This is a genomic window from Nonomuraea sp. NPDC049646, assembly GCF_044465525.1.
GTDB lineage: Bacteria > Actinomycetota > Actinomycetes > Streptosporangiales > Streptosporangiaceae > Nonomuraea.
On the sequence record NZ_JBITLU010000002.1, the window covers coordinates 1 to 110,922 of the forward strand.

Annotated in this window: 106 protein-coding genes and 3 pseudogenes (1 of these 109 only partly in view); 63 read left to right on the forward strand and 46 right to left on the reverse strand. The window is 72.3% G+C overall.

Going from position 1 to position 110,922, the window contains the following annotated elements; all coding sequences use genetic code 11:
* On the forward strand, positions 1-1,719 hold a 1,719-nt coding region (locus tag ACIBQ8_RS04750; protein WP_397191115.1), incomplete at its 5' end, for a WD40 repeat domain-containing protein.
* 52 nt (positions 1,720-1,771) lie between these two features.
* Here the strand turns inward: ACIBQ8_RS04750 and ACIBQ8_RS04755 are convergent.
* Entirely contained in the window at positions 1,772-2,443 is a 672-nt protein-coding gene (locus ACIBQ8_RS04755; protein WP_397191116.1) for a TetR/AcrR family transcriptional regulator, read from the reverse strand.
* A gap of 75 nt (positions 2,444-2,518) precedes the next feature.
* Between ACIBQ8_RS04755 and ACIBQ8_RS04760 the strand changes: the two genes are divergently transcribed.
* Positions 2,519-3,457: an MBL fold metallo-hydrolase gene (locus ACIBQ8_RS04760; protein ID WP_397191117.1), complete on the forward strand. Its 939-nt coding sequence runs from the start codon at positions 2,519-2,521 to the stop codon at positions 3,455-3,457.
* A gap of 29 nt (positions 3,458-3,486) precedes the next feature.
* Here the strand turns inward: ACIBQ8_RS04760 and ACIBQ8_RS04765 are convergent, their stop codons facing one another.
* From ACIBQ8_RS04765 to ACIBQ8_RS04795, 7 genes are all read right to left on the reverse strand, one after another.
* Positions 3,487-6,174: a glycoside hydrolase family 5 protein gene (locus ACIBQ8_RS04765; RefSeq protein WP_397191118.1), complete on the reverse strand. Its 2,688-nt coding sequence runs from the start codon at positions 6,172-6,174 to the stop codon at positions 3,487-3,489.
* 372 nt (positions 6,175-6,546) lie between these two features.
* Positions 6,547-8,967 (reverse strand): S8 family serine peptidase, encoded by a 2,421-nt coding sequence (locus ACIBQ8_RS04770; RefSeq protein ID WP_397191119.1) that lies wholly within the window; start codon positions 8,965-8,967, stop codon positions 6,547-6,549.
* A gap of 1 nt (position 8,968) precedes the next feature.
* The gene (locus ACIBQ8_RS04775) at positions 8,969-10,138 is read right to left on the reverse strand and encodes a hypothetical protein (RefSeq protein WP_397191120.1); all 1,170 of its coding nucleotides are present in this window, start codon (positions 10,136-10,138) and stop codon (positions 8,969-8,971) included.
* A gap of 8 nt (positions 10,139-10,146) precedes the next feature.
* The gene (locus ACIBQ8_RS04780) at positions 10,147-11,295 is read right to left on the reverse strand and encodes a hypothetical protein (RefSeq protein ID WP_397191121.1); all 1,149 of its coding nucleotides are present in this window, start codon (positions 11,293-11,295) and stop codon (positions 10,147-10,149) included.
* A gap of 11 nt (positions 11,296-11,306) precedes the next feature.
* Positions 11,307-13,691: a hypothetical protein gene (locus ACIBQ8_RS04785; RefSeq protein WP_397191122.1), complete on the reverse strand. Its 2,385-nt coding sequence runs from the start codon at positions 13,689-13,691 to the stop codon at positions 11,307-11,309.
* Positions 13,692-13,716: 25 nt separating this feature from the next.
* The gene (locus tag ACIBQ8_RS04790) at positions 13,717-13,911 is read right to left on the reverse strand and encodes a hypothetical protein (RefSeq protein ID WP_397191123.1); all 195 of its coding nucleotides are present in this window, start codon (positions 13,909-13,911) and stop codon (positions 13,717-13,719) included.
* Between the two features lie 66 nt (positions 13,912-13,977).
* On the reverse strand, positions 13,978-16,917 hold the full coding sequence (locus tag ACIBQ8_RS04795; protein WP_397191124.1) for a helix-turn-helix transcriptional regulator: 2,940 nt from the start codon (positions 16,915-16,917) through the stop codon (positions 13,978-13,980).
* A gap of 193 nt (positions 16,918-17,110) precedes the next feature.
* On the opposite strand from ACIBQ8_RS04795, the gene ACIBQ8_RS04800 reads away from it, so the two are divergent.
* On the forward strand, positions 17,111-17,329 hold the full coding sequence (locus ACIBQ8_RS04800; protein ID WP_397191125.1) for a hypothetical protein: 219 nt from the start codon (positions 17,111-17,113) through the stop codon (positions 17,327-17,329).
* Entirely contained in the window at positions 17,326-17,712 is a 387-nt protein-coding gene (locus ACIBQ8_RS04805) for a hypothetical protein (RefSeq protein ID WP_397191126.1), read from the forward strand. Before ACIBQ8_RS04800 ends, ACIBQ8_RS04805 begins: the two co-directional genes overlap by 4 nt.
* 45 nt (positions 17,713-17,757) lie before the next feature.
* Here ACIBQ8_RS04805 and ACIBQ8_RS04810 read toward each other — a convergent pair whose 3' ends face one another.
* Entirely contained in the window at positions 17,758-18,516 is a 759-nt protein-coding gene (locus tag ACIBQ8_RS04810) for an alpha/beta fold hydrolase (protein WP_397191127.1), read from the reverse strand.
* A 61-nt stretch (positions 18,517-18,577) separates the two neighbouring features.
* Here ACIBQ8_RS04810 and ACIBQ8_RS04815 point away from each other — a divergent pair, with 61 nt between their 5' ends.
* Positions 18,578-19,117, forward strand: a complete 540-nt coding sequence (locus ACIBQ8_RS04815) for a PadR family transcriptional regulator (RefSeq protein ID WP_397191128.1) — start codon at positions 18,578-18,580, stop codon at positions 19,115-19,117.
* A gap of 13 nt (positions 19,118-19,130) precedes the next feature.
* On the opposite strand, the gene ACIBQ8_RS04820 is transcribed toward ACIBQ8_RS04815, so the two are convergent.
* Positions 19,131-19,355 (reverse strand): 4-oxalocrotonate tautomerase family protein, encoded by a 225-nt coding sequence (locus ACIBQ8_RS04820; protein WP_397191129.1) that lies wholly within the window; start codon positions 19,353-19,355, stop codon positions 19,131-19,133.
* Positions 19,356-19,509: 154 nt separating this feature from the next.
* On the opposite strand from ACIBQ8_RS04820, the gene ACIBQ8_RS04825 reads away from it, so the two are divergent.
* Complete coding sequence (locus tag ACIBQ8_RS04825; RefSeq protein ID WP_397179859.1) at positions 19,510-20,274, forward strand: HAD family hydrolase; 765 nt, start codon at positions 19,510-19,512, stop codon at positions 20,272-20,274.
* Complete coding sequence (locus ACIBQ8_RS04830) at positions 20,271-22,649, forward strand: glycoside hydrolase family 65 protein (RefSeq protein ID WP_397191130.1); 2,379 nt, start codon at positions 20,271-20,273, stop codon at positions 22,647-22,649. Before ACIBQ8_RS04825 ends, ACIBQ8_RS04830 begins: the two co-directional genes overlap by 4 nt.
* Positions 22,650-22,680: 31 nt before the next feature.
* Here the strand turns inward: ACIBQ8_RS04830 and ACIBQ8_RS04835 are convergent, their stop codons facing one another.
* Positions 22,681-22,917, reverse strand: coding sequence for a DUF6289 family protein (locus tag ACIBQ8_RS04835; protein WP_397179861.1), 237 nt, complete (start codon positions 22,915-22,917; stop codon positions 22,681-22,683).
* Between the two features lie 266 nt (positions 22,918-23,183).
* Between ACIBQ8_RS04835 and ACIBQ8_RS04840 the strand changes: the two genes are divergently transcribed.
* From ACIBQ8_RS04840 to ACIBQ8_RS04850, 3 genes are all read left to right on the forward strand, one after another.
* A complete protein-coding gene (locus ACIBQ8_RS04840) occupies positions 23,184-24,119 on the forward strand; it encodes a DUF2332 domain-containing protein (protein ID WP_397191131.1) in 936 nt (311 codons plus the stop codon).
* 116 nt (positions 24,120-24,235) lie between these two features.
* Positions 24,236-25,141, forward strand: a complete 906-nt coding sequence (locus ACIBQ8_RS04845; RefSeq protein ID WP_397191132.1) for a hypothetical protein — start codon at positions 24,236-24,238, stop codon at positions 25,139-25,141.
* A 16-nt stretch (positions 25,142-25,157) separates the two neighbouring features.
* Positions 25,158-25,988: a neutral zinc metallopeptidase gene (locus tag ACIBQ8_RS04850; RefSeq protein WP_397191133.1), complete on the forward strand. Its 831-nt coding sequence runs from the start codon at positions 25,158-25,160 to the stop codon at positions 25,986-25,988.
* A 309-nt stretch (positions 25,989-26,297) separates the two neighbouring features.
* On the opposite strand, the gene ACIBQ8_RS04855 is transcribed toward ACIBQ8_RS04850, so the two are convergent.
* Positions 26,298-26,546, reverse strand: a complete 249-nt coding sequence (locus tag ACIBQ8_RS04855) for a hypothetical protein (RefSeq protein WP_397191134.1) — start codon at positions 26,544-26,546, stop codon at positions 26,298-26,300.
* A gap of 372 nt (positions 26,547-26,918) precedes the next feature.
* Positions 26,919-27,851 carry an NADP-dependent oxidoreductase gene (locus ACIBQ8_RS04860; protein WP_397191135.1) on the reverse strand — a complete coding sequence of 311 codons (933 nt, stop codon included), beginning with the start codon at positions 27,849-27,851 and terminating at the stop codon, positions 26,919-26,921.
* A gap of 119 nt (positions 27,852-27,970) precedes the next feature.
* On the opposite strand from ACIBQ8_RS04860, the gene ACIBQ8_RS04865 reads away from it, so the two are divergent.
* On the forward strand, positions 27,971-28,969 hold the full coding sequence (locus tag ACIBQ8_RS04865; protein WP_397191136.1) for a GlxA family transcriptional regulator: 999 nt from the start codon (positions 27,971-27,973) through the stop codon (positions 28,967-28,969).
* Here the strand turns inward: ACIBQ8_RS04865 and ACIBQ8_RS04870 are convergent.
* On the reverse strand, positions 28,900-29,187 hold the full coding sequence (locus tag ACIBQ8_RS04870) for a hypothetical protein (protein WP_397191137.1): 288 nt from the start codon (positions 29,185-29,187) through the stop codon (positions 28,900-28,902). The two genes, ACIBQ8_RS04865 and ACIBQ8_RS04870, sit on opposite strands and share 70 nt — an antisense overlap.
* Before the next feature lie 24 nt (positions 29,188-29,211).
* On the opposite strand from ACIBQ8_RS04870, the gene ACIBQ8_RS04875 reads away from it, so the two are divergent.
* Together ACIBQ8_RS04875 and ACIBQ8_RS04880 are read left to right on the forward strand one after the other, a co-directional pair.
* On the forward strand, positions 29,212-29,649 hold the full coding sequence (locus ACIBQ8_RS04875) for a GNAT family N-acetyltransferase (RefSeq protein ID WP_397179876.1): 438 nt from the start codon (positions 29,212-29,214) through the stop codon (positions 29,647-29,649).
* Between the two features lie 499 nt (positions 29,650-30,148).
* The gene (locus ACIBQ8_RS04880) at positions 30,149-30,637 is read left to right on the forward strand and encodes a hypothetical protein (protein WP_397179877.1); all 489 of its coding nucleotides are present in this window, start codon (positions 30,149-30,151) and stop codon (positions 30,635-30,637) included.
* A 220-nt stretch (positions 30,638-30,857) separates the two neighbouring features.
* Here the strand turns inward: ACIBQ8_RS04880 and ACIBQ8_RS04885 are convergent, their stop codons facing one another.
* Entirely contained in the window at positions 30,858-31,289 is a 432-nt protein-coding gene (locus tag ACIBQ8_RS04885; RefSeq protein WP_397191138.1) for a hypothetical protein, read from the reverse strand.
* Between the two features lie 50 nt (positions 31,290-31,339).
* On the opposite strand from ACIBQ8_RS04885, the gene ACIBQ8_RS04890 reads away from it, so the two are divergent.
* Entirely contained in the window at positions 31,340-31,795 is a 456-nt protein-coding gene (locus ACIBQ8_RS04890; protein WP_397191139.1) for a MarR family winged helix-turn-helix transcriptional regulator, read from the forward strand.
* Positions 31,796-31,873: 78 nt separating this feature from the next.
* On the opposite strand, the gene ACIBQ8_RS04895 is transcribed toward ACIBQ8_RS04890, so the two are convergent.
* Positions 31,874-32,203 carry an antibiotic biosynthesis monooxygenase family protein gene (locus tag ACIBQ8_RS04895; protein ID WP_397191140.1) on the reverse strand — a complete coding sequence of 110 codons (330 nt, stop codon included), beginning with the start codon at positions 32,201-32,203 and terminating at the stop codon, positions 31,874-31,876.
* Positions 32,204-32,259: 56 nt separating this feature from the next.
* Between ACIBQ8_RS04895 and ACIBQ8_RS04900 the strand changes: the two genes are divergently transcribed.
* A complete protein-coding gene (locus tag ACIBQ8_RS04900; protein ID WP_397191141.1) occupies positions 32,260-32,703 on the forward strand; it encodes a MarR family winged helix-turn-helix transcriptional regulator in 444 nt (147 codons plus the stop codon).
* A gap of 66 nt (positions 32,704-32,769) precedes the next feature.
* Here the strand turns inward: ACIBQ8_RS04900 and ACIBQ8_RS04905 are convergent, their stop codons facing one another.
* Together ACIBQ8_RS04905 and ACIBQ8_RS04910 are read right to left on the reverse strand one after the other, a co-directional pair.
* On the reverse strand, positions 32,770-33,351 hold the full coding sequence (locus tag ACIBQ8_RS04905) for an OmpA family protein (RefSeq protein ID WP_397179882.1): 582 nt from the start codon (positions 33,349-33,351) through the stop codon (positions 32,770-32,772).
* A complete protein-coding gene (locus ACIBQ8_RS04910) occupies positions 33,335-33,880 on the reverse strand; it encodes a hypothetical protein (RefSeq protein WP_397191142.1) in 546 nt (181 codons plus the stop codon). Before ACIBQ8_RS04910 ends, ACIBQ8_RS04905 begins: the two co-directional genes overlap by 17 nt.
* A gap of 178 nt (positions 33,881-34,058) precedes the next feature.
* Between ACIBQ8_RS04910 and ACIBQ8_RS04915 the strand changes: the two genes are divergently transcribed.
* Positions 34,059-34,592, forward strand: coding sequence for a SigE family RNA polymerase sigma factor (locus ACIBQ8_RS04915; RefSeq protein WP_397191143.1), 534 nt, complete (start codon positions 34,059-34,061; stop codon positions 34,590-34,592).
* The gene (locus tag ACIBQ8_RS04920; RefSeq protein ID WP_397191144.1) at positions 34,589-35,668 is read left to right on the forward strand and encodes an ABC transporter substrate-binding protein; all 1,080 of its coding nucleotides are present in this window, start codon (positions 34,589-34,591) and stop codon (positions 35,666-35,668) included. The genes ACIBQ8_RS04915 and ACIBQ8_RS04920 overlap by 4 nt, the downstream gene beginning before the upstream one ends.
* A 55-nt stretch (positions 35,669-35,723) precedes the next feature.
* Here ACIBQ8_RS04920 and ACIBQ8_RS04925 read toward each other — a convergent pair whose 3' ends face one another.
* On the reverse strand, positions 35,724-37,244 hold the full coding sequence (locus ACIBQ8_RS04925; protein ID WP_397191145.1) for an OmpA family protein: 1,521 nt from the start codon (positions 37,242-37,244) through the stop codon (positions 35,724-35,726).
* A gap of 417 nt (positions 37,245-37,661) precedes the next feature.
* Between ACIBQ8_RS04925 and ACIBQ8_RS04930 the strand changes: the two genes are divergently transcribed.
* Positions 37,662-39,158 (forward strand): OmpA family protein, encoded by a 1,497-nt coding sequence (locus ACIBQ8_RS04930; RefSeq protein WP_397191146.1) that lies wholly within the window; start codon positions 37,662-37,664, stop codon positions 39,156-39,158.
* A gap of 60 nt (positions 39,159-39,218) precedes the next feature.
* On the opposite strand, the gene ACIBQ8_RS04935 is transcribed toward ACIBQ8_RS04930, so the two are convergent.
* Positions 39,219-39,653 carry a VOC family protein gene (locus ACIBQ8_RS04935; RefSeq protein WP_397191147.1) on the reverse strand — a complete coding sequence of 145 codons (435 nt, stop codon included), beginning with the start codon at positions 39,651-39,653 and terminating at the stop codon, positions 39,219-39,221.
* Positions 39,654-39,793: 140 nt separating this feature from the next.
* Between ACIBQ8_RS04935 and ACIBQ8_RS04940 the strand changes: the two genes are divergently transcribed.
* Together ACIBQ8_RS04940 and ACIBQ8_RS04945 are read left to right on the forward strand one after the other, a co-directional pair.
* On the forward strand, positions 39,794-40,270 hold the full coding sequence (locus ACIBQ8_RS04940) for a hypothetical protein (RefSeq protein WP_397191148.1): 477 nt from the start codon (positions 39,794-39,796) through the stop codon (positions 40,268-40,270).
* Positions 40,271-40,423: 153 nt separating this feature from the next.
* A complete protein-coding gene (locus ACIBQ8_RS04945) occupies positions 40,424-44,359 on the forward strand; it encodes a helix-turn-helix domain-containing protein (protein ID WP_397191149.1) in 3,936 nt (1,311 codons plus the stop codon).
* A gap of 54 nt (positions 44,360-44,413) precedes the next feature.
* Here ACIBQ8_RS04945 and ACIBQ8_RS04950 read toward each other — a convergent pair whose 3' ends face one another.
* From ACIBQ8_RS04950 to ACIBQ8_RS04960, 3 genes are all read right to left on the reverse strand, one after another.
* Positions 44,414-44,938 carry a hypothetical protein gene (locus tag ACIBQ8_RS04950; protein WP_397191150.1) on the reverse strand — a complete coding sequence of 175 codons (525 nt, stop codon included), beginning with the start codon at positions 44,936-44,938 and terminating at the stop codon, positions 44,414-44,416.
* A 589-nt stretch (positions 44,939-45,527) separates the two neighbouring features.
* The gene (locus ACIBQ8_RS04955; RefSeq protein WP_397191151.1) at positions 45,528-46,181 is read right to left on the reverse strand and encodes a hypothetical protein; all 654 of its coding nucleotides are present in this window, start codon (positions 46,179-46,181) and stop codon (positions 45,528-45,530) included.
* A gap of 902 nt (positions 46,182-47,083) precedes the next feature.
* Positions 47,084-47,563, reverse strand: a complete 480-nt coding sequence (locus ACIBQ8_RS04960; protein WP_397191152.1) for a hypothetical protein — start codon at positions 47,561-47,563, stop codon at positions 47,084-47,086.
* A gap of 410 nt (positions 47,564-47,973) precedes the next feature.
* On the opposite strand from ACIBQ8_RS04960, the gene lanL reads away from it, so the two are divergent.
* The 3 genes from lanL (at position 47,974) to ACIBQ8_RS04975 (ending at position 53,567) form a co-directional block, all read left to right on the forward strand.
* Positions 47,974-50,598 carry a class IV lanthionine synthetase LanL gene (lanL, locus tag ACIBQ8_RS04965; RefSeq protein ID WP_397191153.1) on the forward strand — a complete coding sequence of 875 codons (2,625 nt, stop codon included), beginning with the start codon at positions 47,974-47,976 and terminating at the stop codon, positions 50,596-50,598.
* Between the two features lie 249 nt (positions 50,599-50,847).
* A complete protein-coding gene (locus ACIBQ8_RS04970; RefSeq protein WP_397191154.1) occupies positions 50,848-52,629 on the forward strand; it encodes an ABC transporter ATP-binding protein in 1,782 nt (593 codons plus the stop codon).
* Positions 52,630-53,243: 614 nt separating this feature from the next.
* Positions 53,244-53,567: a hypothetical protein gene (locus tag ACIBQ8_RS04975; protein WP_397179896.1), complete on the forward strand. Its 324-nt coding sequence runs from the start codon at positions 53,244-53,246 to the stop codon at positions 53,565-53,567.
* A gap of 309 nt (positions 53,568-53,876) precedes the next feature.
* Here ACIBQ8_RS04975 and ACIBQ8_RS04980 read toward each other — a convergent pair whose 3' ends face one another.
* On the reverse strand, positions 53,877-54,191 hold the full coding sequence (locus ACIBQ8_RS04980; RefSeq protein ID WP_397179897.1) for a hypothetical protein: 315 nt from the start codon (positions 54,189-54,191) through the stop codon (positions 53,877-53,879).
* Between the two features lie 603 nt (positions 54,192-54,794).
* Between ACIBQ8_RS04980 and ACIBQ8_RS04985 the strand changes: the two genes are divergently transcribed.
* Positions 54,795-55,097: a hypothetical protein gene (locus ACIBQ8_RS04985; RefSeq protein WP_397179899.1), complete on the forward strand. Its 303-nt coding sequence runs from the start codon at positions 54,795-54,797 to the stop codon at positions 55,095-55,097.
* Between the two features lie 230 nt (positions 55,098-55,327).
* On the opposite strand, the gene ACIBQ8_RS04990 is transcribed toward ACIBQ8_RS04985, so the two are convergent.
* Positions 55,328-55,852 (reverse strand): transposase, encoded by a 525-nt coding sequence (locus ACIBQ8_RS04990; protein WP_397191155.1) that lies wholly within the window; start codon positions 55,850-55,852, stop codon positions 55,328-55,330.
* 861 nt (positions 55,853-56,713) lie between these two features.
* Between ACIBQ8_RS04990 and ACIBQ8_RS04995 the strand changes: the two genes are divergently transcribed.
* Positions 56,714-56,872: a hypothetical protein gene (locus tag ACIBQ8_RS04995; protein WP_397191156.1), complete on the forward strand. Its 159-nt coding sequence runs from the start codon at positions 56,714-56,716 to the stop codon at positions 56,870-56,872.
* A 201-nt stretch (positions 56,873-57,073) separates the two neighbouring features.
* On the opposite strand, the gene ACIBQ8_RS05000 is transcribed toward ACIBQ8_RS04995, so the two are convergent.
* Complete coding sequence (locus tag ACIBQ8_RS05000; RefSeq protein ID WP_397179900.1) at positions 57,074-57,388, reverse strand: DUF6355 family natural product biosynthesis protein; 315 nt, start codon at positions 57,386-57,388, stop codon at positions 57,074-57,076.
* Between the two features lie 678 nt (positions 57,389-58,066).
* Between ACIBQ8_RS05000 and ACIBQ8_RS05005 the strand changes: the two genes are divergently transcribed.
* The 5 genes from ACIBQ8_RS05005 to ACIBQ8_RS05025 all read left to right on the forward strand — a co-directional run bounded on the left by ACIBQ8_RS05005 (position 58,067) and on the right by ACIBQ8_RS05025 (position 62,239).
* Positions 58,067-58,798, forward strand: a complete 732-nt coding sequence (locus tag ACIBQ8_RS05005; protein WP_397191157.1) for a hypothetical protein — start codon at positions 58,067-58,069, stop codon at positions 58,796-58,798.
* Between the two features lie 36 nt (positions 58,799-58,834).
* Complete coding sequence (locus ACIBQ8_RS05010; protein WP_397191158.1) at positions 58,835-59,365, forward strand: hypothetical protein; 531 nt, start codon at positions 58,835-58,837, stop codon at positions 59,363-59,365.
* 26 nt (positions 59,366-59,391) lie between these two features.
* Positions 59,392-61,269, forward strand: a complete 1,878-nt coding sequence (locus ACIBQ8_RS05015; protein WP_397191159.1) for a LuxR C-terminal-related transcriptional regulator — start codon at positions 59,392-59,394, stop codon at positions 61,267-61,269.
* 71 nt (positions 61,270-61,340) lie between these two features.
* On the forward strand, positions 61,341-61,949 hold the full coding sequence (wrbA, locus tag ACIBQ8_RS05020; protein WP_397191160.1) for an NAD(P)H:quinone oxidoreductase: 609 nt from the start codon (positions 61,341-61,343) through the stop codon (positions 61,947-61,949).
* Positions 61,946-62,239: a YybH family protein gene (locus ACIBQ8_RS05025; RefSeq protein ID WP_397191161.1), complete on the forward strand. Its 294-nt coding sequence runs from the start codon at positions 61,946-61,948 to the stop codon at positions 62,237-62,239. The genes wrbA and ACIBQ8_RS05025 overlap by 4 nt, the downstream gene beginning before the upstream one ends.
* Positions 62,240-62,731: 492 nt before the next feature.
* Here the strand turns inward: ACIBQ8_RS05025 and ACIBQ8_RS05030 are convergent, their stop codons facing one another.
* Positions 62,732-64,063: a hypothetical protein gene (locus tag ACIBQ8_RS05030; RefSeq protein ID WP_397191162.1), complete on the reverse strand. Its 1,332-nt coding sequence runs from the start codon at positions 64,061-64,063 to the stop codon at positions 62,732-62,734.
* 218 nt (positions 64,064-64,281) lie between these two features.
* Here ACIBQ8_RS05030 and ACIBQ8_RS05035 point away from each other — a divergent pair, with 218 nt between their 5' ends.
* A complete protein-coding gene (locus tag ACIBQ8_RS05035; RefSeq protein ID WP_397191163.1) occupies positions 64,282-65,367 on the forward strand; it encodes a tyrosine-type recombinase/integrase in 1,086 nt (361 codons plus the stop codon).
* 270 nt (positions 65,368-65,637) lie between these two features.
* On the opposite strand, the pseudogene ACIBQ8_RS05040 reads toward ACIBQ8_RS05035, so the two are convergent.
* Positions 65,638-65,829: pseudogene (locus tag ACIBQ8_RS05040) on the reverse strand (aldehyde dehydrogenase family protein); the annotation flags it as partial.
* 889 nt (positions 65,830-66,718) lie between these two features.
* On the opposite strand from ACIBQ8_RS05040, the gene ACIBQ8_RS05045 reads away from it, so the two are divergent.
* From ACIBQ8_RS05045 to ACIBQ8_RS05080, 8 genes are all read left to right on the forward strand, one after another.
* Positions 66,719-67,468, forward strand: a complete 750-nt coding sequence (locus tag ACIBQ8_RS05045; RefSeq protein WP_397191164.1) for a carbon-nitrogen hydrolase family protein — start codon at positions 66,719-66,721, stop codon at positions 67,466-67,468.
* A gap of 334 nt (positions 67,469-67,802) precedes the next feature.
* Complete coding sequence (locus tag ACIBQ8_RS05050; RefSeq protein WP_397191165.1) at positions 67,803-68,342, forward strand: hypothetical protein; 540 nt, start codon at positions 67,803-67,805, stop codon at positions 68,340-68,342.
* Positions 68,343-68,631: 289 nt separating this feature from the next.
* Positions 68,632-70,710: a hydantoinase/oxoprolinase family protein gene (locus ACIBQ8_RS05055; protein WP_397191166.1), complete on the forward strand. Its 2,079-nt coding sequence runs from the start codon at positions 68,632-68,634 to the stop codon at positions 70,708-70,710.
* Positions 70,707-72,422 (forward strand): hydantoinase B/oxoprolinase family protein, encoded by a 1,716-nt coding sequence (locus ACIBQ8_RS05060; RefSeq protein ID WP_397179915.1) that lies wholly within the window; start codon positions 70,707-70,709, stop codon positions 72,420-72,422. Before ACIBQ8_RS05055 ends, ACIBQ8_RS05060 begins: the two co-directional genes overlap by 4 nt.
* 96 nt (positions 72,423-72,518) lie before the next feature.
* A complete protein-coding gene (locus ACIBQ8_RS05065; protein WP_397191167.1) occupies positions 72,519-73,847 on the forward strand; it encodes an MFS transporter in 1,329 nt (442 codons plus the stop codon).
* A gap of 28 nt (positions 73,848-73,875) precedes the next feature.
* Positions 73,876-75,060 (forward strand): glycine C-acetyltransferase, encoded by a 1,185-nt coding sequence (locus tag ACIBQ8_RS05070; protein ID WP_397191168.1) that lies wholly within the window; start codon positions 73,876-73,878, stop codon positions 75,058-75,060.
* Positions 75,057-75,848, forward strand: coding sequence for an SDR family NAD(P)-dependent oxidoreductase (locus ACIBQ8_RS05075; RefSeq protein WP_397191169.1), 792 nt, complete (start codon positions 75,057-75,059; stop codon positions 75,846-75,848). The genes ACIBQ8_RS05070 and ACIBQ8_RS05075 overlap by 4 nt, the downstream gene beginning before the upstream one ends.
* Before the next feature lie 65 nt (positions 75,849-75,913).
* Positions 75,914-77,407: a CoA-acylating methylmalonate-semialdehyde dehydrogenase gene (locus ACIBQ8_RS05080; protein WP_397179943.1), complete on the forward strand. Its 1,494-nt coding sequence runs from the start codon at positions 75,914-75,916 to the stop codon at positions 77,405-77,407.
* A gap of 61 nt (positions 77,408-77,468) precedes the next feature.
* Here the strand turns inward: ACIBQ8_RS05080 and ACIBQ8_RS05085 are convergent, their stop codons facing one another.
* Positions 77,469-78,239: a GntR family transcriptional regulator gene (locus ACIBQ8_RS05085; RefSeq protein ID WP_397179919.1), complete on the reverse strand. Its 771-nt coding sequence runs from the start codon at positions 78,237-78,239 to the stop codon at positions 77,469-77,471.
* Between the two features lie 107 nt (positions 78,240-78,346).
* Here ACIBQ8_RS05085 and ACIBQ8_RS05090 point away from each other — a divergent pair, with 107 nt between their 5' ends.
* Positions 78,347-79,519 (forward strand): pyridoxal phosphate-dependent aminotransferase, encoded by a 1,173-nt coding sequence (locus ACIBQ8_RS05090; protein WP_397191170.1) that lies wholly within the window; start codon positions 78,347-78,349, stop codon positions 79,517-79,519.
* Between the two features lie 61 nt (positions 79,520-79,580).
* On the opposite strand, the gene ACIBQ8_RS05095 is transcribed toward ACIBQ8_RS05090, so the two are convergent.
* Positions 79,581-79,991 carry a RidA family protein gene (locus ACIBQ8_RS05095; protein WP_397179921.1) on the reverse strand — a complete coding sequence of 137 codons (411 nt, stop codon included), beginning with the start codon at positions 79,989-79,991 and terminating at the stop codon, positions 79,581-79,583.
* A 69-nt stretch (positions 79,992-80,060) separates the two neighbouring features.
* Complete coding sequence (locus ACIBQ8_RS05100) at positions 80,061-80,912, reverse strand: LysR family transcriptional regulator (RefSeq protein WP_397191171.1); 852 nt, start codon at positions 80,910-80,912, stop codon at positions 80,061-80,063.
* Between the two features lie 105 nt (positions 80,913-81,017).
* On the opposite strand from ACIBQ8_RS05100, the gene ACIBQ8_RS05105 reads away from it, so the two are divergent.
* Positions 81,018-81,743 carry an SDR family oxidoreductase gene (locus tag ACIBQ8_RS05105; RefSeq protein ID WP_397191172.1) on the forward strand — a complete coding sequence of 242 codons (726 nt, stop codon included), beginning with the start codon at positions 81,018-81,020 and terminating at the stop codon, positions 81,741-81,743.
* Between the two features lie 46 nt (positions 81,744-81,789).
* Here ACIBQ8_RS05105 and ACIBQ8_RS05110 read toward each other — a convergent pair whose 3' ends face one another.
* On the reverse strand, positions 81,790-82,617 hold the full coding sequence (locus tag ACIBQ8_RS05110) for an SDR family oxidoreductase (protein ID WP_397191173.1): 828 nt from the start codon (positions 82,615-82,617) through the stop codon (positions 81,790-81,792).
* A gap of 57 nt (positions 82,618-82,674) precedes the next feature.
* Here ACIBQ8_RS05110 and ACIBQ8_RS05115 point away from each other — a divergent pair, with 57 nt between their 5' ends.
* Entirely contained in the window at positions 82,675-83,157 is a 483-nt protein-coding gene (locus ACIBQ8_RS05115) for a MarR family winged helix-turn-helix transcriptional regulator (RefSeq protein WP_397191174.1), read from the forward strand.
* Positions 83,158-83,171: 14 nt separating this feature from the next.
* On the opposite strand, the gene ACIBQ8_RS05120 is transcribed toward ACIBQ8_RS05115, so the two are convergent.
* On the reverse strand, positions 83,172-83,894 hold the full coding sequence (locus ACIBQ8_RS05120) for a TetR/AcrR family transcriptional regulator C-terminal domain-containing protein (protein WP_397179926.1): 723 nt from the start codon (positions 83,892-83,894) through the stop codon (positions 83,172-83,174).
* A gap of 85 nt (positions 83,895-83,979) precedes the next feature.
* On the opposite strand from ACIBQ8_RS05120, the gene ACIBQ8_RS05125 reads away from it, so the two are divergent.
* Positions 83,980-84,807, forward strand: a complete 828-nt coding sequence (locus ACIBQ8_RS05125) for an alpha/beta fold hydrolase (protein WP_397191175.1) — start codon at positions 83,980-83,982, stop codon at positions 84,805-84,807.
* 98 nt (positions 84,808-84,905) lie between these two features.
* Here the strand turns inward: ACIBQ8_RS05125 and ACIBQ8_RS05130 are convergent, their stop codons facing one another.
* The gene (locus ACIBQ8_RS05130) at positions 84,906-86,339 is read right to left on the reverse strand and encodes an alpha/beta hydrolase (protein ID WP_397191176.1); all 1,434 of its coding nucleotides are present in this window, start codon (positions 86,337-86,339) and stop codon (positions 84,906-84,908) included.
* Positions 86,340-86,493: 154 nt separating this feature from the next.
* Here ACIBQ8_RS05130 and ACIBQ8_RS05135 point away from each other — a divergent pair, with 154 nt between their 5' ends.
* Positions 86,494-88,020 carry an MFS transporter gene (locus ACIBQ8_RS05135; protein ID WP_397191177.1) on the forward strand — a complete coding sequence of 509 codons (1,527 nt, stop codon included), beginning with the start codon at positions 86,494-86,496 and terminating at the stop codon, positions 88,018-88,020.
* Between the two features lie 26 nt (positions 88,021-88,046).
* Positions 88,047-88,613 carry a TetR/AcrR family transcriptional regulator gene (locus ACIBQ8_RS05140; RefSeq protein WP_397179930.1) on the forward strand — a complete coding sequence of 189 codons (567 nt, stop codon included), beginning with the start codon at positions 88,047-88,049 and terminating at the stop codon, positions 88,611-88,613.
* A gap of 28 nt (positions 88,614-88,641) precedes the next feature.
* Here the strand turns inward: ACIBQ8_RS05140 and ACIBQ8_RS05145 are convergent, their stop codons facing one another.
* From ACIBQ8_RS05145 to ACIBQ8_RS05155, 3 genes are all read right to left on the reverse strand, one after another.
* Positions 88,642-89,583: a zinc-binding alcohol dehydrogenase family protein gene (locus ACIBQ8_RS05145; protein WP_397191178.1), complete on the reverse strand. Its 942-nt coding sequence runs from the start codon at positions 89,581-89,583 to the stop codon at positions 88,642-88,644.
* A gap of 108 nt (positions 89,584-89,691) precedes the next feature.
* Complete coding sequence (locus ACIBQ8_RS05150) at positions 89,692-89,826, reverse strand: hypothetical protein (protein WP_397179932.1); 135 nt, start codon at positions 89,824-89,826, stop codon at positions 89,692-89,694.
* Positions 89,827-89,964: 138 nt separating this feature from the next.
* Positions 89,965-90,582 carry a TetR/AcrR family transcriptional regulator gene (locus ACIBQ8_RS05155; RefSeq protein ID WP_397191179.1) on the reverse strand — a complete coding sequence of 206 codons (618 nt, stop codon included), beginning with the start codon at positions 90,580-90,582 and terminating at the stop codon, positions 89,965-89,967.
* Positions 90,583-90,671: 89 nt separating this feature from the next.
* Here ACIBQ8_RS05155 and ACIBQ8_RS05160 point away from each other — a divergent pair, with 89 nt between their 5' ends.
* The 5 genes from ACIBQ8_RS05160 (at position 90,672) to ACIBQ8_RS05180 (ending at position 94,636) form a co-directional block, all read left to right on the forward strand.
* Entirely contained in the window at positions 90,672-92,075 is a 1,404-nt protein-coding gene (locus tag ACIBQ8_RS05160) for an MFS transporter (protein ID WP_397191180.1), read from the forward strand.
* A gap of 86 nt (positions 92,076-92,161) precedes the next feature.
* Positions 92,162-92,656, forward strand: a complete 495-nt coding sequence (locus ACIBQ8_RS05165; RefSeq protein ID WP_397191181.1) for an NUDIX hydrolase — start codon at positions 92,162-92,164, stop codon at positions 92,654-92,656.
* Between the two features lie 161 nt (positions 92,657-92,817).
* The gene (locus tag ACIBQ8_RS05170; RefSeq protein ID WP_397179936.1) at positions 92,818-93,264 is read left to right on the forward strand and encodes a hypothetical protein; all 447 of its coding nucleotides are present in this window, start codon (positions 92,818-92,820) and stop codon (positions 93,262-93,264) included.
* A gap of 91 nt (positions 93,265-93,355) precedes the next feature.
* The gene (locus ACIBQ8_RS05175) at positions 93,356-94,258 is read left to right on the forward strand and encodes an aminoglycoside phosphotransferase family protein (RefSeq protein ID WP_397191182.1); all 903 of its coding nucleotides are present in this window, start codon (positions 93,356-93,358) and stop codon (positions 94,256-94,258) included.
* Positions 94,259-94,504: 246 nt separating this feature from the next.
* A complete protein-coding gene (locus ACIBQ8_RS05180; protein WP_397179938.1) occupies positions 94,505-94,636 on the forward strand; it encodes a hypothetical protein in 132 nt (43 codons plus the stop codon).
* Here ACIBQ8_RS05180 and ACIBQ8_RS05185 read toward each other — a convergent pair.
* Positions 94,587-94,784, reverse strand: a complete 198-nt coding sequence (locus ACIBQ8_RS05185) for a hypothetical protein (RefSeq protein WP_397191183.1) — start codon at positions 94,782-94,784, stop codon at positions 94,587-94,589. The genes ACIBQ8_RS05180 and ACIBQ8_RS05185 overlap by 50 nt on opposite strands.
* 218 nt (positions 94,785-95,002) lie before the next feature.
* Here ACIBQ8_RS05185 and ACIBQ8_RS05190 point away from each other — a divergent pair, with 218 nt between their 5' ends.
* Positions 95,003-95,125: a hypothetical protein gene (locus ACIBQ8_RS05190; RefSeq protein WP_397191184.1), complete on the forward strand. Its 123-nt coding sequence runs from the start codon at positions 95,003-95,005 to the stop codon at positions 95,123-95,125.
* Here the strand turns inward: ACIBQ8_RS05190 and ACIBQ8_RS05195 are convergent.
* Positions 95,122-96,792 carry a CARDB domain-containing protein gene (locus ACIBQ8_RS05195; RefSeq protein ID WP_397191185.1) on the reverse strand — a complete coding sequence of 557 codons (1,671 nt, stop codon included), beginning with the start codon at positions 96,790-96,792 and terminating at the stop codon, positions 95,122-95,124. The two genes, ACIBQ8_RS05190 and ACIBQ8_RS05195, sit on opposite strands and share 4 nt — an antisense overlap.
* Before the next feature lie 568 nt (positions 96,793-97,360).
* Positions 97,361-98,362, reverse strand: coding sequence for a tyrosine recombinase XerC (xerC, locus tag ACIBQ8_RS05200; protein ID WP_397191186.1), 1,002 nt, complete (start codon positions 98,360-98,362; stop codon positions 97,361-97,363).
* 154 nt (positions 98,363-98,516) lie between these two features.
* On the opposite strand from xerC, the gene ACIBQ8_RS05205 reads away from it, so the two are divergent.
* From ACIBQ8_RS05205 to ACIBQ8_RS05230, 6 genes are all read left to right on the forward strand, one after another.
* A complete protein-coding gene (locus ACIBQ8_RS05205; RefSeq protein ID WP_397191624.1) occupies positions 98,517-99,104 on the forward strand; it encodes a DUF5994 family protein in 588 nt (195 codons plus the stop codon).
* Positions 99,105-99,222: 118 nt separating this feature from the next.
* The gene (locus ACIBQ8_RS05210) at positions 99,223-99,546 is read left to right on the forward strand and encodes an STAS domain-containing protein (protein ID WP_397191187.1); all 324 of its coding nucleotides are present in this window, start codon (positions 99,223-99,225) and stop codon (positions 99,544-99,546) included.
* On the forward strand, positions 99,543-99,758 hold the full coding sequence (locus ACIBQ8_RS05215) for a hypothetical protein (protein ID WP_397191188.1): 216 nt from the start codon (positions 99,543-99,545) through the stop codon (positions 99,756-99,758). Before ACIBQ8_RS05210 ends, ACIBQ8_RS05215 begins: the two co-directional genes overlap by 4 nt.
* A 172-nt stretch (positions 99,759-99,930) precedes the next feature.
* Positions 99,931-100,344: a hypothetical protein gene (locus ACIBQ8_RS05220; protein WP_397191189.1), complete on the forward strand. Its 414-nt coding sequence runs from the start codon at positions 99,931-99,933 to the stop codon at positions 100,342-100,344.
* A 35-nt stretch (positions 100,345-100,379) separates the two neighbouring features.
* Positions 100,380-100,817, forward strand: coding sequence for a hypothetical protein (locus ACIBQ8_RS05225; RefSeq protein WP_397191190.1), 438 nt, complete (start codon positions 100,380-100,382; stop codon positions 100,815-100,817).
* Between the two features lie 9 nt (positions 100,818-100,826).
* Positions 100,827-101,036: a hypothetical protein gene (locus ACIBQ8_RS05230; RefSeq protein WP_397191191.1), complete on the forward strand. Its 210-nt coding sequence runs from the start codon at positions 100,827-100,829 to the stop codon at positions 101,034-101,036.
* A gap of 118 nt (positions 101,037-101,154) precedes the next feature.
* Here the strand turns inward: ACIBQ8_RS05230 and ACIBQ8_RS05235 are convergent, their stop codons facing one another.
* Entirely contained in the window at positions 101,155-101,562 is a 408-nt protein-coding gene (locus ACIBQ8_RS05235; protein ID WP_397191637.1) for a hypothetical protein, read from the reverse strand.
* Positions 101,563-101,702: 140 nt separating this feature from the next.
* Between ACIBQ8_RS05235 and ACIBQ8_RS05240 the strand changes: the two are divergent.
* Positions 101,703-102,239: pseudogene (locus ACIBQ8_RS05240) on the forward strand (FAD-dependent monooxygenase); the annotation flags it as partial.
* 30 nt (positions 102,240-102,269) lie between these two features.
* Positions 102,270-102,710, forward strand: coding sequence for a hypothetical protein (locus tag ACIBQ8_RS05245; RefSeq protein ID WP_397191625.1), 441 nt, complete (start codon positions 102,270-102,272; stop codon positions 102,708-102,710).
* A 274-nt stretch (positions 102,711-102,984) separates the two neighbouring features.
* On the opposite strand, the gene ACIBQ8_RS05250 is transcribed toward ACIBQ8_RS05245, so the two are convergent.
* The gene (locus ACIBQ8_RS05250; protein ID WP_397191192.1) at positions 102,985-103,890 is read right to left on the reverse strand and encodes an NmrA family NAD(P)-binding protein; all 906 of its coding nucleotides are present in this window, start codon (positions 103,888-103,890) and stop codon (positions 102,985-102,987) included.
* 215 nt (positions 103,891-104,105) lie between these two features.
* Positions 104,106-104,582 (reverse strand): MarR family winged helix-turn-helix transcriptional regulator, encoded by a 477-nt coding sequence (locus ACIBQ8_RS05255; protein ID WP_397191193.1) that lies wholly within the window; start codon positions 104,580-104,582, stop codon positions 104,106-104,108.
* Between the two features lie 126 nt (positions 104,583-104,708).
* On the opposite strand from ACIBQ8_RS05255, the gene ACIBQ8_RS05260 reads away from it, so the two are divergent.
* Positions 104,709-105,635 (forward strand): carbon-nitrogen hydrolase family protein, encoded by a 927-nt coding sequence (locus ACIBQ8_RS05260; protein ID WP_397191194.1) that lies wholly within the window; start codon positions 104,709-104,711, stop codon positions 105,633-105,635.
* 44 nt (positions 105,636-105,679) lie between these two features.
* On the opposite strand, the pseudogene ACIBQ8_RS05265 reads toward ACIBQ8_RS05260, so the two are convergent.
* Positions 105,680-106,646: pseudogene (locus ACIBQ8_RS05265) on the reverse strand (helix-turn-helix transcriptional regulator).
* Between the two features lie 63 nt (positions 106,647-106,709).
* On the opposite strand from ACIBQ8_RS05265, the gene ACIBQ8_RS05270 reads away from it, so the two are divergent.
* The 3 genes from ACIBQ8_RS05270 to ACIBQ8_RS05280 all read left to right on the forward strand — a co-directional run bounded on the left by ACIBQ8_RS05270 (position 106,710) and on the right by ACIBQ8_RS05280 (position 109,130).
* On the forward strand, positions 106,710-107,696 hold the full coding sequence (locus ACIBQ8_RS05270; protein WP_397191195.1) for a zinc-binding dehydrogenase: 987 nt from the start codon (positions 106,710-106,712) through the stop codon (positions 107,694-107,696).
* The gene (locus ACIBQ8_RS05275) at positions 107,693-108,745 is read left to right on the forward strand and encodes a winged helix DNA-binding domain-containing protein (protein WP_397191196.1); all 1,053 of its coding nucleotides are present in this window, start codon (positions 107,693-107,695) and stop codon (positions 108,743-108,745) included. The genes ACIBQ8_RS05270 and ACIBQ8_RS05275 overlap by 4 nt, the downstream gene beginning before the upstream one ends.
* Before the next feature lie 115 nt (positions 108,746-108,860).
* Positions 108,861-109,130 (forward strand): hypothetical protein, encoded by a 270-nt coding sequence (locus ACIBQ8_RS05280; RefSeq protein WP_397191197.1) that lies wholly within the window; start codon positions 108,861-108,863, stop codon positions 109,128-109,130.
* Positions 109,131-109,142: 12 nt separating this feature from the next.
* Here the strand turns inward: ACIBQ8_RS05280 and ACIBQ8_RS05285 are convergent, their stop codons facing one another.
* Together ACIBQ8_RS05285 and ACIBQ8_RS05290 are read right to left on the reverse strand one after the other, a co-directional pair.
* On the reverse strand, positions 109,143-110,564 hold the full coding sequence (locus tag ACIBQ8_RS05285; protein ID WP_397191198.1) for an alpha/beta hydrolase family protein: 1,422 nt from the start codon (positions 110,562-110,564) through the stop codon (positions 109,143-109,145).
* Between the two features lie 149 nt (positions 110,565-110,713).
* Positions 110,714-110,922: the final stretch of an NAD(P)H-binding protein gene (locus ACIBQ8_RS05290; RefSeq protein ID WP_397191199.1), read on the reverse strand. 616 nt of this gene lie beyond the right edge of the window; the window shows 209 of its 825 coding nt (coding positions 617-825); the start codon falls outside the window, past its right edge; it ends in the stop codon at positions 110,714-110,716.

Consider the following 110,922-nt stretch of genomic DNA (forward strand, 5'->3'; position numbering starts at 1 on the left):
CGCCACCGCGCGGGGCGGGCCGAGCCCGGGCCCGGGGCGGACCCGGCCGGGGCCGGGGGGCGCGGGGGGGCCCCGGGGGCGGGGCCCCCCCCCCCCCCCCCCCGCGCGCCCCCCCGGCCCCCGAGCCTCCAGCCGCAGCAGGACGTCTTCACCGACCAGGACACCTCCCCGGACACCCGGCGCAGCCTGAGCGCCGACGGCCGCTGGCTGATCAGCGCCACCGCCACCCGGGTCACCCGCTGGGACCTGCGCACCCACCAGCCCCAGGTCATCGACGCGCCCGCCGGCTCCGACGCGGCGGCGCCGCCGCTGGTGTGCAGCCCCGGCGAACCGCTGCGCCTGCCCGACCCCGCGACCGGCCGCCCCACCGCCCCCGCCTGGGCGCCCACCCCGACCGCCGAGCAGTGCCGCGAGGGACGCCTGCGCCTCTCCCCGGACGGACGGACGCTGCTCCTGGCCACCCCCGCCCTGGTCAGGGCGTGGGACGTGGCCTCGGGCACCGAGGCCGCCGCACTCAGCGCGCCGGGCGTGCGCGAGATCGGCTTCAGCGCCGACGGCGCCTTCGTCGCGACCGCCGGAGAGGACGAGCTCCAGGTGCGCGCCACGAACCACCTCCAAGGAGTGCTCCTGCGCCACCCGCTCCACGGCGACCTGGTCGACGACCTCTGGATCGGCCCCGACGCCGGGGAGATCCGCTACCTGACCGGCTCCACCGTGCACACCCTGCGCGTCGGCTCGGCCTTCACCCGCGACTGGCGCGAGGAGAGGGCGACCTCCGCCGCCTTCAGCCCGGACGGCACGACCCTGCTCCTCACCTACCGGGACCGTGTCGAGCTGCGCGACGCCAGGACCGGGCAAGAGCTGCCCGGCCCGCCCCGGCCCGCCTGCCCGACGCCCTGCTGGATGCAGGCCGCCCTCAGCCCCGACGGCCGGACCCTCGCCTACGGCGACGCCTACGCCGCCTCCTTCACCGCGACGTTGTGGGACCTGGCCGGACGGCGGATCACCGGCCAGTCGCCGCCCTTCCGCCACGGCGGGCCGCTCGCCTTCGCCCGGAACGGCGAACTGCTGCTCATCAGCGGCGCCTCGGCCGGGCCGGAGGCGCTCACGAGCTGGAACACGCGCACCGGCGCCGTCACCACGAACCCCGGCGTCACCGGCACCCGGATCGCCGTCGCCCCGGGGGGAGAACGCCTGCTGACCGACCGGGGCGAGGTCGCCTCGCTGCCGCCGCTGCGGCCGGCCGGCGGCGGCCCCGGCCCGGCGGAGGCGCTGGCCTTCAGCCCCGACGGCCGGTTCCTCGCCACCGGCGACACCAGAGGACGAACCGCCCTCTGGGACGGCGACCTCCGCCGCAACCTGGGCACCCTGCCCCCCACCGCCTCCGGAGCCGTCACCGCGCTGGCCTTCTCCCCGGACGCCGGCCTGCTCGCCGTCGGCACGGAGGGAGGCGCCGTCCAGCTGTGGGACACCGCCGGGCGGCGGCCTGTCGGCCCGCCCCTCGCCACGCCGGGCGGCGCGGTCCTCGCGCTGTCCCTCGGCGGCGACGCGCTGTCGGTGGCGGGCAAGCACCTGCCCTTCCAGCGCTACGACCTCAGCGCCGCCGGGGCCGCGAGCACCGTATGCCGGCGGGTCGGCCACGGGCTCGGCCGGGAGGAATGGGCCAGGTACTTCCCGGACTTCCCCTACCAGCCGACCTGCGGGCCGCAGGACCGCTGACCGGCTGGGTACCGGCCCGGCCGGGCGGCGGCGAGGCGGCCGAAGGACGGGGTCAGGCGGGAGGGCGGCGGGCCAGGCGCTCGGTGTGCGCCGAGCGCCCCTCGGGACGGCCCGCCGCGTGCGACGCCTCCTGGGCCAGGCCGTTGAGCGTGGTGCGGACCACGCGCGCGGTCTGGAGATCGACCGCGCGCGCGTCGTCGAAGCGCACCAGGCCGTCGGCCAGCAGCACGGCCAGCCCGTGCAGCGCGGCCCACACCACGAACTCCGCCCCCTCACGGGCGGGCTCCGGCAGGCCGCCGGCCGCGGCGAGCCGGTCGAGCTCCGCGGTCAGGACGTCGTGCGGGTGGGGGGAGATGGCGGAGTCGGGGGCGGTGGCGCCGCCGCGCAGCACGAGCCGGGCCACGGCCGGATCGCCGAGCGACCAGCGCACATAGCCGCACCCCAGGGCGATCAGCCGCCGCTGCGGGTCGCCGGCCTGGCCGGGCGCGCGCTCGCAGTCCTGTCGCAGGCGTTCCCCGAGCCAGGCGAGCGTCCGCTCGGACAGGGCGCGCACCAGCGTGTCGCGGGAGGCGAAGTGGTGGTAGGCGGCGCTGGGGCTGACGCCGACGCGCGCCGAGGCCTCGCGCAGGGACCAGCCGTCGGCGCCGCGCTCGCGCACGAGGGCCTCGGCGGCGTCGAGCAGCGCGCTGCGCAGGTCACCGTGGTGGTATCGCCCCTTCGCCATCGCCCGATCTTAACACTGATCAGATCTCTGCTACGCTCGCCAGCATCTCAACAGTGTTCAGATTGGAGCCGGATCATGTGCCCTGCCGATGTGACGCCGAACCCGTCCCCTGACCTGTCCGACCTTCCCGACGTGCGGACGAGCCCGCCGCCGGTCGTGCGCGGCGAGCCCGTCGAGGTGTCCGACGGCGTGTACGTCATCCCGGACAACCGCGTCGAGCTCGTCCCGAACGTCGGCATCGTCGTGGGCGAGCACGCCGCGCTGGTCGTCGACACCGGCATGGGCCGCCGCAACGGCGAGTTCGTCCTGGAGCAGGCCCGGCGCCTGGCCGGCGACCGGCGGCTGTACCTGACCATCACGCACTTCCACCCCGAGCACGGGTTCGGGGCGCAGGCGTTCAAGGGCGCCGCGACGATCGTCTACAACGCCTCCCAGCGCGCGGAACTGCACCGCAAGGGCGCCGCCTACGTCGAGATGTTCACGGGGCTGAGCGCCGCCGCGGCGGCCGAGCTCGAAGGCGTCGAACTCGTCGACCCCGACCTGGTCTACGAGGGCCGGGCCGAGATCGACCTGGGCGGCCGCAAGGCGGCGCTGCGCGCGGTCGGCCCCGCGCACACGGCCTCCGACCAGGTCGTCGTCATCGACGACCGGGTGCTGTTCGGCGGCGACCTGATCGAGACCCGCATCTTCCCGATCGCGCCGTACTTCCCGCCGTACGACGTGGACGTGGACGGCCCCGGATGGATCGGCGTGCTCGACGCCCTGATCGCCGCCGAGCCCGAGATCGTCGTGCCCGGCCACGGGGAGGTGGGCGGCGTCTCCTTGATCCGCGACGTCCGCGACTACCTCGACCACGTGCACGGCGAGGTCGCACGCCTGCGCGCGGCCGGCGCCTCCGCCGACGAGACGGCCGCGACGATCGACGCGCAGGCGCGCGCCCGCTGGACCACCTGGGAACGCCCCGAGTGGATCGGCTTCGCCGCCCGCGCCTTCTACGCCGCCGGACACCGGTGACGTGACCGTCCCCCTCGACCGGGGGAGCGCTATGCGTCCGCTGTCACGCTGTACGAACCCGAGGTGCAGCCGGTGATGCGCCAGCCGCCCGGCGCCTGCCGGACGGCGACGCCGCTGAGTCCGGTGCCACGGACGGACGGCCGGGCGTCGCCCGGGAACCAGACGTCGAGCCCGCACCCGCTGCCCTCGCCCCGGGCCGTGAGGCTCGCCCGGTCCGACGTCAGGCCGGTCAGACGGCCGGGGGCGGAGCGGGGGTAGGGGCGCGACAGCTCGGCGACGTATTCGGCGGGCGGGGGCAGGTCCTTCCCGGTGGCGCAGTCCTCGATCATGAGGTTGCCGCCGGTCCCGGCGTCGGCGCCGGCGTGGGCGTCGCCGCAGGACTGTTTCCAGACCCAGAACGCGCCGCCGATGCGGTGCCGGTCCTCCTGGTCGGTGTATCTCGCGATCGGGGCGGCGGCGGGGTCGCCGAACCAGCCCCACTCGCCCGACCAGAGCCCGGCGCCGTAGTACTCCGCCGCCCGGCTCGCCAGCTCGAAGCCGCGCTCGATGCTCGTGACGGTGAGTCCGGTGCCCTGGTCGATGGTGATCGACTCGTTGTAGAGGTGGGGAGCGAAGACGAGCAGCCGGTCGTCGGTGAAGCCCTTGGGCACCGGCACCTCGAAGCCGAGCCCCGACCAGAGCACGGACGGCTCGAAGAAGACCAGGTGGGGGAAGCCGCGCCGCTCGCCCGCCCGGATGGCCTTGATCGCCCGGTCGTAGTAGCGGCCGAGCAGGACGCCGGAGGTGATCGGCGGCGCCTCGCCGAAGCCGGGCTCGTTCAGCAGGTCGTATCCGGCGACCATCGGCTCGTTCGCGAACCGCTCCGCCAGCATGCCCCAGGCGGCGACCAGGCGGGTCTGGATGCCGTCCCTGTCCTGGTAGAAGCTGGTGAAGGCGCGGGCGACGGCCGGGGAGATGTCGCGTCCGGTGAACTCGCACCTGGGGGCGCCGTCGAAGCGGTCGGCCCAGGTGGGGGCGCCGTCCCAGCCGTGCATCGGGGAGCCGTTCCGGCAGGTGGCGCCGGGGGCGGCGCCGACGCCCTTGCCCCAGGCGTCCTGGTGCATGTCGATGACCGTGCGCAGGCCGTGCCGGGCGGCGGTTTCGACGGCCCAGGAGATCTTGGCGAGGTAGGCCGGGTCGTAGTGGCCGGGGCGGGGTTCCAGCGCCGACCAGGACAGGGCCAGCCGGATGACGTTGAAGCCCATCTTCGCCATGCCGGCGAAGTCGGCGTCGGTGAGCGGTCGCGTCACCGCCTTGTCCGGGAATTTCTGGAAATAGTCTTCGAGTTGGTTGACGTTCACGCCGCGCAGCAGCACCTCGTTGCCGTCGGCGTCGACGATCCGGCGGTCGGCCGAGAGGGTCAGGCCGGGGGTGCGCGGTGGCTGGGCGGTGGTGGTGGCGGGTCGCAGGAGCGGTAAGGCGAGCGCCGCCACGGCCACGACGACCGCCATCGCGATCGGCGCGACCCGGGCGACGCCCCTGCGCGCCGGGCGACTGGCGGGGAGGAGAGTGACGCCCTGGTCCGCCGGGCGGGTGGCGGGGAGAAGGGGCGCGCCCTGGTCCGCCGGACGGCTGGCGGGGAGAAGGGCGACGCCTTTGCGTGCCGGACGCGTGGTGTCGAGGAGGGCGACGAGCGCCGCCGTCGCCGGGGCGAGGAGGGCGCCGAAGGAGAGCGCGGGGGCGAGGCGAAGCATGATCGCCGGCGCCCAGAACAGGCCGCCGCCCGCCAGGTCGCCGGGGATCCCGACGGCCACCTCGACCAGGCCCAGCGTCCCGGCCGCCCCCAGCGCCGACAGCCCCGCCACCGCGGGCCGTGGCGAGGCGGTGGCGCTGAACCAGCGGTGCAACGCCCACGTCAGCACGCCGAGCAGAGTGACGGCGGCCAGGCAGCCCAGCGGTCCCGCCTCGGGCGCGGGGGCCAGCGGCGAGTCACCGATGGCATATCCGACAGGCGACCCGCCCCACCACACCCCGCCGACCGACACACCCAGGACGACGGCCACGCCCGCCGCAACCCATCCCGACGCCGACACCCCCAGGACGACCGCCCCCGGTACCGCCGCGGGCCGGACCTCGGGCGCCGCAGGGGCGGATGGGGCCGCGGACGCCACGGACGCCGGGGAGGCCGGGGAGGCCGGGGACGCGGCCGCAGGGGAGGCCGCAGGGGCTGCGGAGGCCCCGGACACGCCGGACGCCCCCGACGCTGCGGCCGTCCCGGACGCCTCGGACGTCGGGGGCGCGGGAAGCGGGGTGAGGCGGCGGTGCAGGAGTTGGGTGAGCCAGGCGGCCACTGCCACCGGCAGCCCGAAGACCGCCGCCTTGACGCCGGTGAAGCCCGTCGACCACACCAGGTAGAGCACGTCGTCGAAGGTCATCGCCAGCGACATCACCAGCTTCGCCGCCATCGCCGACCAAACCACCGCGCCCCACACCAGCAGCGCCGTACGCAGCGGGGTACGTCCACGGGCGAGAGCCCACGTCAGCACGCCTACCCCCGCCAGCAGCAGCGGCACGTACACGGCCAGGGGGGCCACCTGCCAGAGCGCGGCGACGGGCAGCAGCTCGGCCCCCGTCCAGGTGTACGGCGCGGCCAACCCAGACGGGTCGAACACCGCTCCCAGCGTGATGACGGCGGCCAGTACCACGACGGCGATCGGCGACAACCAGCGGTTCCTCATAGTGACGGCGACCATACATGAGCATCGCTCACAAATGAAGAGCCAAGATCCATCCGCGCTCGGGCTCATGCCAGGCGGATACCGGCGGAGGGGCCCGTCACGCGACCTTGGACTCCGGCGCCTTCCAGGTGTTGCGAACACCCTCGTCGGCTGCCTGAACGACGCCTGGGAGCCGTTCATCCCCGACTTCAAGCCGGTCAGGACCGACATCAGGGCCGGTCACGGATATGTGGTGGTCGAGGACTTCGTCGTGCCCTTGGCGAGCTTGCAGCTGATCTTGGGGAGCTTGCCCTTCTTGTACAGGGGGTTGTGGGTGAGCTCGGGGGCGCCGCGTCGAGCTCCGGGGCCCGTCAGGGACGGGCCCCGGAGAGGCTACTTCTTCTCGCAGGTGCGGTGGCCGAGGAAGACGTCGTCGATCCCCCACCACCCTGACAGCTGGCCGAGGAAGGTGAAGCGGACCCGCACCGCGTTGCGGCCGATCGCCTGCGGCAGCTCCACGACCTGGAGCTCGGGCCCGCGAGCCCCGGGGTAGCCCGCCTTCTTCCAGACGTTCGCCCAGGTCCGGCCGCCGTCGAGGCTGACGTCCACGAGCGCCGTGCCGTTCACCCTCGGCTCCACGTCGGAGGCGAACTGCAGGGCCGGGGCGGCTGCCTTCGACAGGTCCACGGCCGCCGACGTCAGCGTGGTCTCCTGGACGTGGTGCAGGCCGTAGTGGTCGGAGTCCACGATCGCGAACCCGCCCTTGCCGCCCGTCCTGTTGGTACGGCCGCCCGGATCGTTCAGCACCCAGCCGGGCTCGTGGGCGTACCCGGGGAAGCCAGGATCGGCGTTGGTGACGCTCCACCCGCCCGGCAGCCCGGCGTCCAGCCGTTCCGTGACGCCCTCCAGGACCGGCGCGTAGCCGGGGGCCTCGCAGGCCAGGGTCACCGTCAGCGCGAAGTCCTCGGTGAGCGGCGCCGTGCCGACCCTCACCTGCCGGACGGCCGGGGTGTAGCCGCGCGGCACGGCCGCCGCCTCCAGCGTGTACGTCGTGCCGGGCAGCAGCTCCAGCCGGTACGCGCCGGTCCCGGCGTCGGAGTTGGCCGTCCAGGTGTGCCCGGCGCCGTCGGAGGCCGTCACCTTGGCCGCCAGCGGCCAGCCCTGGCCGGAGCCGTCCCGCACGACGCCGCCGACCTGGACCCGCGCGGTCGGCGCGAGCCGGACGTCGAGCGTGACCGTGCCGTCCTTGGCGATCGTGGCGGCGGCCGTGGCGTCGTCGTAGCCGAACGCCTTGACCTTCACCTGGTAGTCGCCGCCGATCAGGCGCAGCGAGTAGTCGCCCGCCTGGCCGGTCACGGCGTCGCGGGAGCGCCGGCCGGTCACGGAGACGGTGGCGCCGGGCACCGGCTGGCCCGTCTCGGCGTCGGTGACGGTCCCGGCCAGCGTGCCGAGGCCGACCTTGGCGACGGCCAGCAGCGCCGAGGCGTCCAGCCGCCCTTCACCGAACACGTTGTTGTCCTCGGCCGGGCCGCCGCACTGGGCGTCGGCCGTGTCGATCGCGGACGCGTCCAGCAGCGCCCGGGTGCCGTCGAGGTCGCGGACCAGGTCGGGGAAGGCCGACCACAGCAGCGCGACGGCGCCGGCCGCGTGCGGCGCCGCCATGGAGGTGCCCGACATCAGCCCGTAGGAGCCGCCCGGCAGCGCCGAGCGCACGTCGACGCCCGGAGCCGCGATGTTCGGCTTGGTCTCGCCGTTCTGGCCGGGGCCGCGGCTGGAGAAGGAGGCGATCGCGCCGTTCACGCCGTAGGCGCCGACGGAGTAGTTGAGCGTGCGGCTGCCGGGCGAACCGCTGGTCCTGCACGACGGGCCGCTGTTGCCGTTGGCCCAGACGCCCATGATGCCGGAGGCGGCCCACGCCTGGAGGATGTCCTCGATGATCGGCTCGTCGGTGGGCTCGGTCGAGCTCCACGAGTTGTTGATGATGTGCGGCCGCTTGCTGACGTCCGGGTTCTGGCCGTGGCTGTCGGTGGGGGCCAGCATCCACTGGGCGGCCGCGACGAGGTCCTCCTCGCTGCAGGTCTGGCAGCCGTTCGCGGTGATCCACCTCACGCCGGGGGCGACGCCGATCTGGTTGCCCTGGCCGTCGTCGCCCACCATGGTGCCCATGGTGTGGGTGCCGTGCCCGTGCGTGTCGCAGGGAGCGCCGCCCGCGCAGTGCCCCGAGGTGTCGAACCAGTTGTAGTCGTGGGTGACGGTGCCGTCGGCGTTCGCGCCGCGGTAGGAGGCGCGCAGGGCGGGGTGGTCGAACTGCACGCCGGTGTCGATGTTGGCGATGACGATGTCCTCGCCGCGCCGCCCGTACTCCTTCCAGACGTCGTCGGCGTTGATGTCGGCCACGCCCCACTCCACGCCGCCGCCTGCCGCGGTCGCGGCGGCGCGCCGCACCGGCTCGGCCAGCGCGTACGTCTTCGGCGGCCGCACCTGCCGCACGCCGCCCATCGCGGTCAGCTTCCTGACCTGGGCCGGGGTCGCGCCCTTGACCAGGATCGCGTTGGTGACCCAGAACGACTCGCTGTCCAGCTTCTCGTCCTTGAGATACTTCCTGACGTCCGACTGGGTGCGGACGGCGGTGTCCTTGAGCGCGTCCACGACGAGCTGGCCGCGCGCGGTCCTGGAACGCGCCTTGGGCGCGGCCGACAGGTTGGCCTCCGGCTTGAGGATCACCCAGACGTCGCCCGGCGCCGCCTCGGCGGGCAAGGCCGCGGTCAGCCCCGCCACCAGGGCGAGCACGGGGAGTAAGGCCCGGAATCGCATGTCAGCCCTTTCCGCAGGTGAGTCGGGCGGCCACCGGCCGCACCTCCTGGGCGACCTCGGAGACCGTCAGGCCCACGGCCCACACGTTGTCCGGTCCGCTGCCGTGCACGTCCAGGAAGTTGTAGGTCAGGCCGTTCATGCGCGGCCCGGGGTGGGAGACCGTCGTCCAGGCGGAGCCGTCCCAGTGCAGGAACTCCTCCTCCTGGCCGAGACCGACGTCCCCGACGGCCCACACGTCGCCGGGGGCGGCGGCGTAGACGCTGTCGAGGCGGCTGTTGCCCAGGTCGGGCAGCGTGGTCACGCTGCTCCACGCCGTGCCGTCCCAGTGCATGACCAGGGCGGCCGCCTGGTTGTCGGCTCCGTCGCGGCGCCGGCTGCCGACCGCCCACACGTCGCCGGGGCCGGTGCCGGAGACCGCGAAGAGGGCGCCCGTCGGGTGCGGGGCCGCCACCTCCGTCCACCGCGTGCCGTCGAAGTGCTGGACGAGCGGGCTGACGACGCCGTCGGCGTCGCGCTGGTTGCCCACGGCCCACACGTCGTCGGGCGAGACGGCGGTGACGGCGCGCAGGATCGCGTCCGGGCGGCCGGCGGCCGGGTTCTCGACGATCGACCAGCGCCGGCCGTCCCAGTGCTCGATCAGCGCGGCGGTGGGCGGGTTCAGGTCGCCCTTCTTGGCCCCGTAGGTGTAGCCGACGGCCCAGGCGTCGTTCTTCGACACCGAGGCGACGTCGGCCAGGTAGAGGCCGGTCGTGGCCGCCGCCGGCGAGACGGCCGTCGGGTGGAGCGTCCACCGCCGACCGTCCCAGCGGGCGGCCTGCGTGGTGTCGGCGCCGGTGCCCATGTGGTCGAGCAGCAGCCAGCCGCCGTCGGGGGAGTGGAAGGAGCTGGCTTCGGCGAGCTGCCTGGTGTGCGGCGGGACGGGCGGGCGGGTGTTGTCGTGCGGCCGGCCGCCGCGCAGGTCGCCGGTCCAGGCCGCCGGTGACCCGCCGGAGGAGGAGCCGGTGAACAGGGCCTTCCGGGCGGAGAAGACGGTGACGTCCTGCGGATAGCTGTCGACCGGGGTTATCGCGGAGGTGTCGACGACGTTCCAGGACGGCACGCAGCCTCCCGGTGCGGCCGAGGGCGTGGTGAGAGTGGTGGCCAGCAGCGCGCCGGCGATGAGGGTCTTCATGGGCTCTCCTAGAAGGCGCCGATGCCGTTGGGGCTGCCGTAGCCGGTCGGGCCGTCGTAGCCGGGGCGGGCGTTGCACAGCTCGGGCGCGGCGCAGGCGCCGGTCCTGCCCGCCGTGATGTCGAACAGGTGGGCCTTGCCCGCCTGCAGCTGCCTGCCCGGCGTGATCAGGTCGCCGTTGCCGGCCAGCGCGTACACCCCGGCCACCAGCGCGGCGGCGATCGGGGTGCCGCCGACCGCGACCCAGCCGCCGTAGGAGTAGCTGTCGTAGACGGCGACGGGCGTGCGCAGGTCGGCCACGGCGGCCGTGTCGGCGACGGTGCGCTTGGCGCCGCACGCCCCCTTCGGCTGCCAGGCGGGCCGCGCGACGTAGACCGAGCAGCCCGACCCCGATCCGGACCAGGCGGTCTCGCCCCAGCCGCGCGCGCCGGCCTGACGGTACAGCGTGGTTCCGCCGACGGCCGTGACCGTCCCGTACGCGGCGGGCACGAGCTGCCTGCCCGTCCTGGCGGGGAAGCCGCCGTCGCCGCTCGGGGCGGTGACGGGCACGCCGGGGTGCGCGTAGTGGGCGGCGTGGGCCAGCTCGCCGGCGTACTCCGGCAGGCCGTACGGCGTGGTGACGACCGTGGCCCCCTGCTTGACGGCCTGGTCGACGGCCAGGCCCAGGTTCTCGGCGCCGGCGTCGTCGGCCTCGACCAGCAGCAGCCTGCAGTTGGGACAGGCGGCCGCGGCGATGTCGAGCGCGGCGCTGCTGTTCAGCGACCAGTCCGGGTTGGCGCCCGGCGGCTCGTCGCCGCCGCGCTGGTTGACCTGGCGGAAGCAGTCGAACTCGCCCTCGCACGGCGGCAGCCCGTTCGCCCTGCGGTAGACGGCGAGATCGTTGCCCGCGTTCGGGTTGTGGTACGGGACGATGACCGCGATCGTCTGGCCGCCGCCCAGCCGCGCCGACGGCAGCCGGTAGGCCTGCTGCAGGTCGGCGGCCGAGAACGGCTGGGGCAGCCCGGCCGCCCTGGCCTCCGCGGCCGGCCGGGCGGTCAGCAGGCAGCCGGCCGAACCGGCCCGCGCGGCCGGGCAGGAACGCGCCGGATCGGCCTGGGCCGGAACGGCGGGCCCGGCGAGAAGCAGGGCGGCCGCGGCCGCCGCGATGAGTTTCACCATGATGAGCTCCTTCAGCTCGTCAGGCCGTAGGCGCGGACGACGGTCTGCTCGACGGCGTTGCCCTGCCGGTCGTGCGCCCTGACCCGCAGCGAGACGAACCCGCCGGAGTCCGGGTGCCGGACCGTGGCGGCGAACAGGCCGTCGGCCCGCCTGCCCGCGGTCAGCGGCTCGCTCCAGGTGGCGCCGTCGTCGTAGGAGAGCGCGACGGTGGCCTCGACGCCCTTCGGCGCGGCCATGTGCTCCTGGTTCTCCACCGCGAACGCCACCTGGAACGGCCCGGCCTTCGCCTTCGACGCGGCGTCGAGCGGCAGGTCGTAGCGGAGGAACAGCAGCGGCAGGAACGAGCACTCCCGCGTGGCGTCGGGCACGCACGACGCGCTCTTCGGCAGCTTGGCCCGCTGGTCGGAGGGACCCGAGCGGAACGTCCAGTCCGTCGTGACCGGCGTGCCGGCCAGCTCGCCGCGCTGGTCCTGCTTCCACACCAGCCGGTAGGCGGCCGGGTCGGGCAGCATCGGCAGGTCGGCCGCCTGGGCGCCGAGGGCGCCGGTGATGCGGTTGTCGGAGGTGAAGGCCAGCTCGCCATTGCGGTAGAAGTCCAGGCCGGAGTGCTCGTCCCAGGACGTGCCGGGCGAGTAGTGGCCCGGCGTGGAGTCCGCGAACCGCTGCGGATAGATCATGCCCAGGTCTCCCTGGCGGCAGGCCACGCAGAGGGTCGCGAACGGATCGTCGACGAGCGGCGAGTCGCCGCCGAAGCCGATGGTCGACTCCTGCCGGTAGGGCGCGGTGCGCGACGGCACGCCCGGCGCCTTGTTCCACACCTCGCGCACCACGGAACCCGGCCTGAGGTGGCGGCGCTGGTTGTAGTGCCGCGCGCCGTCGTCGGAGTTGAACGCGGTGTGCCAGACGGTGATGTCGGGGGCGCCGCTGAACAGGTAGTCGGTGCGCTCGCCCGGCAGCACGGACGAGCCGACCCCGAGCGCGCTCTGCGTCCAGGGCAGGAAGACCTCGGGGAACAGGTCGAACCGGTCCTGCTGCCCGTACGGGCTGCGCAGGATCGTGGAGCGGACGGTGGTCAGCTCCGAGTCCCGCACCTTGCGGGTCAGGCTCCCGGGCACGCCCTTGGCGTAGGGGAGGACGAGCCGGTAGCTGGGCTTTCCGGGCGAGCCGGACGCGGTCTCGGTGAGCTGGGTGTAGGCGGCGAAGCTGAAACTGCCCTTGCGCACCGGCCTGGTCGGCGTCGCGTACAGCGGCCGGCTGCCGAACTCCGGGTTGGACACGATCCGGAACGCGACGAGCTGGAAGGCTCCCAGCCCCCACGCGTCCACCCCGGCCGCGTTGCCCGCCTCGCTCTTCCTGACGAAGGCGAACATGTCCTGCCGGTACATGCCCTCGGTGGGCTGCTGCACCTCGACGTCGTACGGCACGGCGGCGCGGGCGTCCAGCGTGACCCGCACATCGCCGCCGACCCTGATCTCCGGCTGGACGACGAACGCCGCGCGGCTCGTCAGGTCGTCGGCCGGCCCGGTGAACACGCTCGCCTCGACGGCGTAGGTGCCCTCCGGCACGCTGAAGGCGACCTCGCCGGTCTCGCCGGGGTAGTCGATCGTGTAGAAGCCGAGGTCGGTGTCATCGACGCTGTGCACGTAGGCGACGACCGCGCCCGGCTTGCCGTCCAGGTCGACGCTGTCGATCGAGAGGGTGTGGTAGGCGCCGGCGGCCGCCTTCGCGGTCGCGGGCCGCCGGAACGGCGAGGGCGGCGCGTCGTCCGGCGCGCTGATGCGCTCGACGCCGGCCGGCGTCCCGCCGCGGCCCGCGCGCCATTCCTCGGCGAGCACGCGGCCGAGGGCCGGAGCCTCGTCCGGGGTGATCGTGGCGCCAAGCGCGGCGAGCCGGCCCGTCGTGGCCTTGACCGGGACGGGCCGGTTGCCGGTCCTGGCCAGGTGGCTGACGTTGAACAGGCGCGGGTCCAGCAGCCGGTCCAGGAACGGCACGGCCGTGCTCGGGATGACGTACTGGTCGCCGTGCCAGCCGAACCTCAGGTAGGTGCCGCCGGCCGGCACGGCGCCGGGGGACAGGACGGTGGTGCTCTGGCGGCCCTGCTCGTCCACGTCCAGGCGGACCTGCTCGCCGGTGACGAGGGTGACGGTGGTCTGGCGGGGAGGGGCCGCGGGCTGCTCCCGGGCGACGGCCGGGGGGTCTTCGTACGGGATGACGGGGTCGACGGCCGGCACGCCGGTCGCCATGCCGGTTGCTGCGCCGATTGCCATGCCGGTCGCCGCGCCGGTTGCCGCGCCGGTCGCCGCGGTGGCCGTCGAGCCGGTCAGGCCCAGTCCGGCGACCAGGGCCGCGGTCGCGCTGATCACCACCGCTCTTGAGCGCGGCCTGGAGGTGCTCATGCGGGCTCCTGTCCTCGGTGGGGGGTCACGCCTCGACCCAACCGTCGTCGTCGGCGGCGGTGGCGGGGGCGGGGGCGCCGACGGTGGTCGGGCCGTCGGCGGTGGGGGTTCCGGGGTCGGCGGCGGGGGCGACGTGGTCGTCCGGGGCCGGGGCCGAGGCCGGGGTCGGGGTCGGCTTTTCGGCGTCCTCGGTCTCAGTGGGCTCGTCGGGGCTGTCCATGGGACAAGCGTGATGACAGGGGCATCCATCCAGCTATGGGGAAAAATCCCCATTCGTGGGGGTGGGTCAGCCGGATCCGCCCATGCGCTGCCCGAGCCCCGCCCGCGACCGCAGCCCCAGCTTGCGCAGCACCGCGCTCAGATGTTTGTCCACGGTCTTCGGCGACAGGAACAGCTTCTTGGCGATCTCCCTGTTGCTCAGCCCGGTCGCGGCCAGCTCGGCCACCTCGGCCTCGCGCGGCGACAACGCGTCACCGTAGCCGCGCGTGCCGCCCCGGTACCGGACGGGCCCGGCCACGCCGTGCCGCCTGGCCGTGCTCGCCGCCCGGTCGAGGTCCCACCGCGCCCCCAGCTCCTCGAAGACCGCGATGGCGGCCCCCAGCAGCGCCCCGGCCCGCCCGGGATCGCTGCCGTCGCCGTCGCCGCTGCCGTCGCCGTCGTCGTGGCCGCCGGTGTCGTCGTGGTCGCCGTCGAGCAGGGCGGTTGCGGCGAGCGCGCGGCACTGGGCCGCCTCGTACCGGCCGCCCAGCTCGTCGTAGGCGTGCGCGCCCGCCAGGAAGCGCTCCGGATCTCCCGTCACGAACCCCTGGGCGTGGGCCAGCGCCGCGGGAGCCAGCGGCGCGTCCAGCCCGTCCAGCTCCCGCTCCAGCTCCGCGCACAACCGGCCGGCCTCGGCCGTCCGGCCCGCCGCGACCAGCGCACCGGCCAGGGCGGGCAGCGCGCGTACGGCCAGCGGCTGCAACCCCTTGGCCCGCCACCCCGCCAGCATCCCGATCAACTCCTCGTCCGGCGGCTCACCCCGGACCGTGCCCAGGCGCAGCAACGTCTCGACCGCCGGCGGCAGCGCGTCCACCGCGCCGACCTCCACGGCCCTGCCGACGGCCGCGCGGAGCCTGCGCGCCCCCTCCTCGATCTCGCCCCGCGCCACGGCCAGGCAGTGGGCGACCAGCTCGGCCGTGACGCGCTGGTGCGGTTGCTCGTCGAGCGCGTCCAGCAGCAGGGCGGTCTCGTCGGCCAGGCCCGTCCACTCCCCGCGGAAGTAGCGCAGCACCGCCAGGGAGGACCGGATGAGGTACTCCAGCCGCCGGCTGCTGTCGATCTTCAGCCCGCCGCGCAGCGCGGCGTCCAGCAGCCGCTCGCTCACCGCGTAATGGCCCGCGTAACAGCTCTCGTCGCCGACCGACCAGAACGCGACGACCTCCTGCCGGGACTCCGGACGCCCGCCGGCCAGCCGGGTCATCCGCTCGGTCAGCGCCGTCCAGCGCGGGTCGCCGATGGTGGTGAGCACCATCGCCACCTTGCCGAGCACCGACAGCTGCAGCGACGGGCTGCCGCCGAGCCGTTCGGCGGTCTCCAGCGCGCGGTCCAGCCAGTAGACGTGCTCGGCCGGCGACACCCCGGCCGAGGTCGGCACGCCGAGCCCGACCATCGCCCAGGCCGCCAGCTCCGGACGGTCGTCCAGGTGGCGCACCGCCGTGGCGAACTGCTCCCGCCGGAGTTCCGGGGCGGCGCCCGCCCTCTCCAGGAGCAGGCCGTACAGGAAGTGCAGCTCGCCGCGCACGCCGGGAGCGAGGTCGCGGCGCAGCAGATCGTCCATCTGGCCGAAGCCGGGCTGGGCGTGCAGGCCCTGGACGGAGGCCCAGCCGAAGCGCACCGCCATGTCCTCCAGCAGTTCCCCTTCGGGCGGCGCCTCGCGCAGGACGTCGCCGAGCAGACGGGCCGCCTCGCTGTCGTCGCCGTGCCGGCCCGCCTCCGCCGCGGCCCGGTCGGCCGCCCTGGCCCACTCCTCCATCATCCCGGCGTGCCGCAGGTGGTGGGCGATCTGCCCGATCGGCACCGGCCGCAACCGCTCGACCGCCTCGGCCGCCCGTCCGTGCAGCACCTGACGCCGGGGCAGCGCGATGCTCTCGTACACCGCCTGGAGCGCCAGCATGTGCCGGAACCCCACACCCGCGGCGCGCGCCGAGCCGTCGGGGGCGCCGCGCGGGAGCGCGGTGTGCTCGCTCAGCAGCCCCGAGCGCAGCGCCTCCTCCAGCCCGGCCAGCGCGTCCGCGCGCGCCAGGCCGCAGATCGTCACCAGCACCGCCACGGGCACCGGCACCTGCAGCACCGCCGCGGCCTCCACCACGGCCCGCGCTCCGGCGGGCAGCCGTCCCACCCGCTCCAGCACCGAGTCGCGCAGCGCCGTCGGGACGTTCAGCTCGTCGATGGCCTTACGCGCCCATCCGCGACCGCGCCTGATCAGCGTCCCGCGCTCGCGCAGCAGCGCCACCATCTCCTGGATCGCGAAGGGCAGTCCCGACGTCCGCTCGCACAGATGGGCGGCGAACTCCTCCGACACCCCTTCCGACCCGAGGATCGCGGTCATCAGCTCCCGGGTCTCGGCCACGTCCAGCGGCTCCAGGGCCACCTGGGCACGCGACACGGACGGAGCCGCCCGCGCCGCGATCGTCCTGGCGTCCAGCGCGACCTCCTCGCCCCGGAACGTGAGCACCACCGACAGCCCCGGCGGCGGCTCGCCCATGAGGTAACCGAGAAAGGCCAGGGTCTGCTCGTCGGCCCAGTGCAGGTCCTCCAGCACGAGTACGACCTCGCCCAGGGAGCCCAGCAGCTCCGACAGCGCTCGGAAGATCCGGTGCCGCTCGGCCGCCCGCTCCTCCAGCGGCTCGGGGGCGGGCGGCAACTGCCCGGCCAGCTCCGGCAGCAGCGGCCGTAACGCGCCGGTGACGGGCGACAGCGGCCCGTTCGCGCCGAGGCCGGTGCCGGCTCCTGCGCCGATGCCGCGCACGGCGTCGAGGAGCGGGCCGAGGGGGAACGGCTCCCGGATGTGCGCGCACCGCCCCAGGAACACCGGCCGGCCGGCCCGCGCGGCCAGCTCGGAGACCAGACGGGTCTTGCCGATGCCCGCCTCACCCTCGACGACGGCCAGAGCGGGCGGATGGACGACGGCCGCCAGCAGCCGCTCCAGCTCCGCGCCCCGGCCCACCAGCCCGATGTGACTCTTCATGTTCGAGCGCCATTCAAGCGCTTGTCACCCCTTTTGTCACGGCCTGGATCGGGAGAATCGGTCACCCCCAATTCCCCCGCAAACAGCGCGCGACGAGACGCCTTCTCCCGACGGGCCTCCACCAACAGGATTCCGAGCCGCGCATCGGAAGTCGCCCCCTGCCCTCGCCGGCGAACTGGGGCAGGATGTCGCCATGAGCGTCGATGCGACAGGGCCCGACCTGGTCGAAGCCGCCTGGCGGGACCTCCGCGACGACGGCGGCGTGCACAAGGAACTGGCCGACGCCGCCTACGCCGAGCCCCCCGTCATCGGCAGCGGCCACCGGGGCTGTGGCCCCGCCTTCGCCGGCACTCCCGAGGAACTCGCCGCCCATGAGGACGATGCCCGGATCCGGTCGGCCGCCGAAGAGTGAACCCACCGCCGGACCACCTCACGCGAACCGAGCTGCTCGCTCTGCTCGACGCACAGGGCCAGCGGTTCCATGCGGCCCGCGCGGCGCTCGCGGACGGCGGAGCCTTCGTCGTCTGGGACGGGCTCGTGCAGGCAGCCCTCTTGGCCACCGTCTACGCGCGCCGCCGACGGTCGACGGTCAGGCGGGGAACACCGACAACAGGCCTCGACGACACCCTCGACGTCCTCGTCCGGCTCGGCCGGACCTCTCTGCGGCTGGGGCGCATCGATGCGGGCGACGGCGCATGGACCCCCATGCTTTTCCTCTCGGCGGACAGCAGCGCCGTCATCGCGTGCACGTCCGTCAAGCGTCCGAGCCCGAACGCCTCCGGACCTCGCCGGTGACCTGGACGTCGGCCGGGTCACGCCGCATCAGGCCGGGAAGCACGATCACCGACAGGCGAGAAGGCCGTTCACCTCTCTGGCGAAGACCGCCGCGTTGTCGATCATGATGTTGTGGCCGGTGTCCGGGACGGCGATCAGCCGTACGCCGGAGGCTGCCAGCTCGGCCGCTCCGCGGGGTTCGCCGTCCGCCTCCGGGTAGAGGTAGGCGCGCGGGATCGGCAGCCTGCGCAGGCGTTCCCGCACGTCCGCGCGCGCCAGGTGGACCGCGCTCCGGTAGAGCGCCTCCCGTCCGGCTAGCCTCATCGTGGCCGCCCAGTGCGGCCCGACCCGGGTCAGCGTCTCCTCCCAGCCGTGCCGTACGAAATCCGCCTCGGAGTAGGCAGCGATGCTCGAACTGCCCGGCCGTGGCGCGGGTTCGGCCGGGTCCAGATTGGCGTCCACCAGCACCAGGTCGGCCACCAGCTCCGGATGCCGCTCGGCCAGGTGCACCGCGATCGTCCCGCCCATGCTGTGCGCGACCACCTGCGCGGCGCGCACGTCCGCCGCCCGCAGCGCGGTCGCGAGGGCGTCCGCGTGCTCCTCCATGGTGTAGCCGAACGCGGTGGGCCGGTCGCTGGTGCCGAAGCCCAGCAGGTCCACGAACAGGCTCCGGTGCCCGGCCAGCTCCGGCCGGCTCGCGACCCCCAGGAAGTACGGCGCCGCCGCCGCGCCCAGCCCGTGCACGTAGACGCGGACCGGCTCACGACCGGCCACCTCTGCCCAGCGGATGCGGCTCCCGTCCGGCAGCACCTGCGCGTCCCTCATGACCATCCCCTCCGAGATACCTAGATGTCGATATATCAAGACATCGAGATAGCATAGCGGCGTGATTGAGCTGTCGATCCTGGGCTTCCTCTACGACGAACCGCTCCACGGGTACGAGCTGCGCAAACGCGTCGCCGCCCTGACCGGCCACGTCCGGCCCATCGCCGACGGCACCCTCTACCCGGCGATCAAACGTCTGGAGCGCGACGGCCTGCTCGAACGCGACCTCCAGCCCGGCGCCCAGGCCGCGCCCCGGCACGTGCTCACCCTCACCGACGCCGGGCGCGCCGACCTCAGGCGGCGGCTCGCCGAACCGGACGAGCCGTTCATCACCGACGAGAACCGCTGGTTCACGATGCTGGCGTTCCTGCGCCACCTCGGCGACCCCGCGCTCCAGGCGGCCGTGCTGCGACGCAGGCTGACCTTCCTCACCGAACCGGCCAGCTTCTTCTGGGACGGCGACCGCCCCCTGCGGGCCGCCGACTTCGACGACCCGTTCCGCAAGGGCCTGTTCACGATCGCCACCGCGACCAGCAGGACCGAGATCGGCTGGCTACGGGAGACCCTGGCCGCGCTGGACGCCCAGAGCGCGACATCGTAGAGAGAGGAGGCGGTTACGCGGGCCCGCCCGAGGCCAGCGCCTTCACCTCCGCGGCCGTCACCGGCTGTCCCGCCACACCCCAATCGCCGCTCTTGATCTCCTCGATCACGACCAGGGTCAGGGGACGCAGGTGCTCACCCTCGACGGCGACGATCGCGTCGGTCAGCTTCCGCACCATCTCGGCCTTCTGGGTGGCGCTGAACACACCCTCGATCACCTTCACGTTGACGAGTGGCATGGGTTCCCCTTCCCCCCGACGCGGTGCACCGATGGCACCTCACGCCGTTCAGCCGACATGCCCCTGGCCGAAGTGGGCAAACGCCTCCTGTTGCTGACGCCCGGCGCAGGGTATGCGCAGGTGGGAGCTCGTGTGAGGGAGAACGGGGGGATCCATGCTGGGGCTGCCTGAGGGGATTCGGGGGTGCCTGTTCGACATGGACGGCGTGCTGACGCGCACCGCCACCGTGCACGCCAGGGCGTGGAAGTCGATGTTCGACGACTTCCTGCGGGCCTGGAGCGAGCAGACCGGAACCGCGTTCGTCCCCTTCGACGCGGGCGCCGACTACGACCGCTACGTCGACGGCAAGAAACGGGCGGACGGCGCGCGCAGCTTCCTGGACGCCCGAGGCATCACCCTGCCCGAGGGAACGCCGGACGACCCGCCCGGCACGATGACCGTGCACGGCCTGAGCAACCGCAAGAACGACCTGGTGCAGGCCATCATCGACCGGGACGGCGTGGACGTGTTCCCCGGCTCCGTCCGCTACCTGGCCGCGGTCCGGGACGCCGGGCTGCGCCGCGCGGTGGTGTCCTCCAGCGCCAACACCGAGCAGGTCCTCGCCGCCGCCGGGCTCGCCGCCCAGTTCGAGGCCCGGATCGACGGCGTCGTGGCCCGGGACCGCCGGCTCGCCGGCAAGCCGGCTCCGGACATGTACCTCGCGGGCGCCGAGGCGCTGGGGCTGCGGGCGTCCGAGGCGGCGGTGTTCGAGGACGCCCTGGCCGGAGTCGCCGCCGGCCGGGCCGGGAGGTTCGGCTTCGTCGTCGGCGTGGACCGGGCCGGGCAGGCGCAGGCGTTGCGCGACCACGGCGCCGACGTCGTGGTCTCCGACCTGGCCGACCTGCTGGAGCCGGGCACGCCGTCCCGGGAGGCCGGATGATCCGGCATCCGGCGTTCACCGTCGAGCCGTGGGCGGTCCGGGAACGGCATCTCGACCTGCGGGTGCTGGCGCAGACCGAGTCGGTGTTCGCGCTGTCCAACGGCCATATCGGGCTGCGCGGCAACCTGGACGAGGGCGAGCCGCACGGGGCGCCGGGCACGTACCTCAACGGGTTCTACGAGGTGCGGCCGCTGCCCTACGCGGAGGCGGGCTACGGGTACCCGGAATCCGGACAGACCGTGGTGAACGTCACCAACGGCAAGGTGATCCGGCTGCTGGTCGGCGACGAGCCGTTCGACCTGCGGTACGGGACGCTCCACCAGCACGAGCGGGTCCTCGACCTGCGCGCCGGCACCCTGACGCGCACCGCGCACTGGAGCTCGCCGACCGGGACCCCGGTCCGGATCACGTCCACCCGGCTGGTGTCCTTCACCCACCGCGCGGTCGCCGCGATCCTGTACGAGGTCGAGGCCGTCGAGCGGCCGTCGCGCGTGGTCGTCCAGTCGGAGCTGATCGCCAACGAGACCCAGACCTACGAGAGCGGCGACCCGCGCGCCGCCGCCCCGCTGCACGCGCCGCTGGTCGCGGAGGAGAACGTCCCGAGCAGCGACGGAACGGCGATCATGGTCCACCGCACCCGGGCCAGCGGCCTGCGCGTGGCCGCCGGGATGTGCCACGAGATCGACGGGCCGGACGGCACCCGGATCGAGGCCCAGGGCAGCGACGACGTCAGCCGGCTCACCGTCGCCACCCGACTGTCGCCCGGCCAGACGCTGCGGCTGGTCAAGTTCTTCTCCTACGGATGGTCGGCGCAGCGCTCGCGGGCCGCGCTGCACGACCAGGTGGCCGCGGCGCTGGCCTCCGCCCGCCTGGACGGCTGGGACGGCCTGCACGCCGACCAGCGCCGCTTCCTCGACGACTTCTGGGAAGGCGCGGACGTCGAGGTGGACGGCGACGCCGAGGTCCAGCAGGCGGTGCGTTTCGGGCTGTTCCATCTGCTGCAGTCGGCCGCGCGCCTGGAGGAGCGCGCCATCCCGGCCAAGGGCCTGACCGGCTCCGGCTACGACGGGCACGCCTTCTGGGACACCGAGATCTTCGTCCTGCCGGTGCTCACCTACACCCATCCCGCGGCCGTCGCCGACGCGCTGTGCTGGCGGCGGACCACGATCCCCCTGGCCCGCGAGCGCGCGAAGCAGCTCGGCCTGCACGGCACCGCCTTCCCCTGGCGGACCATCCACGGCGAGGAGTGCTCCGGCTACTGGCCCGCCGGAGCCGCGGCCTTCCACGTCAACGCCGACATCGCGCACGCGGCGATCCAGTACGCGGACGCCACCCAGGACATGTCGTTCGAGCAGCGGACCGGCCTGCCGCTGCTGGTCGAGACGGCCCGGCTGTGGTGCGCCCTCGGCCACCACGACCCGGCCGGGCGCTACCGCATCGACGGTGTGACCGGCCCCGACGAGTACACCGCCGTGGTCGACGACAACGTGTACACGAACCTGATGGCCCAGCAGAACCTGCGCGCGGCGGCCGAGGCCGCGGACCGCCATCCGGGCCCGGCGGGGCGGCTCCAGGTCACCGCCGAGGAGATCCGCCGCTGGCGGGACGCGGCGGAGGCGATGTCCGTGCCCTACGACGAGCGGCTGGGGGTCCACCCGCAGTGCGAGGGCTTCACCCAGCACGCGCTCTGGGACTTCGCGGCCACCAGGCCCGACCAGTATCCGCTGCTGCTGCACTTCCCGTACTTCGACCTCTACCGCAAGCAGGTGGTCAAGCAGGCGGACCTGGTGCTCGCCATGCACCTGCGCGGGGACGCCTTCACGCCGGAGCAGAAGTCCCGCAACTTCGCCTACTACGAGGCGCTGACCGTCCGGGACTCGTCCCTGTCGGCCTGTACCCAGGCGGTGCTCGCCGCCGAGGTGGGCCATCTGGACCTCGCCTATCGCTATCTCGGCGAGGCGGCGCTGATGGACCTGGCGGACCTGGAGAGGAACACCATGGACGGCGTGCACATGGCCTCGCTGGCGGGGGCGTGGATCGCCCTCGTCTCGGGCTTCGGCGGGATGCGCGCGGGCCAGGGACGGATCTGCTTCGCCCCCTCACTCCCTCCCGGGATCACCCGGCTCGCCTTCCGGCTGCGCTACCGCGGCAGCCTGCTGAGCGTCGGCGTCGCCCCGGAGGCGACGGCCTACCGGCTGCTGCGGGGGCCGTCGATCACGGTGACCCACCACGGGGAGCAGATCGTCCTGGACGGGATGGAGGTCACCCGGCCCAACCCGTCGCGACCGGCGCCGGAGCAGCAGATCCACCAGCCGCCCGGCCGCGAACCGAGCCCGCGCCGTCCCCGGAGCTCCGGCAGCAGGACGGGTGACTAGGGCTCCCCGGCCCCCTGCCGGAGGCCTTCCATCAGTTGCAGGGGCTGGAGGACCAGGTGATGTAGCCGCTGAGCCTGCCCCAGGTCGAGACCGAACCGTCGCAGAACTGCGTCCTGACGCCCACCAGGTTGGTGCGCGCGGAGTCGGAGAAGTACTGGGTGTTGCACAGGTAGCCGGCCGGGCAGGCGGGGATGGCGTGCGCGGCGGCGGGGATGGTGGCGAGCGTGGCGGCGGCCAGGACCGCGACGGCCAGTACGCGACGGATCATGGATCGTCCTTCCTGATGCGCAGGGAGAAGGGGGGAAGCAGGACCAGTCCGGGTGCACGGTGCGCACGAATGATCCGTCTCATGGGATGAAAACGCAAGGGGAGCCCCCGGCCGAGCTCCCGCGCAGCCCTCTCCCTGGCGGGCGAGCAGGTGACCGGTCTCAGCGCGCCGATGAACCACCCGCCGCCCGGCCCGCGCCGACGCCGTGCGGCGGCTTCTTCCGCACCCGGCTCAGTGGCGATGGAGTCGGCTGCGATCATCGCACTATGACGATCGCTGCGGTCTACGCCGAGTTCGCCGCGCGCGAGGCGCACGACGTGTCGCCCACGTACGAACGCCTGGCCTCCGCGGTGGCGCGGGATCTCGACCTCCTGGCCCTGCTCGCCGGGCTTCCGCCGGCCAAACGGCAGCCGAACCTGCTGTTCGGCGTGGTCCGGCTGCTCGGCGGGCCGGTCGACGATCCGGCCGCCTTCCACGAGTACACGGTGGCGAACTGGCCCGTGATCGAGGCGGAGATGCGCACCCGGACCACCCAGACGAACGAGGCCGGACGGTGTGCCGTCCTGCTGCCGGTGCTCAACGCGCTCCCGCAGCCGCTCGCGCTGCTGGAGGTCGGCGCGTCCGCCGGACTGTGCCTCTACCCCGACCGGTACGCCTACCGCTACGGCGATCACCTGGTCGGCTCCGGTGACCCGGTCGTCGCCTGCACGGCCGCCAACCTGACGCCGCCGACCGGCCTGCCCCAGGTGGTGTGGCGGGCCGGCCTGGACCTGAACCCGCTCGACGTGACCGACCCGGCGGACCTGGCCTGGCTCGACGCCCTCATCTGGCCCGAGCACACGCACCGCCGGGCCAGGCTGCGCGCCGCTGCGGCCGTCGTCGCAGCCGACCCGCCGCTGCTCGTCCAGGGCGACCTGGTGGACGACCTGCCCGCCCTGGCCGCGCAGTCCCCGCCCGATGCGACGCTGGTGGTGTTCCACAGCTCGGTGCTGTACCACGTGCCGATGCCGCGACGGATGGAGTTCGCCGAGGCGGTACGCGAGCTCCCCGGGCACTGGATCGCGAACGAGACCGCCGCCGTGCTGCCCTACGACACGCTCCCGACGCCGCCGGGCGAGGCGGACTACCACGTGCTCGCGCTGGACGGGCAGCCGCTCGCCTGGACCCGATCGCACGGCCAGGAGATCACCTGGTTCACGTGATCCCGGCTCAGCGTGTGGCCGGCTCGCTCCCGACGGCGGAGCCGTCCGGCTCTTGCCAGGGGGGAGGCCGCAGGCCGATTCTGGAGGGGGGCCACGCGACCGGCGGGGGACGAACCATGTCTCGACACACAGCATCAGTGGCCGTCACCTGCGTCCTGATCGGCGGCCTGATCTCCGGCTGCGACCAGGGCGACTGCGCCCCGAAGGCGATCGCCGGCGTCTATGAGGCCTATTCGCCCATCGTCCTCGCCGTCCTGCCTGAGGTGGTGCCGAAGGCGATCCCGGGGATCGCGGTCAGCCTCGGCCTGTTCGCGGCGGACGCCCTGGCGCGATACCTCATCGACCACACGGTCCCGAAGGACAGGACGTGGCTGCTGATCGAGCAGACGCTCCACGGGCAGCAGCGGACCAGCGTGTTCGAGCTCGGCACCGACCACGAGCTCAAGGTCAGCGTGAACGGCGCGCAGCTCAAGCACGTGGACCTCTACGTCAAGGAGCGGCAGATCAAGGTGATCATCCCGCGCGGCACCGCGGCGGAGGTCTCCGTCACCGACGCCGGGAACGGCGACGAGGTCGCGATGCGCGGCACCGTCCCCGGCGACCTGGACGGCTCCTTCGACCTCGACACCGGCCACACCTCGACCGACGACTCGCCCGGCGCCCGCGCGGGGGACGTCGAGATCGAGACGTTCGGCTTCAACGTCGGTCCGAAGCTGGTCAACGGCGCGGCGGCCGCGCTGTTCGCCGGGACCGGCCGGCCCACGCTGCACGCCTGCATGTCCATGCCCGCCGCGGCCTGGACCGGCGAGTTCCGGGACTGGCAGCCGGGAACCCAGGACCGCTCCTGGTGCGTCAGGACCAACGCCGGGCACTACGGCCTCGCCGTCCCGAAGCAGACCGGCGCCTTCTGGATCGGCCCCGCCGCGGACGCCGGCGCCGTCTCCTACCTGCTCTGGGCCCAGCCCGGCCTGCCCGCGGCCCCTGCCACCGCCGTCCCCGCAGCCCAGATGGACGGCTGCTGACGCACGCTTCTGGCCGGTGGAGTTCCGTTACCTCCTGCTTAAGATGGCGATCATGCGTTTCGCCACCCTTGTCGCCACCGCCACGCTGACCTGCCTGCTGTTATCCAGCACCCCGTTGTCCAACGCTGCGCACGCGGCGTCCGCCTTCCCCATCAGGGCCCGGGTTCTGACCGCGAACAAGCTGTACCGTACGGGCGAACTCCGGGCGAGCCAGTGCGCGGAGCGCGACGTCGGTGCGAAGACCGTCGCCTCCGCCAAGCGGTACCTGACCGCAGTGCTGAACTGTCTCAACCGGTCGTGGGGCGCCCACTTCAAGAGGGCGGGCCTGCCCTTCGCCAAGGCCAAGATCGGATTCATCACCAAACCACGCAAGTACTGCGGTTGGCCCTGGGGCTCCGCCGCAGCCACCTACTGCGACGCGGAGCGGCGTTTCCTCGTCCTTCTGGACGACGACATGCTCGACGTCTCCACCAGCCTGTTCCTGTTCGAGACCGCCGTCCACGAGTACGGGCACCACGTGCAGAACCTCACCGGGATCGCCCGCAGCTACGACCGCTACCCGTACCGGAACAAAAGCGAACTGAACGAGCAGAACCGCCGCATGGAGTTGCAGGCGGAGTGCCTGGGCGGGGTGTTCTTCGGCAGCGTCTGGGACTCCTTGACAGAACGCAGCAAGGAAGACTGGAAGATCCTGCTCCAGATGGTGCGCGACAGCGGGGACGAGCAGCAGAAGATCCGCTCCCACGGCAAGGGACGCAACCGCGCCACCTGGCTCGACAAGGGCTTCCGCACAAGATCCCCGCAGGCCTGCAACACCTGGACGGTCTCCTCGTCCCAGGTTTCCTGATCACGGACAGCCCCCGTCCGCCGCACCACCCGTATGGCGCTGCCGCAATGCAGACCGGCCGCAGGTCGAGGGGCGACGACAAATCTGACCCTGTTCACCTCGTGGACGCACCACGCTGCCGGGTGCGCTCGGCCATCGCCTCCGCCAGCCGGACTGTCGCCGCGGCGCACCGCTCAAGCTGCGGAGCGATCCGCTCGTCCAGGCAACCGCCAGGTCGGGCGCGTTGGCGCAGCACGTCATCGGTGCTCAGGGCCAGACAGTCGCGGCTGTGGCCGTGGCTTGCCCCTGCCCTCTCGCCCTCCTTCCCCATCACTTGCAAGCAACCGCGCGGATGTACCGCAACACCACGGGTGATGTGGGGGCCCAGCGGCCGTGTTCGGCGATGACGGCGACCGGGTGGCGGGCTCGCCGTCCGATGCCCGCGGCGCTCAGCACCGGCACCAAGGAGTCGGCGAACGCACGCCGCGCGGCGGCCCCGCGCAGCTTTCCGAGCGCCGCGACGGCGAACACCACACCGATGAGCACCCGGCAGAAAAGGCAGATCTCCGGCAATCCCACGACCGACAACGTACGTGACGGGCTGCTCCACGGTCGTCCTGCGCAGGAGGGAACCACACCGTGCCCGCCTGCACCCGCACGACCGGTTCCTGCCCCCACAGGCGTAGACGGGGTGGAGCCCGCGCGACCCGGACGGCCTCAGAACGGGCTGATCTCGAAGACGCAGCCGTTCCAGGTGATCCGCAGACCGCGCCGGTCATCGTGTAGGTGCCGCTGAGTGTTCGGGGAAGCTCGTGGCAGGACAGCCGCCCGGGATCTGAACTCAGACGTCACCGGCTCGGCATCTGCCCGGGACAATCAAGCGCCGCTCACCGGCCCCCGCGGTGGGCGAGGTCGGGAGGACGAAGGTGGTCATCGTGGGCTTTCCTGGTCTCAGTTCGCGAGGGACAGGACGATCTTGCCGGTGGTACGGCGGCTGTCGCCGAGTTCGTGAGCCTTGGCCGCCTGGTCGAGCGGGAGCACGGTGTCGATCTCGGGACGCAGCAGGCCGGACGCCGCCAGCGCGGCGATCTCCCGCATGCCCGCGTGGTCGGCTTCCACGATCATGAATGCGGCACGCAGGCCGAGGGCGGCGGCCTCGTCGGCCAGGTACGCCTCGGCGGGGGAGGCGAGCGCGACCAGAACGCCACCCGGCCGCAGGGCGCGCAGCGAGCGTGGCCCGTAGGAGCCGCCGATGGTGTCGATGACGGCGTCCACCGGTTCGATGGCCGTCTCGAAGTCGGTCTCGGTGTAGTCGATGAGTTCGTCCGCGCCGAGGCCGCGCAGGAACGCGTGCTTGGCCGTACGGGCGGTGCCGATCACCTGGGCTCCGCGGGCCTTGGCGATCTGGACGGCGAGGTGCCCGACGCCGCCCGCCGCCGCGTGGATCAGCACCCGCTGTCCCGGCCGCACCTGGGCGACGTCCACCAGAGCCTGCCAGGCGGTGAGCGCGGCGAGCGGCAGCGCCGCGGCCTGCTCATGGGTCAGCGCTTCGGGCTTGCGGACCAGGTGCCGGGCCGGGGAGGTCACGTACTCGGCGTAGGTGCCCGCCAGGAGCGGGTGACGCGGCAGGCCGAACACCTCGTCGCCGGGGACGAGGGTCGTCACCCCCGGGCCCGTCGCCTCGACCACGCCGGAGACGTCCCAGCCGAGCCGGACCACCGCGCCGGCCAGCCCTCCAGAGGCGCGATGCCAGGAGTCGGTGGGGTTGACGCCTGCCGCGTGCACCCGTACCAGCACCTCGGCCGGAGCGGGCTCCGGGCGCTCCACCTCGATCACCTTCAGCACCTCGGGCCCGCCGAACCCGTCCTGGCCGATCGCACGCATGTCCATCTCCTGCCTCTGTCGTTCCGGGGCAGTTTCCGTGGCCCCGTGGAGATCAATGCTTGCGGAGTCCGCGCAGGGCAGCCAGTGGCAGGAATGCCAACATGTGGAAGAATCTTGCCATGCATCGCGTTCGCGTCCTGGCTCTGGAAGGCGTCTATCCCTTCGAGCTCAGCATCCCGGTGAGGATCTTCGGCACGGCCGCCGGTCGCGACGGCGAGCCGCTGTACGAGGTCGCCACCTGCAGCCTGGACGGTGGGCCGGTCACCACCAGCGCCGATTTCAGCATCTCCGTGGCCCATGGGAGCGAGGCGCTGCGGTCGGCGGACACTCTGGTCATCCCGCCGTTCACCTGCGGCCCTGACGAGGAAAGGGACTGGCTGCCCGACGGGCTGCGCGAGGCTCTTGCCCTCGTGCCGGCCGACGCCCGGATCGTCTCGATCTGCACTGCTTCGTACGTACTCGCCGCCGCGGGACTGCTCGACGGGCGGCCCGCCACCACTCACTGGAACGAGGCCGAGCACTTCCAGCGGTCCTTCCCGCAGGTCCAGGTGGACGCGAACGTCCTGTTCGTCGACGGCGGGCAGATCCTCACGGCGGCGGGCGTCGCCGCCGGCATCGATCTGTGCCTGCATCTGGTACGCCGTGACCACGGCAGCGAGATCGCCAACCGGGTGGCCAGGCTCTGCGTGGTGCCTCCGTGGCGGGAGGGGGGCCAGGCCCAGTACATCGACCGGCCGATCCCGGAGCAGTCGGCCGCCACCACGGCCCCCACGCGATCGTGGGCCCTGCACGAGTTGCATCGGCCGTTGACTCTGGCCGAACTGGCCGACAACGCCGGCATGAGCGTCCGGACGTTCTGCCGGCGCTTCCGTGACGAGACGGGCCTGCCGCCCGGCCAGTGGCTCACGCGGCAGCGGGTCGAGCGCGCACGGCGGCTGCTGGAGTCCACCGACCTGCCGGTCGACCAGGTCGCCGCCCATGCGGGCTTCGGCACCGCCGCCGCTCTCCGCCAGCACCTGGCCACCGTCATCGGCGTTCCGCCTTCGGCCTACCGCCAAGCCTTCCGGGGCAGCCGGCCACCCCGCTCACCCGGCCCCGAGGCCGCCGCCCTCCCTTGATCACGCAGAAGCCGGTACGGCGGGCGCGGCCCGTCCGTCAGGCGGGACGTACGGGCCGGCGCCAGGAACGAGACCGGCAGGCAGGCGGCGACCAGCGGCATGAGGTCCTTGTCCACGAACGGCACCATGACGTCGGCGACCACCAGGACGGGCGTCCACGCCTTGGCGCGGCGCCGGACGGCGAGCTGGAGGACCGGGCCGATCTGGGCGAAGGGCATTGCCCGCCCGCCTAGGGTGACCTTGTGCACGTCATCGACATCTCGCCCGATCAGCGTCTGCTCGACCTGCAGCGGGCCGCCTACGCCGTAGAAGCCGCCCTCATCGGCGATGACCGTATCCCGCCCCTGCACGAGCCCCTCGCCGATCTGCTCGCCGCGCCGCTCACCTGGGTCGGCGCCTTCGACGGCGACGCCCTGGTGGGGGCCGTCGCGTGGGAGGCCGACGCGGACACGCTGGACATCAACCGGCTCGTGGTTTCGCCGTCGGCCTTCAGGCGCGGCATCGGGCGACTGCTCGTCGCCACCGCCCTCGACCGGGCCGCCGGCCGTACGGTGCTGGTCTCCACCGGGCGGGACAACACACCCGCCCGGCGGCTCTACGAGGGGTACGGCTTCACCTGGGTGAACGACGCCGAGGTCATCTCCGGCCTCTGGGTCAGCAGCTACCGCCTCACCCCCTGACCCTCTCCCAGCTTCCCGTACAGGAAAGCCCGGGTGGTGTGGCATCGGCGAAGGCCAGCCAGATCACACGGCGGCCCGGCCACGACGCTGACCAGCGCCTGTTCGGTCCGGCGACGCCGCTCCAGCAGCCAGTCCGGAAAGTACGAGCCCCGCTGTGGCGTCTCACGCTGTGGCCAAGTCCGGCCAGAATGCGAAGAAGGCCTTCAGGAAGTCCGAATAACCGCATTCGCTACTCTTACCCAAGATCAGAAGGGGGGTGGCTGGGAGCGCGACCCCATTGCGACCAACAGGAGGATCGATGGGGAACGGTGGACGCATACGTCTGGTCCGGTGGGCGCGAGGCGGTTTCGCCCTGGCCTGCAGTGGTCTTCTGGCTGCGTGTGGGGGATGGATGCCGCCGAACCGGTCTGCCCCGGACCCGGCGGTCACCCCCGGGACGTCTGCCGCGATGAGCCCGTCGCCCACTCCGTCGGGTTCCTCGTTCGAGGGACGCGGTCCGGTGCTGTCTGTGAAGAAGGGGCCCTATCCGCACTCGGTTCAGATCGTGGACGCCCAGCTCAGCCCTGACGCTCCGCAGGCCCCGGCGCCGCGGGGCCTGACATACATCCAGCTCGTGTTGAAGGTCACCAGCACTCCGGGACGCCCCCTCAAGGCCCCGCACCCCCAGGCGTACTGGGTGGTTCGGTACGACGGCTGCAAGTCCGCCCAGGACGCCAACAGCCAGGTCAGCTGTGGTGGCATGGACGACGGGACCAACTACTTCACCGAAGAGGAGATCCACTCTCAGGAGTACGGCACCGGCATTTCGAAACAGTTCGGCGACCTGGTGGCGGACACCCCGTACTGGACTCGCGCCTGGCAACTGGTACCGGAGAAGGCCGACCTGTCGCGGGCTCAGCTGTGTGAGGGAGTACGTACCGGAACCCCGGACAACTGCATCCCCCTCGGGACGGTTCGCCAGGACGGCGACCAGAGCCCGGCAGGCTGATCGGCCTCGGCCACGCACTGTACGGGGTGGGGCGGTCTGCCATGCCTACGATTTGCGGACCTTCGACCCGCTGCCCTCTACCAGCGCAAGCGAGCCGAGACCAAGATCCATACCTAGCCTGCGCCAGCGCGGGATCAAGGCGGTCACCCGCGAGAAGAGGGATCAGGCGGCCAACCGCGGGGCGCGTGCGGCGGTGACGAGGGGGTGGAGGAGCCCGTTCTCACCGGGATCGGTCTGGGCGGTTGCCCAGCAGGGCCGGGGCGTTGAGCGCGCAGGCCAGCGCCCCGATCACCAGAGCGTGCACCGCCTGCTCGGCGCGGAACCACAGGGGGAGGGAGCCGGCGATCACCGCGGTGACCATCATGGCCGCCCCGGCCACCGCGGTGATCCACCGCACCCGGGTGTAGGCGCCGCGGCTGCCGGCCTGGGCCTTCTTGACCATGACCAGGCAGATCAGGGAGCCGGCGAGCACGCCGCCGGCCCGGTTCCAGACGGTGGAGCCGGGGTCGGTGCCCAGCGCGGCGACGGCCATGGTCACGGCGAACAGGGCGACGCCGAGACCGGCTGCGGCGTTGGCCAGCCGGACGGCCAGCGGGGAGACGGCGACGGAGAGCGGGGTGGCGCGCTGGGAGGAGATCTGCATCGCGTTCATGTCTTCGACGCTAACATTACATGCATGCAGCAAGCAAGTATACTGGCGGCATGAGACCGAGCGAGAACGACGTCCAGCAGATGGTGAACGCCTTGTTGCAGCTCAGCGACGGTATCGAGCGGGCGCGGCGGCAACGTCCCGGCGCGGGGCTGCTGCGCACGCTGCAACTCCTGGCCGCCAAGGAGCCGGCGCGAACCTCCGATCTGGCCCAGGAGCTCGGCGTGCACCAGTCGTCGGTGACCCGGCAGATCCAGACGCTGGCCAGCAAGGGGCTCGTGCGGACGACCGCCGACCAGAACGACCGGCGGGCCAGCCCGATCACCCTCACCGAGGACGGCCGGCGGGAGCTGGCCCGGCTGGAGGCCGCCGGCCTGAGCCGGTGGATGCGGTTCACCGCGGACTGGGACGCCGAGGAGGTGCGCACCTTGGAGCGGCTGGTGACCAAGCTTCGCGCCTCGATCGCCGACGTCAACGCCGGGCCGCCGCGGACCGGGCCGGACTCCTGACCCGCGAGATCGCCCCTTGACGCCGGCGCGTGCGCGGACCCGCCGCCCCCGGAGCGCCCGGTTCCGGTCGCCGCGGGATCAGCGGTGGTGGATCGACTCCACGGTGTGCAGGTGGGGGTCGAAGTGGTCGGCCAGGGCGGCGGCCTGGCGCATGTGCACCTGCGCCTCCGGGGCGGCGAGCATGGCGTGGAAGTCGTCCGCCGACCGCCATTGGGCGTAGTTGACCACCCGGGTGCCGTCGACGCCGGCGTGGATGTTGGCGGAGACGAACCCGGGCAGGTGCCGCATGACGTCTTCGGTGGCCCGCGTCAGCAGGTCGACGAGCTCACGCTGACGGTCTGCCCGCACGGTGAAGACGTTGATCAGGGTGGCGACGGGAGCGTCGGTGGTGATCGTGGTGGACGGCATGACCTCTCCTTGTGTCAGGTTCCTTACATGCCTCGATTATGTGTAAGGTTCCTGTCATGAGTCAAGAGGATGTCCGGGAACGTATCGGCTACTTGGTCAAGCAGGTCGACCAGGCGTTCCGCCGCGCCGGCGAGGAGCGGCTGCGACCGCTGGGGCTGTCCATCGCCCAGTACGCGCTGCTGCGGGCCCTGGCCGACGCCCCGGGAGCGCCGGCCGCCGAACTGGCCCGCCGTACCTTCGTCACCCGCCAGTCCCTGCGCGACGTGCTCGCCGGCCTCACCGCGGCCGGTCTGGTCTCCGTCGCCGAACGGCCCGGCGTCGGCCGCGCGCTGCCGATCACGCTCACCGGCCCCGGCCGGGCCCTGCTGGACCAGGCCGACGCGATCGTGCTCGACGTGGAGCGGCGCATGACCGCCGGCTTCCCGTCCGAGGAGGTGGGGCACCTGGCAGCGCTGCTCTCCGCCTGCGCCCGGAACCTCACCGGACAGCCCGCAACCTGACCGGGCGGCCCGCCACCGCCGAGCGCGAGGTCGGCGAGGTCGGCGAGGTCAGCGGCGTCAGCGGCGTCAGCGGGGGAAGCTGATCTCCACGCGGCGGTTCTTGGCCCGGCCGGCGGGGCTGTCGGCGCCTTCGGGCGTGGTGTTGGGCGCCACCGGGTCGGCCGCGCCATGGCCCTGCACGGTGAGAGTGATCCCGGAGCCGGCCAGGAGCTTGGTCAAGGCCCGCCGTACGGCCTGGGCGCGGGCCTGGGAGAGCGCCTGGTTGTAGGCGTCGGAGCCCTTGGCGTCGGTGTAGCCGTCCACGCGCACCTGCTTGCCGTGCGCCTTGGCCGTGAGCAGCCTGGCTGTCTCCGCCAGCCGGCTCCTGGCCTTGGTGGTGAGGGTGGCCTTGTCGAAGGCGAACAGCACGTCCGCCGCCACGATGATCTTGTCGCGGGCGCCGCGGGTCTCCTGGATCAGCGACTCGTCCAGGTTGGATATGCGCTCCCCGATGTCCAGGACGTCGGCGGTGATGTCGCGCGGCTCGCCGGTCAGGTCCAGGATCGGCGCGGTGGCGGGCGGAGCGGTGTTGACGGGCACCTGGACGGGCGGGCGGGGCGTCGGCGTGAGCAGCGCCACCACGAGCAGGAGGTCAGGAAAGGGGGACATCGGCCAGTGTCCCGGCGTGGGGGATGTGGACGTCCAGGGACTTCACGCCCTCCGGAGGGGCGGCGAAGGTCGCGGAGAAGACCGCGGTGTCGCCCGGGTTGAGCGTCAGGTCCTTGGTCCGGCTGCACACGCAGCCGCCCGCGCTGTCCAGCGCGACGAGATGCTTCTTGGCGTTGACCGTGTCGATCAGGTAGACGCCGTCGATGGTGGGGTTGGCCTGCGGGACGGCGGAGAAGGCGTTGTGCACCTGCCAGCCGTCGCCGCCGGTCAGGGCGAGGGTGAAGGTGAGGTTGACGAACCGGTCACGCCGTACCAGCTGAACCACGTCGATGCGGAACCGTCTGCCTTCCACGCTGCCCTCCCGGCCGGCCAGCACCTGATCGGGCGGGGCGGAGGCGGACACCGGGGCCACCGGCGCGCTGGAGGAGATGGGCCCGGAACCGGACGGGGTGGACGGGGCGGGGCCGAGCTGGCACGCCGATAACGTCATGGCCAGCATGGCGGCGGCCACCAGTGAGCGCATCTTCATGGACCCGGAAGTTTACACATAGCCGACATATTCCTCCTGATTCCAGATAGCCAGCGGGCCGGCCGACGTCCTTGACGGATCAGAAGAACGACATTTCTTTCGTGCGTCAGCCTCTCAGGAGTGCCAACCTTTTGCGGCGTCCACGGCGTTGGGAGGATACCTAGATCAGGGAGAGACGTTGGATCGTGATACCGGTTTCCTGGCGTTCGTCAATGCTCACCAACGTCCGTTGATGCGTCTGGCCTACTTGCTCACCGGAGAGGTCCACCTCGCCGAGGACCTCCTGCAAGGCGTGCTGCTCCGCATGATCGGACGGTGGCCGAAGTTACGCCACATCGACAACCTCGACGCGTACGCGCGAAAGATCATGGTGAACCAGCACATCTCATGGCGGCGTCGCCGACGCTCCAGCGAGGTGCTGAGCGCCGTGCCGCCCGAACGCGCGTACTCCTCCGAGGACGACGCCGTGTTGCGGATCGTGCTGCACCAGGCGCTCATGCGGCTGACGCCCAAACAGCGCGCGGTGCTCGTCCTGCGCTTCTACGAGGACCGCACCGAACGGGAGGTCGCCGATCTGCTGGGCTGCTCGGTCGGCACAGTCAAGAGCCAGGCGCACCACGCGCTGGGCCGCCTGAGGGCGCTGGCGCCCGAACTCGCGCCGCGACTGCCCGAATTGGACCGCCCGACCCGTCACGAGGGGATCCGCCGATGACCTGGCTCAGACAACAGCTCGGCCGCATCGCCGACGACATGCCCGAACGTGACCTGGGCGCCAGGACGATCGCGATCCACCAGCGCAGACGGCGCAACTTCATGACGCTCACGGCGGTCGCCATGGTCGTCGTCACCGTGCTCGCCGCCACTGTCGGGGTACGGGCGCTGTCGTCCGAGCCGCGTGCCGCCACCCGGCCGGCCGGTTCGCCCGAGCAGTCCTTGATCAAGGTCGGCGTGGTGCCGACCGTGGAGTCCGCGCCCGTGTTCGTGGCCCGGGCCAAGGGCTACTTCCAGGAGGAGGGCCTGACGGTCGAGCCGGTGGTCGTGACCGGCCCCGCCGCCGCGGTGCACCAGGTCGGCAAGGGCGAGCTGGACCTGGCGCAGACCGACTACGCCATGGCCTTCGCGGCGAACGAGGCGGGCAAGGAATTCAAGATCGTCACCAGCATGTACCAAGCCGCGCAGGGCAGCTACGCGATCGTCGCCAACGCCAAATCGAAGATCACGAGCACGGCCGGGCTGAGGCGCAAGACGATAGCAGTGCCGAACATCGCAGGGATCGGACCGCTGGCGCTGAGGGCGGCGCTGGACAGGGCCGGGCTGACGTTGCGGGACGTCGTCCTGGTCGAGTGGCCCTACCCCCAGATGCTCGGCCTGCTGAACAGGGGCCAGGTGGACGCGGCCTTGCTCGCCGAGCCGTACATCACCCTGAGCCGCCAGAACGGACGCTCGCGGATCCTGGAGGACGCCATGACCCAGAGCTTCTCCGGCCTGCACACCGCGGGCATGATGGCCACGGCCGAGTGGACCCGGCACAACCCCCGCACGCTGGCCGCCTTCCAGCGCGCGCTGGCGAAGGCGCAACGCCTGATCGCGGACGATCCGCAGCAGGCGCGCGACCTGCTGCCCACCTACACGAGGATCACCCGCCCGCAGCTCGCGGACGTCGCGTTCGGTTCCTACCCGGCCAAGCTGGACCTGTCAGAGCTCCAGCGGGTCGCCGACCTGGCCCACGCCTACAAGCTCCTCAAACGTCCGGCGGACGTCCGCGGCGTCGTCATGACGGGCGGATGAGGCCCGAGCGCTGCCGCCCCGAGACCGTACGTACGGGCTCAGGGTCACCTGCCCGTCATCGGATGGGCAGGTCGGCGACCGGTTCGAAGCCCGGGATATGCACGGTGACGGATCGCACGTCCGCGGGCGGCTTGAACATCGCCCACAACGTGTACTCCTCACCCTTGGTCACCAGGTATTCCGGGCGGAGCACCGACAGCAGGTAGGGGCCCACGCCGACGTTGTGCTTGGCGTCACGCAGCGGCCGGTAGCGGCGCGGGCCGTCGACGAGCGCCGCGCCGCTCGTGCTTGCCTCGGCGTACACCCCGCCCCAGTCGTAGGAGGAGGACCAGGCGTTGATCGGGATGTCGTCGTCGTTGCGGATGGTCCACACGAGGTTCACGTAGCCGCCTGCGTCCCTGGTCAGCTCGTTGATGCGGACCTCGGCCCGGCGCGGCCAGTTCCGGTCGCTCTCGATGTCGGGCGCCTTGCCGACGGGCGCGGTGCCGAGCACCGGCGACGCGGTCGTGGAGGGGGAGGCGGGCGCGGGCGCTGTGGCGGCGGGCGTCGGCTGGGCGGGCTCGGGTGCCGGGCGGGCGAAGGTGATGCTGACACGCCGGTTGGTGGCGCGGCCGCGGGCGTTCTCGTTGCTCGCGATCGGCTCGTGCGAGCCGTGGCCTCGCGTCCGGTAGGCGACGCCCGAGCGGGTCACCAGCTTCTCCAGGGCGTTCTGTACGCTGCGGGCCCGCCGCTGGGACAACGGGTCGTTGATGCCGTCGGTCCCGGTGTCGTCGGTGTGGCCGTCGACGGCGACCTCCTCGCCCTCGGAGCGGTCGATCTGAGCGGCCACGTCCTTCAGCACGGCCCGAGCCTTAGAGGACAGGTCCGCCTTGTTCACGGCGAACAGCACGTCCGTCGAGAGCCGCACCGACACCTGCCGCCCGTCGTCGTCCTGTGCCGCGCCCGCCTGCTCGACCTGGTTGACGATCGACAGCACCACCGGTTCACCGACCCGGCTGGAGTTGGGATCCACCGGATCCCCGCCGCCGTCGTCGACCCGCAAGGGCGTCGGCGCGGCCTCCCCCAGCGGGACGTCGAGGAACGGCGGCGCCTGCGGGAAGATCACGTCCAGCTGCGTGATGTCGCCGGGCGGAGCGGGGAAGACGGCCACCAGCTCCTGCTCCTGGCCTGCCTTGACGGTCGGCCAGCCCCGCGTGCACTGGCAGTCGCCGTTGCGGTAGGCGCGCGGGAAGTACCAGCGGCCGTGGGCGCTGTCGAGCAGGGACACGCCGCCGATCGCGTTCGAACCGATGTCGGCGCTGTGCCAGGGCACGGCCAAGCTCGCGCTGAAGGAGTAGTCCTCCCGCAGGTCGTTACGCACCCGCCATCGGGCCACGACAGCCGTCGGGGAGACCCGGTCCAGGGCCAGCAGGTCGACCGAGACCTTGGCGCCGATCGCCAGCGCCCGCGTGCCCAGAGGTGCTCGACCGGTGGCCGGCGCCACCGGAGCGGAGGTGGACTCGCTCCGGCGAGCTTGCTCGGTGGCCCGCTGCGCGGACGGGCCGGCGCCGCTGCAGCCGCCCGAAGCCAGGGTCATCAGAACAACCCCAGCGGTCGCCCCTAAGACGGACATCACCGACCTCATCGTGCACCTTCCCCAATTGTCGCGGTGGCAGGCGACTCTATCGTTCCCGGGTGACCAGAAGATCACATAACCGGAGAAGGGCGGGCAATGGCGCAGGAGACCTCCGAAGGGCGAACGATGGTGAACACGGCAATGCGGGTCGGTGACATTCCGGGAGCCGGGGGATGACAGATGCCGCGTTTCGGCATGGCGCTGCACCGAATAGCGGGGTCTCTGCTGTGTCGTGCGATCCTCGGCCGGACGCGTGAAAGCGGTAAATCAATACTGATTTAATGGCGGATCATGAACTTTGGCAGGCTTTCAGCGAGCGGCCGGATTCTGGTCGTGGCGCTGCTCTCCCTCTGTGGCTGCTCCCTCCCGTCGGCGCCGGTGGCCACCGCACGGGAGCCATCCGTCATCCCGTCCACCACGCCCGCTGCCACCACGTCCGCTGCCACCACGCCCGCCGACGCTCCAGCGCTGGCCACGCTGTACGGCGACGGCCACACCGACGGCCTGGCCGCGGCGCGCATCGACGTGATCGGGCTGGAACGCAGCGCCCCCAACGCCGTCACCGCGCGATTCCGGATCAGCGCCGACCGGGACGAGGTCCGTCTGGAGGGCTTCCACGCGGGCCAGCTTGCCGGGGACACCCCCTACGACTACATCCAGGCCGCCTCCGGCTTCTACCTCCTGGACGACCCGCGCTTCTCCGTCTACTACCCGATGAAGAAGGACAACGCCGAGGTGCGGGCCCGCTGCCTGTGCAGCTACTCCGGGCCGCTCGCCAAGGCCACCCCCGGCAGTCCCGCGCTGATGTGGGCCACCTACCAGGTGCCGCCGGAGACCACCAGCCTGGCCGTCGGCTTCGACAGCGCCGGGTTGACCGCGCCCCTGCCTATCAGCCCCGCCGGCACCGGCCCACGCCTGGACGGCGAGCCGGACGCCGCCGCCATCGCCGCCGCCTTCCCGCTCACCGTCCCGCTCGCCACCCGCTCCACCGCCACCACGACCTCGGTGACCGAGTCGGACCAGCAGGTGGAGCTCGCGCTCAACACCGACGTCCTGTTCGCCTTCGACAAGGCGACCCTCACCGCCCGCGCCAGGAAGACACTGCAGCGCGTCGCGGAGCGCGTGCGAACCGAGGCCCAGGGGGACGTGCGGGTCGTCGGGCACACCGACGACGTCGGCGACGACGCGTACAACATGGACCTGTCCCTACGGCGGGCCAAGGCCGTGCAGAAGGCGCTGACCGGCCTCGTCGGCCCGACCCCCTTGCAGGTGGAGGGCAAGGGCGAGACGGAACCCGCCGTGGCGGCGACCTCCGACGCCGCCCGCGCCCGCAACCGGCGGGTCGAGGTGACCTTCCAGCGGCTGCCCAAGCCGGCCGGCGCGCCCCGCACGCCCGTTCCGACGCCGTCCAGCACGGCGACGGCGACGGCGACCGGGACCGTTCCGACGGCCACCGGCCTGCGCGAGCTGACCGGCCTCAAGGCCGACCTGCAAGAGCTGAGACGCATCAGCGACAGGACCCTCATCGTCACCGTCACCTTCCGCCACGCCGGCGGCGGCGGCAAGGTCTCCTTGGAGAGGGGAGCCTGGGACGCCGACGTCGACCAGCAGGCCGGGATCTACGGCTACAAGCTCGACTTCTTCTGGCTCGCGCTGACCGACGCGGCTCACACGCGCTACTTCCCGCTGACCACGCCCGGCCGCCTCGACGTGCCCCGGCACTGCGTCTGCTCCACCACGGTGCTGAAATCGCTGGGAGCGGGCGAGCAGATCCGGATGTTCGTGCTGATGACCGCCCCACCGGCCGACGTGACCAGCGTGGACGTGAACCTGTTCGGGTTCACCCCGATGCACGGCGTGCCCATCACCGGCTGACCTCTCCCGCCCGGCCGCCCTTCCTGCCGACGGGGTACAGGCCTGACCGGAGAAAGGATCTCAACTGAGGCAGAATTCGTTGCCCTCGATGTCCTGCATCACGATGACCGACTCGTTCTCTTCGTCGGCAGGCAGTAGCCGCTCGCGTACGGCGCCGAGCGCGATCAGCCGGGCGCATTCGGCCTCGAGTGTGGCCAGGCGCTCGGCGCCCACGAGCCCGGTAGCGACCCGCACGTCAAGGTGCACTCGATTCTTGACGACCTTGCCTTCGGGAACTCGCTGGAAGTAGAGCCGGGGACCCGCACCCGAGGGGTCGCTGCATGCGAACCACGAGTCGCGCTGCTCGGGCGGCAACGAGCGGTTGTAGTCGTCCCAACTGGCGAACCCCTCCGGCGGGGACGGTGCGACATATCCCAACACCTCGCACCAGAACCGCGCGACGCGCTCAGGCTCCGCACAATCAAAAGCGACTTGAACCTTTTTAACCGACACCATGGGGCAATCATCCCATAGGTCGCGCTACACGCTGTGCCCCACCAGTCGCCCGGGGCACCGAGCGGACCTCCGAACAGGTCTCCGAGAGCTGAGGTGGTCGGCGCCGTCGCGAAGTGAGCGGTCAGAGGCGGAAGCAGGGCGTGGCGCAGGCGCCGGCGGTCGGCCTCGTCGGTCTGCCAGAGTCCGGCCGGCACGGTGGCGGCGGCGTGCGCCTTGGCGTCGGCGTCCTGTTCGGGGAAGCGCAGCCGGACGGGGACCCGATCGACCAGGACCTCGCCGAGCTCGTCGGTGCCAGCTCGGCCATCGGGTCCTCCACTCGCTCCCTGACCTACGACGCCCTGCGTGCCTGCGCCGCCGACGGCGAACTGCACCCCGGCGAGATCGAGGCCGTCCGAACCATGAACGCCCGGCTCGGCCACCCCGACGCCCTCGCCGACCAATGGCTGGAGCTGCACCAGGAGGAGCAGACGACAACGGCAGGCCTGCCGACCGGCGGGCCTGCCCGTCCCGAACAGTCGGGATCGCGCCCATGCCGCGGAGCCGGCCGACGACCGACCCGCACCTGGCTGCCCATGCCAGGCCACCGCCACCGGCGCTCGCTACGCGCACGCGGGTGATGGAGGTACGAGTCACTGGTACGGGAGATGCGCGAGGAGACCGAATCTTCCGTACAAACCGTACGGGACGGCTGTAACCAGTTGTGATCGGCCAGCGACATACAGGTGGCGCCGGTCGAGGGCGCGTAGCCGCACGACTGCCGAGGAGGCCGTGTGTCCGAGTCCGCCGACGCCGATCCGGACCGTCCCGATCCGGACCGTCCCGATCCGGACCGTCCCGATCCGGACCGTCCCGATCCGGGTGGGATCGCCACCCGGCAGGAGTTCGCGCGCGAGCTCTCGGCGCTGCGCGAGCGGGCCGGTCTGACCGTACGGCAGGTGGCGGCCAAGGCCGGCGCGTACGGCGCGCACAGCACCCTCGGCGACTGGTTCGCCGGCCGCGGGCTGCCGTCCCCGTCCTCGCGTGACCTGCTGGTACGGGTGCTGGAAGTGTGCGGCGTGGCCGATCCGGCGCAGGCCGGCGCGTGGCTGGACGCCTGGCGGCGGGTACGGCGGGCTCCCGGCCGCCGCGTCGCCGGTCCCGAGCCGTACCGGGGACTGGCCCCCTTCCAGCCGGAGGACGCGGGCTGGTTCTTCGGGCGGCGCGCGCTGACCGCCCGGCTGCTTGAGCAGGTGGCCGGGATGAGGGCAGCGGGCGGGGGCGTACGGCTGGTGGTGGGACCCTCCGGGTCGGGCAAGTCCTCCCTGCTGCGGGCCGGCGTGGTCGCGGCCCTCCGCGACGGCGCCCTGCCCGGCTCCGCGCACTGGCTGGTGGTCGTGACGGTCCCCGGTGCGCGGCCGGTGGCCGAGCTGGCCGCCCGGCTGGCGGCTCTGGCCCACGTGCCGGCGGGCGAGATCGGCGCGGACGTCCGCGAGGACCCCGGGGCCGCCGCCAGGTACGTCGGCCGGGCAGGCGACCGGCCGCTGGTGCTGGTGGTGGACCAGTTCGAGGAGGTGTTCACCGAGTGCGGGGACGAGGCGGAGCGGCGCGACTTCATCGCCGCCGTGCGTGCCGCGGCCGCGCCGCCCGGCGGCGCGCTCGTGCTGCTGGGCCTGCGTGCCGACTTCTACGCGGCGGCGTTGCGGCATCCGGAGCTGGTCGCGCTCGCGCAGGACGGCCAGCTCGCCGTCGGCCCGATGGAGGAGGCCGAACTGCGCGAGGCCATCGTGGAGCCGGCCAGGCGCGCCGGCGTCGAGATCGAGGACGGCCTGGTGGAGCTGCTGCTGCGGCAGGTCGCCCCGTCCGGGGGCGTCGCCGCGGACGGCGGGGCGCACGAGGTCGGTGTGCTCCCGCTGCTGTCGCACGCCCTGTACACCACCTGGCGCCAGGGGCAGGGCAGGAGCCTGACCGTGGCCGCCTACCACGCGGTGGGCGGCATCGAGGGCGCGGTGGCGGCCAGCGCGGACGCCGTCCACGACGGGCTCACCGGCCGCCGCCGCGAACTGGCCCGCCGTCTCTTCCTTCACCTGGTGCACGTCGCGCCCGACGCCGCCGACACCCGGCGCAGGGCGACCATGGCCGAGCTGCTCGACGGCTGCGACGGCGAGGAGGCGGCCGAGATGGAGGAGGTCCTCGACCGGTTCGTCGCGCGCCGGCTCATCACCGCGGGCGCGGACACCGTCGAGATCAGCCACGAGGCCCTGCTGCGCGCCTGGCCGCTGCTGCGGTCCTGGGTGGACGCCGACCGTGCCGGGCTGGTCGTCGCGCGCCGGCTCACCGCCGACGCCGCGGCCTGGGTACGCCTCCACCGCGACCCCGACGCGCTGTATCGCGGCGCAGGCCTGGTCGCGGCGCAGGAGTGGGCCGCCGGCTATGACGGGCGGCTCCCGGCGGAGGCGCGGGAGTTCCTGGAGGCGAGCGTTCGCCAGTCCCGGCGGCGGACCCGCCGGTTGCACCAGGCCGTCGCCACGCTCGCGGCCCTTCTGGTGCTGGCCCTGGTCGCGTCCGGCATGGCGGTACGCGCGCAGCGGGCCGCCGCCGACGCCGAGCGCACCGCCACGTACCAGCGCGACCAGGCGCTCTCGCGGAAGACGGCGACGGACACCGGCGCGTTGCGCGTGACCGACCCGGGCCTGGCCGCGCAGCTCGCCCTGGCCGCCTACCGGCTGTCGCCCACCGCCGAAGCCAGGGCCGCCCTGCTCAGCGCGGTGGCCGGAATGCCGGCCACCCTGCTGACCGGCCACGAGAACGCCGTCTACGGAGCCGCCTTCCAGCCCGGCGGGAGCCTGCTGGCCACGGCGAGCACCGACCGGACCACGCGACTGTGGGACGTGCGCCGTCCACGCCGTCCGCAGGCTCTGGCGGTCCTCCGCGGCCACCTCGGTGCGGTGGCGGCGGTGGCGTTCGCGCCGGGCGGCGGCGTCCTGGCCACCGCCGGTGACGATCGCACGGCGCGGCTGTGGGACGTGTCAGACCCGCACGCACCGCGCCCTCTGGCCGTGCTGACCGGCCACACCCAGGGCATCCGGCACGTGTCGTTCAGCCCGAGCGGCCGCACCCTGGCGACGGCGGGCTATGACGGCGTCCCGAGGTTGTGGGACGTGTCCGACCCCGCACGTCCGCAGCTGGCCGCCGCGCTGCCCGTCGAGCCCGGCACGATGACCATGGCGGTCTTCGCCCCCGCCGGTGACGTCCTGGTCACCGCCGGGCCCGGCGGCACCGCGCGGCTGTGGGACGTCGCCGACCCGCGCCGCCCCCGGCGCCTGGCCGACCTCGAAGGCCACACCGCCGCGATCCTGGCCGCGCGGTTCAGCCCGGACGGCCGCACGCTCGCCACCGCCGGCTTCGACAGGACGGTACGGCTGTGGGACGTCGCCCGCCCGCGGAAGCCGAAGCCGATCGGCACCCTCACCGGGCACACCAACGGCGTCGCGGCGCTGGCGTTCAGCCCGGACGGCCGGCGGCTCGCCAGCGGCGGCTACGACATGACCGTACGGCTGTGGGACCTCCAGCGGCCCGCGAGCATCCCCCTGGCCCTGACCGGGCACGCCGACACGGTCCTCGCCGCGGAGTTCCAGCCCGGCGGTGAAACGCTCGCCACCACCTCCAGAGACGGAAGCATCCGGCTCTGGGACCTGCGGGCGCCGCTGATCGGCGGGCAGGACGGCACCGTCTACACGGTCGCCGTCAGCCCCGACGGCCGCACCCTGGTCACGGGGGCCGACCGGACAGCGCGACTGTGGAGACTGTCCCCCGGACGCCCGCCCAGGCCGAGGGCCGTCCTGACCGGCCACACCGACGGCATCGTCCGGGCGGTGTGGCGGCCGGACGGCAAGGTGCTCGCCACCGCCGGCCTCGACTTCACCGTCCGGCTCTGGCAGGCCGGCGACGACGGGCGCGCCGGCCCGCTCGCCACCATCAGGGCCCACACCGACAACGTGTACTCGGCCGCCTTCGATCCGTCCGGGCGGACCCTGGCCACCGTGGGCGCCGACCGTACCGTGCGCATGTGGGACGTGGCCGATCCACGCCACCCTCGGCCGCTGGCGACGGTCACCGGGCACGGCGACACGGTCCTGTCGGTGGCCTTCTCGCCCGACGGCCGCACTCTGGCCACCGGCGCCGCCGACCGCACCGTACGACTGTGGGACGTCACCGACACCCGGCACCCGGCCGTCACCGCCACCCTGACCGGCCACCGCAACGCCGTCAACGACGTGGCGTTCAGCCCGGACGGCCGCCGCCTGGCCTCGGCGGGCGCCGACGGCGTGGTCCTGCTCCACGACGTCGCCGCCCGGCCCGACCGGCGGCCGCCCGTGCCGTTGACCGGCCACACCAGCGCGGTCGCCGCCGTGACCTTCCAGCCGGGGGGCCGGCTGCTGGCCTCCGCCGGCTTCGACGGCACCGTCCACCTGTGGGACCTCACGCGCGCCGGCCGGCCGGACGCCACGGTCACGCTGAACGGCCACACCGACCGGGTGTACGCCGCCGCATTCAGCCCGGACGGCCGCACGCTGGTCACCGGCGGCGTCGACGCGACCGTCCGGCTCTGGGAGACCGACACCGGCCGCGCCGCCCTGCTGGCCTGCGCGCTCGCCTACCCGGTGATCAGCCCGGCGGAATGGGCCCGCCGCATGCCGGGCCTGGCCTATCGTCCCCCCTGCCCGTGACCGGGACGGGCGGGGTCATGTCCCGGCAGCTTCGCGGCCCGACGCAGGGCAGACTCAGGGCTCGACGAGACCGACCGTGAACGCGTAGTCGTCCAGGGTGAACTGGCTGATGCCGGACATGCGCAGGGCCTGCACCCGGACCGTGTAGGTTCCGGGGCCCAGGGAGGGGGAGAACCGCTCGAAGGCGTGCGCCTCCTCGGCACTGTCGGGGCTGTCGAACTTGAAGTCGGTGCTCGCGACCGGCTGCAGCTCGATGGTCGTCCCGGCGGAGTTGACCGCGACGATGCGCGCGGAGCACCATGCGCCGGCGGTGCCGGCGCAGACGGACTCGGCGGTGAAGCGGGCGTCGAGGAACCGTGTCGTCCCCGTGGGCACGGTGATGTTGACGGCGGCCGTCGGGATGTTCCCCCAGGCGCCGATGGTCTGGGCGGTCCAGGGGGCGCTCTCGCCGGTGAAGTACTGCACGCTGGTCTGCGTGCCTGTCTGGGAGCTGGCCACGGCCTGGGCCGCCGTGACCGTCAGCGCGAGAACTCCGGACAGCGCCGCCGCGGCGGACGCGACCTTGACGAGTCTGGACAACGGGATCCCCTCTCTGCTCACGCGAAGCCACGTGCGCTCCGCGACGGGTGGTTGCCGGAACCACGCTGACGAGAACACGCCGGCCGGTGAAGCCCTGGCCGAATCATCCGTACAAGCCCGTACAGGCGCCGGGTCGGCCGGGCCGCGCTCGCAGGCGCGTCCCTCCCCGCGCCGAGGGTTCGGGCCGCCGCCTGTATAAGAAGGAAACCGCCGCAAACCTCGCTCAATGGGGTGAACCGCTCGTCGACGGCCTGGCGCGGTTGGTGCTGAGGGCGGGCTCACCGCTTCGTCGAGGGCGTCACCGGTCAGAAGCTGGTCGATCCCGGAGCTCCACCACAGGCAACCGCTACAGCGGGCAGCGGAGCAGCCGCGGCCGACACCGCGGACGCTCTCCCCGTTTCGGGTGGTGGTGTCCCTTCCCAGGGAAGTTGGCGGGAGGGACGCGCACTGGCTTGCGGCACGTCACCTTGGCCCGGAAGGTTCCTGACGCAGTCGTTCAGGTCTTCCTGCCGGTGAGAAGGAGTCTCCGCTGACCACGACACGGAGGCATCACGACCCTGGGGCGCCGGCCCCGCTCAGCCTCGCGTGCCTATTCGTCCACGTCCGGATAGTGTGACTTGCGCGCCAGCCACCACCAGCCGTCACTCAGCCGGCTGCACCTGTAGTAATCGTCGAATGTGGTCTTGGTGAGATCACAGGGACTTATCCGCGCGGCGTCAGGCCGGTCATACATGTAGAGGAACATGTTCTCCGACACTTCCTCGTTCGACAGGCCGATCATGAGAACACGTCCGGGGTAAAGCTCGATCGGCACATCCCGCGTATTGGGATGATCGAAATGCAGGACATCGAACTCGTCAGGCAGATGCACCCAGCCACCCGAAGGCGTGTCCGCCGACAGCTCCCTGTCCTTGGCCAACTGGGCCAGCGCGGTGAACTTGCCGTGATGGACCGCGAACCACGTACGCCCGAAGATCCCGTTCCAGGGCAGCAGCACAACGGCGGCACACAGGACGACCGCCGCACCGGCCGCGACGTAACCGCGGATGTCACCATGTCGGCGTACGAGTCTCCGCGCCCACCACGACGTGGAAAGCACGGCCACGACGAACACGATCCCGAGGATCGACTGCTCGATGATCCGATCGTAGTACTCCAGCCACAGCAGATACCGTCCAGTCACCACCACGAGCCAGCTCGCCACCATGGTCGCGGTCAACGCATACGATCGCTTCTCGATCACGCCTCCAGACCCGGTTGGTGAGCACTGCTCCACGTAAGGACGGCCTCCCGCCAACCTGTGAATCCGATCTGCGCCCGGCAACCCGCCTCACCTAACGGGATACCGCACAATGCGCGGCCCTCTGCGGCGACGACAGACCAGACCTCGAACGCGCCGTCGGTGAGGTGCAACGGACATCAAGCCCCAGCAGTCACTCAACCTTCGGTGGGACACCGTAGTCGTCATCAACCTTCGCTGACAATGCTCAGCCTTCGCTGCGACGGGACAGGAAAACACGAAATCCCGTCCGATTCAGATGATCGGACGGGATCCCGTCAACCTCAGTCCAGCCGTTTCAAGAACGGCCCTGACCGGAGGGAGGGGCCCTTCCCGGGGGCACGCAACCGACGCGGCAGCTCATGCCGGCGTCCCCGAAGCGTCGCAGCGGGCTGTCGGGATCGGCGGGGCCGAAAGGGACCCAGCTGATCTGGCTTCCCTGGGGACTGGAGGTGCGAGGGGGCCGCGAGCCCGGGGTCACGCCGCTCGGCGTCCCCGCCGACCCAGGGGTACCCGCGGCGGAAGCGGATATCTCGTCGGGCGTCACAGGGGCGTTCTCCGGCGAGGAGCAGGCCGCCAGAGTGAGGAGGATGACGAGGGCCGGGACCAGGCAAGACGGCTGGAAGGGCACCTGGGCCTCCGATGAACTGTCGGACGCGCGGCGCGGCAACGGGTGATCCGGCGCGGGCGCGTGAGGTTTCGCGTCTCGCCTGTACATCGTGGACGGGACGCGAAACCCTACACGCCGAACTCTGATCCTCAAGGCACGGCGGCGCATCCCTCATCGCTCTGATGCGGCGCGAGCCGCGGGCATGCGCAGGTGGGCGCGGAACGGCTGTTCCGCGCCCACCGTCGATCCATCTGTCTCAGCAGCCGACCGGCGCATCCACCGTGACGGAGGCAGGGCCGTAGAAGCTGGACCCGCCGGGACCCGCGGGCCCCTGGGACAGCTTGACCTCGGCGCGGATCGTCGATCCGCAAGGGGCGGTCGCGGTGGCGCCCTCAACGGTCACGGTGTTGTTCCAGATGCTCACCGACTGCCGCCGGGAGCCGAGGAACAGGCCACCGACGACTTGTCCGGACACCTCCACCTCGGCGCGCTGTGGGGTGACGACTCCGCCGGGGCCAGGCTCAGCGATGCCGGGCGCGCCGACGGTGCCGTAGAACCGCGCCTGAGTGCCGGTGAGATCCACGCAAGCCTTGGTGGAGAGACCCGAGATCAGGACGCTGTCACTGCAGGTGGTCGTAGTCGTGGCGGCGGATGCCGGGCTGCTCGACGCGAGCGCCCCCGCGGCCGCCGCCCCTGCGGCGAGTACTGCGGCTCCACGCTTGACGATCTGCTTCAACGGTTTCCCCTTTGATGATCGGGCATGCGGCCTCGCGCCACACACGATCAGTAGCATGTCACACATGACATGATGAAATATCGAGCTCCAGAAGAACTGCCCGAGAACCCACGGAAAAGGTTTGAGCGTTTAAAACGGACGCCCCGAAACCGCAAATTCGGAAAAACGGGATGGGGGTCGAACGCGAAGGCGCAACCCCGGCCGTCGAACTTCGCCCGGAAAGCGTCCGGGCTGCTTCGCGCTGTGCCTCACCTCCTGCATCTCACCCGAATGCTCTCACCTCGCATTCAATTCATTTCCCATTCATCTGCAAGAGCACTTCGCGACTCTCGGTTCCGCAGGAAGCGGCGACAGTGGAAGCGGGTCACGTGGGCATCCATTCAGAAGACCCGGCCATTCTGCGCGACATCGTGACCGCCGAACTCGGGCGCGCGGGCGCACGGGACTGGTCGATCTTCGAGGACAACCTCTGGTGCAAGGTCACCCCCGACGCCTACCCGATGCCCGACCAGGGATGGAAGCTGCACGTCTCCGCGACGATGCTCTCCGCCCCGCTGGCGCTCGCCCGCGCCTCGCGAGTACTCACCGAGGCTCGTTGCGCCTTCAAGTTCCCCGCCCGGCTGAGCGACTACTGGAAACTCCTTGAACCGCACTGCAGCCGGGCGCAGGCCGGGAAGTTCATCACCGTCTATCCCGTCGACGACGCAGAGTCGGTACGCCTGGCCGCCCTGCTCGATGACGCCACCCGGGGACTTCCCGGCCCGGTGATCCTTTCCGACCGTCCGTACCGGGCAGGCGGGATCGTCCACTACCGCTACGGCGCCTTCAGCGGGCACCGTGTGCTCGGCAACGACGGGTTCTACGAGATTCGGCTGCGTTCACCGCAGGGCCGGCTCGTTCCCGACGAACGGCGGCCGAGCTTCTCCCCGCCACCGTTCGCGACCTGCCCGTTCGAGGTTCCGGAGGCGAGCCGGCGCCCGCGGGCCGCCGCGGTGATGCTCAATGACCGGTTCATCGTCCGCAAAGCCGTACGGCATGCCAACCGCGGCGGCGTCTACCTCGCCGAGGACACCACCACCGGCCACGACGTCGTCGTCAAGGAGGGGCGTCCGCACGCGTGCGCCGATCTGAGCGGCCGCGACGCGCGAGATCGGATCGCGGCCGAGCGTTCCTGCCTGGAAGCCCTCGCCACGACCGGGGTCACACCGGCCGTGGTGGACTTCTTCGAGCAGGGCGGCCACACCTTCCTCGTCGAGGAGTTCGTGCCGGGGATCACGCTGCAGCGCTGGTCGGACGAGAATGCCGGGCCACTGGGCGAGGACGGCTTCGGCAGCGCCCCGGCGCAGGTCCTGCCCATCATCAGCCGCCTGATCGCGTCGCTGAAGGCGCTGCACGGCCGAGGCTACGTGTTCGGCGACCTGTCGCCGAACAACGTGATGCTCTCGCCCGTCGGTGAACTACGGCTCATCGACCTGGAACACGCGGCCGTGCCGGGCACCACCGTCATGGTGGGCGGGACTCCGGGCTACCTCGCCCCGGAGCTGGCGGGCCACGCGGGGGAGTTCCGGGCCGCCCCGCACGCAGGCGCCGACCTCTACAGTCTCGGCGCGATGGCGTACTTCCTGGCGGTCGGCGCCCACCTGGACCCGCCGGGCCCCGGCCAGGCGGCCAGGGTGGCAGCGGTTGCCGCGACAAACCCCACGCTCGCCCTGCTGCGACCGCTTGTGGAGAGCCTGCTGGCGACAGAACCGGAGCGGCGCTGGTCGCTGGACAGCTGCCTCCGCTTCCTCACCGCGCTCGCCCCGGAGCGGGCCGCCCCCAACCACCGGTCCCGGCCGCCGCAGCGGATCGGCCGCCTGATCGACGACGGCATCGCGCACCTGGTGGAGACGACGGACACGAGCGAGGATGCCCCCTCGCCGTGGCCCGACGCCGCCGACGGCCTCGAAGCCGATCCCTGTTCGATCAACGGCGGCGCGGCGGGAATCCTCGGCGTCCTGACGCGGGCCGAACCGCACGCGAGGGCGGCTGCCGAACTCGCCCGCTGGCTGAGGCGGCGGCTGGCGGCCGAGGACGTCTGGCCGCCCGGCCTGCACTTCGGGCGCTCCGGCGCCGTGTGGGCGCTGTACGACGCGGCGACGGCCATGGGCGACGCCGAGCTGGCACGGTTCGCGGTACGGACAGCGCGGCGACTGCCGACCGACCACCCCAGCTCCGACGTGACGCACGGACTGGCCGGATGCGGCATGGCGCTCCTGCACATCGCCCTGGCCTCGGGAGATCTCGCGCTCCGGGACCGGGCCGCCGAGGTCTTCCAGAACCTGCATCAGGCGCGGTCGTACGACAACGGCCACCCGCAGTGGCCGACGCCGCAGACGTTCGACTCGGGCCTGGCCGGGGCCAACCACTTCGGTTTCGCGCACGGCATCGCCGGCATCGGGACCGCGCTGCTCCACGCGGGCCAGGCTCTCCACCGGCCGGACTGGACGGCGACCGTCCACGAGATCGCCCGCGCCCTCTACGAACACGCCGAGGTGGACGGCGACACCGCCTGGTGGCCGACGCAGCGCGGCGACCTGTCCACGGTGCGCCCGCGCCGGCCGTACTGGTGCAGCGGCTCCTCCGGGATCGGCTCCTTCCTCGTGAGGCATTGGCGTGCCACCGGCGACCCGCCCGCGCTGGACCTGGCGCGCAAGGCCGCAGCGGCCGTGCACCGTACTCGATGGCAGTCAGGGCCGGTGCCGTGCCACGGACTGCCCGGCGACGGCGAATTCCTGCTCGACATGGCCGATTTCACCGGTGACGACCACTACCGGCAGTGGGCGCGAGATCTGGCCGGCTGCCTGGAGCTCCGCGCGGCCGACCGTCGCGGCCGCCTGCTCGTCCCCGGACCCCAGGGAGACTTCCCGCCGACCTTTCTCGCCGGTACGGCGGGGATCGTCGCCTTCCTCCTGCGACTGCGCGACCGGTCCGCCCGGTTGTGGATGCCGCAAGAGGCCCCCAGACTCGCCGCTCCCGCAGCGGGACGGCGATGACAGACGGCCGCACCACAGGCGGCCCCGGCATTCACAAGGAGGTGACGACCATGTCCTTCGACGTCGAGGACCTGCAGGCGCTCCAGGAGCTAGAGCCCGGCGCCAACGAGGCGCTCCGGCTGACCAACTGCATCAAGCACTTCGGCTGCACCGACAACTGACAGCCGAACCCGCCCGTCCGGACACGGGCGGGCGGGGCCCTGTTCGATCAGTAGACGTTCGATCACCAGACAAGGACAGGCCCGGTCCGTGCACGATCGTCCCCTCCTCGCTCCGGAGCGGCCTCCCGCCCCCGGGACCTGGCGCAGGGTCGTGCGGCTGTTCATGCCGTACCGGCTCGCCATCTGCTTCGTCGTCCTGCTCGTCGCGGCCTACTCCGCACTGAACGCCGCCGTCCCGTTGCTGACCCAGCTGGTCTTCGACCGGGCGCTGTTCGGCGCGGGCGGTCCCGACCTGCCGCTGCTCGCGCTGATCGCCGGCCTGGCGGCGGCCACCGCCTGCGCTGTGGGTGTGGTGGACCTCGGCCAGTCGTGGGTGTCGGCCCGCGTCGCGCAGCAAGTGGTGCACGCGCTGCGCGTGGAGCTGTTCGGCCGTCTCCAGCGCATGCCGCTGGCCTTCTTCGCCGCGACACCAGGCGGCGAGATCCAGTCGCGGCTGGCCAACGACACCGTGCAGATCGAGAACGCCGTCAAGGACACCCTGCCCAGCACGCTGTCCGGCGTCGTCGGATTCGTGGCCGCCGCCGGCGCGATGGTGGCACTCTCACCCCGGCTCGCGGGCGCCGCTCTGATTCTCGCGCCCATCGTCGTCTGGGTGGCCTCCCGCTCCGGGCGAGCGCTCAAGAACCTGTCGGAGGTCAGCCAGCACACTCGCGCGCAACTGTCGGCCATCGTGGCGGAGCGGCTGAGCCTTGGCGCCGTCACCCTGGCCAGGGTCCACGGCAGAAGCGCGGACGAGGCCGGCGGATTCGCCGCGGAGAGCCGGCGGCTGATCCGGCTCGGGGTGCGCTCCGGACTGGTGGCCCAGGGGGTGCTGAGCGCGGGACACGTCTTCTTCGTGCTGACTCCCTATCTGGTGTTCGTGGCGGCGGGCCTGTCCGACGGGATCACCGCAGGCACACTGGTCGCCTTCACCGTGCTGCAGGCCAGGCTCTACCAGCCCCTTTGGCAACTCCTGCACATCTCCACCGAGTTCCGCTCCGCCCAGGGAGCCTTCGAGCGGGTCTTCGACTACCTCGACATGGAGCCCGAGCCCGAGCTGGAGCCCGGGCCTGATCAACGCCCGGACCCCGCTCCCGGGCCCGGCGCGCTCGCCGTCCATGAGGCCACGTTCCGGTACGCCGCAGGGGAGGGGGGCCGTCCGGCACTGGACGGCGTGAGTCTCACCCTCCCGGCCGGATCCACCACGCTGGTCGTCGGCCCGAGCGGCTCGGGCAAGACGACACTCGGCCACCTGCTGGCCGGCCTGCACACGCCCGCCGAGGGGTCGGTCCGAATCGACGGGGCGAAGATCACCCGTCCGTCGCCCGGACGGGTCTGCATCGCCACGCAGGAGCCCTTCCTCTTCCAGGGGTCGATCGCCGACAACCTCCGGTACGCCGCCCCCGACGCCACCGCGGACGATCTCATGCGCGTCTGCAGGCTCACTCGCGTCCACGAGCGGATCATGGCACTCCCGGACGGTTACGACTCGCTGGTGGGAGAACGGGGGGCGCTGCTGTCCGGCGGCGAACGACAGCGCGTCGCCCTGGCCCGCGCGCTTCTGGCCAGCGCGTCAGTGCTGGTACTCGACGAGGCCACCTCCGCGCTCGACCCGATGACCGAGCTGGAGGTCGTCGAGGCGATCCTGGCCGAGCGGGCGGGACGGACGACGGTGATGATCACCCACAGGTTCGGCGTCCTCGACTCCTTCGACACCGTCGTGGCCCTGGACGAGGGCCGGGTGGCGGAACACGGAGACCGCCTCGACCTGCTCGGCGACCGGTACGGGTGGTACGCGCGGATGGTCCGCGCTCAGACCGGCGTCGCATAGACCCCGCCGTTCGCCCTGTGCCGCGTCCAACCCCTCACACAGGGCTTGAGCTGCATGTTCTCCGAAGCGGCCACGCGGCTTGCTCGATCGGCGCATCGAGCCTCTCCACCCGGTCGTCCACTTCGGCAGATGCCGCTCCTGTCCGGGGATCCCGCAGCGGTCCCGTCGCGCGGCCACCTGCGGACCGGTGGCGGCATCACAGGCATGGTCATCCCATGACGTGGGCACGAACTGCTGCAACCATGCCTGGTGATCCACGCAGGTTCGTCGCGCCCTTTGACCCGCTGATCGGAGCGGGCCATGGGCGCGAACATCTCAGCCGGCGCAGGTGGTGCCCCAGCTCCGCCCAACTTCGCGAACAACACCCCCGGTCAGGCCGGGCAACCGGGTGCCAACGGCGGGGACAGCACCGTCAGCACCGGCGGAGTGATCGTGGTGGCCGCCCGCGGCGGAGGCGTCGGCTCACCGTCGGGCACCCACGGCGCCGGTGGCTCCGGCGGCTCCGGCGGCGGGCCCGTCCAAGGCGCCGGCGCAGTCGTGGCCAGCACATCCGGCCAGCCCGGCTGCGTCGTGCTGACGGTGCTCCCTCCTACACCGGCCAGCAGATCACCCCCATGGAGAACGGGTTCGGCCAGAACAGCTACGCCACCGCGGCCTGCGTCGGCGGCACCCTCACCCTCCAGGTCGTCCTCCGCCAGACCAGCCAGCCCGGCAAGACCTTCCACCTGGTCTACAGGCTGGACGGCTCGGACTTCGTCTGGACCGGCGTGAACCTGACCACGGACGCCAACGGCAGTGGCACCGCCGCCCTCACCCTCCCGGGCCTGGCCGCTGGAACCCACCGCCTGGTCCTGTGGATCAATGACACCCCTCAGCCCGGAAAGACCTACTACGTCAACTCCGGCTTCCAGGCCAACCCGATCACCTTCACCTGCTGACCACACCCGGTGGAACTTCCCGGACGGTCCGGGGGGTTCAGCCATGCAAGATCAAATTCTGGGGCTGCTCAGGTCATCGCCCTCCAACGTCCGGTACAGCGTCACCCGGCTACGCCGCGGTCTCGGGTGCTGAGCAAGCATGCGACCACAATCGGTGCAGCAACAAGGTTGATACGCTGACCTGCGTTTATGCAGCTCCATGGGGCGGACAGAACCGCTGTCCTGCCCCGATCACCGCTACCTGGCGGCTGAGGACAGCTTCGAGAGAAGGCCGCCGTCCCGGACGCCTTAAGACCCGCGATGGCAGTCCTAGGGATCAGGAAAATCGTGCAACCGCGCCTGCACGGCATTGAGGCGTTCGGCGGCCTGACGGTGGGCTTGGGCCAGCAGTGCGGCCACTTCATGGCGGATCCGCTCCACCTCGGCGATCGCGTCGGCCATCTCCTGTTCGGCGGCGGCGATGCGGCGCTCAGCATCAGCGCGGGCGGCATTCAGCCGCTGAGCGGACTCGGCGCGTACCTGCTCCAGAGCGGCCAGAGCATCTGCGCGTTCCCGTTCGACCTTCTCCCACCACTGCGCGGACCCGGAGCTGCCTGCCGCGTCGATGATCTTCCTCCGGCTCATGGACGAATACAGCTCTGCAGGATGACCCGAGCATCCTACTCTTCAGTAGGGTCACAGCCTGCTCAGGGAGCCGGGAACTGGTCAGTGGGGGTCCCCTCAGCGGCTGCGAGGGTTTTGTGGACGACACCGACCGAGACGCCGACGCCGATGGTGCGGATGGATTCCCCGCGCTCCCGGCGGGGGAGGGTGGCGGCGCGCTTGTCGTCGTCGCCCGCGGCCCGGCGACCGCCGACCCGGCCTTGGCGGCGGGCCACCTCCAGGCCGTTCTTGGTCTTGCGGACGACGTCGCAGTGCGGGCCGGTCGTCGGTGGCGAGCTTGCCGCCGATCTTCTCTTCGAACACCTTCAGGCAGATCGGGTCGAGGGGTGTCGTGCTGGCGTTGGGTCTCCTGCTTGTCGGTGCTGACCCGGACCAGGCCGACGAGCGCCACGGGGGACCGCCTTCCGTTCATCAAGAACTTGAGTGCTGATGCGCAGATGTTGTCCAGCGTCACCAGGGTGAGCTTTTGTGACAGGTGAGGACACATATTCACCGATAGCGCGGACTGTAGTTACGTAAATACTTTAAGTGATAGTCAGTCCCGCACGGTGAGGGAGATCTCTCATGAGCATGATCCAGACCGGTAGCTTGCAGCTCGACTCCAAGCATCCCGTCGAGGAGAACGGCGGCAACACCACTACCTTCACCCAGGTCACCTTTCCCACTCCCTTTCCGTCAGGCGCGCAGGTCGTCGTCATTCCGTTCGTGCAGACCTTCAACGGCCCCTACACTCCCGGCATCAGGATCGCGGAGGTCAATCCCCAGGGCTTCAAGATCCGTTTCAACGAGGTCCTCGTGAGCAGCACCGTCAAGAGCGACGGCTACCACAGCACCGAGACCGTCGGCTGGATCGCCGCGACGGTCTAGGGAGGACCGGACCTCGAGAAGGTGCCCGGGAAGGCATGACGGACGGTCCGAGCGAGCGCCACGCGATCTCGCTCGGACCGTTACGTGTACAGCACTACTTCCGCGACCGCCCGCAGCCGTCCTCCGCTCTGGCCTACGGCAACGCTCTGCCTTGGGAGCTCATGACCGGGAAGCCGTGCTGTGAGGGCCGTCGTGGGGCGTGTGCTGGAAGGGGTAGAGCCGCTGGTCGATCACCGTGCCCGGCGATGACCCGGGCGGAACTGAGGGCTGTCCCCGGCCTGGCCGGCAGTCATGACGAAAGACAGCGGACGGCATCGGCCATCAGCAGCCAGATGCACCTTGCTGGTCAACGGGGTAGCCGGGATCGTCGTCGGGGGCGTTTTGCCCCTCTGGCATAGCCCCCTTTCCTGCCGGGCGGCTTCTTCCAGTGCTGCGCTCAGCTCGCCGTCCAACGCCATCCCTGCAGCATGATGGTGGGCGCAGACAGCGGTGGAGACGACGCCGACCAGGCCCAGGTCGGCCTGTCCCCGGGCTGCGGCCTCAGCGATCATGGTCTGTAGCAGCTGCTCGAACACGCCGTCCCGCGCCCAGGTGCGGCGCCGGTCGTAGGCGGTGGACCATGGCCCGTACTCGATCGGCAGGTCACGCCAGGGGCTGCTGGTACGAAACCGCCACATCACTGCGTTGAACAGCCGCCGCAGATCCGGTATCGGACCCCGCTCGCCCAGCGGTAATGGGGCTCGATCAAGGACCATTCTTCGTCGGTGAGGTCTCCACGCGCCATGTTCGATGGCCTACTTGGGGCACCGGCCATACCGCAGACGATCCCTCTGATGATCTCAGGCCCTAGATGGGGGTTTGGCTGCCGGTGGGCGGCGATTGGTGGTTACGGTGCGGACGAATGCCGCGAGTGTCGAGGATGAGGCGGCTGATGGACGACGCCGGTGCGGGATGGGCAGGCCAGAAGAAACATGGCCAAGGACGAAGGCGTTGCGGAGATCGCCTTTGGCAGTATCTCGCCGAAAAGTGGCACCTATACCGCTTTCCGTAGCGCGTGGTCCAAATAGACTCGAAGATAGATCAAGCCAACGAAAGGCGACTCTCTGTGACCACGGCGAAAAACAGCCTTGTTCTACTTGCCGCCCTTGCGGGATTGATGGCCGGGACGGCGATTCCTTCTGCAGCATCTGCGTCCGTCAAGGAGCAGGGCTGGGAATGGGTTCGATCCTATATTCCTGGCGACGCGGCGAACGAAATCGCATGCCACACGGAGGGCCAATATTACGCAGACGGCTCCACCGGCTACGAATGCAAGTGGTACCCCGAAACGTGGCACATGCCGCCCGGTACGTCCCACTGGGAACTGTGGGTGGGGCCCTAGTCATCCCTTCCAGAAAATCCGCGGGCGGGCTCGCCGATGCTGAGCGGTTCGCGGTGGTGCTCGACGGTCAGGGGGTGAGACGGTGACCATCGCGGGGCGGTGTTCAACCACCGCCGAACGCTCAAGGCCACCCTCCTCAGAGTGGCCGAGTTCAAGCCTGTGTCGTTCGAGCCGGGGAGACCGGCTGTCCGTTGTGCGTAGCGGTTGGCCTCCCCGACCCGGCGACGATCAAGCCGTGATCGGAATCTTCTGGTCGCTCCTTCTCGCCGAGATCGTCAGCCGGCGCGGCCAGAGCGTCGAGCGCCCTTTCGACCTTCTCCTGCGACGTGTGGACGCCGCGAGGGTGGTCCAGACGCGCATCAACAAACAACGAGTTACCGAATCGCTCATTTGAGGCTTCAAGAGCGCCCGACGCGATCCGCGTCGGGCGCTCTTGACTGGCGGATCGATCGGCCGGGCATGCGGTTTATCCGGCCGGTCCCGGCAGCCTACGATGAGATCGCGATGAAGTGCCCAGTGCTGAGTCAGTACCGCTTAACATAAGTAACGGACGCCCCCGCATCGCCGGGCGCCCGTTACTTATTGCTAGGCCTTACTAGCACGTATTGCCGTCATACCAGGCATTGTCCGCGTACTCCCAGTTGTCGAGGTAGACGTCCTGCCACGGACCGACGCACGCGAGCCGGTTAGGCTGTCCGCGCATATCGATTTCTACCTCGATCACGCTGTTCCCGCAGTGGTAGTAACGCAGCTGCGATCCCCACTGGGTGCCGGTCAGATATGCGCCACACTGCTTACCTACAGGAGCCGAGAGAGTGCCGACATCGCCGGATGGCGCGGCGGCTGATTCGGCTACGGCGGGAGCGAGCGTTCCGGCAAGCATTCCGCCTGCAAGAGCCAGCGTGCCCAAGGCACGCATTATTACGCGCACTGGATCCCCTAACGCTTGATTTGGTGTTTTCACAACTGTCACATGCCGGATGGATACAGAAAAGGAGATAATCTGCCATGTTTGCTCGATTCGCAGCCAAATGCGAATCAGCGAAGATCGCCGGGCATGGGTGGCACCTGAGAGCTGCTGGCGAAGGCTTGACGACTTCGTGCATGGCTTGCAGTGGCCTGCGGGGCGAGGCCGATGACGCGGCCTGCCCGCGGACGAGGGGCCCGCAGGCTGTTCTTCGTCGGCCGTTCGGGGGGTGTTCTTCGTCAGGCGTGCGGGGCGGATCGGCAGGAGGGCAGCGGGGGAGGGCGAGCAGGTTTGTCCGGGTGGCGGATGGAGGTGCCGGACAATTCTCCGGCGGCCGAGACTGGGGGGTCGTGAGAGCGCCGGCCCGTGGCGCGGCGCTCGCTGCGCGGCCCGCGTCCGGGTGGCTTCTCGCGCATCCCCTTCCTCCAGAAAGGCCGCCGCCATGCCTCCAAGACACCCGCGCCCCGCGCCGCGGCCGGGCCGGTGAGTCCGTCGTCGCGATGGCGGCGGTGGCTGGCCTCAGCGGGGGTGCTGGCCACCGTCGCCGTCTGCTCGGGGGCCGCCGTCCCGACGCCGGCCCTCACCGCTCCTCGCGATCCCACCCCGCGGGAAGAAGCGCTGTTGCACGACGCGGAAGAGCTCCTCATCCAGCGATGCATGCGGCAAGGCGGTTTCGCCTACTGGGTCGTCGAGTACGCGCCGCCCCCCGCGTTCCCCTACGTCCTGGAGGACGTGAACGCGGCCGGCGCCCACGGCTACGACACCGGCGGAGCGCGCGGCCGCTCACCCCATCCCAACCAGGTCCACGGGATGAGCCTCCCGCCGGAGCGGCGGCACGCCTGGCTCCTCGCCATCCACGGCAGCCTGACGGACGAGCAGTTCGAGGCGAGTCTGCCGTCGGGCGGACGCGTGCGTCACAGCTCGCGCGGCTGCACGTCCCAGGCCCAGCAGCAGCTGTACGGCGACGCCCGGACGTGGTTCCGCGTCAAGGAGATCAGGACGAGCCTGCGCGCGGTCCGGTACGAGGCCGTCAGCGGCGATCCGGCCTTCGCCACGGCCATGGCCGGGTGGGCGGGTTGCATGCGCGGGCAGGGGCAGGCGTTCGGATCACCTGGGGAGATCCGGGTCGCCCTCGACAACAGCCGCCAGAACGGGACGGAGGCCCGGTGGCGCCGGACCGCCGTCGCCGAGGCCACCTGCGCCCTGCGGACGGGCTTCGCCGCCACGGCGCACCGCCTGGACCGGCACTACGAGCGGCGCATCCACGCCCGATACCGCCAGGAGCTGGCGACCTGGCGCCGCCTGGCGCTCTCCGCGCTTCCGCGAGCCCGAACCGTCACCGCGTCCCCCTGACTGCCCGTCTTCTGTCAAACCCGAGAAAGGATCACCATGCGCACCATCACCTCCGTGGCCGTGGCACTGGCCATCGCCGGCCTGGCCGCCGTCCTGCCGGTCGGCCAGGCCATGGCCGACGACACTGCTCCCGCCGCTCCCACCGCGTCCACCTCGTCCGCCGCTCCCGCCGACGGAACGGCGGAGAAGGCGGTCACGCCCGAGAATCTCATGATCGCCGACGGATTCTTCTACGCGGCCGAGCACCCGTACGGGCAGGGCAAGTACTGCAGGTGGCTCATCTACGACGCCTCCTGGGCCGACTGCCTGAACGGCGAGAACCAGACCATCAGCATGGAGAACCAGGCGTCCCAGATGTTCAACAACGGGTTCCCGGGCAACTACGACGTCGTCAAGCTCTTCTGGGGCCGCAGCTACACCGGCGCCTGGCGCTGCCTGGCGCCCGGCAACCACTGGGACAACCTCTCGCTGGGACGCGAGACCTTCAACGGCGGCGCCGGCCTGTCCGGTTACGGGCAGGCCCTCAACGACAACGTCGCCTCGCACAAGTGGGTCGAGGCCTGCTAACGCCTGTACGGAGTTTCGCCTGCGCTATGGCCGTCACCGACCGCGTCGTCGCCGGTTTCGGCACCCGGATCGACGCCCTGCCGGACCGGGCCCGGCTGGCCGTGCTGGTCACCGCCGCCGAGGGGAGCGGTGACCTCGGGACCGTCCTGCGGGCGGCGCGGGCCCTCTGCGCCGACGTCGCGGACCTGGACGTCGCCGAGAAGGCGGGGCTGCTGCGGATCACGAGCGTCCAGGTCGGGTTCCGCCACCCGCTGATCCGGTCGGCCGCCTACCAGCGCGCCCCGCTGAGCCTGCGCGTGGCCGTGCACGAGGAGCTGGCCGGGGTCGTGGACGCCGAGCGGCGGGTCTGGCACCAGGCCGCGGCCGCCACCGCACCGGAGGAGGCCATCGCCGCCCGGCTGGAGGAAGCGGCCGGGGCGGCGCGCGGCCGGGGCGGCATGGCCACGTCCGCGTCGATCTACGAGCAGGCCGCGCTGCTCAGTCCGGACCGGGCCGAGCGGGCGCGGCGGACGACTCTGGCCGCCAGGGCCGCGATCGCCAGCGGACGCACCGAGCAGGCCGCGGCGCTGGCGGAACGCGCCGCCGACCTCGGGAGCGACAGCGCGGGCCTGGCGATGGTCCGCGCGAGCGTCGCCTTCGAGCGCGGCAGGCCGCACGGCGCCGCGCACCTGCTCGCCGACAGCGCCGGACGCATCCTGCGCGACGACCCCGGCCTGGCCTTCGACATGCTGACCATGGCCGCGACCAATGCCTGGACGCTGGGCGAGGCCGATGCCCTACGGCGCGTCGCCCGGCTCGCGGGCTCCTTCCCCGGCCGTACGGCCAAGGCCATGGGCGCCCTGGCACGGTTGCTCGAGGAGGACTACGCCGCCGCGCTGCCCGCCCTGGCGGCCCTGGTGGAGGAGGCCCGCGCCGAACCGCCGGACAACGCCCTCACCCGCATCTTCGTCACCACTGCCGCGCTCCACCTCGGCGACGACGAGACCGTGGGCGAGCTGGCCGCCGCCGACGTGGTCCGCTGCAGAGACCAGGGCCTGGCCGGGGCGCTCCCGGTCACCCTGCACGCGCTCGCGCACGCCCACCTGATGGCGGGACGGCACCACGACGCCAAGGCCACCGTGGCCGAGGCGCTCGACCTGGCCAGGGACACCGGCCAGAGCCACCGGATCGCGCAGCTCCGCACGATCACCGCGAGGATCGCGGCCATCGAGGGCGACGCCGAACGCTGCCGCGACCGCGCGCACACGGGCCTGCTCCACCTCACCCTGGGCCACTACGAGCAGGCGCTGCGCGATCTCGCCGCGGTCACCGTCGTCTTCGCCGCCCCCGACCTGATCGAGGCGGCCGTCCGAGCCGAGGCGCCCGACCGCGCGGCGGACGCCTACGCCCGGTTCGCGGCCTGGGCCCGGGCGGCCGACCGGCCATGGGCTTGCGCGGTCGCGCAGCGCTGCCGTGGCCTGCTGAGCCCGGTCCAGGAGGCGGGCGAGCACTACGCGCGCGCCGTCGACCTGCACCGGCACGGCGGCCGGCCGTTCGAACGCGCCCGCACGGAGCTGCTGTACGGCGCGTGGTTGCGCCGCGCGCGGCGCAGGGCCGAGGCGCGTCCGCCGCTGCGGTCGGCGCTGGAGATCTTCGACCGGCTCGGCGCCGCGCCGTGGGCCGAGCGTGCCCGTGCCGAGCTGCGCGCCACCGGGGACAGCGCGCCCGCCGCCCGTCCCGCCGACGCGCTCGCGGCGCTCACCCCTCAAGAGCTCCAGGTCGTACGGCTGGCCGCGGCGGGGGTGAGCAACCGCCACATCGCCGCGCAGCTGTTCCTCAGCCACCGGACCGTCGAGTACCACCTCTACAAGGCCTATCCCAAGCTCGGCATCGGCTCCCGGCAGGAGCTGGCGGGCCTGGTGTGAACCGACCCCGGTGGTGACTACCGTGGCGCCACGGATTCGGGCCGGTGGGGCCGCCTCCTAGCGTTGCGGCCATGGAACACGTGAACGTCGCGATCATCTACTACAGCGCCACCGGCACCGTGCACGCGCTGGCCCAGGCCGCCGCCGCAAATGCGGAGAAGGCGGGCGCACGCGTACGGCTGCGCAAGGCCGCGGAGACGGCGCCGGCCGCGGCGATCGACTCCAAGCCGACCTGGGCCCAGCACCTGCGCGACGCCGCCGACGTCGCCGAAGCCGGCCACGACGACCTGCAATGGGCCGACGCGGTGCTGTTCGGCACCCCCACCCGCTTCGGCAACCCGGCCGCCCAGTTGCGGGCCTTCATCGACACCACCGGCCCGCTGTGGATGCAGGGCAAGCTGTCGGACAGGGTGTACTCGGCCTTCACCGCCTCCAACACCGCGCACGGCGGGCAGGAATCCACCATCCTGGCGCTGAGCAACACCTTCTACCACTGGGGTGGCGTCATCGTGCCGCCGGGCTACACCGACCCCGTCCAGTTCCGGTCCGGAAACCCCTACGGCGCCTCCCACGTGGCCGGCGACGGCCCGCCCACGGAGCTGGCCCTGCAGGCCGCCGCCGCCTACCAGGCTTTCCGCGTCACCGAGATCGCGGCCGCGCTCAAGGCCGGACGGCGATGATGTCGGAGGAGTCCGCGATCAGCGCACTGCTGGAGATGCGCGCCGACGCCTGCCGGGTCAAGGACGTCGATCGGTTGATGGCGCTCTACGCTCCCGACGTCGTGTACTACGACGTCGTCCCCCCGATGAGGTTCGCCGGGCTCGATGAGGCCCGCCGCAACTTCGTCCGCTGGTTCGGGGAGTACGACGGGCCCATCACGCTGGAGACCCGCGAGTTGGTCGTCGCGGCGGGCGTGGACGTCGCGTTCGCGCACATGCTCCACCTGGACAGCGGGAAACGCAGGAACTGATCACCCATGAGCACGTCTCGGTGCCGATCGACCCGCGGACCCTGCAGGCGTGGCTCCCGCCGGAAGGCTGAGGTGGCGCGGAGAGGATGGGAGCTGTGGACTCTCAAGTGAGAACCCGCGTCTCGGCGTACGCGATCGCCGTGGAGGAGGATCGGCTGCTGCCGGCGCGGTTGTCGGATGCCTCGCCCGGATCGATCCCGGTAAGTGCCACAGACCCCGCGAACTTCTGGAGGAGACGGGCAAGCTGAGCCTGCCGGTCCCCATCCTTTCCCCGATCAGGTCCCAATCGCCCTCGACCAGTGTCCAGGCGCTGAGGCGCTCACGCCGGAGCCCCTTCCTGATCGATGCCATGGACCCAGATCACAGCGGCTACAGCCTGGCCAAGAAGAACGGCAAGCTCAAAGGCAAGCAACCCGAACCCGCCCGACGCTCCATCCGCCGACGCCGCGCCGCACTCACCCGACATCTGACGTGTCTGCAAAGAACGAACCATCAGGCTGGTGGTGAGGCCGTGACGGCCTGGAGGGCGGCGCTCAACGCCCGGGCGTGCGCCGGCGACTGCCGGGCGTCGCCGAGACCGATGACGACGTCGTCGTGATGCAACATCACTACGCCGTCCTGGAGGGTGACGGCGTCGAAGGCGCCGCTGGGCAGCCGCACGCCAGGGTATCCGTTGACGTCGGCCAGCGGTGGCACGACGAGGCCGGTGGCCGCCTGAGCGGCGGCGAGCTGGCGGCGCAGTGTGTGCAGTTCGCGTTCGGCCATCTCCAGGCGGGTTTCGGCGGTGGCCTGGGCCAGGCGGGCCTGATCGTACTGGGCACGTAGCTGGTCGCGTTCCTCCTCGAACCGGCGGGTGCTGCCGGCCAGGGTGTCGCGGACTGCCCGGGTTTCGGCTCGTGCCTGCTCGGCGGCGACGCCGGCCTGGTGGAGCTGTGCCTGAGTGGTGGCCAGGTGGGCGCCGGTCTGTTCGAGATTGTCTGCCAGCCGACGAACCTCGGCGCCGGCCTGGTCCAGCTGACGGTCGCGTTCGGCCAGGGCCACGGCGCGCTCTTCGGCCAGGGCCTGGGCGCGCGACAGGTCTGCGGCCAGGCCGCTGAGCTGCTCAGCCTGGCGGGCAGTCACGAGTTGCTCGTCGTTCAGGCGGGTGGTGAGGTTGCCGATCTGGACGCCGAGGCGTTCGGCGTCGGCGCGGGCTTCGGCGTGGATGCGGTCGCGATGCTCCTCGGCGGCGTGTTGGGCGTCGAGCGCTTCCTGCTGGGCGTGCAGGGCCGCGTCGCGTGCCTGTTCGGCCGTCTGGCGGTCGGCGTGGGCGGCGCGCGTCGCGTCGCGGGCCTGCTCGGCGTCGGCTTCGGCCTGCTGCACGCGTGCTTCGGCCTGGGCCAGCTGGGTGTCGATGGCCTGCCCGACCTGTTCCAGCCGCTCGGCGAGACGGCGCAGGTCCTCGCGTTCGGCGGCCAACTGGGCGTCGCGCTCGTGCAGAGCGGCGCGGATCTGGCCGGCCTCGGACGCGAAGAGACTGACCGCCGTGTGCGTGGCCAGCGCGGCGGGGGCGCTGTCGGCGGTGCGGCTGGCCTCGTTGCCGCACAGCTTGCAGCAGTACTTGCTGGGGCGGCCGCCCTTGCCGGGTGCACGGTCGGGCTTGGCTCGGCCGCAGCCGGGCCGGGCGCACTGCCGCAGCACGTCGTCGGTTGCGAGGGCCGGGCAGTCGCGGCTGTGACCGCGGCCGCCTCGGGGCGACTCCTGCCCTGCTTCGCGGTCCGCGGGTGCCGGCTCGTTGTCGGCTGCGGCGAGCAGGCCGCCGGGCGAGGCCGCGGATGTCCCCATTGTCGAGGGCGTCAACGGTGCCGCTGGGGCGGGCGGTGCGCCGGCGTGGGCGTCGGCGCGGCTCGGATCGCCGGGGTTGAAGCTGGTCTCCGTCACGACCATGAATTTAGCATCAGCACATGCGCTTTCCGACGGTGTTTCACATAAAGAATGTGCGATATCTTTATGATCACTGAGAAGTGAACTTCTCAAAGATCATCTCTGCTAGGGTAGGAGTCGTGATCGAGTCCGACGCGTCGCTCAGGCCGGCTTCCCGCCCGCTCCCCACCGCTGCGTTCCCTGCCGGGCTGACGCCGGCCGCCCCCGCGAGGGACCCGTACCTGCTCTATCTGGGACGCCTGGGCAGCGCCGACTCCCGGCGCGGGATGCAGATCTGCCTGGACCACATCACGCGCATGCTCACCGGCGACCCGCTCGACAACGCCACGGTCTCCGGCCAGGGGCAGCCCTGGCACCACCTGCGCTACGAGCACACCGCCTGGATCCGCGAGCAGATCGACCAGATGGACTGGTCACCCGCCTACCGGAACAAGCACTTGGCCGCACTGCGCGGGGTGCTCAAGGAAGCCTGGAAACTGGGCCTGCTCAGCACCGACGACCATCAGCGCGCCGTCGCCCTGGCCCCGTTCGCCGGCCACCGGGAGCCGGCCGGTCAGCACGTGCCCGACACCGTCATCGGCGCGCTCATCGCCGCCTGCGACGCCGACCGGTCTCCCGCCGGCGCCCTCACCAGCGCCGGGCTCCGCGACGCGGCCATCATCGCCGTGCTGGACGCCTGCGGTCTGCGTCGTGCCGAACTGGTCAGCCTGCAGTACGCCGACTACGACCGGGCCCGGCGGATGCTCACCGTCATCGGCAAGGGCGACAAACAGCGCCGCATCCCCGTCAACACCTTCGCCGCCCGCCGCCTGGAGGCCTGGCTCGCCTGCCGGGGCACCCACCGTGGCCCGCTGTTCCCCCGTCTCACCCGCAGTGGCGCGATACGCACCGCCCCCGACGGCCGTCCCTGGCAGATGAACCCCCAAGCGGTACGCGACATCCTCGCCAAGCGCACCGACCAGGCCGCCACCACGCCGGTCCGGCCGCACGACCTGCGCCGCACCTTCATCTCCAACCTCCTGCCACAGGCTGACGCGATCATGACCGCCCGGCTGGCCGGCCACGCCAGCCCCAGCACCACCCTCCGCTACGACGTGCGCCCGGACGAAGAGGCCCGTGACGCCGTCGAACGCCTCCGCGTCCCCACGGTCACGCCCCTGCTGTCCACCACGCCCGCGGAGCAGCGACCTGATGCCACGACGTGAGAAGAAGCAGAGGCAGCCTTCTCGTCCGTAGACATGGAAGGCAGAGGAAAACAGGGCAGCCTCACTGGATGGTCCGGCTCCCCGCCTGAACGCTGCGGCCCAGGGGATCATGGCCGAGCGCCCCGATGCTCCTGCGGCGTCTTCCGCACCGCACCCATCCACGCTGTGCGGGGGACATGGCCGCTTGCACAGCAGGCGCTGACCGCAAGGCAGGCTCTCGGGACGCACCAGCCGGACCGAGGGTTCCTTCGCAGCGGTCTGACGGTGTCATCAGGAACGGGGAATGGCCAGATACTGGCTCTCCAGATACTCCTCGATCCCGGCTCGTCCGCGTTCTCTGCCCAGGCCGGAGTGCTTGACGCCGCCGAAGGGCGCCGCAGGGTTGGAGACCAGGCCGGTGTTGACGCCCACCATGCCGACGTCCAGCGCCTCGCCGAGCCGGAAGGCGCGGTCGAGGTCCCGCCTGGCGCCAGGCCGCTCGCCGCCCCTGAGAAAGGCTCTGCCATGGACGACACAGAGTTCTCGGCCGACTTCGACGGCGTCTTCGCCCAGGCGTTCACGCCCCGCTTCTACGAGATCGACGGTCAGGGCGTCATGTTCAACATGTGGTACCTGGCCTATGTCGACGAGGCGGTGACCGGCTTCTTCGTCCATCGTGGCCTGCCGTACGGCCAGTGGCCCGACATTGGGGTTCGACGTACGTGTCGTGCACGCCGAACTCGACGGGAAGGAGGGCATCGACGGTGCTGGACGACCTGAGGTGCTGATCAGCACCTCCCGCATCGGAGGCAAGAGTTTCACCTTGGACTTCGCCTTCCGGCGGGACGGGAGACCGACGTGTACGGGCTGCGTCCTAGGGTGGGAGCCGGCGGCTCAGCCGCCATTCCGCTGCCTCCCGCCCTGCTCGAGGCGCTGGGTGCGATCGTCCCGCTGCGGTAGGGCCGACAGACCCGAACCCTGCGCCGACGTCGGCTTCGAGGCCGACCAGGAGCGCCCAGGTGGACTGCGTACCCCTCGATCGCACGGGAATGATCGTCCTCGATGACGGTCAGCCAGGACCGGGCCGGTTGCCGGCCGGGGCGATCTCCCACAGGTCACATTGCGTGTGGTCGGCCAGCCAGATCTGGTGGGCCGGCCCGCCTCCCGGCGATGCACCAGCTCATGCCGCTCCCGATAACCGCGCGTGCCATCCTGAGCCAACGTGCCAGGGCGGGATCCAAGGCTGGCTGTGGTGGTCGCGGTGGGAGTGCCGCACCGTCCGCCGGCTGCGGCGATCGGCCGCGGAGCTGCCGGGAACCGCTGCGCCCGCAGGACATGACCGTCATTCGCCTGGATAAGCCACAGTGGGGGAGTGAAGGTCCTTCTGGTTCAACCTCCCACCTGGTCCCCGGACGGCCACGCCAACTTCGACGCCATCGAGGAGCTGGCCGCGCGCGAGCCCGTGCGCAGTGACGTGCTGCTCCTGCCCGAGCTGGCCGGGTCCTCGTTGTCGCGCGCCGACTATCTGGCCCGGGTCGCCGCGCTCGCCGTGGGCACCGGCGCGACGGTCGCCGGCGGCTCCCACTATGACCGCACGGAGGCGGGCCTGGTCAACCGGGGTGCTGTGATCGATCCGTCCGGCGCGCTGGTGGCCGAGTACGACAAGGTCCACCCCTATGACGTCGAACGCCGCTCGGGTGTGGTGCCGGGCAGGGCCGGGGTCGCGTTCGAGCTGGCCGGCCGCCGCCTGCGTGTGCTGCTCTGCGCCGACCTGTGGTACTCGGCGACCCTGGCCGGGCAGGACGACCTCGACGTCGTCCTGGTCTCCGCCTTCTCCGTCACCCGCTGGGACGGCCCCGGCCCCGCCCGTGCGCTGTGGCGGCACATGAGCGTGGCGCGGGCGTACGAGTTCATGACGTACGTCGCGGTCAGTGACTGGCATCACGAGGCCACTTACCAGGGCCGGCCGTGTGCGGGCGTGACCGGGTTCGCCAACCCCTGCCCCGACGCCGCCGACGGCTTCTTCACCGCCTGCCCGGACGCGCCGCTGTCCTCCTGCCTGCTCGACCTCGACCGCCTCGACGCCTTCCGGCAGGATCGCGCGCACCGCGGGTTCAGGTAGTGCGCGCTTTGCCGGGTTCGTACGCCGCCGCCTTCGGGCCGAGCACCGTAGCGGGCCACGGTCAACCGTCCACTGACCTGGTCGACGTAGGCGTGCCGGATCTCGACCGTCCCGTTCGCGACTACCTGTCCGGCTCCGGCTGAGCGCCCCAGCAGCCACCGCGTCTCGGACCGTCCGCCACCTGTTCACAGCAAAGCGCCTCGCCATCACGGAAACACTCACGAGCCACGCGATCACGGTCCGGGCAGAATGGCCCTGGGCGCGGCTGCTGGCGGCCGATCCGATCACCGAACGCCGGGAACGGTTGGCCGCCTCTCCCGGCCTCCCGCCTGAGGTGCAGGAAATCCTCGCCGCCGATCCGGAGATACGGGTCGTGACGGAGCTGGCCTCGCAGGCGACCGCGGAGATGGCGGCCCGGCTCGCGGCGCATCCTCATGCCGAGGTCCGCTGCGCCGTGGCCGGCAACGAGGCGGCACCGCCGGCGGTGCTGGCCGCGCTGGTCACCGGCGAGGGGCTACCGCCGGCACGGCGGTGTCCGGTCTGCGACCGGGAGGAGACGCCGTTCACCCACGATCCGGAATGCCCGAAGCTCGACTGCGACCTGCCGCCCGGCGCCGCCTGCGACGGCTCGCATGAGTCCACCGTTCACCAGACACACGTCAGTGCCCTGTGGAACCCGGCCACGCCCACCGCGGCCGTCATCGGCTTCGCCGACCACCCGTCGATGCTGCTGCGCCGGCCCCTGGCCGTCCGCCCCGACCTGCCTGCGATGGTCTATGAACGCCTCGCCGCCGACCCGGAGCCCGGTGTCCGGGCCGCCCTGGCCGCCAATCCGGCCCTGCCGCCCGACGTGATGTCGGCGCTGGTGCCCTGAGCAGCGGACCTCCGTCCGGCCGTTCACGCCTCCGAGCTGCCTGCGCCGGTTGATCCATCCTGGGCACAGGCGCCACGGAACCCCCGTCACGCCTTGGCCGGGCACAACGCCTGGCCAAGGCGTTGCGCGCGCGCCTGGTCGGCCGCGGCCAAGGCGTCATCCTCGGGCCACTCGACCGATCGGGTCCTACGCATATCACTTGTGCGGATAAAAATAGCAACAGGGCATTGCTGATATCTCAGCTCGCTCGTACTGTGATCCCAGTCGCACGTTGAGCGAAGGAGATCCAGTGCCCCCCAGTCACGATCCTCGACCGGCCGGCTGGCGAGTCGGCGCCGACATCGGCGGCACGTTCACCGATGTCATCGCGCTGGGTCCGGGCGGCGAGCTCGTCCCGATGAAGGTCCTGTCCACCCCGCCCGACTACGGCGCCGGCGTGGTGGCGGCGACCACCGGAGTGCTCTCGCTGGCCGGGGCGCACCCGGAGGCGGTGATCGCGATGCTGCACGGCACGACGGTCGCCACCAACGCGATCCTGTCGATGAACGGCGTCCGCACGGCGGTGGTCACCACCCGCGGTTTCCGCGACGTGCTGGAGATCGGGCGGCTGCGCCGCCCGGTGCTGTACGACCTGTCGTGGTCCAAGCCCGAGCCCCTGGCCCGGCGGCGGCACCGGCACGAGCTCGACCAGCGCATCACCGCCGACGGACGCCTCGACCCGCCGGCCGCCGAGGACGAGATCGGCGCCCTGGCCGAGCGCCTGCGCGCCGACGGGATCGAGGCCGTGGCCGTGTGCCTGCTCAACTCCTACGTCCGCCCCGACGAGGAGCGGCGGGTCGCCGAGCTGCTGCGGGCCGCGCTGCCCGGCGTGTACGTCACGGCGTCGGTCGACGTCTCGCCCCAGCCGCACGAGTTCGAACGCATGAGCACCGCGACGGTCAACGCCTACGTCGGCCCCACCGTGCACGGTTACCTCACCCGTCTGGAGGCGGGGCTGCGGGCGGCGAAGGTGCGCGCGCCCCTGCTGGTCATGCAGTCCAGCGGCGGGCTGCTCGACGCGGCCTCCGTCGCGCGGCGGCCGGTGCAGATCATCGAATCCGGGCCCGCGGCCGGCGTCACCGCCGTGCAGAAGCTGGCCCAGCTGATGGGCCTGTCCACGGTGGTCGCGTTCGACATGGGCGGGACCACCGCGAAGGCGTCCCTGATCGAGCACGGCGAGCCGTTCGTCTCGGCCGACTACGAGGTCGGCGGGGGGATGAACGGCGCGCGCGGCCTCAGCTCCGGCGCCGGGTACCCGGTGCGGGCGCCGTCCATCGACATCGCCGAGGTCGGCTCCGGAGGCGGCAGCGTCATCTCCGTCGACGCCGCGGGCGCGCTGCACGTGGGGCCGGTCAGCGCCGGCTCGCGTCCCGGCCCGGCCTGTTACGGCCAGGGCGGCGAGCTGCCGACCCTGACCGACGCCAACGTCACGCTCGGATACCTCAGCCCGGACGCCCTCGCCGGCGGCCGGGTGGCGATCCACCCCCAGCTTGCCGTGAAGGCGCTGTCGCCGGTCGCCGAACGGCTCGGCGACGACGTGGCGGGCGCCGCGCGCGGCGCGTACCAGGTGGCGGTGTCCAGCATGACGACCGCGGTCAAGGCGGTGACCAGCGAACGGGGCCGGGACCCCCGCGAGGCCACCATGGTCGCCTTCGGCGGGGCCGGCCCGCTCTACGCCGCCGCCCTGGCCCGCGAGCTGGGGATCTCCACCGTGATCGTGCCCGTCTATCCGGGGCTGTTCAGCAGCCTGGGCCTGCTCGTGGCCGACACCGAACGCCAGGAGCTCACCCCGTACCGGTCCGGGTTCGCCGACGTGGGCGCGCTCGCGGCGGAGTTCGCGCGGCTGTCCGCCCAGGTGCGCGAGGAGCTCGGGGCCGAGGCCGTCGTGGACCGCCTCCTGGACATGCGCTACCGCGGCCAGCGGTTCGAGCTGCGGATCCGGGTGCCCGACGGCGACCTCACCGAGGACCTGCTCGCCGAGACGCGGGCGCGCTTCCACGCCGAGCACCGGCGCACCTACGGCCGGGCCGGCGCCGACGAGCTGGTGGAGCTGGTCAACCTCCGCGTACGAGGCCGGCTGCCCACCCCGGTGTCGATCGCGGACGTGCTGAGCCTTCCCCTCGCCGACGCCGGCGAGCCCACCACCCGCGAATGCCGGTTCGCCGAGACCGTGTCCACGCCCGTCGTCGCCCGCTCCGCCCTCGGCCCGGAGCCCGTCGAAGGACCGATGGTCGTGGAGGACATGGACGCCACCACCCTGGTCCCGCCCGGCGCGCGGGTGCACCGCGACCGCTTCAACAACATCGTCATCACCTGGAGCGCCTCATGATCCGCGACGCCGTGACCTTCGAGGTCTTCCGCAACGCCGTCACCGGGCTCGCCGACGAGATGGCGATCACGATCCTGCGCACGGCGCACTCCCAGCTCGTGGCGTCCAGCATGGACTTCTCCGCAGCTCTGTGCGACGCCCGCGGCCGCGTGATCGCCCAGGCCAACACCCTGCCGGTGCACCTCGGGTCCATCCCGGACGCGATGGAGGCGATCCTCGGCGAGTTCGGCGACCGGCTCCGGCCGGGGGACGTCTACCTGCTCAACGACCCGTCCCTGGGCGGCATGCACCTGCCCGACATCTTCGCGGTCGCCCCGGTCTTCGCCGGGCGGGACCTGCTGGGCTTCGCGGTCACGGTCGTCAACCACACCGACGTCGGCGGCTGGGCGGCCGGTTCGATGGCCGTGCAGTCGACCAGCATCTTCGCCGAGGGGCTGCAGATCCCGCCGTCGTGCCTGGTCGAGGCGGGCACGGTGAACGAGACGTTCCTGCGGCTGATCCTGCGCAACGTCCGCGAGCCCGAGCTGCTGCGCGGCGACCTGGAATCCCAGCTCGCGGCCTGCCACACCGGGGCCGAGGGGCTGCGCGCCCTGGCCGCGCGGCACGGCGTCGAAGGTCTCGCCGGCCTCGTCGACGAGCTGCTCGACTACTCCGAGACCCTGCTGCGCGCCGCGCTGGCCGAGGCCGTCCCCGGCTCCTACGAGTTCCTCGACCACATCGACGACGACGGCCTCGGGTCCGGGCCGATCCCGATCCGGGTGCGGGTCACGCTGTCCGCGGCCGGGATCGAGCTCGACTTCACCGGCTCCTCGCCGCAGGTGGACTCAGCGCTCAACGCGACGGCCTCGTTCACCCGTTCGGCCGCCTACGCCGCCCTGCAGGGCGTCCTGGCCTCCGACATCCCGGCCAACAGCGGCTTCTACCGGCCGTTCAGCTTCGTCATCCCGGAGGCGTCCATCCTCAACGGGCGGCGTCCGTCCGCGCGCGGCGCCCGCGGGCTCGTCGGCTTCCGGATCATCGACGCGGTGCTCGGGGCGCTCGCCCCGGTCTTCCCGGACCGGGTGCCGGCCGCGGGGGAGGGCGGGCCCGACGGGATCGCGATCGGCCTCGTCGGCCCGGACGGGGAGTCCATGGTGCTGTGGGATCCGCTGGCCGGAGCCTGGGGCGCCCGTCCCGACCGCGACGGCGTGGACGGGATCAGCTCCCTGGGCGCCAACCTGACGAACACGCCGGTCGAGGAGCTGGAACGCTCCGGCCACATCCGCATCGACGGTTACGGCTACCTGCCCGACAGCGGCGGAGCGGGCCGCTGGCGCGGCGGCCTGGCCACCTTCCGGGACATGACGCTGCTGGCGCCCGAGGCCAGGGTGCAGATCCGGTCGGACCGGCGCACCTTCCTGCCGTACGGGCTGGCCGGCGGCGCCCAGGGCAGCCCGTCGCTCAACGTGCTCGACCCCGGCGGGCCCGGTGAACGCCTGCTGGAGTCCAAACCGCACTTCGTGATGACGGCGGGAACCCGCCACCGGCACGTGACCGCCGGCGGCGGCGGCCACGGCGTCCCGTTCGAGCGCGTCCCCGAACTCGTCCTCGAAGACGTCCTCGACGGCAAGGTGACCCGCGAGGGAGCCGAACGGGACTACGGCGTCGTGATCACCCCGGACGGCGCGATCGACGCCGACGCCACCGCCGGGCTGCGCGGCCGGGCGCGCTGAAGGGCGCTCCCGGCCCCGACGAACACGCGCGCCCGGCACCTGGTCGAGCTCGGGCCCGCGCGGCACCCCCACCCCCCTGACCGATTGGAACCCCCCATGAGTTCGAACGTCGCGACCCCCCGGAGCACCGTCTCGCCCCAAACGTGGCGCAAGGTGGGCATCCGGATCATGCCCCTGGTCGGCCTCGCCTACGTGGCGAGCTACATCGACCGCGCCAACGTCGGCTACATCGCCGCCCCCATGTCACGGGACCTGGGCCTCGGCAGCAGCCAGATCGGCCTGGCCGCCGGCCTGTTCTTCATCGGCTACGTCCTGTTCGAAGTGCCGAGCAACATGATGCTGAGCCGGTTCGGCGCGCGGAAGTGGATCGCCCGGATCATGATCACGTGGGGGCTGGTCACGGCCGCGACCGCCGCCGTGAACTCCGCCGCCACGCTGTTCGTCGCGCGGCTCCTGCTCGGGTTCGCCGAGGCCGGCCTGGCCGCCGGCATCCTGCTCTACCTGACGTTCTGGTTCCCGCGGCGCCAGCGTTCCTGGGCGCTGTCGGCCTTCATCGTGATGATCCCGCTGTCCTCGATCATCGGCTCTCCGCTGGCCGCCGCGCTGCTGGAGTGGGGCCAGAACCTGTTCGGCATCGCGGGCTGGCGGGCGCTGTTCCTGGTCGAGGGCGTCCTGACGGTCGTCGTCAGCGTCCTGATCTTCCTCTTCCTGCCCGACCGCCCGGCGGACGCCCGGTGGCTCGACGACGAGGAGAAGGCCGCCATCGAGAAGATCCTGGCCGACGAGGCCGCCGAGCAACGCGCCCACGGCGCGCTCACCGGGCTGCGCCAGGCGCTGACCAGCGGCCGGGTCTGGGCGATGGCCGTGACGTGGTTCTCGATCGCGTTCGGGCTCTACCCGCTGCAGTTCTTCCTGCCCACGATGATCAGGTCCATCACGCAGAGCGTCGGCGACTCCGCCGACGTCAGCAGCGTGCTGCTGTCCGCGATCCCCTACGTGGTGGCCGCGGTCGCGCTCCTGCTCTGGGCCCGTTTCGCCGCGCGCCGGACGGCGGTGACGGCCACGGCCGTGCCGATGGCCCTCGGCGCGGTGGGCCTGCTCCTGGCGACCTTCACCAGCAGCGGCACCCTGTTCGTGCTCGCGGTCTGCCTGAGCGTCGCCGGGATCATCACCGCCATGCCGCAGTTCTGGCGGATCCCGGCGATCGGCCTGACCGAGGCCGCCGCCGCCTCCGGCATCGCCCTGATCAACTCCGTCAGCAACGTCAGCGGATTCATCGGTCCCTACTTCACCGGGACCATCGGGTCCGCGACCGGCAGCTTCACCTACGCGCTGCTGGCCATCGCGATCATCATGGCCGCCGGCCTGGTCGTCCTGCTCACCGCGGGACGCCGGATGGAGCGGCTGGACGGGAGCCTGTCATGACCGCCGCCCACCGCCCGGGAGGGACGACGTGAACGCCGCGCTGCTGGACCGGCTCCGGACCGAGCTGGACGACCGCCGCGCGACCACCGGCCTCCGGCGCGACCTCGTGGTCTCGGGCGCCCAGGGGCCGACGCTCGGCGTGGACGGCGAGCGGCTGGTGAACCTGGCCTCCAACGACTACCTCGGGCTCGCCGGCGACCCGGAGGTCCTCGGCACGGCACGGCGGGCGCTGCGCGACATGGGGCTCGGGGTCACGGCCGGACGGGTGCTCTGCGGCACCCGGGCGATCCACGGCGAGCTGGAGGCGGCCGTCGCCGAGCTGGTCGGCGCCGAGGACGCCGTGCTGCACACCTCGTGCTTCGACGCCAACCTCGGCCTGTTCGACGCCCTGCTCGGCCCGCAGGACGTCGTGCTCAGCGACGCGCTCAACCACGCCAGCCTGATCGACGGCATCCGCCTCGCGCGGGCCGGCCGGCGCGTCTTCGCCCACGCCGACCTCGACGAGCTGGACCGCCTGCTCGCCGAGCACGCCGGCGCGCGCCACCGGCTCATCGTCACCGACGGCGTCTTCAGCATGGACGGCGACCTCGCCGCGCTGCCCCGGCTCTGCGAGCTGGCCGAGCGCCACGACGCCGTGCTCGTGGCGGACGACTCGCACGCCACGGGCGTGCTGGGCGCGACAGGGGCGGGCACCGCCGAGCACTTCGGGCTGGCGGGCCGCGTGGACGTGCTGACGGGGACGCTCGGCAAGGCGCTCGGCGCCGGATCAGGAGGTTTCGTGGCCGGTCCCCGCGCGGTCGTCGAGACGCTGCGCCAGCGCTCGCGGCCCTACATCTTCACCAACGCCATGGCCCCGGCGCTGGCCGCGGCCGCGCTGGCGGCGATCCGCATCGCGCGGGAACGTCCCGAGCTGCGCGAACGCCTGACGGCCAACGCCGACTGGCTGCGCGGGGCGCTGCGCGACCTCGGCTACGAGGTGCCGCCCGGGGAGCATCCGATCATCCCCGTGATGCTGCGCGGCGGCACGCGGGCCGCCGACGTGGCGGCGGCGCTGCGCCGCGAGGGCGTCCTGGTCTTCGCGCTCTCCCATCCCGTCGTCCCGGCGGGCGAGGAGCGCATCCGGGTGCAGGTCTCGGCCTCGCACACGCCCGGCCAGCTCGAACAGGCGGCCGCCGCCTTCGGCCGGGCGCGTTCCGTCCTGGTGGACTCATGAGCGCCGGGGGGCTGCGGGCGCCCACCAGCGCCGACGGCGGCGAGCTGGCGGGCCGGGTCGCGATCGTGACCGGCGGGGCCGGCGGCATGGGCCTGGCCGCGGCGCACGCGCTGGCCCGCCGCGGCGCGACCGTCGCGGTGTTCGACCCCGCCGCGCCGGACCCGGGGGAGCTGGCGGCGACGCTGGAGGTGACGGCGGACCGCGTCCATTCGGTCGCGGTGGACGTCACGGACGGCGACCGGGTCCAGCGCGCGTTCGCCGAGCTGCTGGGGGAGCGGGCGCGGCTGGACATCCTGGTCAACGCCGCGGGCATCGCGCCGCCGACCGCGTTCGAGGACATCACCCCGGCCGAGTGGGAACGGGTGCTCGCGGTCAACGTGATCGGGACGGCCCTGTGCTGCCGGCAGGCGCTGCCCGCGATGCGCGGCGGCGGCTGGGGGCGCATCGTCAACTTCTCCTCCACCGCCGGCAAGACCGTCAGCACCGCCGCGGGCGCCCACTACACGGCGGCCAAGCACGGCGTCCTCGGGCTGACCCGGCACCTGGCCAAGGACTACGGGCCCGACGGGATCACGGTGAACGCCGTCTGCCCTGGGCTCATCGACACCCCGATGGCCCGCGCCCTGCTGCCTGGCCGGGCCCTCGAACAGGCCACCCGCCCCTTCCCGGTGCCCCGCGCCGGGCAGCCCTGGGAGGTCGCCGAGCTCGTGGCGTTCCTCGCCTCGGACCGCGCGGCGTACATCACCGGGGCGGCCATCGACATCAACGGCGGCGACCTGATCGTCTGACGCGGCGCCGCACCCAGCATCCCCATGAAAAGGACGAAACCTCTGTGAGCACACGAACAGTCAGGATGATCCAGCACCGGATCGGCGGCCACGAGACCGCGGGCCAGTCGATCCGGACCGCCCCGGTGTGGAACCCCGCGACCGGCGAGCACCAGGCGGACGTGCTGCTGGCCGAGCCCGCCGACGTCGAGGCCGCGGTGCGGGCGGCGCGCGCCGCGCTGCCGGACTGGGCCGACACGTCCGTCACGCGGCGGTCGCGGCTGATGTTCGCCTTCCGCAATCTGGTCGCCGGACATCTCGACGAGCTCGCCCGGCTGGTCTCCGCCGAGCACGGCAAGGTCCTGGACGACGCCCGGGGCGAGCTCGTCCGCGGCCTGGAGGTGATCGACTTCGCCTGCGGGATCCCGCAGCTGCTCAAGGGGGAGTACTCCGACCAGGTCTCGACCGACGTCGACCTGTTCTCCTTCCGGCAGCCGGTCGGCGTCTGCGCGGGGATCACGCCGTTCAACTTCCCGGCGATGGTGCCGCTGTGGATGCATCCGATCGCGATCGCGACCGGCAACACGTTCGTCCTCAAGCCCTCCGAACGCGACCCGTCGGCGTCCAACCTCATCGCCGAGCTCTACGCCGAGGCCGGTCTGCCCGACGGCGTCTTCAACGTCGTCCACGGCGACAAGGTCGCGGTCGACGCGATCCTCGACCACCCGGACATCGCCGCGGTGTCGTTCGTCGGATCGACGCCGATCGCGCGGTACGTGTACGAGCGGGCGACCGCCGCGGGCAAGCGGGTGCAGGCGCTCGGCGGCGCCAAGAACCACGCCGTCGTGCTGCCGGACGCCGACCTCGACCACGCCGCCGACCATCTGATCGCGGCCGGGTACGGCTCGGCGGGCCAGCGCTGCATGGCGATCTCGGTCGCCGTCGCGGTGGGCGACGTGGCCGAGCCGCTGGTCAAGCTCATGCGCGAGAAGGCGCAGGCGATCAAGGTCGGCCCGGGGCTGGAGGCCGGGGCGGAGATGGGCCCGGTCGTGTCACCGGAGGCACTCGACCGGATCAGGGCCGCCATCGGCTCCGGCGTCGCCGCGGGCGCCGACCTTGTGCTGGACGGCCGCGAGCTCGACCTCCCAGGGGACGGCTTCTTCGTCGGCCCGACCCTGTTCGACCACGTCACTCCCGACATGGACGTCTACCGGGAGGAGATCTTCGGCCCCGTGCTCGTCGTCGTGCGCGTCGGCTCGCTCGATGAGGCGATCGACCTGATCAACCGCAACAGCCTGGCCAACGGCACGGCGATCTTCACCGCCGGCGGCCACGCGGCCCGCCGCTTCCAGCGTTCGGTGCAGGCCGGGATGGTCGGCGTCAACGTGCCGGTCCCGGTGCCCATGGCGTTCCACTCGTTCGGCGGCTGGAAGCAGTCGCTGTTCGGCGGCCATCACATGCACGGCCCCGAGGGCGTCGCGTTCTACACCCGCGCGAAGGCCGTCACCGTCCGGTGGCCCGAGGAGACCGGGGACGGCCCGCGACCGCGCGGCGACCTGTCCTTCCCGACGGCGGTCTGACCGGCGGCCGGGCCCCGGCACCGCATCCGGGGCCCGGCCGCCACGCCTCGGCGCGTACCGGCTAGGCCGGCGGACGCGCGGCGGGCAGCTCGATGTGCGCCCTGCTCACGGACGTGCTCTTGGCCAGCACCTGGAGCAGGTCCCGGCGCACGCGCTCGCACCGCGCGCGCATCGCCTCCCGGGCGGCGGCGGCGTCCCGGTCGCGCAGCGCCTCGAAGACGGCGCCCAGCTCGCCGGGCGGGCTCGCGATGCCGGGATCGATCAGCGCGGCCATCCGCAGCACCCGTTCCAGCTCGTCGAGCACGTCGACGATCGACTTGCCGAGGCGGGGGTTGCCGCTGAAATTCGCGATGATCCCCTCGAACTCGATGCCCGCCTGCAGCGACTCCTCCTGCTCGACCTCGCCGGCGGCGAGCGCGAGGGGGACCTTGGACAGCGCTTCGAGCCGTTCGAGGGCCGGCGCGGTGACGCCGAGGCGCGCCGCCGCCGCGGCGGCCTCGCCCGACAGCAGCGTACGAAGGCCGCACAGGGCGTCGGTGTCCTGGAGCGTGATCGGGCTGACGACGTAGCCCGCGCGCGGGAGCGCGGTCACGAGCCCGTCGCGCCTCAACCGCGCGAGCGCCTCGCGCACCGGCGTCTTGCTGATGCGCCACTGCTCGGCGAGCGACGACTCGGTGAAACTGCTGCCGGGCGGTAGCGTCAGATCGATGATCTGCCGCCTGATCGCCCGATATGCCTGACTCGTACGATCGAGGCTGCTCTCGTCCCTGCCGACCAGCAGCAGCGCGGGGATGTGCGGCGTTCCGCTGATCACGCCATGGATGTCGGACATCCGTTAAGAATATCAACTTCTGGCGTTGATACAGCAGCTCCGCTCGCGTCCGGAGAATAGAGATATTTATTCTTGTCGCTGATATCTCAATGTGCCATGCTTCGTCCATGCAGCGACGCACCTCGAATCCCTGGGTCCTGCCCGCCGCGAGCGACTTCCCGGCGCTGGGGGCGATGAGCACCCGCGCCCGCGCCGATCGCGGCGCACGCGACGGCGTGCGGATGCTCTCCCTGGTCGGCGCCCCGGTCCTGCCCATGCCCGAGCACGTACGCCGGGCGGTCGCGGCGGCCATGGACGAGCCCGACCCGCGCGACACCCGCGGCCTGCCGGAACTGCGCGCCGCGATCGCCGCCGAACTGCGGAGCGAGCACGGCCTGCGGGTCGATCCCGAGCGTCGCCTGCTGATCACCCACGGCGCGATGCAGGGACTGTCCCTCGTGCTGCGCACGGTGCTCGCCCCGGGCGACGAGGTGATCGTGCCGACCCCCACCTACTTCTTCGACGGCGCCGTCCGCGAGGCCGGCGCGACGCCCGTGCGGGTGCCGTCCCGCGAGAGCGACGGCTGGGCGATCGACCTGGACGGCCTGGAGGCCGCCGTCACCAGCCGCAGCCGGGCCGTGCTGCTGTGCAACCCGACCAACCCGACCGGCTACCTCCCCGACGCCGCGACCCTCGCCGCCGTGGTCGACCTCGCCGCACGCCACGGGCTGCTCGTCATCTCCGACGACTCCTGGCAGCACTTCACCTACGACGGCCACCGGTACCACCCGGTGGAGGCGTTCGCCGACCGCTGGCCGCATCTGGTCACCGTCACCAGCCTCAGCAAGTACTACGCGCTGGCGAGCTGGCGGCTGGGCTACGTCCTGGCGCCGCCGCCGGTCATCGACGCGCTCAACCGCCGCTTCGAGTGGGAGGCGGTGTGCTGCGGAGCGGTCCCGCAGCGGGCCGCGGTCGCCGCCCTCACCGGCCCGCGCGACTGGCTCGACCAGGCGCTCGCCGGCTACCAGGCCAAGCGCGACCTGGTCTGCGACGGCATCGCCGCGAGCGGCCTCGGCCGGCCCGTGCCGCCGATGGGCGGCGCCTTCCTGCTCGCCGACTGCTCGCGCCTCGGCGACACCCCGGCCGCCATCGACCGCGCACTCCTGCGCAACGGCATCGCGACGGTCCGCGGCGCCGACATGCACGCTCCGGACACCCATGTCCGCATCACCTTCGGCTCCGACGAGCGCACGCTCGGCGAGCTGATCCGCGGCCTCGAACAGGCATGCCGTCAGTCCTGACCCGACCGGGAGCGCTCGTTGCCGACGCCGCTACCACCGGCAGGTTCGGTCGATCGCCGTCTCAGGAGTCGAGCACGGCGGCGACGGCCTCGATCTCCACCAGTTGATTCTCATAGCCCAGCACCGTGACGCCCACCAATGTGCTGGGAACGTCGTGATCGCCGAAGAAGGCCCGGACCACCGCCCAGGCGGCTCCCAGGTCCTGCTGCCTGCTGGACGCCACGAGAACCCTGGTGCTGATGACGTCCTGCAGGGTTGCGCCGGAGTCCGTCAGGGCGGTCTGCATGTTCTCAAGAGCCTTCGCTGCCTGGCCTGCGTAGTCTCCGACCGCGGCCGTGGATCCGTCCTGGTTCAGGGGGCAGGCTCCGGCGAGGAAGATCAGGCGAGATCCGGCGGGCGCCGTGGCCGCGTAGGCGTACTGGGCGACGTCGGACAAAGAGGACGAACGGATCAACGTAACGGCACGGCCCATGGGCGTTTCCCCTCGACTCGAGCAAGAATGCGGCCACCCTGCCAAAGGATCTTTCGATGCGCCACAGGTTTATCCGGCCTGCGCCAGGCGGGTCGCGGTGCGGACGAGGTCGGCGACGGCCTTGGACCTGCTGTGCGGCGGCCAGGCGATGACGGTCGTGACGGCCAGGGCGTCCGGCACCGGCACGATGGCGTAGTCGTCGCGTAGCTGTTCCCGGAGCGACTCGGGGACGACGGCGCAGGCCAGTCCGAGCGCGATCAGCTGGAACAGCTGGGTATGGTCGCGCACCTGCGGGCCGGGGCCGTCCGGATGGCCGCCATCGCGTCCGGGCCAGCGCGGCAGGGGCAGGTCCGTCAGGGCGTTGACCTCGGCCGACGACAGGTGCGCCCGGCCGGCGAGTGGATGGCCCTTGGGCAGGACCACCACCTGCCGTTCGGTGTGCAGTTCCTCGGTGTCGAGTCCGGCCGTCGTGTCGTAGGGCCGGTGGAGCAGCGCCACGTCGGTACGCCCGGTGCGCAGCAGACCCTCCGGCTCGCCCGGCCCGCACAACATCACCTCGACCGGCACCGAGCCCGGTTCGGCGGCGTAGGCGTGCAGCAGCTTCGACAGCAGTTCCCTGGACGCTCCGGCCTTGGTCGCCAGGACCACACCGGGCCGGTCGGCCGCGGCGCGGCGGGTGCGGCGCTCGGCGGCTTCGACCGCGTCGAGCGCGAGCCGGGCCTCCCGCAGCAGCACCGACCCGGCCTCGGTCAAGGCGACCGCGCGGGCGTCGCGGTGCAGGAGAACGACCCCGAGCCGCCGTTCCAGTCGCTGGATCGCCCGCGACAGCGGTGGCTGCGCCATCGAGAGCCGTTGCGCCGCCCGCCCGAAGTGCAACTCCTCGGCCACGGCGACGAAGTACCGCAGCTCCCGCGTCTCCACGAGCTCATCGTATCCAGCGCTGACCACGGCCGATACCCGTGAGGTATCGCCGTCCACCTGACCGGTCTTGGACGCCCCGCCCGAGTCCGCAACATGATCGACGGCATGAGTGAACAGACGATCGCGCTGGTGACCGGCGCGAACAAGGGAATCGGATACGAGATCGCGGCAGGGCTGGGCGCGCTCGGCTGGCGGATCGGCGTGGGCGCGAGGGATCGGCATCGTCGTGACACCGCGGTCGAGAAGCTGCGCGCGGCCGGGGTCGACGCGTTCGGCGTGCCGCTCGACGTCACCGACGACGAGAGTGTCGCCGCCGCGGCCGAGCTGATCGCCGGCCAGGCCGGAGGGCTCGACGTCCTGGTCAACAATGCCGCGATCACCGGACGCATGCCGCAGACGCCGACCACGGTCGAGCCCGCGACCGTGCGAGCCGTCGTGGAGACCAACGTGATCGGCGTCATCCGGGTCACCAACGCGATGCTGCCGATGTTGCGCGACTCGGCGTCGCCGCGGATCGTCAACATGTCCAGCAGCGTCGGCTCGCTCGGCCTGCAGACCACCCCCGGCATCGACATAGGCCCCGTTCCCGTCGCCTACCTGGCCTCGAAGACCTTCCTCAACGCCGTCACCGTCCAGTACGTCAAGGAACTGAGCGACACCGGCATCCTGATCAACTCCGGGTGTCCGGGCTTCACCGCCACCGACCTGAACGGCTTCCAGGGCGTCCGCACGCCGCAACAGGGTGCGGCCATCGCCATTCGCCTCGCGACCCTGCCCGACGACGGCCCGACCGGCGGATTCTTCGACGACGCCGGAAACGTGCCCTGGTGACAGCCGCACCTCGACGAGGTCGTCCGGCCGGTGCCCGGGAGCGGGCTCAGCTGAAGGCCGCGGCGTTGCGGGCCGCCCAGTCGGCGTAGGCGCGGGGCTCGTCGCCGGTCAGTTCCCGCACGGCCGGTGACACGTCCGCGGCCCTGCCGACGAACGAGGCGAACAGGGTGAGGACCGAGTCCACGACCGCCGCCGGGGTGTGCGCGATCATCTGCTCGCGCGCCTGCTCGGGAGACAGTTCCTCCAGACGCAGGTCGCGGCCCAGGACCTCGCCGAGGATCCGGACCCGGTCGGCCGTCGTCAGCGAGGCGGGCCCGCTCAGCTCGTACGCCTTGCCCGCGTGGCCGTCGTCGAGCAGCGTCCGCGCGGCCACCGCGGCGATGTCGCGTTCGTCGATCGGCGCGGTGGCGGCCTCGGCGAACGGAGCGCGCACCACGCCGCCGTTCCTGACGCCGGGCGCCCACCGCAGGTCGTTCGCCATGAAAGCGCCGGGACGCAGGAACGTCCACGGCAGCCCCGACCCGGCCACGGCCCGCTCGTGTTCGGCGTGGGCGCTGCCCAGCACGCCGGCCTGCTTCATGGTCACCGCCAGCGCGGACAGCAGCACCACGTGCCCGAGGCCGGCCCTCGCGGCCTCGCGCAGGAAGCCGTCCACCTGGCCGGCGGCCGGGAGCAGGAACGCGCGGTCCGCACCCCGCAACGCGACCCGCAGATCCTCCGCCCGCGACATGTCGGCTTTGACCACTTCCACGCCGTCGGGCAGGCCGGCCCGCTCGGGAGCGCGGCTGATCGCCCGGACCTGCTCGCCCGCCCCGAGCAGCAGCTCCACCAGATGACGCCCGACGTTACCCGTGGCGCCTGTCACCAGAATCACGTCTACCTCACTTCGGATATCCGAACTGTTTGGATATGGGCACTGTATCCTTTGACCGTGACGGACCCCGTTTCGCCCCCGCGACTGCCACGGCCCGAGGAGGTCAGGGAAGCCCTTGGCTTCGTACCCCTGGTGGAGGCGTACTTCCGGCGGGCCCAGGCCGAGATGCCGGACCGGATGCGGGAGATCTTCCGCAGCCACGGGCTCACCGGCAGGCACGGCGCGGTCATCCCGCAGCTCACCGTCGAGCCGTCGCTCAGCGTGAGCGAGCTGGCCGACCGGATGGGCATGTCGCTGCCGACCGCGAGCGAGCTGGTGGGCGACCTCAGCCGGGCCGGCCTGGTCGAACGCCGGGAGGATCCGGCCGACCGCCGCCGTACCCTGGTGTCGCTGGCCCCTGATCATCGGGCCATGGTCGAGGGGTTCGTCGCCCTGCGCGCCGCGCCGCTGCTGCGCGTTCTGGACAGCCTCTCGCCGTCGGACCGGCAGGGGTTCGTGGCGGGGCTGATCGCGTGGGCACACGAGGTGCGCAACTGGTGACGTGCGGTCCGGCGCTATGAAGGGGTCGCGCAGCGGGTGGCGAGGCCGTCCAGGAGGCAGTCGAGGCCGAAGGTGAAGCGTCGCTCGCTCTCGCGTTCGACGTCGATCTCGCCCGTGGCGGCCATCCGGCCGGCCAGCGTCGGGTGGCGTTCGGCGACCTGGCGCAGGTAGTCGGCCGCCTGCTCGTCCCAGCCGGAGCCGGTCCCGCTCATGCGGGCCAGCGTGTCGCGCCAGGCGACCTCCGCGATGACCGCGCCGACCACGTGGTCGTTGACGGCGGCCATGGCGGCGTCGAGGTCGGGGCCGGCGAACCCGGCGTGCTCCAGCAGGCGCAGCCCGGTCTCGGCCAGGGCGAGCGCGTTCGGGCCGAGGTTGGGCCTGACGGTCAGCTCGGACAGGGCCCACCGGTGGCGCAGCAGCATGGCGCGGTTGCTGCGGGCCAGCGCCGCCAGGCCGTCCCGCCAGCCGGACGTGCCGGGGCCGGCGCGCACCTCGCCCAGCACGCGGTCGAGGGCCAGTTCCAGCAGGTCGTCCTTGGTGTGGACGTACCAGTACAGCGACCCGGCGGTCACCCCCAGCTCGGTGGCGACGCGGCGCATCGACAGCCCGCGGTGACCCTCGGCGTCGAGGACGGCGACCGCCACCTCGACGATCCGCTCGCGGGTGAGCTGGCGGTCGCGCGGCGGCCGCTCGGGACGCAGCCACACGGACCCGCCGGGAGACTCTGACGACGGCACGCGATCACCCTACCCGCCTTGACGTCGCCTTCCCTCTCCCTATACAACGTTCAAGAGTGTTGAACGCTGTTCAAGGAGGAGTCGGATGCCCGCCCTGATGTTCCGCCCGAACGGCCCGCTGCCGGGCGAGGTGCACGTGACCGCGCTCGGCCCCGAGTCCGGGCCGCCGGCGCTCTTCGTGCACGGCTCCACGTGCTGGGGCGACGACCCGGTGTACGGGTTCGCGGCGCAAGGCCCGCTGGCCGGCCGGTTCCGCTTGCTGCTGATGGACCGCCGCGGCTACGGCGGCAGCCCGGACGCCGGGGACAGGTTCCCCGGCGACTACCTGGCCGACGCCGACGACGTCGCCGAACTCCTCGGCGCGGGCGCGCACCTGGTCGCCCACTCCTACGGCGCCGTCGGAGCCATGATCGCGGCGGCGCGGCGGCCGGAGGCGGTGCGCTCGCTCACTCTGATCGAGCCGGGCGGCTACCAGGCCGCCGCCGACCACCCCGCCGTGGCCGAGGCGCTGCGCGTCAACCGTGCCGCCTACGCCGAGCTGCCCGACCTGACGCCCGAGGAGTGGCTGCGGGCCGCCGCCGGCTCGACCGGCATGCCGGAGCCAGGCACGGGCGATCGGCGGCTGCGCGCCGCCGCCACGGCACTGCGCGAACGCGTCTGCTGGGAGGCCGGCCTCCCGCTGCCGGCGCTGCGGGCGGCGTCCTTCCCCAAGCTGGTCGTCTCGGGCACCTGGGAGGACGCCCCGGGGCCGTATCGGGAGCGCGGCGGCGTCCCTCTCATGGCCTGCGCGCGGGTCACGGCCGAGCGCATCGGCGCCCGGCACGAGCAGGTGCCGGGCAGCGCCCACTATCCGCACGTCGAGGCGCCGGAGCGGCTGAACGCGCTGCTCACCGCCCTCTGGTCCGGCGCCTGACCGCCCCCGGAAGCGTCATGGCCGCGCCGGACGGGCGAGCCCCGGCAAGCCGGAAGAGTGCGGCCGGCGGGCCGCAGGGTCATCCCGGCGTGCAGGGATCAGCGGCAGACCGTGCCGGGCGCGGGAAGCGTCCCGGAGATCAAGTAACGGTCGATGCTCCCCGTCGCGCAGGGGTTGCGCAGGTATGAGGTGTGCCCGTCGCCGTCGTAGGTCAGCACCTGCGCCCCCTTGATGCCCCTGGCCAGGCTCTTGGCCCAGGCGAGCGGCGTCGCGGGGTCATGCGTGTTCCCGACCAGCAGAACGGGCGGCGCCTGGGTGATGTGCACCGGCCGCTGCGGATTGGCCGGCGGGACGGGCCAGCCCAGGCATCCGGCCGTCATGTCCCAGAACTCCGACGTCCCGCGCATGTGCGGGGCCCTCCGGATGACGTCCCGAGCCCGCGTCCTGAGCTGCGGGAACGCCTTGATCTCCGGGTCGATGTCCTGGCAGAGGACCGCCCGGTAGGCCGAGGTCGTCGCAGGGTTGTCCAGCGCCTCGGCCCGCATCTGCCCGAAGATCACCGCATCGCCCTGCTCCGCCTGGACGATGCCCCGGGCCAGACCGCCGTTGAAGTCGGGGGCCATCGTGAGCATCGCGTACGCGACGTAGCGCAGTTCGTCCGCCGTCAGCGGACGCCCGCCGGTCACCGGGATCGGGCTCTGCGCCGCCTTGCGCACCAGCGCATCCCACACCTGCGGCACGGACCGGCCGTGCAGCTCGCATTCCTGCGTCCGCTCGCACCACCCGGCGAACCTGGCGAACCCGTCCTCCACCGCCGCCGCGGCCTCGCGCACCATCCGGCGCGAGCTCATGCCGTGATCGACGATCCCGTCCAGGGCCAACGCCCGCACCCGGGTGGGGAACCGCCGGGCGTACTCGGCGCCGAGCAGGCTCCCGTAGGAGCGTCCCAGGTAGCTGATCCGGTCCTCGCCCAGCGCGGCGCGCACCGCGTCGAAGTCCCGGGCCACGCTGCCGGTGTCCATGTGCCGGATCAACGGCCCGCAACTGTCGCCCACGGCCCGGTTGTGCGCGACGAGCCGGTCGTACTCCCGCCGCGTCCCAGGGAACTGCGTGACGGCCGGATCGTGCACCGCCTTTCCGCATTGGAGCTGCTCGCTGCCGCCGACCCCGCGCGGGTCGATCCCGACGAGGTCGAACCGCTCGCGCAACTCCTCGGAGAAGTAGTACGGCGCCCAGTCCCGTACCAGGTCGGCCGCGCCCGTCCCTGGCCCGCCCGGGTTGTAGAACAGCGTCCCGATCCGTTGTCCGGTGGCCTTGCGTCGCGTCATGTTCAGCGAGATCTGCGGGCCGTCCGGCTTCGCCCAGTCCACCGGCACGGCGAGGCTGCCGCACCCGGCCCCTGGCTCCGTTCCGCAGGCTCGCCAGTCGATGGCTTCTGCGGTGATCGCACCTGCCCGGGTCGCGGCCGCGGGGGCCGCCGGGACCGCTGCCGCGATCAGCGCCAAGCCCGTGATGAGGGGGGTCCATTCCATGATCTGGATCGTCCCCCGCCGACCGGCCTCCGCCATCGGCCTTTCGGGCGATCGTGTCGGCCGAACGGCCGACGATCCCGGGCGGTCCGCCATCATGTTGAACGTACGTACAAGTTGTACTATCGTTCAACATGATGAGAGCGAAGGGGAGCCGATGACGCAGCGAGAGTTCACGCGGGCGGGGGCGCGCCAGTGGGCGGGCCTGGGCCTGCTGGCCATGCCGACGGTGCTGCTGGGGCTGGACGTGACCGTCCTGTACCTGGTGGCGCCGAGCATGGCGGCAGACCTGTCACCGTCCGCCACCCAACTGCTGTGGATCATGGACGCCTACGGGTTCCTCGTCGCCGGGTTCCTCATCACCATGGGCACGCTGGGCGACCGGATCGGCCGGCGCCGGTTGCTGCAGGCCGGGATGGTCGCCTTCGCGGCGGTCTCGGTGCTCGCCGCGTTCGCCCCCACGGCCGAGCTGCTGATCCTCGCGCGAGCCCTGCTCGGCGTGGCCGGGGCGACGCTCATGCCCTCCACGCTGTCGCTGATCTCGAACATGTTCCCCGACGCGCGCCAGCGTGCCGTCGCGGTCGGCGTCTGGGCCACGATGTTCGCGCTCGGCATGGCCGCCGGGCCGATCGTGGGCGGGGCCCTGGTGGACTCCTTCTGGTGGGGAGCGCCGTTCCTGGTGGCGGTGCCCGTCGCCGTCGTCGTCCTGGCGGGGGCGCGCGCCCTGCTTCCCGAGTACGCGGCCCCGTCCGGCGGCCGGGTGGACCTGATCAGCGTCGGTCTGTCCCTGGCGGCGATCCTGCCGGTCATCTACGCCGTCAAGCACATCGCCTCCGAGGGCTCGGGCGGCCCGGCCCTCGTCTGCGCCGGGGCGGGCGTCCTGGCCGCGATCGTGTTCGTACGCCGCCAGCGCCGCCTGCCCGATCCGCTGCTGGACGTGACGCTGTTCGGCAACCGGGCCTTCGTCGTGGCCCTGGGCGTGCTGCTCATCGGGCTGGCCGGGGTCGGGGGCTCGATGTACCTGGTCACGCAGTACCTCCAGCTCGTCGAAGGGCTCACGCCCTTCGTCGCGGGGCTCTGGATGGGACCGCCGGCGCTGGCGATGTTCGCCGCCGCCATCGGCGCTCCTCTGGTCGCCCGGCGCCTCCGTCCCGGCTCGGTCATGGGCGCCGCCCTGGGGGCGTCCCTCGCCGGTTACGCGCTGCTCGCCACCGCGGGGCTCGACGACGAGGTCCCGGTGTCGGCCGGTTTCACGTTCGTCTACCTGGGGCTGGGCGCCCTCGCCGCGCTGGGCACCGACATGGTGGTGGGCGCGGTGCCGGCCGCGCGGTCCGGGTCGGCGGCGTCGATCTCCGAGACGGTCCAGGAGCTCGGCATCGCCATCGGCGTCGCCCTGCTCGGCAGCCTCACCACCGCCGTCTACCGCGCCCGGGTGACGGTGCCCGAAGGGCTGACGCCGGAGAGCTCCGGCCCCCTCGCCGACAGCCTGAACGCGACCGCGGCGATCACCGGCAGCCTGCCGCCCGGAACCGTCGAGGCGGCCCGGCACGCCTTCACCAGCGGGCTCAACGTCGCTTCCCTGGTCGCGGGGGTCGCCATCGCCGCCGCCACGGCGCTGTGCCTGGCGATGCTGCGCCACGTGCCCCCGCTCGGGGCGGCGCAGCACGGCGACACCGACGTCTGAACGATGGGCCGACTATCCTGGGCCTCGTGCCGAGGAGCAGCAAGGACGACCCCGTCGACGGACGTCGCGCACGTGGCGAGAAGCGGCGCGCGGAGATCATCGAGGCCACCCTCGCCGTGGTCACCCGCGACGGCGCGGCCGGCGTCACCCATCGCACGGTCGCCAAGCAGGCCGGCACCACGACGTCCCTGAGCACCTACTACTTCGCCACCCTCGACGACCTGCTCGTCGCCGCCCTCACGACCGTCGCCGACGCCTACACCGCCCGCATCCGCGACATCATCGACACCCCCGGCGACAAGCTCAGCGGCCTGGCCCACCTCATCGCCGAGTCCGCCGGCCCCGGACGGGAACGCGCCCTGGCCGAACGCGAGCTGGCGACCCTGGCCGCCCGCCGCCCCGCGCTGCGCCCGGTGGCACGGCGCTGGCGGCAGAACATCGCCGAACTCGCCACCACGCTCACCGACGACCCCGCCGCCGTCGCCGCCCTCGTCGCGGCCTCCGACGGGCTGTGCACCGCGATCCTCCTGGACAACGTGCCCGCCGACCCCGACCACATCCAGGCCGTCCTGCAACGAGCCGTCCGCAACTGAGCGTCCAGGGACGCCGCTGCGGGCGGCTTCACGTCATGCGGAGGATGACCTTGCCGGTGGTGCGGCGGGAAGTCAGGGCGGTGAGGGCGGCGGCGGCCTGGTCGAGCGGGTATTCGCCGCCCACCATCGGGTGGACGCGTCCCGAGGCGGCCAGGGCGAGCAGGTCGTGCAGCGGCGCGGCGGCGGCGCTGCCGGGGAGGCGCAGGTGGGCGCCCAGCCAGTAGCCGCCGACGCTGATGTTGCGCTCGCTCAGGATCCCGGGGTCGACGGGGCCGGGGTCGATCCCGCCGGAGGTGCCGTAGGTGACCAGACGGCCGAAGGGGGCCAGCGCATGGGGGGCCGCCTCGAAGACGGGGCCGCCGACGGCGTCGAGGATCACGTCGGCCAGGGCGCCGTCGTTGGCTTCGCGGACGCGTTCGGCGTAGCCGTCGGCGTCGCCCGGGACGGCGGCGTCGGCGCCGAGCCGCAGGACCAGGGCGCGCTTGTCGGCGGTGGAGGCGGTGCCGATGACCCGTCCGGCGCCGAACTCCTTGGCCAGCTGGATCGCCAGGTGGCCGACGCCTCCTGCTGCGGCGTTGACGACGACGGTCTCGCCGGGACGGACCCGCGCAGCCGTACGCAGCAGGTGCCAGGCGGTCAGGCCCTGGACCAGGAGGGCGAGCGCGGCGCCCGCGGGAACGTCCTCGGGGATCTCGACCGGATCCTGCGCCAGCGCCCTGGTGGCGAAGGCGCCGCCGGCGAAGGCGAGCATGCGGCGACCGTCCGGGGCGCGGCCGACGACCTCGCTGCCCGGGACGAACGGCAGTCGCGGCGGCAGATAGGTGCCGCGCAGGCGTTCGGCGTCGGCGAAGTTGAGACCGGCGGCCTCGACGTCAAGGAGGATCTGGCCAGGGCCCGGCGTCGGGTCGGGCAGGTCGGCGGGGGTCAGGACCTCGGGTCCGCCAAGGCGTTCTGCAACCATCGCTCTCATGCCGTCAACGCTAGGAGCCGCACGGTTGCGCAGGTAGCGGGCGGGACTTGTGGATGAGGCGGCATGCATGAAGAGTCTTCATACATGCCGCGGCGGCCCGGCAGGGGGTCAGCGCGCCGCGTCGGGCATGCGGACCGTCAGGTACGGGTGCGGCTGTTCCAGCCACTCGCCGGTCAGCCGTGCTCCCGTGGTCCGGTCGATGACCGCGAGCATGGCGGCCGATCCGCGCCAGTCGACGGACACAGGATTGTCGGTGTCGTAGGGGATCAGGACGGCTCTGGGCGACGCCGGCTCATGGAGCTGGTACGGCGCGCCCCCGCCGAGCCGGACGGCGAGCTGGTCCAGAGGCAGTTCCTGTCCGCTGTCGGGGCTGCCCGGGGTTCACGCATCGCTCCTTCGCTCGCCGGCGCCGCGGCGCGACGGACCGGTTGGGGCGAGCAGCCGGTCGACCAGCCCGTCGAGGTAGTCAGGGGTGAGCGGGCCCGCGCCGAACAGGACGCGCATGTAGATCGGCGCGAGGAGATGGTCCAGCACCTCCAGTACGTCGGGCGGCTCCTCGCCGCGGCCGCGGGCGCGGTCGAGGACGGCCTGCAACTGGCTGGTCCGGTCGGCCAGGAGCTCGTCGCGCGCCTTGAGGCCCTGCTGACCCTCGCCTGACAGCGCGAGGGTCAGCCGCACCAGCGCCAGGCCGTCGGGGCCGGTGACCTCGCGGGCCACGTTGGCGGCGTGGGTGCGCAGGTCGCCGGCCAGGCTGCCGGTGTCGGGCATCGGCGACTGCGTGTTGAGCCGGGTCAGCAGCACATCGCTGAGCAGGGCCTGGAGGTTGCCCCACCGGCGGTAGAGGCTGGTGTCGGCCACGCCCGCGCGGGCCGCGATGTCGCCGATCGTGAAATGCCCGTAGCCGCGCTCCCTCACCAGCTCGGTGACGGCTTGATGCACTGCCGCGCGGACCCGGGCGCTGCGCCCGCCGGGCCGCTTGGCCCGCCCCTGCTCATCCATGCGTCCACCTTAACGCAGTTGAGACTTGCGTTAGGGCCTTGGAAGGTCTACCTTAACGCAGTCACCAACTGCTTTTAGGAGAGATGTACGTGAGAGCGTTGCTCACCCTGACCTGCGCAGGTCAGTTCATGGTGCTGCTCGACAACACGATCGTCGGCGCCGCCCTGCCCGACATGCAGCAGCGGCTGCACACCGGGCTGACCGGGCTGCAGTGGATCGTCGACGCCTACGTCCTGCTGGTGGCCATGCTGCTGCTGTCGGGCGGCGTCTTCGCCGACCGGTTCGGACGGCGGCGGGTGTTCCTGGCCGGGGTGGTGGCGTTCACGGCCGCCTCGGTGGTGTGCGCGCTCGCGCCCTCGCTCGGCTGGCTGATCGCCGGACGGGTGCTGCAGGGCGTCGGCGCCGCGGCGCTGAGCCCCGCCTCGCTGGCACTGCTCACCGCCGCGTATCCCGGCCCGAAGGAGCGCGTCAGAGCGATCGGGTTGTGGGCCGGGTTCAGCGGCATCGGCCTGGCCGCCGGGCCGCTGGCGGGCGGCATCCTGGTGGAGTCCTTCGGCTGGCCCGCCATCTTCCTGGTGAACGTGCCCATCGGGGCGGCCCTGCTGCTGGCCGGGTGGCGCGTGCTGGGGGAGTCCCGCAATCCGGGCGCGCCGCCGATCGACGTCCCCGGCACGATCCTGTCCGCCGCGGGCGTGGGCGCCGTGACCTACGGCCTGATCGAGGGCGGTTCCCGCGGCTGGACCTCGCCGGTGATCCTGGGCGGCTTCGCCGCCGGACTGGTGCTCCTGGTGGCGTTCGTCGTGGTCGAGGGCCGGGTGCCGACGCCGATGCTGCCGCTGCGGCTGTTCCGTCAGCGGCTGTTCACGGTGTCGAACACGGCGATGGTCGTGGTCGGGTTCGCGCTGATGGGGTCGTCGTTCTTCTTCTCCCAGTTCTTCGTCTACGTCCAGGGCAGCTCGATCCTGGTCGCCGGGTTGCAGACCTTGCCCGTCTCGCTGGCCATGGTGATCGTCAGCCCGTACGCGGGCCGGCTCGCGGCCAGGTACGGCTTCCGTGTCGTCGCCGGCGTCGGCCTGGCGCTGGCCGGGCTGGGGCTGCTGGCGCTGGGCTTCGTCCACGCCGACACCGGCTACGGGAACGTGTGGTGGCGGCTGGCGGTCGTCGGCACCGGGTTCGCGCTCACCATGTCGCCGCTGACCGGGGCCGCCATCCAGGCGGTCAGCCCGCAGGAGGGCGGCCTCGCCTCGGGCGTCAGCAGCACCACCCGGCAGATCGGCGCGGTGCTCGGCGTGGCGGTGCTCGGGGCGATCGTGCACACGCGGGAGTCCGGCGGCGCCTCGTTCGAGTCCGGCCTCGACAGCGCCTTCCTCGTGGCGGGCGCCGTGACGCTGGCCTGCGCCGTCCTCACCGGCCTGTGGCTGACCGCGGCCCGGACGCCGGGCGGCGTCCAGGCGAACAGCCGGGAGGCCGAGGAGTCGGCGAGCGTCCGGTGACGGCTCGTCCCGGTCGGCTTGGTTGAGCCGCTCGGCGTGAGGCTGCCGGGCTCCGGAGTGTCAGTGGGGTCTGCGACCGTGTGCGCATGGGTGAGCTGGTCGAGCGGGTGGACGAACAGGACCGCGTGCTGGAGGTCGTGGAGCGCGCGGAGGCGGTCCGCCGGCGATGGATGCATCGGATCGCGACGACGATCTGCCGCGATCCGGCGGGGCGGATCCTCGTGCTGCGCCGAGCCGACGGGCATGTTCGCTTTCCCGGCCACTATGACGTGATGGTGGGCGGCGCCGTGGGCGTCGGCGAGTCGTACGAGGAGGCGGCGGCCCGCGAACTGGTCGAGGAACTGGGTGTCGGCGTCCCGGTCCGATTCCTGGTCAAGTTCCTGTTCCAGGGCGGGATGGGCCCCGTCTGGTTCGGGGTGCACGAAGCTTTGATCGCCGAGCCGTTGACTCCGGACCCGTCCGAGATCGCCTGGCATGCCTGGGTCACGGAGCCCGAGCTGCGGACGGTGGTCGATCGAGGGCCTTTCGTCCCAGCCGGACTACAAGCCCTGCGCCGGTGTCTCGGCCGCTCGGCTCGGTGATCGGGAGACGAAAAGCCTGCCCGCCGGCCGTCATCCCACCTTTCAGCGTTACCCGCGCACCGCCGCACGCGGCCGGGTTCGCCGTGTCTGGCGGTTGAAAGCGCGTTGCAGGCGGTCTGCCGCTCAATAGTGCTCAAGTCCGCATACAACAGGAGGTTCCGATGAACCGCAGCTTGCGCACCCTGTTCGGCCTGACCGCCACCGCCGCGGCCATCGCCCTGACCGTCCCGGCCATGAGCGGCGCCGCGAACGCGTCGCCGGCCTCGCCGTCCGGCCTCAACGACACCAGTCACGCCCATGATCTCGCACAGGCGCGCTCATTCCTGTTCACCTACACCTTCAACAACCACCTCAAGGTCGCCGGCGGCAATTTCACCGTCGACCGCCGCGTCTTCGTCGCCGTCAAGTTCAACAACGGCGTCACCAAGTTCTCCAGGTGGGTGATCGCCCGCACCCACCCCGTCACCCCCGGCGGCGCCGTCTACGTGGAGACGACCATCGCCGCGCCCTGCTCGGGAAGCAAGAACGGCTACGCGCAGGCCTACGACGAGGCCACCCGCACCTGGTCGCCGCGCCTGCCGGTGACGATCTGCCAGCGCATCGACTGACGGAGGAGATCCGCCAGGTCGCTGAACGGCACATTTCTGCGGCTTGACTGACGATCGGGGCGCGAGGGCCGCTCCGGTACTGTGACGTCGCATGACCGACACCGAGATCGTGGTCACCGCTGACCTGGTCCGTGACTTGCTGCGGGAGCAACATCCGGACCTCGCCGGGCTGGCCGTCCGCGAGGTGGCGGGCGGCTGGGGCAACCAGATGTGGCGCCTCGGGGACGAGCTGGCCGTGCGCATGCAGCGGATGGACCCCACCCCGGAGCTCCAGCTCAAGGAGCGGCGGTGGCTACCCGTGCTGGCCCCGCGCCTGCCGCTGCCGGTGCCGACCCCGGTGCGGTTCGGCGAACCGTCCGCACGCTTCCCCAAGCACTGGACCGTGATGACGTGGGTGGCCGGCGAGCCGCTGGACCACGGCTCGATCAGCCGGGGCGACCACGCGGCCGACACGCTGGCGGGCTTCCTCAGGGCGCTTCATCGGGAGGCGCCCGCCGACGCCCCCGTCAGTGCGGACCTCGGCGCTCACCCCAAGAGGTGCACGAGCGGCTTCGAGCAGTTCCTGCAGGCCATCGACCCCGACGCGCTCGGTGACGTCGGCGCCGTCCGTGCCGTGTGGGCCGATGCGGTCGCCGCCCCCGAGTGGGCGGGCCCGCCGGTGTGGGTGCACGGCGACCTCCATCCCGCGAACGTCGTCGTCTCGGACGGAACGCTCTCGGGCGTCGTCGACTTCGGTTGCCTGTTCGCCGGCGATCCGGCGTGGGACCTGGCCGCCGCATGGGTCCTGCTTCCCGAAGGCACGGCCGCGCGCTTCTTCGACGCGTACGGACGTGCGGACCAGGCGGCGATCCGGCGCGCCCGCGGGCTGGCCGCCATGAAGAGCCTCTTCCTGCTGCTCATGGGGCAGAGCGGCGATCGGGGCCATCCCGGCGGCAAGTCGCACTGGGGGCCCGCGGGCCGCGCGGCACTTGATCGTGTGCTGAAGGGCGTCTGACGCGCACTTCCCGCCCGCGCTCTCGATTCGTGCACTTGCTCGCCGTCCATGCCACAACCGCCCTCGTCGCGCAGCCCAGGACACGCGTGAAGACGGCTTCGACGACTGGCACCTGGTCTTCAGGCGTCAGCGGGGGCGCAGCGGAAGCGGTCGCGGTGTCGGGTGGCCGCCGCCGCGGGCGGGGCGGCAGCAAGGAGCAACTGTTCGCCGCCGTGCTGACCTGGGCGCTGCAAGCTCGCCGAGGCAGTGCCGCTGGACGAGGCCCTGGCCGGCGACCTGCCGGAGTACGCCGGCCGGGTGTACGACTACCACCGTGAGCATCCGCAGTTCATCCGCCTGCTGCACTGGGAGGGGCAGCACCGCTGCCGACCTGTCTGAGCGCGGCGTTGTGCCCGATGTCACGGGCGCGCAGGTCGTCGTGGTAGGCGCGGACTTCGGGGTCATGCCGGATGGCGCAGCCGGCTTGGAGGTGGAGGGCGTCGACGAGGTGGTCGTTGTGCACGAACCGGGCGTGGACGGTGCGCATCTTGCCGGATCGGCGGGTGATCGGGCTGGTTCCCGCGTAGTTCTTGCGTGCTTGGCACTGGCGTAGCGGCCGGGGCGTCCCCGAACTCGGCGAGCACCCGGGCGCCGAGAACGCCCCCAAGACCGGGCTGGCTGAGGATGACCTCAGCGTCCGGGTGCCGGCCAAAATGCGCCTTGACCTCGTCTTCGAGGGTCTTGATCTCGGTGTTGAGGGTAGTGATGACCACGACCAGGGCCCGGACCTTCGAGGTGTGGGCGGTGGCGACCAGGCCGGCCTGGCCCAGTTGCTCCGAGCGCAGCACGTTCTGGATGGCCTGGGCCCTGGCCGGTAGCTCCCGTTAGGAGCAGGTGACCAGGACGATGGATATGACGGTGCAGGTGGCCGAGGCGCTGTCATTGGCCGGGTTGGGGTCGGCGGGGGTGCTGGTGGTGCGCACTCCGGTGACGGTGACCTGGCCCAGCGACAGCAGCGACAGCGGGATCCGGAAGGTCTTGTCCACCGACGCTCCGCTGGCGATGGCGCCGTAGGCGCAGGTGACGGTGGTTCCAGCGCTGGTGCAGCCGGTCGACAGGTCGCTCGCCGACGCGCCGGTCGGCAGGGTCGCGGTCAAGGTGGCGGAGGCGAGCGGGCTGGGGCCGGTGTTGTCTGCGGTCAGGGTGTATTGCAGGTAGGGGACCAGGATGCCGAGGTGGGGCTGAGCGCCCAGGTTCACGTCGATGTCGGCGGCGGCCACTGTGGTGTTCCCGGCGTCGCTGTTGTTGGCCGGGTCAGGGTCGGGTTCGGTGCCGGAGACGGTCGTGGTGGCGGTCAAGGTGCCGACGGCGGTGGGGGTGACGGTGATCGTGATCGTCGCGCTGGCGCTGGCCGCCAGGGTGCCGAGCGGGCAGGTGATGGTCGGCGCGGCGATCGCGCACGAGCCCTGAGACGGTGTCGCCGATCCGATCGTGCGGGCCACACCGGACAAGGTGGTGACCGCGGAGACGCCGGTCGCCGAACGGGGCCCGTTGTTGGCGACGGTCACGGAGTAGGTGACAGGCGTGCCGGGGGTGACCGGGTCGGCCGAGTCGGTGACGGTGACGGCCAGGTCGGCCCCGGGCGGGGTGTAGGTGATGGTGATCAGGCCGTTGCCGGATCGCACGCCGGTCTGGAAGACGGCCCCGGCCGGGCCGTAGCCGCTGCCTCCGCCACCGCCCGCCGAGGCCCTGGCGTAGGTCGGAGCGCCGGCGTATTCGCCTCCACCGCCCCCACCGCCGCCGTACCAGCCGCCTCCGCCGCCGCCTCCGCCGGCGCCGGAGGGCCCGCCGGGCACCTCCGCGCCTCCCGCGCCGCCCGTACCGGCCGTGCCGTCGGCTCCGGCGTCGGCTCCGTAGCTGCCGGCGCCGCCGCTTCCACCGGCCGAGGATGTCCCTCCGCCGCCGGGGTTGGACCCGAGGCTCGAGCTGCCGCCGGGGGCACCGGCGGCACCGCCTCCGTCCCCTCCGGCGCCCGCGGCGACGCGGGTGTAGTTGCCACCGCCGCCACCGCCGCCGGCCACCAGCACTCGGTCGTCCAGGCCGTAGCCGGGGCCGGTGCGCACGTCTGAGGCGCCGCCGCCCGCGCCGCCGTCGAGGTACCCAGAGATGTTCCCGCCCTTGCCGCCGGGGCCTCCGCCGCCGTAGCCGCCGGTCCCTCCGACGTTGATCTGGAGCTCCTGCCCGGGGGTGACGGCCAGGGTGGCCTTGACCTCCCCGCCCAGGCCGCCCGCGCCACCCGGGGTTTCGCCGGGCCCGGCCTGGCCCTGGGCGCCGAACGCGTCCACCTCGATCGAGGTCACATCATCCGGCACAGTGAACGTCTGCGGGCCACCGGTGTAGGTGAACGTCACCGTCGTGTCGGCCTGGGCTGCCGGGGCGACCGCGGCCAGGCCACCGGTGGCCAGCGCCAGAGCCAGCGCGCCCCGCAGGGCCAGCCTGGTCAGACGGCCCTGCGGGCTGCGCCCGCGCAGGGAGATGTTCGTGGTCGAGGGCATGAGGAAGGACTTCCCTTCGGCTTCGCCGCCTCGGCCGCCCGGTCCCTGTCGGACCGCGCTGCACAGCCGGGCGCCCAGACACGGCGGCGCGCACCTGCCCGGTGTCCCCGAACCCCGACTTTCATCACCGAACAGAACAGTTCAACGCCATGTCACGGTGAAACTCTCATCGATCATGTGGGCGCGACAGTCACCCGTCCGCGCACTAACCGCTGTCTTCTCGGGCGAATCATTAGTCACCCCACGCTTATAGCGTTTCCGTCTTGTCTGCGCTAAAAGCCGCCTATCGGGTCGTACAAAGATGAAAGAGGAGGAGTCGCGCTATCTCCGTAAAACCCGGAAAAGCCGGGTCGGCGGCCGCAGCCGCCAAGGGCGAGAAAGGTGCAGTGACGCCTATGACCTGTGACGTTGCCCGTTCGATTTCGGCGTACGCGGTTTGACCGGGAGGGCCGCTGCTACAGGTACTGGCCCGCCTCAGCGCTGTCCGCGGACGTGGTGCCCTCCAGCCGGGCTGGGATACGGGAGTAAACAATCGCGGCACCCGCTCCGAACCGGTTTGTTGTTCTGGTCAGTGGTCGGTGATGAGCGCGTCCAGGGCGGCGGCCTTGTCGGCTTCGGTCGGCAGGGCGTAGCGGCGGGTGGTGTCCAGAGAGCCGTGGCCGAGGAGTTCGGCGACCAGGACGGGGTCTTTGCCGTCGCGGATGAGCTGGGTGGCGAAGGTGTGGCGCAGGACGTGCGGCCCGAAGGGCTCGGCGGGGTCGTCGTTGATGCCGCAGGCCTCGCCGAGGCCGGTGATGATGTCGCGGGCGGCGCGGTCGGTCAGGCGGCCGCCGCGCTGGTTGAGGAACACCGCGGTGCTGTCGGCGCCTTTCCATTCGGCGCGGGCCTGGAGCCAGTCGGTCAGGGCCTGGCGGAGGTCGGGGTGGACGGGCAGGTGGCGGATCTTGCCGCCGTCGCGGCCCTTGCCGCGGATGCGCAGTTCGCCCTTGCGGGCTGACAGGCGGATGTCGGCCAGGTCGAGGCCGACGACTTCGGCGATGCGCAAGCCCGCGAAGTAGGGCAGCAGCGCGAGGGCTTTATCGCGTGGGGCGGCGGTGAGCTGGACGTGGCGGACGTAGCGGCGGGCCCGTCGTTGGTCCAGGGCGCGGGGTGCGGTGCGGCGGGAGTCGCGTTCGCGGCGGGCCTGCGGCTTGCCGAGGCCGCGGCGGGCGTAGAAGTCGTCGAGGGCCGACAGGTAGGTGTCGATGGTGTTGGGGGCACGGCGGCCGTTCTTCAGGTGCCGGCGGAAGCCGCGCACCGCGCCGGTGGCGGCGATGGGGTCGGTGAGCGGGTCGCCGTCGAGCGCGCCGGCCTCGGCCTGGTCGGCGAGCCAGGCGAGGTAGCCGCGCAGCCGGGAGCGATACTTGGCCTTGCTGGAGTCGGCCAGTGGTGAGCCATCGAGCGCGGTGGCGTACTGGTCGAGGATCGCCGCGTACGGGCCGGGAAGCGCGACCGCAGGCGACCGGCTGGTGTTTCCGGAAGCTGTTCCGGGAGGCTGGGAAATCTCTACGGGCGCGTTTCCGGAAGTCACTCCCGGAGTTTACTTCCGGAATCGCGCAATTCCGGAAGTCATGACGTACGCTGAAGGTACCGAGGTCTTTTCGAGCGTTGGCATTCAGGTCTGCGTCGCCCCCGGCGAACCACCACCGGCCCTCTTCGCAGGGCCCGGACAGGTCAGGCAGATCATGACGCCGACGCTTCTTTCCTACTCCGCGCCTCTCAGCGCCGCCCCCTCCGCGGTCCCGCGGGTCGATTCCGCGCTACGCCTCAGTCTCCGGCCGGTGCCGAATCGGCGGGCGGTGGTGGACGGGGCCTGGTGGCCCTCCTCCCGCGACGCGGCCGCCGAACTGCCCGGCCTCATCGCCGCCGTCGACCGGCTGCTGGATCGCATCACGCTCCGCATCGGCGTCCATGGCGATGCGTGGCAGAACATCCCGCGCCGCATCCCGGCACGCGGGCGCCAGGTCCGCATCGGCTGGTTCCGCCACACCGACCCGCGCGTGATCACTCTCAGCTTCGCCGCCGGCGAGCCGGTCGTCCTGCTGATCATCCCTGCGGGCACCGTCGCCGGCGCCGCCAAGGCCACGCTCAAGCTCACCGCCCAGGACATCGCCGGTTTGAGCATCGACGCCCTCCTCACCCTCGCGCACCTGCCGGGCGACCCCGCTCCGCGGGCCTCGGCCGACGGCTCGGCCCGCTGGGAGGACGAGGGCGGGTCGGTCATCGGGCAGGCGGCGCAGCCATCCATGGGACGGCCGGCGCCGTCGCCATGACCCGTGCCGCCTGCCGGCCGGATCGAGCGGTCCTGGCACCGCCCGTACTGGCGGCGGGCCGATCTCCGGCCGGCAGGCATCTCATCACCTTTCAGCTTCTCCCGTGAGGAGACACTCCATGACCGTCATCGACACCGCCCCGCTCGCTGGGGCCAGCGCCTCAGCGCCGACCCTCGTGCACCTGTCGGGGGACATCGACATCTTCACCACAGCCCGGCTGCGCAAGCGGCTGATCACCGCCCTCGACCACAGCACCGACCTGCTTGTCCTGGATCTGTCCCGGGTCACCTTCTGCGGGGCCGGCGGGATCGGCGTGCTGGTCTGCGTGCAAGGCCGTGCCCGGGCGCGGGGCATCACGCTGGCCCTGACCGGCGTTCCGCCGCGCATGGCCCGGCTGCTGCGCATCACCGGCCTGGACCACCGCTTCCCGGTCATGGCGTGACCTGCATACCGAGCGTCACCCGCACCACCGCCGGGGAGGGCTATGACGGCAATGCGCCGTTCCCCCGCCCGGCTGCACCCACGCGGGCCGGTATCGTCCCGGTGACGCTGACCGCGGCGATCGTCATCGCGTCGTTCATCGCGCTGGGCGCCGGCATCTCGCTGGCGTGGGGAAGCGGGATCACCCTCACCGACCTGCTGCTGGCCGCCTGACCGGGCTGGGGGTGACGGTCGGCTTCCACCGGCTGCTGACCCACCGCTCCTTCACTGCCCGCCCGTGGCTGCGCATCGTACGGGCCGCGGCCGGATCGATGAGCGTTCAGGGCAACCTCATGGGCAACTGCGCGGTCCAGCCCACGCCCATTTGGGCTGGCTTTTCTCCAGCGTGCCCACCTCGGCCGCACGGTATGCCCCCGACCTGCTGCGCAACGATCCGGCCATGCTGCGGATCTCCCGCGCCTTCCCCGCCTGGTGCGCCGCCTCCTTGCTCCTGCCGTTCGCGGCGGGCTGGGCGATCAGCGGCAGCCTCTACGGTGCTCTGACCGCGTTCATCTGGGCCGGACTGGTCAGCATCGCGTCCTTCGGGGAAAGCTGGCACAACGGCCACCACAGCCAGCCCGGCTGCGCCCGGCACGGCCGCGGCCCCCGCCAGATCGACCCCTCCGCCGGGCTCATCCGCCTGTTGGAACGCCTGCGCTGGGCCACCAACGTGCACTGGCAGCCCGCCGACGTCCTCGGCCACCCACGCATGGTGGCCGGCAAGCACACACTGCGCACCAGCAAGCTCGGGGGACGTTAGCCCTGGTCAGCACGCATGAAAGGAGCTCGTTCCACATGGAGGAGACGATCCATTGTGAGGGGAGGGGGCTCCACGGGGAAGGCGTCAAGGTGACGGGTGATGGTGAGCGGATGCTGGGCGGCCTGCTGGACGCCACTCAGCTGTCCGCGATGGAGGCGATCCGGATCGACGCCACCATGGCCGGGCGCGCCTTCCGCGACGTGGAGATCGTCGAGGCCCGGCATGTGCTGGATCCCGCCGCTCCCGAGAGCGTCCCTGCCTCGCCGGTCGGCGAGGGGCCGCAGCGGCTATGGGTGCCGTTGCTGAGCGGCACCGAACGGGTCGGCGTCCTGGGAGTGAGCGTGCAGCGGGGATATGAGCGCGCGGCGTTGCTGGCCGGCCGGCTGGCCTCGCTCCTCTCGCTGCTGCTGGTCAGCAAGAGCCCCTGCAGCGATTCCTACGCCCGTTTGGTCCGCGCCCGGCCGATGACGTAGTCGGCCGAGGTGTTGTGGAACCTGCTCCTGCGGATCCCCGAGCTCTACCAGACCGCCCTGTGGTTGCACCCACCCCACGCCGACCTGCTCATTCCGCTGGCACCATCCCCGATCGGGCGCGAGGGCCAGGTCACACCACCACCGGTGTTCTTCCGGGAACTCGCCGCCCGTGCCCAGGACTACAGAGCTCGCCAGCCCCGCGACCGGGAGCCGGCCTGACGCCATCCGCCCGCCCTTGCACCCACGCACAGCGCTCCCTGGCCGTGGCCGCACTGCTGCACAATCTCCTGAACCACCCGGGTCGGCGAGGCTCCTTCCGGGCGGCGGGCCCGCCGGATCACTCCGGGGCCGGGCGGGCCGTCCTGACTTCTCCGTGCAGCCGGGCCGGGTCGGCTGCGGTCACGGCCGACTTCCCGTCCAGGTGCCGGCCCTGTCCGTACGCCGCGGCGAAGGCCGCCTCGCCCAGCGCGGCCCGCGCCCGGCGGCCGAGCTCGCCGGCCTGCCGATCGGTGCGGTCGTGAGCGCCGCGCAGCCGGGACGCGGCGCCGAGCAGGACGGCCGAGTCGTGATGCCGTCCCTGTGCCCCGGCGTACGCGGCGGCGTTCACCGCCACCAGCGACAGGATCGGCAGGTCCCCGGTCCGCACCGGCGCCGCGTACGCCTGCTCCAGCGCCTTCGCGGCGCCGGGCAGGTCGCCGGTCTCCAGGCAGAGCCAGGCCCGCGCGCTGCCGACCAGCGTGCGCACGTGGTCACCGGCGAACGCGGTGTCGCCGTCGAGGTCCCGTTCGGCGTCGTCCAGCAGCGCGCGCCCGGTCCAGGTCGCCGAGCCGCAACCGGAAGCCGGCCTCCCACGCGTCGAACAGGGCCGACGCTGCGCGCTGGGTCGTCGGCTGCGACGGCGGACGCAGCACGGTGCGCGGGCTCGCTGGCTTCGCGTTCACCGGCACAGAGCCGCAGTTCACCGGCTACGTCGTGCTCGCCGCCGTCGCCGACCCCGAGAAGCTGCGTCCCGGGTTCAACCTGACGCCGGCAGGCATGTACCTCCGGACGCCCGCGGAGGGGTACGTCGGCATGCTGGAGTTCGACGGCGGCGCGTTCGACCGCTCACGGCAGCCGACCCGCGACCATCTCCAGGCGGTCCTGCGCCGGGTCTCCGGCACCGACGTGACGCTGACCGACGTACATCTCGCCTCAAGCTTCACCGATCGGGCGAAGCAGGCGACGACCTACCGGCAGGGGCGCGTCCTGCTCGCGGGCGACGCCGCGCACATCCACTCTCCCCTCGGGGCGCAGGGACTCAACCTCGGCATCGGCGACGCCATGAACCTGGGCTGGAAGCTCGCGGCGACCGTGCACGGGCACGCGCCGGACGGGCTGCTCGACACCTACACCGCCGAGCGCCGTCCGGTCGGCGCCCGGGCGCTCGACTGGACGCGCGCCCAGACGGCGGTCATGCGGCCGGACGCGCACGGCCAGGCGATCCAAGGCGTCGTTCGCGACCTGATCGGGACCCGTGACGGGGCGACGTACGTCCACGAGCGGACGTCGGGCTCGTCGATCCGCTACGACCTCGGCGGCGACCACCCGCTGACCGGCCGCAACGCCCCGGACCTCCGTCTTGGGGACGGCGCCCGCCTCGGCGACCTCATGCGGGACGGACGAGGCGTCGCCCTCGACCTCAGTGTCGACCGGCGCCTGCGCGATCCGGCGACGAGGTGGGAGAGCCGGATCCGGTACGCGGATGGGGCGGCGGGAGACGACCTCGGAGCGGCCGCGGTGCTCGTCCGGCCGGACGGCGTGGTCGCCTGGGCGGGCGACCCTGATCGTGAGGGGTTCGAACGGGCCGCGAGCCGGTGGTTCGGCCGTCCGGCGAGCGGATCGGGAGCCGCCTGAACGGCGCAACACGTGCCCGGCGCATGACGATCACCCTCCGGGCGGAGAGCACCGTGATGTTCACCGGCGACTCCGTCACCGACTGCCGGCGGCTGGGTCTTCGGGGCCGGCTACCCGCTGCGCTGGCAGGCCGACGTGCTCGACGCGCGCCCGGACGTGGTGTCGATCCTCGCCGGCGGCGACGACCTGGGCCGGCACACCTGCGACCCGGACGGCCACGTGATCTCCGCGGAGGACTGGGTTCTCGGGGCCTCCGGGCACAGGAAGGCGCGGATCAGGCCGTGGGTGCGGTCGCGTGGACGAAGTCCGCCACCGGAGTGGGTGTGATCTGCGGGTACCGGTCGTTGTCGAGGGCGGCGAACTTCCCCTTTCCCGTCACCATGCACCACTGGTACTGGAGGGCGACGTAGTCGAACGGGTTACGGGTCCGGGCGGCCTGGCGTTCGATCTCGGCGCGCAGCTCGTCGGCGGTGCCGAGGCGCCGCAGCTCCAGCGTGCGGCCCGAGCCGCGCTGAACGGCCTCGTGGAACTGCCGCATGGACAGCACGTCACCGGCGAAACGCAGCGTGCCGGTGGCCTGCCGGTCCAGGGCGACGGCGGCGGTGTAGGCGGCGGTGTCGGCCACCGAGGTCAGGTCGAGCGGCTGATCGGGGTCGCCCCAGTGCGACAAGGTGCCCCGCTGCCAGTCGACCAGGCCCATGAAACCGACCATCACCTCGTAGAACGCGCCGTTGAGCACGGAGATCACCTCAAGGCCGGCGTCGGCGTACTCGGCGGCGGCACGGCGACGCCAGTCGGTCATGACGTTGTCGCCGTCGTCGAGCCTGGTCAGGTCGATGGCGAAGTCGGAGGGGATGAACCGGCGGGCACCGGCCTTCGCGGCGGCGCGCGCCAGGTTGGCCTGGCCGTCCACGATCACGTCGGGGCCGCCCTGCACGACCGAGATGACGGTGACGGCGTCGCCGACGGCCTCGGCCAGCGTCTCGGCCGGGTCGGTGACGTCGCCTTCTGTCACCTCCACGCCGCGCGACCGCAGCGCTGCGAGCGCCGCCTGCTTGGTCGCGTCGGCGCCGGGGCGGACCAGGGCGCGGACGGTGGCGCCCTGGTCGAGAAGGGAACTGACGATCTGGCGGCCGAGCAGGCCGGTGGCACCGGCCACGAAGACCTTGGAAGTGGACATGTTCATCGGCTCCTTTTCGAGAGTGAAATCGGTGTTCGCCCAGGCCGGTTACGGCTCTTGGGGCGTGATGGGGTCCGTGCTGCGCGGGGAAGGAGAAGGGCCGCAGGGAAGGCGCTTTCCGATGGCGGCCGGGTTCGACGTCGCGGCCCCCGGGGTAGGGGCCACGCGTACTTCCGCAGCGACGGCGTGTGTTTCGTGCTATCCGTGACGCGTGGTCATGCGCCCTTTTTGATCGCCTCGGCGAAGGCGGCGAGACCGTCGGCCAGATGCTCGACGTCGGACGGTGCCCAGCCCTCCATGAGCGCGGCGACGGCGGTCGTCCGGGCTTTCCAGAGTTCGCGGATGGCGAGCTTCCCCTCCCGCGTGACGCTCACCAGCCGCGCCCGCGCGTCGTCCGGGTCGGGCTGACGCTCGATGAACCCGCGTGACTCCAGCCGTTTGGCCGGGGGCGAGAGCGTGGACTTGTCCACCTCCATCAGTTCGGCCAGCACCGACAACCGCACGGGGGCGTGCAGGGAGATCTGCGCGAGCAGCGTGTAGTCGCCCAGCGACAACTCCAGCCCGGAGGCGGCCATGATCCGTCGCCGCGTCGTCGGGGCGAACATCCAGTTGCCCACCGTGGCCAGCGCCGCCGCCACCCGATCAGTCGCCTCCCGCAGCCGGACGTCCCCGTTCTCCGCCGATCCCGCCACCCCGACCCCCTTCCACGATTGGTTGGTTGGCTCAAACCAACTATAGGAGAGCGTGGCGGTTCATGCAAGTGCATTCACCCCGATCGAGTGCGACCGTGCACGACATGCTCAACGACAGGAGTTCCCATGACGGACGACATTGCCCAGGGCGGCCCCGGGCCGGCCAGGACATTGCGGCTGGCGGTTGCGCAGAGCACGGTGCCCGGGGATCCCACCGAGCCCGGTGCGCTGCGGGAGAGCGGCGCGGAGGTGCGCGGCCTGATGCGGGAGGCGAGCGCGGCCGGGGCGCGGCTGGTGCAGTTCCCGGAGGGGGCGATCACGTATCCGAGCAGGGACGTGATGTGCTCGGGGCCGTCCGGGACGCTGAGCGCGGCGGACTGGAGCCGGGTCCGCTGGGACGTGCTGCGCGAGGAGGCCGAGTCGATCGCCCGCCTGGCAGGACGACTCGGGCTCTGGGTGGCCTTCGGCTCGATCCACCCGCTGACCCGGCCGAACCGGCCGCACAACAGCCTGTACGTGGTCTCCGACCAGGGCCGGCTGGTCACGCGGTACGACAAGCGGCTCTTGTCGAACACCGAGGTGTCGTTCATGTACGCGCCCGGTTCGTCCCCTGTCGTCTTCGAGATCGACGGCCTCCGGTTCGGGTGCGCGCTGTGCATCGAGGCCGAGTTCCCCGAGGTGTTCGCCGAGTACGAGCGCCTGGACGTGCACTGCGTGCTGCTGTCGGTGATGGTCGACGACGCGGCGCGCGCGGTGGTCGCGCAGGCGTACGGGAGGCTGTACGGCTACTGGCTCGGGTACTCCGTCCCGGCGCAGTTCAGCGCGACCGTCCCGTCGGGGATCGTCGCGCCGGGCGGTCGCTGGCTCGCGCGCTGCCCGGCGGACGGCCGCCCCGCCCTGGCCGTGGCAGATCTCGACCTGGACGCGCCGGACGCGGACATCGACGTGTCGGTCCGCCTGGCCCGGCCCTGGCGACGCCGGGCACGCGCCGGCCTCCATGACGATCACCGGGTGCCGGGAGACCCCCGCAGCGAGACGCGCACGACATTCTGACCGTCGTCAGGCCAGGCCGGCCGGCTGACGCGCATGCCGAGCTGTCACCGCGCCTCAGGGGCCGATCTCTCGACGGCGTCGAGGAAGCGTGTGCCCCAGTTCCGAAGGTAATCGACGAACTCCGGCGGCTCCAGAACCTCGAACTCGGCGCCGATGTTGCCCAGGGCCTGCGTGGGCCAGTCCAGGCTGGTGGAGACCATCGTGAGCCGGCATCGATCGGGGGCGACCGGCTCGATCTCACCCCACTGGCCGGCCGTGCGGCGCACCTGTTCCGCCGATGCGTGAACCAGCGCGACGACGGTCTTGGCCGTGGGGACCCGGGCCGCGGTGCGGACGAACGCGGCGGCGTCCCCGCCGGGCAGCGGCCGTGGCAGGAAGGAGGCGCCGGTGTTGGATGGCCGGGTCAGCCGGTCGAGGCGGAAGCTGCGCCAGTCGTGCCTGGTCAGGTCGTAGGCCACCAGATACCAGCGGCCCCCGAGCGCCACGAGGCGATGGGGCTCCACCTCGCGTTCGGTGCGCCCGCCGGCGCGTGTGACGTAGTGGAAGCGCAGCCGTTCCTGGTCCCGGCACGACTGGGCGATCATCGTCAGCACCTCCGCCGGGATCACCGGCCCGGCCGAGGCCGCCGAGACGGTCATCGCGCGCAGCGCGTTCACCCGAGCCCGCAGGCGGGGCGGCAGGACCTGCACCACCTTGGTCAGCGCGCGCACCGCCGCCTCCTCCAGCCCCGCGATGCCGCTCTGCGCCGCGTCTCCCATGCCGACCGCCAGCGCGACCCCTTCCTCGTCGTCGCAGCAGCGGCGGCAGCACGGCCCCGGGCGCCAGCTGGTATCCGCCGTCGGTGCCTCGGGAGGCGTGCACGGGATAGCCCAGCTCGCGCAGGCGATCGACGTCCCGGCGGAGGGTGCGTTCCGAGACGCCGAGCCGCTCGGCCAGATCCGCGCCCGGCCAGTGGCGGTGCGTCTGCAGCAACGACAGCAGGGTGAGCGTGCGGGAGCTGGTGTTGGCCATATCCCTGATTATCCGCGCACTTCCGGTCAGAAAGTGGCCGGAAGCCTCCCTAGAGTGGTCACCATGATCACTCACGAGGTTCAGTTGACCGCCCAGATCGCCGCCGTCCCCGGACCCGAGCACTTCACCGTCGCGCCGGCCGAGATCGAGGGGGAGGTCGTGGTCCGTACGGACTATGTGGGGCTGGCCGCCACCTATCTCGAACTCATGCGCGCCGACTGCCACCTGCCGATCCCGGCCTGGCAGCCCGGCCGGCGGGTGGGCGTCATGGCGATCGGCACCGTGCTCAGCTCGGCGAGCCCCGACCTGCGGGAGGGCGACCTGGTCCAGTCGATGAGCGGCTGGAGCACGCACTCGGCGGGACCGGCGGCCTCCTACGTCAAGCTCGACCCGGACGCCTATCCCGACCCGACCTACCACCTGGCCCAGGGCCCGACCGCCTACCACGGCGTCGCGGACGTGGCCAAGGTCGGTGAGGGCGACGTCGTCTTCGTCTCCGGCGCGGCCGGCGGTGTCGGCTCGCTGGCCGGGCAGATCGCCCGCAACCTGGGCGCCAGGAAGGTGATCGGCAGCGCGGGCAGCCAGGCCAAGGCCGACTACCTCGTGGACGAACTCGGCTTCGACGCCGCCTTCGACTACCACCGCGACCCGGTCGCCGCGCTCAAAGAGCTGGCCCCGGAGGGCATCACCGTCTTCTTCGACACCGTCGGCGGCGCGCTGTACGACGCCGCGCTCGAAGTCGCCGTGCCCGGTGCCAGGTTCGCCCTGTGCGGCTCGTTGTCCACCCAGCTCGGCGCCGCCTCCGACCGCTTCCCCGAGCCCGACCGCGACGCCGCCCTGGCCAGGGGCGTCGAGCTGCTGCCGTTCTCCTGCCATCACACCCCGGACCAGCTCGCCGCCTGGCACCGCCACTTCCGCACGGCGCTCGGCCAGGGCCGCTTCGTCCACCCGCGGACCGTCGTCGAGACCGGCATCGACGGCGTGCCCGGCGCGTTCCTGGGCCTGCTGCGCGGCGAGCACCGCGGCAACGTCTCGGTGCGGCTGGTATGACCGTCCTGTGCCGCCGGGCGCTCAACCGGGCCCTGCTCCAGCGGCAGTTCCTGCTGGAGCGGACCGACCTGACGGCCCTGGAGGTGATCGGCCGCCTGGTCGCCATGCAGGCGCAGGAGCCGAACTGGCCCTACGTCGGCCTGTGGGCCCGCATCCGCGACTTCACCCACGCCGACCTCACCGCCCTGCTCGCCCAGGGACGGGTCGTGCGGTCCGGGCTCCTGCGCAGCACGATGCACCTCGCCGCGGCCGACGACTTCCGCCGGCTGCGGCCGGTGCTGCAGCCCGTACTGAACCGCACCGCCGACTCGGCGCACTTCCGGCGCAACAACGCCGGACTCGACCCCGAAACGCTGGTGGCCGAGGGACGCGCCCTGCTGCGGACCGGGCCGCTGCCCAGGAAGGAGCTCGCCAGGCGCCTCGCGACCCGCCACCCGGGCCGCGACAGCCGCGTCCTGGCAGGGGAGATCGAGCTGCGCACCCCGCTCGTCCACGACCCGGCCACCGCGTCCTGGGGCGGGTGGGGGACCCGCTCGTCGATCACCGTCAGCGCCGCCACGGTCGAGGCCCCGCGGCCCGCCGCGCTCCGCGACCTGGTCCGCCGCTACCTGGCCGCCTTCGGGCCCGCCACCGTGGCGGACGTCCAGGCGTGGTGCGGGCTGACCCGGCTGGACGAGATCGTCTCGGGCATGGGCCCGGACCTGCGGCACTACACCGGCCCGGACGGCCGGCGCCTGGTGGACCTGCCCGACGTCCCGCTGCCCGACCCCGACACCCCCGCGCCGGTGCGGCTGCTGCCCGCCTACGACAACGCCCTCCTGGGCCACGCCGACCGCAGCCGCATCATCGCCGACGCCGACCGCAGGCACGTCGCCCCCGGACAGGCCAGGGTCCTGCCCACCGTGCTCGTCGACGGTCACGTCCGCGGCACCTGGTCCTTCACCGCCGGCGAAGTACGACTGGCGCCGTTCGGAAGCCTCTCCCGGAACGAACAGCAGGCGGTCGACGACGAGGTCAGCCGGCTGCTGCCGTTCCTGACACGCCGCTGAACACGACGACCAGTGCGTCCGGGAGAAGGCGGCATCCTTCATGCATTCGTTGATCTCGGGTCAATTGTCGGCGAGGGCAGGCTTTCGGGTGCTTCCTCCAGGGGAGAGTCGCGGCATGACGACGGATGCCCGGCCCACGGCCGACGACCTGCTGAGTTACGCCAGAAAGCTGCACGAGCTGGCCGTCCTGCTGAAGTACGACAAGGAGTTCGAGAGCAGGTTCAGCGCCGCCGTCGAGGCGGGCGACGAGCGGGAGCTCTCCGGCCTGCTGACGCCTTTGGGGTTCGAAGGGGTCTCGATCGTGGACAAGCTGGTCGAACGGAGCGAGTGCGAGCGGTGCACCTTCTGGCAGGGCAAGTGGGTCTGCCACCCGATCTGCATGTAGCGCGGTGGGCCGTCACAGGACGGTCAGGCGGCCGTACCTGGACAGGGTCGCGGCCAGGTCGCCGGATCCGCCGCGGAGTGTGGCGTCCAGGAAGGCGAGGGTGGCCGCCGCGGTGATGCGCGGCCCGTCCGTCCGGCCGAGCGAGCCGGTGAGCGCGGGCAGGGGCGGCATGAAGAGCGGGGCGTCGGTGAAGGTGAGGTGCGCCGTGCCGGGGACGGTGAGGCGGTAGCCGGTCGCCGTGCTGAGCTGGAGCACCCGCGTGAGGCGCGGGAGGTAGTCCGGCTCCTCGCCCGGTTCGACGTCGTGGGTGAGCGCGAGCACCGGCTGATGGAAGGGGCGCGCGGCGGGGTCGCGGGGGAAGCCGTCCAGGTCGATGACTGCCGCGAAGCGGGGGTCCTGGCGGGCGGCCTGCAGGGCGGCGGCGCCGCCGAGGGAGTGACCGGTCGCCGCGGCCCGGCGGACGTCGAGCCGTCCGCTCAGCAGGCCCGGGATCTCGCCGCGGTCCAGGCGGCCGAGCTGGGTGAGGACGAAGCTGAGGTCGGCGGCCCTGACCGCCGTCCATCCGGCCGCCCGTCTGTTGTCCTCCGCCTGGTCGCCGGTGGCCGCGACCCGGGTGCGGACCGTCCGGCCGTCGGCGAGGGTGACGACGGCCGAGTCGTACGGGTGGTCGAGGGCCGCCACGACGTACCCGCGGCTGGCCAGTTCCTCGGCCCAGGCGGTGTTCTGGGTGCGCACGCCGCCGAGCCCGGGTGAGAACAGCACCACGGGGAACCGGTCGCCGCCGCCGGCCACCGGCGCGTCGGGCGCCGAACGCGTGCGGGCGCGTGCCGGCTCGTCCAGGACGAAGGCGGGCAGGCCCAGGTAGCCGGCCTCGCCACGGGCGACGACCTGCGCTTCGCGTGCCGTGCGGCCGAGGTACCGCGCCCGCTGGGCGGCCGGGGGGACGTCCCGCGCGGGATACCAGAGCTGGACGACGACCGTCCGCCGGTCATCGGCCCGGGACGTGGCGGCCTCCGCGCGATCGGGGTCGGTCCACTGGACGACGGTGGTGCCGACGGCGTGGGCGCCCGACGGCTCGGGGAACACGGGCAGGGGCAGCGCCCACGCCGCCGCCGCGCCCGCGACGATCAGGGCCAGGCAGGCCGCCGACCCCGGCAGCGCCACCCACCATCGAGCCCGCCGTCCGGCCCGCCACCCCAGCAGGGAGGGCGCGGCGAACGCCAGCGCGATGCCCCCGCCTGCGAGGACGGGGAGGAGTGGCCAGCGGATCCCGAGCACGGCCGCCACGATCGCGGACACCACGAGGCCCGCCGCGCCGGCCAGAGTCGACGGCCGGCGCGCTCCGGGCGGCAGCCAGCGGGCCAGCACCAGCACGACGGCGGATGCCAGGGCCGGGAGCTCCACGAGGGACAGGCCGAACACGGTCACAGTCATGTGATCACGGTGGCGCACCGACCTCGGCCGGACATCGGGCCCGAGGCCGAGAGCTGCCTGCGACCCCGGTATGACCTCCGCGACCTGCCTGCGACCGGAGTCGCAAGGTGCCGCCGCCGACCGCGTCTCGAACCGGCTCACCGACCGGTTCACTGGCCGAGGAACGCCGCCCGGTTCTCCTCGGCCCAGGAGGCGAACGTCCGCGCGGGCGTGCCGGTCAGCTCCTCCACGACGGACGTGAGCTCGATCGGGCGGCCGTCGCAGCTCTGCCAGTAGTCCAGCAGGGCCTCGGCGAGGGCCGCGTCCATGTACTGCGCCATTTCGGCCGTCCACTCCTGCCTGGTGACGGGCGTGATCG

Excerpts from the sequence above, each read along its gene's own strand:
- ACIBQ8_RS04755 (WP_397191116.1), bottom strand. The coding sequence starts at position 2,443 with ATGGCGAAGGGGCGATACCACCACGGTGACCTGCGCAGCGCGCTGCTC.
- ACIBQ8_RS04760 (WP_397191117.1), top strand. The coding sequence starts at position 2,519 with ATGTGCCCTGCCGATGTGACGCCGAACCCGTCCCCTGACCTGTCCGAC.
- ACIBQ8_RS04765 (WP_397191118.1), bottom strand. The coding sequence starts at position 6,174 with ATGAGGAACCGCTGGTTGTCGCCGATCGCCGTCGTGGTACTGGCCGCC.
- ACIBQ8_RS04770 (WP_397191119.1), bottom strand. The coding sequence starts at position 8,967 with ATGCGATTCCGGGCCTTACTCCCCGTGCTCGCCCTGGTGGCGGGGCTG.
- ACIBQ8_RS04775 (WP_397191120.1), bottom strand. The coding sequence starts at position 10,138 with ATGAAGACCCTCATCGCCGGCGCGCTGCTGGCCACCACTCTCACCACG.
- ACIBQ8_RS04780 (WP_397191121.1), bottom strand. The coding sequence starts at position 11,295 with ATGGTGAAACTCATCGCGGCGGCCGCGGCCGCCCTGCTTCTCGCCGGG.
- ACIBQ8_RS04785 (WP_397191122.1), bottom strand. The coding sequence starts at position 13,691 with ATGAGCACCTCCAGGCCGCGCTCAAGAGCGGTGGTGATCAGCGCGACC.
- ACIBQ8_RS04790 (WP_397191123.1), bottom strand. The coding sequence starts at position 13,911 with ATGGACAGCCCCGACGAGCCCACTGAGACCGAGGACGCCGAAAAGCCG.
- ACIBQ8_RS04795 (WP_397191124.1), bottom strand. The coding sequence starts at position 16,917 with ATGAAGAGTCACATCGGGCTGGTGGGCCGGGGCGCGGAGCTGGAGCGG.
- ACIBQ8_RS04800 (WP_397191125.1), top strand. The coding sequence starts at position 17,111 with ATGAGCGTCGATGCGACAGGGCCCGACCTGGTCGAAGCCGCCTGGCGG.
- ACIBQ8_RS04810 (WP_397191127.1), bottom strand. The coding sequence starts at position 18,516 with ATGAGGGACGCGCAGGTGCTGCCGGACGGGAGCCGCATCCGCTGGGCA.
- ACIBQ8_RS04820 (WP_397191129.1), bottom strand. The coding sequence starts at position 19,355 with ATGCCACTCGTCAACGTGAAGGTGATCGAGGGTGTGTTCAGCGCCACC.
- ACIBQ8_RS04825 (WP_397179859.1), top strand. The coding sequence starts at position 19,510 with ATGCTGGGGCTGCCTGAGGGGATTCGGGGGTGCCTGTTCGACATGGAC.
- ACIBQ8_RS04830 (WP_397191130.1), top strand. The coding sequence starts at position 20,271 with ATGATCCGGCATCCGGCGTTCACCGTCGAGCCGTGGGCGGTCCGGGAA.
- ACIBQ8_RS04835 (WP_397179861.1), bottom strand. The coding sequence starts at position 22,917 with ATGATCCGTCGCGTACTGGCCGTCGCGGTCCTGGCCGCCGCCACGCTC.
- ACIBQ8_RS04840 (WP_397191131.1), top strand. The coding sequence starts at position 23,184 with ATGACGATCGCTGCGGTCTACGCCGAGTTCGCCGCGCGCGAGGCGCAC.
- ACIBQ8_RS04845 (WP_397191132.1), top strand. The coding sequence starts at position 24,236 with ATGTCTCGACACACAGCATCAGTGGCCGTCACCTGCGTCCTGATCGGC.
- ACIBQ8_RS04860 (WP_397191135.1), bottom strand. The coding sequence starts at position 27,851 with ATGCGTGCGATCGGCCAGGACGGGTTCGGCGGGCCCGAGGTGCTGAAG.
- ACIBQ8_RS04865 (WP_397191136.1), top strand. The coding sequence starts at position 27,971 with ATGCATCGCGTTCGCGTCCTGGCTCTGGAAGGCGTCTATCCCTTCGAG.
- ACIBQ8_RS04870 (WP_397191137.1), bottom strand. The coding sequence starts at position 29,187 with ATGCCCTTCGCCCAGATCGGCCCGGTCCTCCAGCTCGCCGTCCGGCGC.
- ACIBQ8_RS04885 (WP_397191138.1), bottom strand. The coding sequence starts at position 31,289 with ATGAACGCGATGCAGATCTCCTCCCAGCGCGCCACCCCGCTCTCCGTC.
- ACIBQ8_RS04890 (WP_397191139.1), top strand. The coding sequence starts at position 31,340 with ATGAGACCGAGCGAGAACGACGTCCAGCAGATGGTGAACGCCTTGTTG.
- ACIBQ8_RS04895 (WP_397191140.1), bottom strand. The coding sequence starts at position 32,203 with ATGCCGTCCACCACGATCACCACCGACGCTCCCGTCGCCACCCTGATC.
- ACIBQ8_RS04900 (WP_397191141.1), top strand. The coding sequence starts at position 32,260 with ATGAGTCAAGAGGATGTCCGGGAACGTATCGGCTACTTGGTCAAGCAG.
- ACIBQ8_RS04905 (WP_397179882.1), bottom strand. The coding sequence starts at position 33,351 with ATGTCCCCCTTTCCTGACCTCCTGCTCGTGGTGGCGCTGCTCACGCCG.
- ACIBQ8_RS04910 (WP_397191142.1), bottom strand. The coding sequence starts at position 33,880 with ATGAAGATGCGCTCACTGGTGGCCGCCGCCATGCTGGCCATGACGTTA.
- ACIBQ8_RS04920 (WP_397191144.1), top strand. The coding sequence starts at position 34,589 with ATGACCTGGCTCAGACAACAGCTCGGCCGCATCGCCGACGACATGCCC.
- ACIBQ8_RS04925 (WP_397191145.1), bottom strand. The coding sequence starts at position 37,244 with ATGACCCTGGCTTCGGGCGGCTGCAGCGGCGCCGGCCCGTCCGCGCAG.
- ACIBQ8_RS04935 (WP_397191147.1), bottom strand. The coding sequence starts at position 39,653 with ATGGTGTCGGTTAAAAAGGTTCAAGTCGCTTTTGATTGTGCGGAGCCT.
- ACIBQ8_RS04975 (WP_397179896.1), top strand. The coding sequence starts at position 53,244 with ATGGAGAACGGGTTCGGCCAGAACAGCTACGCCACCGCGGCCTGCGTC.
- ACIBQ8_RS04980 (WP_397179897.1), bottom strand. The coding sequence starts at position 54,191 with ATGAGCCGGAGGAAGATCATCGACGCGGCAGGCAGCTCCGGGTCCGCG.
- ACIBQ8_RS04985 (WP_397179899.1), top strand. The coding sequence starts at position 54,795 with ATGAGCATGATCCAGACCGGTAGCTTGCAGCTCGACTCCAAGCATCCC.
- ACIBQ8_RS04990 (WP_397191155.1), bottom strand. The coding sequence starts at position 55,852 with ATGGTCCTTGATCGAGCCCCATTACCGCTGGGCGAGCGGGGTCCGATA.
- ACIBQ8_RS05010 (WP_397191158.1), top strand. The coding sequence starts at position 58,835 with ATGCGCACCATCACCTCCGTGGCCGTGGCACTGGCCATCGCCGGCCTG.
- ACIBQ8_RS05015 (WP_397191159.1), top strand. The coding sequence starts at position 59,392 with ATGGCCGTCACCGACCGCGTCGTCGCCGGTTTCGGCACCCGGATCGAC.
- wrbA (WP_397191160.1), top strand. The coding sequence starts at position 61,341 with ATGGAACACGTGAACGTCGCGATCATCTACTACAGCGCCACCGGCACC.
- ACIBQ8_RS05025 (WP_397191161.1), top strand. The coding sequence starts at position 61,946 with ATGATGTCGGAGGAGTCCGCGATCAGCGCACTGCTGGAGATGCGCGCC.
- ACIBQ8_RS05030 (WP_397191162.1), bottom strand. The coding sequence starts at position 64,063 with ATGGGGACATCCGCGGCCTCGCCCGGCGGCCTGCTCGCCGCAGCCGAC.
- ACIBQ8_RS05060 (WP_397179915.1), top strand. The coding sequence starts at position 70,707 with ATGATCCGCGACGCCGTGACCTTCGAGGTCTTCCGCAACGCCGTCACC.
- ACIBQ8_RS05065 (WP_397191167.1), top strand. The coding sequence starts at position 72,519 with ATGAGTTCGAACGTCGCGACCCCCCGGAGCACCGTCTCGCCCCAAACG.
- ACIBQ8_RS05075 (WP_397191169.1), top strand. The coding sequence starts at position 75,057 with ATGAGCGCCGGGGGGCTGCGGGCGCCCACCAGCGCCGACGGCGGCGAG.
- ACIBQ8_RS05080 (WP_397179943.1), top strand. The coding sequence starts at position 75,914 with ATGATCCAGCACCGGATCGGCGGCCACGAGACCGCGGGCCAGTCGATC.
- ACIBQ8_RS05085 (WP_397179919.1), bottom strand. The coding sequence starts at position 78,239 with ATGTCCGACATCCATGGCGTGATCAGCGGAACGCCGCACATCCCCGCG.
- ACIBQ8_RS05090 (WP_397191170.1), top strand. The coding sequence starts at position 78,347 with ATGCAGCGACGCACCTCGAATCCCTGGGTCCTGCCCGCCGCGAGCGAC.
- ACIBQ8_RS05095 (WP_397179921.1), bottom strand. The coding sequence starts at position 79,991 with ATGGGCCGTGCCGTTACGTTGATCCGTTCGTCCTCTTTGTCCGACGTC.
- ACIBQ8_RS05105 (WP_397191172.1), top strand. The coding sequence starts at position 81,018 with ATGAGTGAACAGACGATCGCGCTGGTGACCGGCGCGAACAAGGGAATC.
- ACIBQ8_RS05125 (WP_397191175.1), top strand. The coding sequence starts at position 83,980 with ATGCCCGCCCTGATGTTCCGCCCGAACGGCCCGCTGCCGGGCGAGGTG.
- ACIBQ8_RS05130 (WP_397191176.1), bottom strand. The coding sequence starts at position 86,339 with ATGGAATGGACCCCCCTCATCACGGGCTTGGCGCTGATCGCGGCAGCG.
- ACIBQ8_RS05135 (WP_397191177.1), top strand. The coding sequence starts at position 86,494 with ATGACGCAGCGAGAGTTCACGCGGGCGGGGGCGCGCCAGTGGGCGGGC.
- ACIBQ8_RS05145 (WP_397191178.1), bottom strand. The coding sequence starts at position 89,583 with ATGAGAGCGATGGTTGCAGAACGCCTTGGCGGACCCGAGGTCCTGACC.
- ACIBQ8_RS05155 (WP_397191179.1), bottom strand. The coding sequence starts at position 90,582 with ATGGATGAGCAGGGGCGGGCCAAGCGGCCCGGCGGGCGCAGCGCCCGG.
- ACIBQ8_RS05165 (WP_397191181.1), top strand. The coding sequence starts at position 92,162 with ATGGGTGAGCTGGTCGAGCGGGTGGACGAACAGGACCGCGTGCTGGAG.
- ACIBQ8_RS05170 (WP_397179936.1), top strand. The coding sequence starts at position 92,818 with ATGAACCGCAGCTTGCGCACCCTGTTCGGCCTGACCGCCACCGCCGCG.
- ACIBQ8_RS05175 (WP_397191182.1), top strand. The coding sequence starts at position 93,356 with ATGACCGACACCGAGATCGTGGTCACCGCTGACCTGGTCCGTGACTTG.
- ACIBQ8_RS05185 (WP_397191183.1), bottom strand. The coding sequence starts at position 94,784 with ATGCGCACCGTCCACGCCCGGTTCGTGCACAACGACCACCTCGTCGAC.
- ACIBQ8_RS05190 (WP_397191184.1), top strand. The coding sequence starts at position 95,003 with ATGACCACGACCAGGGCCCGGACCTTCGAGGTGTGGGCGGTGGCGACC.
- ACIBQ8_RS05195 (WP_397191185.1), bottom strand. The coding sequence starts at position 96,792 with ATGCCCTCGACCACGAACATCTCCCTGCGCGGGCGCAGCCCGCAGGGC.
- ACIBQ8_RS05205 (WP_397191624.1), top strand. The coding sequence starts at position 98,517 with ATGACGCCGACGCTTCTTTCCTACTCCGCGCCTCTCAGCGCCGCCCCC.
- ACIBQ8_RS05210 (WP_397191187.1), top strand. The coding sequence starts at position 99,223 with ATGACCGTCATCGACACCGCCCCGCTCGCTGGGGCCAGCGCCTCAGCG.
- ACIBQ8_RS05225 (WP_397191190.1), top strand. The coding sequence starts at position 100,380 with ATGGAGGAGACGATCCATTGTGAGGGGAGGGGGCTCCACGGGGAAGGC.
- ACIBQ8_RS05245 (WP_397191625.1), top strand. The coding sequence starts at position 102,270 with ATGCGGCCGGACGCGCACGGCCAGGCGATCCAAGGCGTCGTTCGCGAC.
- ACIBQ8_RS05250 (WP_397191192.1), bottom strand. The coding sequence starts at position 103,890 with ATGTCCACTTCCAAGGTCTTCGTGGCCGGTGCCACCGGCCTGCTCGGC.
- ACIBQ8_RS05260 (WP_397191194.1), top strand. The coding sequence starts at position 104,709 with ATGACGGACGACATTGCCCAGGGCGGCCCCGGGCCGGCCAGGACATTG.
- ACIBQ8_RS05270 (WP_397191195.1), top strand. The coding sequence starts at position 106,710 with ATGATCACTCACGAGGTTCAGTTGACCGCCCAGATCGCCGCCGTCCCC.
- ACIBQ8_RS05275 (WP_397191196.1), top strand. The coding sequence starts at position 107,693 with ATGACCGTCCTGTGCCGCCGGGCGCTCAACCGGGCCCTGCTCCAGCGG.
- ACIBQ8_RS05280 (WP_397191197.1), top strand. The coding sequence starts at position 108,861 with ATGACGACGGATGCCCGGCCCACGGCCGACGACCTGCTGAGTTACGCC.
- ACIBQ8_RS05285 (WP_397191198.1), bottom strand. The coding sequence starts at position 110,564 with ATGACTGTGACCGTGTTCGGCCTGTCCCTCGTGGAGCTCCCGGCCCTG.